Consider the following 115,343-nt stretch of genomic DNA (forward strand, 5'->3'; position numbering starts at 1 on the left):
CAGCATGGCGAAATCTCCAGCGCTCGGAATTGATGGGTCGCGTCGTAGATTTCTCTCTCGTCGATGACCGTGACATACGTCTGCACGACGGCGGGAAGTTGAAGGTTCATTGGCTGACTCCTGATTGATTAACTGGAGTCATCTTGCTGGGCTGCAGATAGTTTGTTCAACTGGGACAAAACTTAATGACCTATCCCGTAAATCAGGACAATCCATGGTTCAGGATCGCTTGGCCCTCAATGAACTGGACGCCGTCATAGCCGTGGCGCGAAGGGGGTCGTTTCGCCAGGCCGCCATTGATCTCGACGTCTCCACCACCGCGCTGAGCAACACCATTGCGCAACTGGAAGCGCGCCTCGAATCGCGCCTGTTCAACCGCACCACCCGCAGCGTCGCCATCACCGAAGCGGGGAGAGTGTTTCTCGAACAGGTGGGGCCAGCCTTGCAGGATTTGCGTGCGGCACTCGACGCAGTGCGCTCGCAGAACGCCGGGCCCTCGGGCACGTTGCGCATCAACGCCTTCGCCAGTGCTGCGCGTTCGGCGTTGCTGCCACTGGTGATCGAGTTTTTGCAGCAGCATCCGAAAGTCCATATTGACCTTGTAACCGAAGGCCGGCTGGTGGATATCGTGGCTGACGGCTTCGATTTCGGCGTGCGCTCGGCAGGCCTGGTGCCCAACGACGTGATTGTGGTCCCCGTAGGGCCGCCGCAGCGGTACGCAGTGGTCGGTTCGCCAGCGTACTTTGAACAACAGGGCAAACCGCGCACGCCGTCCGATCTGCCCGGGCATCGATGCATCCGCGTGCGACTGCCGAACGGGGCGATTTTCCCTTGGTATTTCGAGCGCGACGGCGAAGTCATTCGTCTGGATGTAAGCGGGCCGCTGACCCTGGATGAATCGAGCGTGGTCAAGGTGGCGGTGCAGGCGGATATGGGGCTGGGCTTTTTCATGGAGCAGGACGTTCGTGACGAAATCCGCAGCGGCGAGTTCGTGCAGGTACTCGAGGACTGGACCCCGCCCCGAGACAGGTTGTGCCTGTACTACCCGAACCGCCGCAATCCCTCTGCGGCCGCCAGGGCATTCATAGAGTTGGCGCGCGCCAGTCAGGCTTGACCCGGCACGGTATTCAGGCGATCAAGCCCAGTGTCAGCCCCTTCAGGGTGGCGGCTGCACGGGTCGAGCATTGCAATTTGCGAAAGATGCTTTCCATGTGCGTGCGTACCGTGCTCGGACTGATAGCCAACAGTTGCGCGACTTGTTTGTTGCTGGCGCCACGGCTGATTTCCAGAAGAATGCGGCACTCACGGGCTGTCAGCAGCGTAGGCTTGGGTTGCCGCAGGCGGCGCTCGCCACTGGCGGCAGCAATGACCGCTTCGCAGACATCGTTATCGAACAGGCCACGGCCGGCATCCTGTCTGAGTAGCGTGGCGGCTGCGGCTTCGTCGTGGGCTGTTCGCCATGGCCGGGCTTGCCTCAACGCTACCCAGGCGACCGAGGTGGCGAACAGCCGATGTCCGGCATTCAGTGCATCACCCGCCACGCCGCGAAAATAGCCGCTGCCATCGAGCCGTTCATACGCGTGGGTGGCTATCTCGGCGGGCGCGGCCAGTTCCATTACCGGCCTGAGCGCCTGTTGCGTCCAGTAAGGCACCAGGCGCACTCGCTCTGCCGCACCGTAGGGCAGCGGCCCTGGGCTATTCCATAGGTGATTGGAAACGGCTGCGCGGCCGAGACCGTAAATCAGCGCGGACTTGCCAATGTTTGCCAAAGTCGGTTCACCCAGCCCCCACAGGCGCGCAGCTTCCATGGCGACATGGGCGACCTGACGCGAATGCCCGGCCAGCCATGGCAGCTTCAAGTCAATGACGTCTCCGACCAAAGTCAGCGAGACACGACGCTGCTCAGGCACGGGTTCAACTTTAGTGGAAAGCGTTTCGAGTTCCGCCAGCCAGGCCTTGGCATTAGCCACCAGCAACGACACCAGCGACGCTGGATAGCGCCGATCCGACTGCTCGTTGATCCAGCGCAACGCCGCGTCCAGGCCGTGAGCGCGAGTGAGAATATCCAGGTCACCGGCCATGACCACCTGATAGGCGACCTCCGGGATGTGTTCATGGCTTACGCCCAACGGTCGGCCAGTGCCGTCGTAAGTTTCGAACACCCGACACAGGCCCGCTTCGACGGCGGTTCCGAGCTGGAGGGTTTTGGCGATTGCACCGGACACTTCACAGTGCACCACGGCCAGCGGGGTTGCCTGATGCACCGCGTTCATCTGTTCATTGCCGAGGGTCAGATCGAGCATTGCGCGGCGACCATCGACGTCGTCGCCCAGCAGGTCGGCAAAGCCTTCGGCGTTGGCCGTGCACCCAGACCAGCGCAGCAAGGCAATCTGCTCTGCAACCTGCAAATGCTCACCGGCGCCGTGGCATGCCTGCGCGAGCATCCGCGCCAAAGCGGCAACGCGCCGGGAATGACCGAGCGGTTGCCCCATGCTGAGGTCACCGACCTGGGCGATGGTTGCCAGTGCGCCGTCCAGCGAGATGTCCAGTTGCAAGCCACTATCCATGAAAAATGCCCCGGGGTCGGATAATTGACCGATGCCCACAACGCAGGCCAGTCAGCAGAATCTGAACTCCCGAACAGGAGCTCATCCAATGAAAACAATCAAATCGAAATTCGCCACCGTCGCCTTTGCCCTGGCCAGTACCTTCTTGGCCGGCGCCAGCCACGCGCAGGATACAACGCCTTCGGTGGTGATCGTACACGGCGCCTTCGCTGACGGTTCCGACTGGGCCAAAGTCGTGCCACTGCTGCAAGCCAAAGGCGTGGCCGTGACCGTTGTGCAAAACCCGCTCACCTCGCTGGCCGACGACGTTGCCGCCACGCGCCGCGCGCTGAACAACCAGCAGGGCAAGGTGGTGCTGGTCGGTCACTCCTGGGGTGGCACGGTGATCACCGAGGCTGGCAGCGACCAGAAAGTGAGCGCTCTGGTGTATGTCGCCGCCTTCGCGCCAGAGGCCGGGCAAACCAGTGGCGAACAGGGTAAAGGCGCGCCGACGCCGCCGGGCATCAGTCAGATCAAGGCTGACGGTAACGGCTTCCTCTATCTGACCCCCGAAGGCATGGCCAAGGACTTCGCTCAGGATCTGCCGGCCGCGCAAACTGCCGTCATGACTGCCACGCAAGGACCGATCAAGGCCTCGGCTTTCGAAGATAAAACCACCGTTTCGTCCTGGAAAACCAAGCCGTCCTGGTACCTGCTCGCTACCGAAGACCGGATGATTCATCCCGACGTCCAGCGTTCTGCCGCCAAGCGTATCGGTGCGAGCCTTGCAGAGGTGCACGCCAGCCATGTCCCGCAGCAGTCGCAGCCGGCCGAGGTCGCCGCAGTGATTCTCAAGGCCGTGCACAGCGTTGCTGAACAGTGATCGCGCCATCGAAGGGGAGCGGGCGTATGGACCCTCAAAGCGATCACGACTATGACTTCATTGTCTGTGGTGCCGGCACGTCGGGCTGCGTGGTCGCTGCGCGGCTTGCCGATGAGTCAGGCGCACGGGTTCTGCTGATTGAGGCCGGCGAAGACTATTCTGGCCCCGAGGTGACAGAACCAGCGCAATGGCCGCTGAACCTCGGCTCTGCGCGCGACTGGGCATTCGAGGGCCAAGCCGATCCACGCTTGAACGGTCGACGGCTCCCGTTGAGCATGGGCAAGGGGCTCGGCGGAGGTTCGAGCATCAACGTGATGGTCTGGTCGCGCGGCCATCGCGCCGATTGGGAGCATTTTGCTGCCGAGTCTGGCGACCCGGCCTGGGGTTACGCATCGGTGCTCGATTACTACCGCAGGATCGAAAACTGGCAAGGCAGCCCGGACGCCACCCGGCGTGGTTCAGGTGGGCCGGTACATGTCGAACAGCCGGCCACGCCTCAACCCCTTGCGTTGGCAACGCTGGAGGCGGGTGGCGATCTGGGCATCCCACGATTCGACAGTCCCAATGGCGAGATGATGGAAGGCGCAGGAGGGATCGCTGTCACCGACTTGCGCATCAAACAGGGCAAGCGCGAGTCAGTTTACGACGCCTACATCCGGCCACGCTTGCACTGTCCGAACCTGACGGTGCTGACCGGGGCGTTGGTGACCGGCGTGTTGCTGGTCGGCACCCGGGCCGTCGGTGTCGAAGTGTTGATCGCCGGCGAGCGGCGCCGCTTTCATGCCGCATCTGAAGTCGTTCTGTCCATGGGCGCGGTGCAATCACCGAAAGTGCTCATGCAGTCGGGCATCGGTCCGGCGGATGAACTGCGAAAACACGGCATCGCACCGGTCGTTCATTTGCCCGGTGTCGGCGAGAATTTGCAGGATCACCTGGCTTTCGGCTGTACGTGGGAGTACCGACAACCCCAGGCGGTCGCTGGCAGCGGATGCGAAACCACCTTGTACTGGAAAAGCGACAGTCGCCTGGAAGCCCCGGATCTGTTGCAGTGTCAGCTGGCATTTGCGGTACCGTCTCCGCCAGAGGTCGCCATACAACCGCCGGAGCATGGTTGGACGATGTTCGCCGGGCTGGCCAGACCGGCCAGTCGCGGATGCCTGCGACTGTCGGGTGCAGGGCCGCTGGATGCACCGATCATTGAGCCGAACTCCCTGAGCGAGCCCGAGGACATGGCCGCAGCCCATGCGTCGATCGAACTGTGCCGGGCGCTCGGCAACAGCCAGGCCTTCGATGGGCTGATCAAGCGCGAAGTCGTGCCCGGGCCGAGAGAACGCCGCGCTATGGAACAGTTCATCCGCAACTCGGCGATGACCTACTGGCACCTGTCGTGTACGGCAAAAATGGGCCGCGATGCGCTGTCGGTGGTTGACCACCAATTGCGCGTGTACGGGATCGACGGGCTGCGCGTTGCAGATGCCTCGATCATGCCGCGCATCACCGTTGGCAACACGATGGCGCCGTGTGTCGTTATTGGTGAGCGGGCGGCGGAGCTGGTGCTTGCGGGAGTATAAAGCGCCCACAACGCCCCGCTGCGCAAAATCTGCTTTCACTCGTTCGCAAGATTTTCCCTCGCCCACTGCTCAGCCGTCGTGACCTGAATCGCCCGCTGCTCATTGAACGTGCCCGCTTTCGGCCACGCCACACCTCGACCTTGGGCAAACACCGCGCGGTATTTTTTGATGTGGTGAGTGGGGTCTTTTTCCAGTTCCTGCATCAGGTGCGGCACTGTCCAGACGTTGCGCTTGAAGGGCCGTCCGAGCACGCGTTCGAGAAGGCCCGCGACCTGTTCATAGGTCAGCGTGTCGCCCGACAGATACACGATCTCGTTGCGAAAACGCGGTTCGAAGAAAACGATTTGTGCGGTCAGCTTGCCGATGTCGTCCGGGGTCGTCAGCGTCACGCTGGTGTCCAGGCTGCCCAGGGCGTTAACGGTGTCGTTGTCGAAATCAACGACTTCAAACACCGGCTCGAAGAGGAAACTGGTAAACATGCCGGTCGAGATGATCACCCATTCGGTTTTGTCCTGCGCGCGCAGCAGTTCGCGCACGTCGAGCTGAGCATCGAACAGATCCTGCGGACTGCCCCGGCCGATCACTTCGAAGTCCACGCCAAACTGCCAGGGAAAGTAGCGTTTGATGCCCGACTTGAGCGCAGCGGTCGCCAGCTTCATCGGCGTCTCGCGACCAGCGACCATGCCGGCGCAGCCGATGACGGTATCGAAAGGTGCGAAGACTTCGGCCAGTTGGTCGATCGAATCGTTGACCAGATCTGCCGCCACCATCTGCACGCCGAGACTGCGCAGTTCATCAATTTCGGCTTTCTTTGCCGGCACCTGACTGTCGATCGTCGAGTCCCTGAGCAGGACACTGATCGTGCTGCCGGGCGAGCGCTTTGCCACTCGCGCAAGGTTGCGCAAAACCGGCAGGCCGAGCTCGCCTGCACCCAGGACAAGAATGGATTGCGGAGAAGGGTGGCTCGATTCGGTCATGATGTCTCCTGAGATCTGCATGTAAGATCGGCAAATGCTGGCACGATCGGGCAGCACTCAGAAGAAGGCACACGCGTGATACCAAGTGAAGAAATGACTGATCAGCAAGCGCTCAGTGAGGCAGAAGCGATCTGCCAGACGCTCAGACGAGACGATGATGGCGTGCGCCGCGAAGTGCTCGCGCACGCCGGCAGTCGCTGGTCTTTGGGCATCCTGCATGCCTTGGGGGTGTACGGCACGATGCGCCATGCCGAGCTCAAACGGCAGATGACCGGCGTGACTCAGCGCATGTTGACCAAAACCCTGCGTGCGCTGGAACGCGACGGCCTGCTGACCCGGCGCGAGCTCGACCAGGTGCCGCCGCACGTCGAGTACGAGCTGACGCCATTGGGCATGGGCTTGCTGGTGCGGATGTCGCCGATCTGGACTTGGGTGGTGGAAAACGTCGAGGGTTTCCGCCAAGCGCGACGCACGTTCGATAGCCAGATCGGCAAGAAACCCTCATGGCAAATTCCTGTTCCAGCGCGGGATGATTCTGAAGCGTCAGACTGAGGTTTCGCGCTTCAGCTCAGCGGCACCGCGAACACGGCACTGGCGCGCGCAACCGTTCGCTCACCGACGTGCAGACTGACGCCAGCAAACGCCAGTTGGCGGCCCTTTCTGGAGTGTTCAAGACGCACTTCGAGCCACTCGTTGATTTGCACCGCACCGAGATAATCCAGGGTCATGCTCGCCGTGATCAACGGCTGCGGCGGATCGCTGGAGAAGGCCATGGCGTAGCCCATGCCGACATCGGCCAAAGTCGCCAATACACCACCATGCAAAGTGCCGCGACCATTGGCGTGGCGGGAGTCGGTCAGCAAGCCCAGCTCCAATTGCAGGCCGTGGCCTCTGGCGTAGATCGGGCCGAGCAGATCCAGCAACGGACTGCTGCGGGTGAATGGAGTGAAACCTTCGGGAATGGCCGTGGCGTTCATGATCCCGTCCTGATGCAGGTGGCTGACCTGTGTGATTGAGCGGGGAGTCGCAGGAGGGGGCAAGCACTATGCGGATGGGGAATTTGCTGCGATAAGTGCGCGGAGCAGGGCACTGAATGTCAGTGCGACGACACAAACGGCGAAGCAGTCGTCGGTGCCGGCAGCGCATAGGCCTGTTTCATCCACGCAACTTCCGCTAGCGGTGTGCGGCCGAAGAGGCGTTTAAAGTCGCGGCTGAATTGCGAGGCGCTTTCGTAGCCGACCAGAAATGCAGTTTTTGCCGCAGTCAGGTCGTTGCGCAGCATCAGCAATCGCGCCTGGTGCAGCCGCGTCGACTTCAGATACTGCATCGGCGAGGAATCGGTAACCTTGCGAAAGTGCAGGTGAAAATTCGGCACGCTCATCTGCGCTTCCCCGGCCAGGGTTTCTACGTCGAGATGTTGGTGATAGCAACTGTGGATCTTGTGGATGGCGCGGGTCACTTTGCCGAACTGGCCCTGTTGGGCGATGGCGGCACGCAGGGTGCCGCCTTGTTCGCCGGTGAGGATGCGGTAGTAGAGCTCGCGCAGCATCGCCGGCCCGAGGATTTGCGCGTCGGCATCGTTGCTCATCACTTCAAGAAAACGCAGGGTTGACCGGCGTAGCGGTTCGTCGAGTGGGGAGGCGTACATGCCCATCGGCTGCGCTGTGGGGAAATCCCACCGCTCATCGACCTGCTGAATCAGCTCGCCAGCCAAAGCGAAATCCAGACGCACGTACACCGCGAGCATTGGCTCGGCTTCGCTGGCGTCGGTTTCCATGGTGAAGGGTACCGGCACCGACACCACCAGATAGTGCTGAGCGTCGTAGACGTAGACTTCATCGCCGAGATAGCCGCGTTTACGCCCCTGACAAAGGATCACGATGCCCGGTTCGTACAACACCGGCGTGCGGGTCAGCGGTCGGTTGGAGCGCAGGAAACGCACATCCTCCAGCGGGCTCAGGTTGTAACCTTCCAGTGGTGCGAGCTGGCTCATTAGCTGGACCATGCGCGTTGTGATTGGGTCTTTCGGTTTCGGCATGGGCTGCGGGTTTCCTTTTGAAAAGGCGGGTTTGAACCTGTCTGGCTGATTGGCGGGGTGTCAGACAGAGCCCTCACCCTAGCCCTCTCCCAGAGGGAGAGGGGACTGACCGCGCTGCTTTCTGGTACTACGCCGACCTGTAATATCGTGCCGAACGCGGGGGTTGAATTCACCCGCGATCGGCTCCCTCTCCCTCCGGGAGAGGGCTGGGGTGAGGGTGCTTTTGATCTTTCAGCCATCCGTCGAGCGGCTAAGCGCTGCCCATTGCTCAATACTCTCCGCCGTGCGCTGCAATTTGTCACGCACCAGCGCCAGCGCATCACTGCCCAATAGCAGGTGAGCCGGCGGGTTTGGACTGTCGATGATCGTCAGCATGACCCGTGCAGCTTTCTGCGGATCGCCCAGCTGATGGCCACTTTTCTCCTCGCGGGCCTTGCGCACCGGATCGAAGCTTGCGTCGTAGTCACTGATGCTACGCGGCGTGCGTTGCATCGAGCGGCCTGCCCAATCGGTGCGAAATGACCCCGGCGCCACAGCGGTGACAAAAATATTGAAGGGCGCAAGCTCCTTGCTCAAGGTGTCGGAGATACCCTCAAGCGCAAACTTGCTGCCGCAGTAATACGCGATCCCGGGCATGGTGATATGGCCGCCCATCGAAGTGATATTGAGGATATGCCCCGCGCGGCGCTGGCGGAAATACGGGACAAACGCCTTGGTCACCGCCACTGCGCCAAACACGTTGACGTCGAACTGGCGACGCATTTCCTCCAGCGATGACTCTTCGAAAATCCCCTCATGGCCATAACCTGCGTTGTTGACCAGCACGTCCACCGGGCCGTGACGATCCTCCACAGCCGCAACCACCCTATCGATGGCATCGAATTCGGTAACGTCCAGCAGCACCCCATGCGCGCGCTTGGGCGACAGCGCTTCGCAGGCTGCCAGCGCGGATTCACTGCGCACTGTGCCGATAATCCTGTGACCTTGAGCGAGCGCTTCCTTGGCCAGCGCCTGGCCGAAGCCGCTGCTGACACCGGTGATGAAAAGAGTCTTCATGGATCTGTACTCCAGGAGGCAATTGGAGAGGCCATGCTAGGGTGGATAACGCTGGTGGACGATGCCGAATCGGATCGAAGTATTGCCTGTTCCTATCAATAGAGTGTTCGATCAGGTCTTGCCTCAAAAAACGGAAAAGTCCTGCAGGTCTCAAACCCGCAGGACTTTTCCTGTCTCAGCATCACGCGCTTATGCTGCGCGACGGCCCGGTGTACGGTCCGATCCATCAGCGGCGAGGGCCTCACCCAGTGGGGTGCGGTCTGAGCCGTCGGCAGCGATGGCCTGGCCTTGTGGGGTCTTGTCATAGCCGTCTTCAACCAGGCCTTGTTCCTCGAGGCGGTTGCGGCCGTTTTCAGCCAGAGCCTGACCCTGCGGCGTACGTTCCGAGCCATCGGCAGCAACAGTCTGCTGTGGTTCGCTGACCTGGGTGAAGAAACGATCTTCCTGATTGCTCGGTACGGCGAATGCGCTGGCGCTGAGAGCGAAGGTGGCGATAGCGATCAGTTGGCTTACAGTTTTCATGGCGGTGACTCCGGTCAAATTTCGATTGAGGTCCGGGTCGTTCAGATCAGTCTCTGGTTAACCCGTTGCAGTGGTGTGTTCTGCATGGGTTCAGATTAGGGGGCAGGGCGGTATCGGCGTTAGGCGGATACTGTTGGCGATTTGCCTGATTCTGCTCGCTGAAGATGATTTACAGGCTAGCGACCTTATGGCTTCACGGCGCCGCGAGCAATCAGGTTCCGCCAGAGAGATAGCTTTGCACTTGCCTGACTACATCGCGAGCGGTGCGGGTTACGCCGATCAATGTGGCAGAAGCGAGGCCCGTCCAGTCGCCGTAACCCACCAGCCACAAATCGGGTATCGCAACGCTTCGGCTTTCGTCCACAATCACTTTGCCATCCCGGCCTACAACGCCCAGGTTGTTCAGGTGGTCGAGCGCCGGAGCAAATCCCGTGCACCAGATGACAGCGTCCACTTTTGTCTCGATTCCCGATGACCACACAACCCCTGTCGAAGTGAAACGCGTGAACGGCCGTACCGCGCTCAATACACCGCGTTCGCGAGCTTCCTTGACCGGTGGCACCATGACGATGTCGCCCAGCCCTCCAACGGGCTGTTGAGGCTCCACGCCATCCTGCTGCGCCTTCAATCGAGCAGTAGCGCGTTCGAACAGGACGCGTCCATCCACCTCATCAGGTAGAAACGTTGGGGCCTGTTGCGTAACCCAGGTTGCCTGAGCCACTTTGGAGACCTCGGCGTAAATCTGGGCGCCCGAGTTGCCGCCACCGACGACAAGGACGGTTTTACCCGCAAACTCGTTCGGCCCGACGTAATGAGCGGAATGAAGCTGCCTGCCTGCAAACAATGCCTCGCCGGGATAGTCCGGTACGAATGGGCAGCTCCAGGTGCCAGTTGCACTGATAACCGCTTTGGCGTCCCAGTGGTTGTCCTTTGAGATAACACGCAAGCCGCCTTCGATCTTCTCGACACGGGTCACCCGCGTGGAGCGGATGATGGGGAAGTCATACCGGCGCTCGTACTGAGTCAGGTATTGGACAACGTCGTCCCGCCCGGGCGTCCCCTCGGACAGGGCCGGCATCGGCCAGCCTGCAATCGAACTCCATGCCGACGGCGAGAAGAGCCGCAGCGAATCCCAGCCATGCCGCCAGGCGCCTCCTGGTCCCGGCTCGGCATCCAGCAGCACGTAAGACAAGCCTGTGCGCTTCAAAAAATAAGCGACAGTCAGCGCGGATTGGCCACCACCAATGACCACGACATCAAGTTTCGAATTCTGACTCACCAGCATCCTCCAGGCTCAACGGCCTCAACTTGTGAAAGATCGTGGTGCGGCTCGTACCGGTTCCGCACACAGGCATCAAATCGAACGCTGGTTGACACGTCTGGACAGCTCTTCGGCGGATTCCTTACGCTCGGAATAACGGTCGACCAGGTAATCCTGACGATCTCGCAAGAGCAGCGTGAACTTCATCAGCTCTTCCATCACGTCCACCAGTCGGTCGTAGTACGAGGACGGTTTCATACGACCTGCCTCGTCGAACTCGGTAAATGCCTTGGCCACGGAAGACTGGTTCGGGATGGTGAACATCCGCATCCAGCGGCCAAGTACCCGCAACTGATTGACCACGTTGAAGGACTGCGAGCCGCCGCAGACCTGCATCACAGCAAGGGTTTTGCCTTGCGTAGGTCGTACAGCGCCCAGTGCCAGCGGAACCCAGTCGATCTGCGCTTTGAACACGGCACTCATGGAGCCGTGACGCTCGGGAGAGCACCACACCTGACCCTCTGACCATTGCATCAGCTCGCGCAGTTCCACGACTTTGGGATGGGTGTCGGGTGCGTCATCAGGCAGCGGCAGACCCGCAGGGTCAAAAATCCTGGTTTCGGCGCCAAACTCCTTCAGCAGGCGTGCCGCTTCTTGCGTGACCAGACGACTGAATGAGCGCTCTCGCGTTGATCCGTATAGCAGCAGAATGCGAGGTTTATGCTGCGAAGGATTGCGAGGAGACAGCTGCTCCAGCGTAGGAATGTCGATCAGGTCGGCGTGTACGTTCGGCAATGTATCTTGCATATGAACTCCTGCGGCGGCGCGTGGAGGGGCGCCGCCTCGGTTGATCTTTAAAGCGAACCGATGCGGTTCAGTTCAGCTTTCAACTGTTCAGCGCTGATGGTCTTCAGTGGCAGCGCAAGAAATGCGCTCACGCGCTCGTGGATTTTGGCCAGTGTGGTTTCAAATGCAGCGGTGATCTCGGCTTCCGACCCGCTAGCCTCAGATGGGTCGGCCAGCCCCCAATGCGCCTTCAGGGCTGGGCCGAAGAAGATCGGGCATGCTTCTCCAGCAGCGCGATCGCAGACGGTAATGACGATGTCGGGAGGCGAGCCCTCAAAAGCATCCGAAGCCTTGCTGCTCAAGCCTGCCGTGGAGATGCCCGCCGCCTCCAGCGTTTGCAATGCCCGTAGATTCACCCGGCCACTGGGAAAGCTTCCCGAGCTGACGGCTTCTACACCCTCGGGCGCCAAGTGGTTGAAAAGCGCCTCGGACAGAATGCTGCGGCAGCTGTTGTGGGTGCACATGAACAGGATTTTCATCAGACGATTCCTTGATTCAGAAACTTAGGCGCAGTGCCAGGGCGGACAATGTGGCGACGAGAATGGGCAAGGTCAGCACGATCCCGGTCTTGAAGTAGTAACCCCAGCTGATCGTGATGTCTTTCCGGGCGAGCACGTGCAGCCACAACAGCGTGGCCAGGCTCCCGATCGGGGTGATCTTCGGGCCCAGGTCGCAGCCGATGATGTTGGCGTAAACCATCGCTTGCTGGACTACACCGTCGACTTCGGCGGCATGAATGGATAAGGCGCCTACCAGAACGGTGGGCATGTTGTTCATGATCGAAGACAGCAATGCTGTCAGCAGCCCTGTACCAAGGGACGCGCCCCAAACGCCATAACCGGCGAACACGTTCAGGATTTGCGCGATGTGGTCGGTCAGGCCGGCGTTCTTCAGGCCATAAACAACCAGGTACATACCCAAAGAAAAAATCACCACCTGCCATGGCGCCTCTTTGAGCACCTTGCTTGTGTTGATGGCATGACCACGAGCCGCGATGACATAGAGAATGCATGCACAGACCGCTGCAATGGCGCTGATTGGCACCCCCAAAGGCTCAATGACAAAGAAGCCGATCAGCAGTAGTGCCAGCACCCACCAGCCGGCTACGAAAGTGGCACGGTCATGGATTGCGTCATCCGGATTGTCCAGTTGGTTGAGGTCATAGGTCTTTGGTAAATCTCTGCGGAAAAACCACAGCAGCATGGCTAATGTCGCCGCCACGCTGACGATGTTTACCGGCACCATGATCGAAGCATATTCGTTGAAGCCGATATTGAAGTAGTCGGCAGAAACAATGTTGACCAGGTTGGAAACCACAAATGGCAAGCTCGCCGTATCTGCGATAAATCCAGCGGCCATGACGAACGCCAACGTCGCGGCGGGAGAAAAACGCAGCGCCAGCAACATCGCGATTACGATGGGAGTGAGGATCAATGCCGCTCCGTCGTTGGCGAACAGTGCCGACACAGCCGCACCCAGCAGGACGATAAATGCGAACAGCTTGCGGGTGCTTCCGCCTCCCCACCGAGCCACGTGCAATGCAGCCCACTTGAAAAAGCCTGCCTCATCAAGCAACAGACTAATAATAATGACCGCGATGAATGTCCCAGTGGCATTCCAGACGATGCGCCAGACCTCGGGAATGTCTGCAAGAGTAACGACGCCTGCCAGCAGCGCCACGATGGCGCCGAACGTCGCACTCCAGCCAACCCCGAGTCCCTTGGGCTGCCAGATGACAAGGACGATGGTGGCGATAAAGATCAATACGGCAATCAGCATTTCATTAATCCGGTTGGGCGTGAATCAGTTGCACACGGCTTGGTTGATCGGACGGTCGCTCATGCCGCACAGGCGCTTGGCCTCGGTTTCCAGCCATTGCTGATTGGCGTCTACCACTTCCTTCAAAACTGCAGCCACCCACGCGGGCAAATCAGGATTGACCCGGTAGTACACCCATTGACCCTGGCGACGATCCAGCAGCAAACCGGCGGAGCGCAGCAGCGCCAGATGACGAGAAATCTTCGGCTGACTCAGGTCGAGCGCTGCCGTCAGCTCGCATACACAGAGTTCACCTTGGCTCACGACAAGCAGGGAAATTTTGGCTCGGGTGTCGTCGGCCAGGCACTTGAACAAGGTGGTGGGGGTCATGGGTTCTGTCATTCGTCCTCCAGATGCTTTTGTCTTGACCAAAACGAAGAGCCTGATGCGTTTGCGGATGTCGTGATGCGTAGGATGAAAGGCGGCGGGATGATTGCCGGGCAATGGATACGGATGACCGAATATACGCATATGCATATATCTGGTAAAGCGAATATAGCAGCGGTTGAACCGTCGAGACTGATAGCGGCGGACCGCACGGATATTGCCCGCGAATTTTCTGATTCCAGCTGATTGAAAATAGCCATTGACTTAGAGCGCGCTCAAACCTTTACGGTGATGACATGAATCCAGAACTGACAATTTCAAAATTGGCCAAGCGCCTTGATTTGAGCGCTCACACGATCCGCTATTACGAGCGCATCGGGCTGTTCGACCCGGTTGGGCGCGGTGGCAATGGCCACCGGGTATACGCCGAGAAGGATGTGCTGTGGGCCGAGTTTCTGCTCCGGCTGAAGGCGACCGGAATGCCGATCCAGCAAATGCTGCGGTATGCCGAATTGCGTCGATCAGGCGACTCGACCCTGGCAGAACGCCGCGAGCTTCTCGAGCAGCATCGCCGGGACGTGCAAGCGCAGATCAGCCAGTTGAGCCAGTCCCTGGAGGTTCTGGATAACAAGATTCAGATCTACCACCAACTCGAGCAAAAGGAGCATCACCATGATCCGTAAACTTCCCGGCTTCAACCGCTTGCTGTCCGCCACACTGATTGGCGCAAGCGTGACCGGTGTCGCAGCGCCGGTGGAGATGACTGATCGTCGAGAGCGCGGAGAAGCCGCTCTGACGCAGATCACTGGCGGACCTGGTCAGGCAGTGGTTGATTCATTGAAGGATACTGCTCCAGAGCTTGCGGACTGGATTCTGAGTTTTGCCTACGGCGATGTCTTCGCCCGCCCCGGGCTCGATCACTGCACTCGTGAGTTGGCAACCGTTGCGGCACTGACTGCACTGGGCAATGCCCAGCCACAACTGAAAGTGCATATCGGCGGCGCCCTGAACGTCGGGTGCACGCCGGAGGCGGTGGTCGATGTGATCTTGCAAATGACCGTATACGCAGGGTTTCCCAGCGCCTTGAACGGTATAACGGCTGCGCGTGAAGTCTTTGCTGCTCGCGGGATCAGTGTCAAATCCTAGGTGCGCACGCTGCAGAAACTGCGGGATAAAGCCAGATTCAACCTTCTACCCACCCCGCATACAACTGCACAAACCGCACCTGCAGCCATTCGATAAACACCTGCACCTGCGCCGGCAAATGCGTGCGGCTCGGGTACAGCAGCGATACCGGCCGAGGCGTCGGGCGCAGCGGTTGCAGAATCTCTACCAATGCTCCGTTAGCCAGATGCTCGGCGACCGCGATGCCCGGCGCCTGGATAATGCCGAAGCCCGACACGCCACACTGCACGTAGGCGTTCGACTCCGTGACGGTAATGCCTTTGCGGCTGACGTAGGTTTTCTGTTTGCCCTCATCTGAAAACTGCCAGGGCAGAGTGCGGTTGTTCTGGCCCGAGAGAAAGTTCACGCCTTGATGGTTCGCCAGATCTCCAAGCGTTTCCGGCGTGCCGTAGTCGCGCAGGTATTCGGGCGCGGCGCAGGTGACCATGGTCGCCAAGGCGATAGGGCGGGCGATCAGGGTTGAGTCGGGCAGCTCGCCGATGCGCAGCGCACAGTCGATGCCTTCGCCGACCAGATCAACCGCACGATCGGTGACGCCCAGCACCATGTCGATGCCGGGGTAGTTGTCGGTGAATTCGCGCAGGCTCTTGATGAATTCCAGTTGCGCGAACGCAGTGGGGATATCGATGCGCAGGCGGCCGGACAGCGTGGCTCCGGGGCGATCGAACATCGTGGTGGCGGCGGTGATCTCGGCGAGGATTTCCTGTACCCGCTGATAGAAAAGTTCACCCTCGGCGGTGAGTGCGACTTTCCTCGTAGTGCGCTGGAACAGGCGCACGCCCAGCGATGTTTCCAGTTCCTGAATATAGCGAGTGACCTGCGGCCGGCCGATGTCCAGCGACTCGGCGGCTTTGGTGAAACTGCCCAGCTCCGCCAGCCGGGCGAACAGGCGCATCGATTGCAGTAATTCCATGACTTTTCCGCTGAGCTTCAGTATCTGGATTTGTTGCCTGAGAATAGAACAATCCTGTCTGTTTCCAAGCATTTATTGCGCTGGTGTAAAAGCCAATCATGGCCCCAAGGCAAACCTGCTGAGGGTTTGCGGCCAATAACGCATTTGGAGACTCACCATGAAAGCGTGGTTACTGAAAGATTTCGGGCTCGACAATCTGCAACTCGGCGAGACGCCAACGCCGCAGCCCAAGGCTGGCGAGCTGTTGGTCAAGGTCGGCGCGGTCTCGCTGAATTTCCGCGACAAGGCCATCGTTGACGGTATCTACGAGCCGCACCTAGTGCCAAAACCGCTGATTCCGGTGAGCGATGCCGCCGGTACCGTAGTCGCAATCGGCGCCGGTGTTACTCGTTTCAACGTCGGCGACCGAGTCAATTCGCATCTGTACTCGCGCTGGCTTGACGGCGAGCCGGGGCCGAACGAACCGGATTATTGCTTTGGCTCGCCGCTGCCCGGTGGCCTCGCCGAGTACATGATCATTCACGAGGACAGCGCCGTCGGCGCGCCGGCCAACATGAGCGATGAAGAGGCGGCGACGCTGCCTATCGCCGCACTGACTGCGTGGTACGCGCTGGTGGATTTCGGCGCTATTCAACCGGGCCAGACCGTGTTGGTGCAGGGCACCGGCGGCGTATCGATTTTCGCCGTGCAGATCGCCACCGCGCTGGGCGCCAAAGTCATCGCAACCTCAAGCAGCGATGACAATCTGCACGCGGTAAAACGTCTGGGCGCGGTCGCCGGTATCAACTACCGCAGCACGCCGAACTGGGCGGACGAGGTGCTGAAACTCACCGAGGGCAAGGGTGTGGATCTGCTGCTCGATGTGGCGGGAGGCAATGGCATCAACCAGTCGGTAGCAGCGACCAAGGCCTCGGGGCGGATAGCGCAGATCGGCTTTCTGACAGGGCAGACCGTCGAGCTGAACCTGATGCCGCTGATCTTCCGCCAGACCACCATTCGCGGCATCGCGGTGGCACCGCGTTCATCGTTCGACCGGATGAACGTGTTCCTCGCCGAGCACGACATTCGGCCGGTGATCGACCATGTGTATCCGTTCGAACAGGCGCGCGAGGCCTATGAGCATCTGGCGAAGGGGGCGTTTGGCAAGGTTGTGATCAAGGTAAGCTGACAACGAAAAAGGCGCCGATCAAGGCGCCTTTTTTGCTGGTCTGGTTTTTTACGGTTCGCCGCGCTCAACCATCGCGCGCCATTGCTGCACACTCGGACGTTGCTGCATGCGCGCGTGCCATTCGCGCAGTGCCGTGCAATCTTCCGGGACTTCCAGCTCAACCAGCGCCGAGAAGATCATCCCGCCCAACAGGGCGATATCGGCCATGGAAAAACTGGCGCCGGCCACAAACGGCTGATCACGCAGCAATTTGTCGAAATAGCGCATGCCGCGCACAGCCTTGTCCCGCATGCGCATGCCCCATTCGGCGTTCTGGTACAGCTCCACTTCCGGGCCAAGTCCCGGGGTTGCATGGTGGAAATACACGCTGACGGCATCGAGAAATTCAATCTCGGCACGCTTGGTCAGCATGTGGATCCGTCCTTGCTCAACCGGTGTGCGGCCGGTGAGCAGGGGGTTGCCGTCGAGAACGTCCAGGTATTGCGTGATGGCCGTGCATTCGGCGAGCAGCGTGCCGTCTTCCAGTTCCAGCACTGGCAGCGTTCCGGAGTAGTTCAAGCGCAAGAATTCGGGGTTCTTGTGTTCGCCTTTCCACAGATTTACCGAGACGAATTCGGTGCGCTCCAACAGCGATTTTTCCGCCAGGGCGATGCGCACGCGGGCCGGGTAGGGGCCGTTGTACCAATCGTAGATTTTCAATGCGGAAATGGATTGAGCGTGGTTTTGAGTCGAGTTAGCGGTCATTTCAGGTTCCCTGCCTGTCAGTTGGTAGGCAAAGATTGCGGTCAGAATTTATTGCTGTCAATCCCCTACCTGCCAATTGGCAGGTAAATCTTTCGCGGGTACACTCCGCCCCATTGATCGATGGTCATCAAGGACACAGACATGAGCGTGAACGCACGCGAAGCGATTCTGGACGCCGCCAAAACAGCGGCGCAGACCCACGGCTACAACGGCATCAACTTCCGCAGCATCGGCGAAGTGGTGGGCATCAAGAACGCCAGCATCTACTATCACTTTCCCAGCAAGGCCGACCTCGGCGCGGCAGTTGCCGAGCGTTACTGGCAAGACGCGGCCAAGGCGCTGGACAACATTCGTGAGGCCAATCCCGAGCCGCAGCAATCCCTGAAGTTGTACCCGTCGATCTTCCGCACTTCGCTGGAAAACGGTAATCGGCTGTGCCTGGTCAGTTTCATGGCCGCCGAATTTCAGGATTTGCCGGATGCGGTCAAGGACCAGGTGAAAAAGTTTGCAGAGGTCAATATCGAGTGGCTGACCCAAGTGTTGATCGCTGCTGGATCTGCCGACGAAGACAGCTGCAAGGCGCGAGCGCGGGCGATTTACGCTGCGGTGGCCGGCGCGCAGTTGATTGCGCGCAGCCGAGGGGATACTGCGTTGTTTGATGAGTTGATCGGCAGCTACGAAAGCGCCGGGCTGATTTCGGCGGATTTCGCTGAGTAGCTTCCCACTCGCGCCGAAATCCACTTGCGGCTGTAAGCCAGCACATGGTCAGCAGTGGCGGCGGGGAAGTGGATGAAGCCATGCGGACATTCCGGCAGCACGTACATCTCCACCGGCGCCGCGTGTTGCCAGCGTTCAGCGATGAGCCGCGTGTCATCCAGCAGCGGATCGAGGTCGCCGGCAAACAGCAGCGCTGGCGGCAGCCCGCTGAAATCGCCATACAGCGGTGACAACGGTGGCTGGCGTCGTTGTTCGTCGCTGATGTCCGGCGTGAGCAGGCGCAACGCTTCGACCATGCCGGGGCCGTCGAGCACCAGAGTATCGGCGGGTGCGGTGCGCACGCTGGGTGTGCCGGTCAGGTCGTAGACGCCGTAATACAGCAGCGCGCCGCAGATCCGTTGCAGCAGTTCGGGCGAAGATTTGAGGGCGAGCAGGGTGGCCGCCGCCAGATGACCGCCGGCGGATTCACCAACGACCACTGCGGGCAGCCCGGCAAATTCGCCATCGTTCAAGATGCCGCGAGTGGCACGCAGGCAGTCTTCCAGCAAGCCCTCGATCGGCGTCGAAACGGCCAGCCGATAATCAACCGACACCACCGCCACGTCGCAGGTGTTGACGATGGCGATGTTGAAGTTGTCGTTCATCTGCGCATTGCCGATCACCCAGCCGCCACCATGGAAATCCAGCACCACGCCTTTGGCTTTGCCCTTGGGTCGGATGATGCGCACGGGCACCGTGTCGATGATCTTCCGTTCGGCGCTCAGCCCATGCTGGCGCAGCTTGCCGTCGCCGCCGAGCTGACCCGCCCGCAGCAACGCCTGAATCAGCCGTGGAGTGAGTCGATTACGGATCTTGAAGCGCGGCAGCCAGGCGAGTTTTTTGTTGAAGGCGCGAACCTGCGCCAGTTCGCGCTCGCCTTGTGGCCACGGAAAATCGCTCACAGACGATTCTTCATCAGGATCGAGCAGTTCAGCGCCGCCGCAACGCACAGCCACGCCAGGTACGGGAACAGAATCAGCCCGGTGACCACGTCCAGTTGCAGGGCGAGCACGACCATCACGGCGACCACCACCCACAGCACCGCCAGAATCACCAGCGCCGCCAGCACCTGATGCGCGCCGAAGAACACCGGCGTCCACAGCGTGTTCAGGGCGATTTGCGCAGCCCACAAGGCCAGCACCGTTTGGCTGCCGGGGATCAGGCTCAAGCGATAACCGGCCCAGGCCAGCAGCAGGTAGATGATCGTCCACGCTACGGGAAAGGCCCAGTTGGGCGGGGTGAAAGAGGGTTTGGTCAGCGATTCGTACCACGGGCCGGGTTTGAACATCACACCAGTGGTTGCGGCCGCCGCGCAGGCGAGAAGGAAGATGAAAAAAGTCATTGCCAGTCCTTAGCTGTGATCAGCTGTTATGGAGAGTTAAGAAGAGGACGCTTCGCTGCGCAAAAAGTTTGTTTGCAAACGCAAAATGGCAGTCAGGTTGAACTAAAAGCTGACCGTCGCGTCAGGATAAACACTGCCTTTTCCCACCGACGCGGACGACATCATGTACACCTATCACATCGAATACCGTTTCAACGGCGAGCCTCGTACTTATCTGCTCGAACTCAAGGAAGCGCAACTGGCCGAGCACGACGCGGCGATGCATCTGCTGGAACTGCATCTGGGCGATGCGGAAAACAGCCTGGTCATGCCCACGGCGGATTCGACGCCAGAACAGATTTTCGAGCAGGCCGAGCGGGTAGGGATTACACATATCCGGGTGGTCAGCCGGACCAATTGACCTTCGAATGCGGCGCAGGCGTTAGCAGAATGTGCTCTGGATTCAGGCCATGCGCCGCAATACCAGCACCATCCCCGCGCCCACGAGGCCCATGCAGGCGATCAGCACGGGAAAGGACATCCACCACGGAACGCCGGACGTCATCATGCTGAACTCCGACATGCCACCGATGCCGGCGATCAGGTTCAAGGGAAGGAATACGACGTTGATCAGCGTCAGCTTGCGCAGCGCCCGGTTCATGCTGTTGTTGGCAAGGTTGCCGTGGGATTCGATGAGGTTGGCGAACACCTTGGCGTGAATTCTGGCCTGCTGGAAGCTTTGTTCGTTTTCCACGATCAGATCGTTCAGCGCAGCCAGCTGACCGTCGCTGAAGCCCTGACGCTGACCGTGGTTGCGCAGCAGCGTCAGCACCGCTCCGTTACTTTGAATCGCATTGACGTAGTACACGAGGCTTTCGCTCAGGTTGTACATCTGCGCCAATTGCTGATTGTCCATCGCCCGGGTGAATTGCTGTTGGATCTCCCGAGCGATCTGTTTGACCACGCGCAAATGCCCGAGATAGTGGTGAACGCTTTCAGCGAGCAACGCCATCAGCACGTCCAGCGGCCCGGTCATTTGCGCATCGTGCTCCAACCCCGAAAGCAGCGAGTTGCTCGCGCAAATAACCACCAGGCGTTTTTCGCTCAGCACCACTCCGAAGGACGAAACGTTGAATGCGCGCCCGTCGAAGCTTTCCGGGCGCTTCCAGATCATAAACAGGTGATCAGGCTTGACCTCGATGCGGGCCACTTCGTCAGGGTCCAGCGACGACTCTATCGCTTGTGCGCCAATGCCCAGGCGTCTGTGCAAATTCAGTTGCTCGGCTGCGTCCGGGGCGACACACAGCCAGACAGTCGCCTGTTCTCCAGATGTCCTGTGCAGGGCGCCGCAATCAATGCCATAGCCTTCAATCATTGCTCACCACGCTTGGCCACGGTGTTTGAGCTCGAGCCTTTGCGTGAACGCTTGCAGCACGCGCCGATAAAGTTCGTCGCCCAGCACCGCGTCTTCGATTCCCGCATCGAGGTTGGGGTTGTCGTTCACTTCGATGACCAAAACCCGATCGCCCGCCTGTTTGAGGTCGACGCCGTAGAGGCCGTCGCCAATCAGCCGGGCAGTCTGTACGGCGAGCTGCACGACTGCGGGCGGGGCTTGCTCGATGGGCACCGCCTCGCACATCCCGTTGATCTCGCCGGGCAGCGCCTTGTGGTTGTAAATCTGCCAATGCCCCTTGGACATGAAGTATCGGCAGGCATACAGCGCTTCGCCATTGAGCACCCCGACGCGCCAATCGTATTCGGTGTAGCAATACTCCTGCGCCAGCAGCAGCACCGAGTGCTCGAATAACTCCTGCGCAGCAGTGGCCAGCGCTTGCGCATCGGCGACCTTGATCACACCGCGCGAAAAGCAGCCATCGGGGATTTTCAGCACCAGGGGGAAACCGAGGCGACGCCCTGCGTTTTCGAGCTCCTGCGGACGATCCTTGTAGAGGATTTCCGTTACCGGCATGCCCAGCCCGCGACGCTTGAGCAGGTCGGCCAGATAGACCTTGTTGGTGCAGCGCAGGATCGACGACGGATCGTCAATCACCACAAGGCCTTCGCTTTCGGCCTTCTTGGCGAATCGATAGGTGTGATCATCCACTCGCGTTGTTTCGCGAATGAACAGCGCGTCGAATTCAGCAAGACGCGCGTAGTCTTTTTTCTCGATCAACTCGACATCGATACCCAGCTGTTCGCCCGCGGCGATGAAACGCTGCAATGCCTCGGGGTTAGAAGGCGGCAGGGCTTCGTCAGGATCATGGAGGATGGCCAGGTCGTAGCGGGCCACGCGTTTGGAAGCGGGCTGACGCCACGTTCTGCGATTGAACGCATCCAGTGCGTCAGCGAAGACATGCTGCTGTTCGTCGCGAAGCTTGTGCAGTGCACCGGCCTTGATGCCTGCGATCTGCCAGCTCTCACCACGGCGGAATTCCACCAGCAGGATAGGGCAGGGGAACGCCTCGAACAGTTGACGGCCGATCTCTTGCAGCGGCTCGATCGAGGCCTTGCCAAAGTACAACGACAGCGTGAAGGCCTCGGTTTCGCCGTACGGGTGGTTGGCCAGCGCCCGCTCCAGCGTGCGTTGCAGATCATTCAGCCCGACCCCGTATAGCGCTTTGCGCGCCAGCTCGCTGACGGTGCGCACCGAGGGAAAAACCTTGTGCCCACGCGCCTCGGCGAGCAATGAGCAGTAATAGCCCTGACCGAGGTATTTGTAATTGCGGCAGAGGTTGATGACCTGGGTGCGATGAGGAAAATCATCGCTGTGTTCAAGGTAATCCTGAGCCAGCATCAGGCTCTCGCTAGGCAAGTAATCAGCCCAGTCATCCTTGCGTTCGACCAGTATGAGCAATCGACTTCCCGAGGGTTTGAGACTGGGAGGTTCCTCGCTGAGGGAGATTGTCGAATGCTCGGTTTTGTCTAATACTTCGTTCACGTTGGCTTGCACCGCTGACATGAGTAATGAATCCCTGTTGAAGAAGACGCCGCTTCAATAAATCACGGGCCTTTCGGTCTGTCCCGGTTCGTTACTCAAACTTTACGGTGCGGTCATGTCTTTTGATTTTCGCTTTGCATCCATGGACGATATCGACGATCTGGTCGAATTGGAGCGGGTGTGTTTTACCCTCGACCGGTTGAATCAGCGCAACTTCAGCTGGATGCTCAGTCGAGCGAATGCCGCGTTGATTGTTGTCACCTCGGGCGCAACTCTTTGCGGTTACGCGCTGGTGCTTTTTCACCGAGGCACCTCTCTTGGACGCCTGTATTCGATTGCCGTCAGCCCTGCGTGGCGCGGACATGAGCTTGGCCAGCGTCTGCTGGAACAGGCCCAGGCCTGCGCATTGGCGCGCAACTGCGCATGGCTGCGGTTGGAGGTGCGCGCTGACAACAGCGCTGCCATTCGCCTCTACGAAGCCAACGGCTATCAGCGCTTTGCCAGTGTCGAGGACTACTACGAGGACCACTGCGAGGCGTTGCGCTACGAGAAACGCATCCTGCGCGAAACACCAGCGCCCGCGCGCCAAGTGCCTTACTACCAGCAAACCACCGAGTTCACCTGCGGCGCCGCGTGCTTGCTGATGGCCATGTCTGCCATCGATTCGAGCCGCGCCATGACCCGAGCGGAGGAAATCCAGCTATGGCGCGAGGCGACCACCATTTTCATGACGGCGGGGCACGGTGGCTGTAGTCCTCAGGGTCTGGCATTGGCGGCCTGGCGGCGCGGTTTCGATGTGCGCCTTGAGGTCAGTCACGCGGGCTCGCTTTTTCTTCACGGCGTACGCAGCACGGAGAAGAAGTCGATCATGAAACTGGTCGAGGACGGCTTTGCCCAAGACCTGGCGGCCACGCAAGTCGAGCAGGTGCTGGGTGAGTATCTGCAGATCGGCGCTGCGTTGGCGGCCGGATACAAACCGCTGGTGCTGATCAGCAGCTACCGATTCACCCGCTTGAAAGCGCCGCATTGGGTCATCATCACGGGGTGTGACGAGGACTTCGTCTACTTGCACGATCCTGATGTCGACCACAGCAAACTCAAGCGCGGGCTGGACTGCCAGCACTTGCCAGTCAGTCACCAGGAATTTCTGCGCATGACGGTGTTTGGCGTCCAGCGGGTTCGCGCTGCCGTGATGCTGCGCTCCCGTTGAGGAACGGTGGCTAGGCGCCGAGCACTTCCTCGCCGATACAGTAGCGATCCCTGCCTTTCTGCTTCGCGGCATAAAGCAGTTTGTCAGCCGACTCGATAAGGGTGGCGGGGCTCACTTCTTGTTCGGCCGGTTTGCCAACCGCAATACCTGCGCTGGCGGTGACGTGACCCAGCGGATGGGCTTTGTGCTCCATCCGCAAGGATCGAATGGCCTCAAGAATTTCCTGCGCCACAAGCGCCGCCCCGCGAATATCGGTGTTGGGCAGCAGCACGGAAAACTCCTCGCCGCCATAGCGCACGGCCAGATCACCCGGCCGTTTTACTGCTTGCGCAATCGCCTGTCCGACAGCGCTCAGGCAATCGTCACCCGCCGCGTGCCCGTAGCTGTCGTTGTAGAGCTTGAAGTGATCGACATCGATCATGATCAGTGAGATCGACGAACCCTGGCGTCTGGCCAGGCGAATTTCGTCAACCAAGGCAGTGTCCAGTCGCCGACGGTTGGCCAACCCGGTCAGGCTGTCGGTCAACGCCATGTCCTTCATGGCCTGATGTGCCCGGCGCAGATCCTTTTCCATCACCATCCGTTGACGCAGTTGCCTCAAGACAATCAGTCCGAAGACCGTGAACGCGGTAATCACCGACATCAGCACGAAACCGGTTTTGATCAGGTCCCAGCGCCACGGCGCAATGATCGATTCGCGGGAAAGGCCGGTTTCGACCACCAGCGGATAGGTGCTCAAAGCTCTGTAACCGTAAAGACGCTGGGTGCCGTCGACGACCGCTCGGACCTCGGCGACCCCTTGACTGGAAAAGGGCAGGTAGTTTTTGAACACCTCACTGTCGGCGAGGCTCTGACCGATTACCGAAGCGATGAAGGGACGCCGCACGAGAATGGTGCCGTTGCGCAGCGCCAGCACCAGTGCACCCTTGTCGTCGATCTTGAAATCGCCGTAATAGTCGACGAAATAACTGACCTTGATCGTCCCCAGCAGCACGCCGGCGAAGGAGCCGTCCGGGTTATTCAAGCGGCGGGAAATCGGGATGATCAGGTCGTCGGTGGATTTGCTCTTGACGACATCACCGATACGCACGTTTCGATCGGTGTTGGCGCGGTGATACTGGAAGTAGTCGCGGTCAGCGTTGTTCGCCGGGTCCGGGATCATTTCCTTGTCGGTGACGATCCATTTGCCGTCCGGGCCGTAGATAAACAGTCCATGCAACTGCGGCATCAACTTGGCCTGCTGCACCAGCAAGTTGTGGATGCGCGGCACGTCGATGTTTTGCAGGCCATCACCTTCGACGCGCTCGCCCAGTGCGGCGGTCAACACATCGACCTGGCGGATGGCGTCTTCGGCATGTTGCGCGGTTGCCCGCGCGAGGTTGGTGACCGAATCACGCGCCGACGAGAAGGCTGCATGATAGTCACGCCAGGTTCGCCATCCCTCCACGCCGAGAAACGCCAGAATGACCGTCAGCATGAAGATGACTGTCAGGCGGAAAGCGGCGATCTCGCTGGCAGCTTTGATGGGAGCGGTTTGTGCGGCGTCATGCCCCCGGCTTTTGGGCATCTTACGACCGAGCATTTGAGGGTCCTTATGCTTGTCATCTCTCATCTCTTGAAAGATGACCATCCTTTTCCACCTGGAATTCAATTTACTGCCTTGGCCAGGCTGTCGCGATTGGATCGTTCCAAGCCGTGCCGGGTCAACATCTGTAATTGAAGCGCGCCTTGAGGTGAGACTTGTGAGCGAAATCATCACCGCCGGTGACTTGAACATCGACCTGCACAATGCCAACGAAACCGGCCTGTTCAAATGGCTGCTGGCGAGTTTTCTGATGGGCAAAAGGATTCAGGGCGCCATCGCCGCCAAGGCGTATCAAGTCATAGTAGAGCAGCATCACCAAGACACCCCGCAAAAGCTGGCGCAGTGTACGCACCGTCAACTGGTGTCGATGCTGGGGCAGGCGCGGTACGTGCGCTACGACGAAAGCACGGCGTCGCGATTACTCGCGCTGGCCAACAAGCTCAACAGCGAGTACGCCGGCAAGGTGAGCAACATCGTGGCGGCGAGCGCGGATCGTAAGGCGCTGGAGAAGCGCCTGTCCGAGTTCGAGGGGATAGGGCCGAAGACCGTTGAGATCTTCATGAGGGAAGCGGCTGCGGTGCTGTTTTGAATGGCCGATAGCGAACCAAGGCTCACATCGTAAAGAAGGTTGCCGCCAGTTCGTTCATCAGGATCAGCGTTCCGCCGGCGAATATCGCACAGCCCAGCAGAAACTGGAGTCCCGGGGCGACACCCAGGCTTGAGGGGAAACTCAGGTTTTTATCAATTCTCATGTCGCGCTCCTGTTACCGATGAAAACTTTCAGCCACATCGATTGAACGGTTGCGCTGCGCCAATACGCGCTTGGCGGCCACAGGCATCGTGGGCAAGGCGTCGTCGACGGCTGGATGTCCGTCCGCTGGCGGAACGGCAGTCTCCTCAGCGAAATTATTCGGCAGCAGGGTGCCCAGGCCAAAAACATTCACCGCCATGCTGACTTTCAATCCTCGACAGGCCTGTTTGCAGTCCAGCTCAAAACCGGCGTACGCGTGCTCCATCAAACGTTGAAAATGTTCAGAGGTCAGTGCCGAGACTTTGCTGTTTTTCATGTTGATCACCTTGAGCAAGTGGCGACCCCGATCCGGGGCCGCCGGACGGGGTTCAGACATCTTTGCCTTGCACGTAACCGGAGCCCAGATCAGCACCGGTCACCGGCTCGCTGAGTGGGTCAGACGCCGTGCGGATCTTCATGGCTTCCAGGACCTCTGCGTCGTCAGCAGGGAGGCTGACGGTCGCCAGACCGTCACCGCCGTCAACTGCCGGCTCTGGAGTTTCCACGTACTCCCACGCACCGCCCTCGTTCCACGGACCACGAACGTTGGGCTCGCCAGACATATTGAAGTACTTGTTGGTGAACTCCGGCATCCCCGGCAGTTTCCCCTGCGGGAAATTCGGCTGGATCGAATGCAGGGCTTTTTCGAAGGACTGTTGATGGGCGATTTCCCGCGTCATCAAAAAGCCCAGCGCCTCTTTGACGCCCGGATCATCGGTGATGTTGATCAAGCGTTCGTAGAGAATTTTCGCTCGCGCTTCGGCGGCGATATTGGAGCGGAAGTCGGCGGTAGGCTCGGTGATCGAGTCAACGTAGGCCGCCGTCCACGGTACGCCAGCGGAATTGACCAGAGGCGCGCCTGCGCCATAAAGCAGGCTGGTAATGTGCGAGTCATTGCCAGCGCCATTCAGCGCGCGGTACAGCTCGCCTTCCTCTTGAACGCCCTCGGCGAGTTGGCCCTTGGCGCCTTTGTTGAGCATGACGATGATCGAGCCGACCACCTCAAGGTGACTCAACTCTTCGGTGGCAATATCCAGCAGCAGGTCTTTGCGCCCCGGATCTTCCTCGGCCAGTGCCTGCGTAAAGTAACGGGCCGCTGCCGCCAACTCGCCATTGGCGCCGCCGAATTGTTCCAGCAGCAGACTGGCCAGACCCGGGTTGGGCTCGGCCACGCGAACGGTGTACTGAAGTCGCTTGTTATGTATGAACATTCAAATTTTCCTCAGACCAGGCTATCGCGCCTTGCCCTTGTGGGCGTTGGCGCATGCATAGTTTGTGAGGAGGGCGCGCAGCAGAAATTTCGTTTTTTGCCAAGTGGCAGGACGGGCGGCAGAGCGGGGAAAGTTCCGCAAACAGGACGGTTGGCTTAGCCACGTTCCTCGACCAATGTGGGAGCGAGCCTGCTCGCGAATGCGGTACGTCAGTCACCGATCTGGCGGCTGATCCAGCGCTTTCGCGAGCAGGCTCGCTCCCACCTTGGTTCGTTTGCAATCAAGCGATTTTAAGCGCCCTCAGCACAGGCAGTGTCTGCTCGGCAAACACCTGCGCCTGTGCGGTCAGTGCGGCGATATTGGCTTCGGCAGTGAGCAGCGGCTGGCCATTGTCGACCAGCACTTCACCTTGTTCGCTGATCACCCCCCACGCCAGTTGCGCCCACTCGGCCGGCTGCTGTTTGCCTTGCTTGATGGAAATCAGGAACAACTGCTGGAAGCGGCTGACCGTCACGCCACCACCGGTGACTGGGCTGGCCAGAGTCTGGATGTTGGCGCCGTACAGCGAGCGTTTGCACAGTTGCAGATTGAGCGCGGCGCAGCGACCGCTGACCTGCGACTCTGCGGCCTCGCTCTGGCACGGAGCGACCGCGCCCATACCGATCAGCACGGCCAGGGCTTGTTCGAGGTCGTCGTAAGCCATCGCAGTCTCGGAGAGCAATTGGCGCATGGATTTGGCCGCATAGTTCTGCGCCGCCAAGGCATCGAACACCGGGCCGTAGATTTCCGCTTGCAGGGTCGCTTCGCCGGCAGGACCGGTGACCGAACCCGCGACAGTTTCCCAGGGTTGCAGCAACGCGAAACGGCTGTGCAGCATCCTCGCCCGGCGTTCGGCAGCGGACAGGCGCGTCGCGCCACGCACGTACAGATCGCGGCGGAAGTGCTGGTTGACGAAGTAGTCCCGCGCTTGCTCGCGCATGATCGGGTGTTCGATGGTTTCCAGAAAGTCCATGCCTTCGGCGCTCAGGTTGAGCGGGTCGACCGAGTCCAGCGGCACTGCCGTGGTGGCGTAGTCGAGTTTGGCCGGGGCCAGCGCGTCGACCATGTCGGCGAAGTACATGCAGTTCCAGTCGCGGTTGAAATATTCGTGGGCGACGTAGTGACGATCCTGGCCCTTGATGCTTTGCAGCCGCGCGCCGAGACTCGGCGCCGCAGCGGCATACTTCGGATTGGCCGCGAGCAACGCTTCGGAAAACTCCAGTGCGGCGTCAATACGCTCATCGGAGCGCGCCGAGGCATTGGCGAAACGGTCATGCAGGCTGAACAGATTGCGCAGCGGCGCCGACGGCGACCAGCCGGGGAAGCAGTTGTAGCTGACGTAGAGCATGCCGCCCGGTTTCAGATGACGGCGGGCGAATTCGACGATCAGTTTCTGATTGTCGCGGCTGACCCAGGTCCAGATACCGTGCAGGCTGATGCTGTCGAACTGCGGCAGGTCATTGCGCGCCAGCAGCTGTTCGAAACTGTCGTCATACAGACGCGCGCCATTGTTGGCGGCAGTCGCGAGGTCGATGGCATGGGCCGCCATACCCGGGTGAAAGTCCGTACCGACAAACGAACCCGGGTTGGCGGTGGCGTGGATGTTGATCGACACGCCCTGACCGAAGCCCAGTTCGCAGTGCACGCCGTCGTTGCTTTCCAGCGTGGCGAACCCGCGCAACAACAGGCAGTAACGCAGGAACACCGGATTGATCTCCCGGCTATAGCTGTAGGTGTAGCCTTCGTCGGTGAAATAACCTTCGTTCCAGGCGTTGCTCATGGGTACAGCCTCTTGTTCTTGAAAGTGATGGCAGTCTTATAAGGGGTTGGCATTGCGCGCGACAAATTGAAAAAACGGATACTTCTCCAAACCCTGTGGGAACGAGCCTGCTCGCGAAAGCTTTTTTTCAGTTTGAATATAATCGGCTGACACGCCGCTTTCATGAGCAGGCTCGCTGCCACAGGGATCTTCAACACATTCAAGCAGGATTGATGGACCGATCACGCACCCCACGGCCCATTCGCGCAGGCATTTTGTTGTGCGCCAAAACTGTCATATTCCTTCCCACTCGCCTGCCCATAGTGACCAGCCCAACGCTGATTTCATGAGGCTGCACTGTGTTCCAACGTCTTCTGTGTTCGCTGTCCGTTCTGAGCCTGTCCATCGCCGCTGCCCACGCGGCCGAGCCTGTCACCCTTGATACGCCGCGCTTGTCCGGCATCGACAACTTTCGCGACATCGCCGGCATCACCACCGCGTACTCCACCGCCCACGACGGCGTGATGCGCAGCGGCGTGTTCTACCGCTCCAACGCATTGACGCCGTCGGCGACGGATCTGGCGACGCTCAATGGTCTAGGCATCAAAGCCATTTACGACTTGCGCACGCCCAGCGAAATTGCCGCCACGCCTGACACGATGATCACGGGCGCGGCCTACCGCAATATCGATATCATCGGCAGCACCACCTCGGGTGCGGACATCACCAATATCTCGTTCCACAGTGCCGCCGAAGCGGTGGCGATGATGGAGGAAACCAACCGCGCTTTCGTCAGCGATACCGGCATGCGCGGGCAGTTCGGCCAGTTGTTCAATGAGCTGGCCAGTGTCGACGCCGCGCAGCTGTTCCACTGTACCGCCGGCAAGGACCGCACCGGCTGGACCGCCGCCGTGTTGCAGAGCATCGCTGGCGTCGATGAGGCGACGATCATGGCCAATTATCTGGCGACCAACGACTACACCGCCGCCCGTGTCGCCGCGACCTTGAAAGCGCTGCCGCCGAGCATGGCCGCTGTCTACGAGCCGCTGCTCGGCGTGCAGGCCAGTTACTTGCAGGCCGGTCTCGACCAGGTCGCCGCCGAGTACGGCAGCATGGACAACTACCTCAAGCAGGGCCTCGGTCTGTCCCAGGAAACCATTTACGTACTGCGCGGCAAACTGGTCGAGTACAACAGCTTGCCGGGGCAGGCCGGGCTGGTCGGCAACGCCGCCGCTGGTGCCGAATTGCTGCGGCAGTTGCAGAACTCCGAGCTGTCCGGCACCTACAGCGCCTATAACTACTACCTGCAATCGGCGATCGACGCCGGCACTCTGGGCGGTGTCGAATCTCAAGTCGGCGGTCAGGTCCACGCCGATGCGGCCAGTTATCTATTGCGGCAGAACGCGATGATCGAACAAGCCGCTGCGCCGTTCGCCAGCGGCAGCGATTTGAAGGTCGGCCAATACCGCCTCTGGAGCACCGCGCTCGCCAGCTACGTCGGCACCGACGGCTCAGCCCACGCCGATAGCAGCAACGAGCACAGCCAGGGCTTGATGCTCGGCATCACCCAGCGCTTCAGCGAACAACTCAGCGCGCGCGGCAGCTTTGGCTACAGCAAGGGCAGCGTGGGCAACGCGGGTGGCGAGGCCGATACTGACTTCACCTTCCTCAACCTCGGTGCGCGTTACGGCCTAACCAGCCTTGAGCGCGGCATGTTTGTCGATGCCAACGCCAGCGCCGGATATGTCGACTACGACAGCAAACGCGAGCTTGGCGGTGGTCTCGGCACTGCCAAGGGCGACACTCACGGCAATCTCACTGGCGTGACCGTGGCGTTGGGTTATCGCCTGCCGCTGAGCAGCGTGATTGTCGAACCGAGCCTGGGCTTTCGCGTCAGTCATCTCGACTTGCAAGGTTTCAAAGAGAAGGGCAGTGAGTTGGCGCTCGACGTCGATGGCATCGAGCAGACCCGCCGCAGCGCGGTAGCCAATCTCGACGTGTCATTCGCCCCGGTGACGATGGGTGCGTGGCAGTTGGTCCCGGGCGTTCGCGTGGGCTATGAACGCGCGCTCGGCGATCAGCAAGTCGACAGCGAAGGCCACCTGCTGGGGCTGGATATCGAGCAGCGCGCGGCGTTCGACAATCGCGACCAGTTCAGCGGCGGCGTTAATCTGATGGCCAATCTCGGCGCCCTGAGTGTAGGCGCTGAGGTCGGCGCCAACGGTGGCGGTGACAGCCATGGTTTCAATGGCGGACTCAAGGCCAGTTACGCGTTTTGAACACAGCGAGCCCGGCAAATTGCCGGGCTCTTGCGCTCAAGCATGCTGCGCACGCGAAGGTTGCTGTGTGCGTGCCGGCTGCGCGCTGGGTTCGGGCAGCGAGGCGACATGCACGGTGCGCGCCGGGAAGGCGAACGTCGCGTCCAGGTCGGCCACCGCTTCCATGATTGCCAGATTGATGCGTTGCTGCACGTCCATGTAGACGTTGTAGCTGGCGTCCAGAACGATATATACCGTCTCGAATTCCAGCGCGCTTTCACCAAAACTGCGGAAATGGCAGCGGTCGAATCGGGCCTGTTTTTCGTTCTTGATGATGCTTTCAACGCGTTGAGTGATCTGGCGGATCTGTTCGCTGGTGCACTCGTAAGTCAGACGAAATTCGAACACCACTCGACGCTCCTGCAAGCGTTTGTAGTTCTGAATGGTGCTGCCGATCATGTCGGCGTTGGCCATGACAATCTGCTCACCGCCGAGACTGCGGATGCGCGTGGTCTTCAGGCCGACGTGCTCGACCGTACCTGCCAGCGTGCCGACGACGATGAAATCACCCACCTCAAACGGCTTGTCGACGGCAATCGACAGCGAGGCGAACACGTCGCCGAGAATGTTCTGCACCGCCAGCGCCACCGCGATACCGCCGACACCCAGGCTGGCGACGAATGCAGTGATGTTCACGCCCAGGTTCGACAGCATCGCCAGCAGAATCACCGCCCACAGCAACACCTTGACGCCCCACAGGCTCAGGGTCGCCAGGGCGCTCGCCTGAAAAGTGCCGGTCGCGTTATGCCGCGAGAAATACCGATGCAACCCCAGCGCCAGCGCGCGGTTGGTCCACAGGCCGACCTGCAACGCCGCTACCACGAACCATAAACTGCTGACCCGCCCGAGCCAGCGCTCCGGCAAATCCAGCAAACCGATGCCGACCAGAATCGATGCCAACAGCAGCAACGTGGTGCTGGTCGCCGCCAGCACTTCGCTGGCCATGTAGGTCAGATGCCCATTGCCGGCGCTGGCCCGGGCCTGCACCTTGCGGAACACGAAACGGATCGCCGTGGTGGTCAGCAGATAACTGAGCGTCGCGGCGAGAAATGCCAGCACCCAGTTCGCCAGTGAAATTCCTAAAATCGTGTGAGCCGTGAAAAAGCCGATGAAATCCTCGGTCATGGAAACCCCCTTTTCGCCAAGTGACCTGTCTGGGGTTAGTCGCCCTGAGATTCCTGCTGTTCAATCAAATGCAGGTTTCGCCGGACCGAATGGTCAACGCCTGGCCTTCAACTCCGCTGGGCTTACGCCGTAAGCGCTTTGAAAATACTGACAAAAGCGCCCGACATTACTGAAGCCAAAGCTCAACGCCACCTCCGTCACGGAGCCTGCATGCCCGCGCACCAACGCCTCATAGGCGCGCTGCAAACGCACCTGGCGCTGATACGCCACGATCGACATCCCGACAAAACGTCGAAAGCCCTCCTGCAAGGCGCGCTGGCTGACATGGCTCAACCGCGCCAGATCCACGCCACTGACCAACTGCTGCGGATGCGCCTGAATAAACTCCATCGCCACCTTCACATGTCGCGGCGCCACACACGGCGCCGGCCCCCGTAATGCCTCGGTGAAGTTGTGCGGCCACGCCTCCAGCACCGCATCGATCAACATCTCGCGCAACCGTGACGGCATCAGCGTGCCGCTGTTGATCAAGGCATCGAACTCAGTGCCCGTGGCCAGATCGATCAACGCCTTGAGGCCCTGAAATGCCGGGGTATTCAGATCCACGCTTGGCTCAAACACGATCTTCTGCACGACCGGTTTCTCCAGCAGCGCCGACAACCGCTCGGTGAGCTGCTGACGATTGATCGAAATGCCGTGATGCGCGTGATCATCAACAAAGCGCATCGAACGGATATCCGCCTTGTCGATCGCCAGACCGATGTGCGCCATGCCAATGGACTCGGTGGCGTGGTTGAAAACGATCTTGCCGGCTGTAGGGATGACGAAAGTGATTTCGTTCTGCGGATCGGGGAGGGTGACGCTGAAGTCGCCGTGATAATGCATACGCCGAAAACTCACCCCGTCGTGCCGCCCGTAGACACCCCCGATGATGATGTTGGAGGGCGGCGGCGGAGTATCGGCGTAGCGGTTGCCGAAGAGCCTGGAGAACAGGGCGCCGAAGTCGGAAGAGGTGAGGTTGTCGGAGCGCAGGATGATCTTTTGGCGGGGTGGGGAGGTGGCGGTGATGGGCGGCATTTTGGAATGCGGGCTCTTGGGGCGACGGTCGAGATCGGTCGAGCGTAGGAGGCGGGTGTGACGGTTCAGTGACAAGGCGGAACCATGGACTGCTTTCAGGCAAAAGCAGACAGCCAATACTCGCACTTGTATATTCCCGGCATACAGATCACCACGACCGAACAGACTCGGGAACGTACGCATTCATGGATAGGAAAAAAGGCCAACCAGACAGCACTGACTGGGTCATCCGCAGTGTTCAACCAGGAGGAATCGAGCGTATTGAAGCGTGGTTCGGCAGCCACGGCTACGATCCTCATCGACATGACACCTACTCCATCGGCCGCACGTTGGCGGGCGTCCAGAGCTTTCACTATGTAGGCTCGTTGCGCCACGGTATCCCCGGCAATACGCTCGTGCTTCATCCAGACGAACTTCACGATGGCATGGCCGGGACTGATGCAGGCTTTCGTTATCGGATGGCTTACATTGATCCGGCAATGATTCAAAACATCCTGGGTGGCGAGCCCTTGCCTTTTATCACGGGGGGGCTTTCAAACGACCCACGGCTGTTACATGCCAGTGAAACATTTGTGCAAGCAGTGGATCATCCGCTGGAAGCATTGGAGCAACAGGACGCGCTGTATGACTTGGCAATGGCGTTGCGTGCCGTCGCGGGCAAGCCGCGCGGGCGCAAGCGCCTGGATTACCGCGCAGCCGAGCGTGCCAGAGCGTTCATCCTGGAACACTTGGATTCATGCATCACGCTGGAGATGCTCGAGTGTGCCAGCGGGCGCGAACGCTGGAGCCTGTCACGCGACTTCAGAACGCTTTACGGTACGAGTCCTTACCGATTTGTCACCCTGCGCCGCCTGGACCGGTTCCGCTCATTGGTGGTTGAAGGTTTTACCCTGGTCGATGCAGCGCTCGTCGCGGGGTTTCACGATCAAAGTCATATGACGCGACATTTCACCCGCTGTTACGGCATCCCGCCCATGCGCTGGCTGGAACGATTGCGCGCCGCACGCTGAGTTGCAGGATCGTACAAGAGACCCTATTCCTTGCTCTATAGGCTGGCGACTTCAACCACAGAGGATTCGTCATGGCAGAGCTCCGTCATCAATATTCATCAGTTCCTGTAAACCTGGCACATAAGGCTTCGCTGATCGAACAACAATGGAGTCCCAGGGTTGTGGCAGAGATGAATGACTACCAGTTCAAGGTTGTGCGAATCGAAGGCGAATTCATCTGGCACTCGCATCCTGAGACCGATGAAGCATTTCTTGTTTTGGAAGGCACCTTGCGCATTGATCTGCTGGAAGGCTGCGTCTATGTGAATCCAGGTGAACTCTATGTGGTACCCCGCGGCGTGGAACATCGCACGGCTGCCCAAGGTGAAGCCAAGCTGATGATGATCGAGCCGCGAGGCATCTTGAACACGGGGCATGAAGATGGCGAAAGAACGGCTTTGAACGACGTCTGGATATAATCCAACGCACATCCTGTGCAATGTCTGCGCAGAGTTGCAATTGCTGACCTGACCAGCAGCTATGAGTTAAAAGCGGGTTCTGACTTCTCATGCAAAGATTGTTATGAGAAAGGACCATGGACTTGATTATCGATTTGATAGGTCATCGGATTGGCGTGTTCGTGTTGGACTTAATGAATGACGGCCGTTTCAAGGTAGAGAGTGGTTTAGCATGGGGTTGTCGTCGGCGGACTGATTCTGTTATCTCCATTCGCAGCATTCTGGGGTTAAATCTGCAAGTACGAATTAGCCCCGTTATGCAGCTCATCAAATCACAGCGCAGGCGATTGACTGTTCTGTTTCCAAGCCCTGGGAGTCACACCTTCGGTTTGCACAAATGTTCGACTGAAGTGAGACTGATCAAAGAAACCACATTCTAGTGCGATCTCTGCAACCAACAATCTTGACGTCTGAAGCAGCTGCTTGCCCCGTAGAATCCTTTGCTCTCGCATCCATTCTTTGGGTGAGACGAGAGTGCTTTTTTTGAACTGACGAGTGAAATGGCTGCGCGACAGCGCACACGCCTGTGCGATAGCTGCCACGGAGATATGTGCGTCCAGGTTATCGAGCATCAGCTGCTTGGCGCGCTGGATCTGCCAGGGTTTCAATTGTCCGGTTTGTTTAGCCGGATCCTTTTGTGAGGACGCGCATGTTTCCTTGTTCATCCTGATTCCTTTTTCCCATTAGCCGGTTGATCAGCTCAATCCAGCGGTCAGTCGATGGGAAAAATCTAACGGAAGGCGCGACGAGGTGGGGGCGCAATTTTGCGCTACTGGAGGCGCAAAAATGCACATTTCCAGTCGCGTTCCCGATGCTAGCCTTTGCCTCCCGACAACTCGAATCGACATCATTCGATTCGTCATCTGCAAGGAGAAAGCAATGGCTGCCTCACAACCGCACGGCAAAAACACCGCTTACTGGGGAGTCTCATGGGAGGAGGGCTACGGCTATCCCCAGGCCAGAAAAGTCGGAAACGAGATCTATATCTCGGGTCAGTTCAACCACGATGAGGAGGGTAATCTCGTTGCTCCCGCGCCCCTGAATAGCGAGGGTAAACCCAGCGATTTCTCGTCGATAGGAGAGCAAATGCGCGCCTCCTACGACAATATCGCCAAGCTGCTCGCGCTCTATGGAGTAACCCTTGATGATGTCGTCGAAGAAACGCTGTACGTATTGGATATGGACGCGGCATTCGCCGTCGTAGGTGATGTGCGCAAAGCCGCATATCGCACTGAGCGGCCACAGTGCGCGAGCAATATCATCGGTGTATCCAGGTTGGCTCAACGTTCACAGCTGATTGAAATTGTCTGCAAAGCTGTCATCGGATCTCGCGCCGACTAAGAGACGCTCCCGGTTTCGCCCTGCGCAACCGGGAGATCCAATTGCCCTTCGATCAAAGGCTTTTGATGCGCTACGGCTGCTGCACAAAAAGTCATGAATGCTTTGACTCTCCATGACTTTCGAATGTCCTGATGCGTAAGCAGCCAGAGCTCGTCCTGTAGTTCGCGCACAACTGGCCCTACGCGTGTTAACCCAGGCGTAATGTCTCCCAGCATGCACGGAAGAAAGCCGTAACCAAGTCCTGCCGCAATGGCGACGCTCGCGGCCGCGACGGAGTCCGTACGATAAGAAATACAGTCGGCGCCGATTCTGTCTTCGACGTAGCTTTTGGCCTTCAGTCCACATAATCCTGCGGAATACGACACCCATCGCTGGCCTTCTGCGAAGGGGGTAATAGTCGCGTGTTTTATGCTGCCATAAGGCGCCCATGCGATCGAAGCGAGCTTGCGCCCGACGAGACTTTCGGCAGGTTTTTTGGTCGCTCTTACCGCTACGTCAGATTCATCGCGGGCGAGACTTAACGTCTCGTTGCCGACCAGCACCTCGATGGCAATTCCTTCATTAAGCGCCTTGAAGTCGGCGATGATCGGCGTGAGGAAATACAAAAGCAGGGAGTCGCTGGTAGTGATCCGAAGCTTTCCCTGTGGCCCTTGACCTGCCCGAGAAACCCGACGTGTAACGCTGACGATATCAAGCTCGACGCGTTCGGCGAGCGCCTTTAACTCGATGCCTTCTGGCGTGAGCATGTACCCAGAGCGACGGTGGTCAAATAGGGCGACCCCAAGTGTCTTTTCCACTTGAGCCACGCGACGCGATACGGTGGATACATTGATCCCCAACCGTTTCGCTGTCGTGGCTCTATTACCGCATTCGCTTAGCGTTTTGATGATTCGCAAGTCGTCCCAAGAAAGCTGACTTACAGCATCGCTTAAATTCTGGGTGACGCCGGTTGGTACGGGCGGAGTGGTTGAAGCTTTTTTTGATGACGGTTTCACGCCAAGCATCCCAAACTTAGATTGCTCATCATACGAAATGGCTGGAGGTGAACCAAGAAATCGCGTGCACAAGCAGACTTTGCCCAAGCATTCTGATTGAACAAGGTGTCAGTCGGTGGGGTGGCGAAGGTTGGATTTTTGCTATTGGCCGATTTCGGCCCAAAGCGGTCATCCTTTGTGCAAGAGGTGTTTGGGATCTGGGCCAGGAAAAATCGATGTTATGAAAGCGGGCATAACGGACGCGCCTATGAAGATGGATGCCATTGGCCGAAGACGTACTCTCGCCAAAATTGGTTTCACTCATAAGCAAACTGATCAATCAACCCCAGACGAGGAACACGTGTGTGGGGCCGCAACAAAGCGCCAGGAGCAATCACAGCGTTTGCGCCAATCTTGCAGCCGTCACCCACCAGCGCTCCGAACTTGCTGACGCCTGTGTCGATCACCTGATCTTCATGGCGGATCCTGATATCAGCCCCGTCCAGTTCGTTACGGTAATTGGCGATGATCGCGCCGGCTTCAATATTTACCGCTTCGCCAATCAATGAGTCGCCGACGAAGTTGAAGTGGGCAAGTTTGCTGCCATCGAGCATGAAGGTACTTTTCAGCTCGCAGCTGGGGCCAACAATGCAGTTTTTGCCCAGGTAAACGCCTCCACGGAGGTAAGCGCCCGCTGCTACGAAACAGCCCGCGCCGATGATGATTGCGCCTTTGAGAACGGCGCCTTGCTCAACGATGGCGGTTTCATGAATCGCACAATAGTCGTGGCGCCGGTATCCCGGGCCGAGCGTTTCAAGCAATTCCAGAATCCGGCTCTCGCAATCCTGAACCACCGCCCAAGGGGCAGCGGAGTCCACGCCCAGTAATGGCCATTGAGCGATGTAATCTTCGATTTTTGGCGATTTCATAAGAGTCTTCCGAATAAGTGGGGCGTGGGTGGACTGTCGACGACTTGAACGACTCGCTACGCCTGCCAGTCGTACCTGTACAAGCATTTTCAAGGTACGGCGCAATGGATAAGACAATCACTGTGGATCAATTGGCAACCACTGATCTTGGATCAATCAACGAGATATGGCTCGGCGGGACCCATACCCAGTTATGCCTATGGCGTGCTGAACAGGTCTTCACCCACGAAATGCTTAGCGAGGGGACGCATGATCAGAATGTCCAGCGCCTGTGCTTGCAATTGGTGGATCCTGAGGATCGTGACGCAGTGGCCCGTGTTGAGGCGGTAGCGCGCGAACGACTCGAAGAAATGGGCAAGCAGGGCGAGTTTTACCCGGCCGAGGCGGCGGACACTCGTCAATAGTTACTGCGCATCTGAGGAAAGGCGCTGCTGCTAAAGCAGCGCCTCAAGCGGGCTCCTCAACCCTGCGCACATCCCCCAACGAATCACGCTGCATCGATTGCAAATTCTTTTCGATGGTTTCGCACAGCGCTTCCATTTGAATCTGGTGTTCGCTGTGGCGAAACGGGCTTTGCAGATCGGTGCCGATGCGTTCGATGGCCAGCAGCATGAAGCCGACCACGGTCGACGCCAGCGGCGTGAACCAGCCGAGGGATTCCACCAGACCTATCGGGACGATCAGGCAGAACAGCGAAATGAACAGCCGTGGGAAATACACATAAGGGTAGGGCAGCGGGGTGTTGGCGATCCGCTCCATCCCGCCCTGACTGTTGGACAGGTCCACCAGGGTCGACTCGAGCCGCGCCAGGCGAATACTGTCCAGATGCCCGGCCTTGTATTCGCGAGCGAGCAGAGTCGCCGAGCCGGTGAGGATATCGTTGGCAAAGTTATTGGTTGTGCCACTGCGGGCGAATTCTTCGGCGGGAATAAACGCCCGCACTTCGTCGGGACATGGCTGGCCCTGTAGGTGCGCGGCGAGGCAATTCACGTAAGCGACGTGGCGGCGCAACAGCGTCGATTTGACCGGATTCACCTCGCCACCAGCGTCGTCCAGCAGCGTCAGCACCTGCCGGGCGAAGCTGCGGGAATTGTTTATCATCGATCCCCACAGTGTCCGCGCTTCCCACCAGCGGTTGTAAGCGCTGCTGTTGCGAAAACTGATCAACACGATCAACGCTGAACCGAGCAAGGTCAGCGGCATCAACGGCAGGTTGAGTTTTGTGTTGAGAAACAGCATGAAGTCGACGGTGACGGCGATGTCCCAGAGCAGCAACCAGAACAAAGACCAGCCCACGTAACCGAGGGTCTTGATGATCAGACGGTATTTTTTGACGATGGCAGCTTTCAAACGGAAACCTCGTGGCGAGCAGTTTGCTTAAACGCTTAAGCTCGGACGATGCCTGGCACCGGCAGTTCCCTGGTGGGGCGGACACCCGTCAGTCAGTCTGTAAAGTCTGGCCCTGTGCATGGCGAATGCTTTCGAGAAAAATCCTCGTCTCTCGATTCGACCGCAGATGAACCACCCGGCAAGCCGATGGCACCGTTGACACGAATTGGCGCATTTTGGCTCGCGAGGTTTTTCTCGTCCGCCACATGAACTTTAGAAACTCCGGCAGGTTCGCCAGCTGTTCGGGGCAGTTTTCCGGCAAGTCAGGCCGAGACTGACCGTGGTTGAGCAGCGTTCTACGCAGGACGCGCAAGAATCGAAGCGGTGGCGAACGATCGATCCAGATCAGCAGATCTGCACGGGCGACGCGATTTTCCCAAGTGGTTGAATGGCCACCTTCGAATATCCAGCGATCACGCGCCTCGACCTCCAGGCAGAGTCGGGTCTTCTCATCCGGGCTTCGCTCGATCCAGCCTGGCTGCCAATGGATCGTGTCGATATGCACCACCGGCAACCCCGTGCGCTCACCCAGCCTGCGCGCCAACGTACTTTTGCCAGACCCAGGCTGACCAACAATCATCACCCGTTGCATCGAAGCTCCTTCTCGCTCTGCAAGCTGATTTTTTGGGCGGGCGATTCTACGGCAATGCCTGTCTCAGTCAATGACCGTTGAACGCTACGCTGGGTTTTGCCGCACTCGCGCCACCCTGGCTCGGCGGTCCGCCCGCTCGCCGAGCCGCCATCCCAGCAGACCCCACAGCAATGCACACAACGCGCCGACCAACGCCGCCATGCCTGCACCTTGGCTGAGGGCGTCCAGCGCGCTTTTCGCCCAGGCACTGATGGCGTCGCCGGCGCGGTAGACCACGGTGTCGATGAAGTTCTTCGCCTTGTACTTGCTTTCGGCATCGAGCGGGGCGAACAGCATCTCTCGGCCTGGGCGCACGAAGGCGTACTCACCGATGCGGCGCACGATCATCAGCGCGGCGATCAGGCCAAAGCCGGGGGCGAAGATCAGCCCGATAAACCCCGCGCACATGACCAGCGGCACCATGGCCAACAGCACGCCGACGCCGAGCCTTTGGGCGAGGCGTCCAGTGATGAACAGCTGACAGAGCAGGGCGCCCGCCTGCACGACAAAGTCGATGATGCCGAACACGCGCACCTGCGCCTCGCGGTCCGGGAAGTGTTCGGCGACGACGCGTGCCTGCTCGAAGTAAAGGAAGGTGGAGATTGTCGCCAGCAGCACCACAAAGCCGCAAATGCCGAGCAGATAGGGTGATTTCAGAACGGCCGTCATACCGCTGAACGGATTGCCCGGCAACGGCCTGCGAGGGCTTTCGCTCGGCGCGGCATCGGGGCGTCCTGCGCCACCCCGTTCACGCCAGCGCATCAGCTGGCGCTTGAACCACATCGCAGCGGCCAGCAGAACAGCGGCCAGCAGCATCAGGCCGGACTCACCCAGCGGACCGATCAGCAAGGCGCTCAGCGCAGGGCCACTCAGGCCGCCGACGCTGGCGCCCGCCGCGATGAACGCGAACAGACGTTTGGCCTGGGCACTGTCGAATACATCGGCCATCAGGCTCCAGGCGACCGATACGACAAACAGGTTATAGACCGATATCCACACGTAAAACACGCGCGCCAGCCAAGGGCTTTCCTCACCCAGAAACAAGATGGCGAACAACAGCAGGTTGGTGCAGAAGAATCCGTATACCCAGTCCACGAAATGCAGGCGCGGTACGTGTGCGCTGAGCCAGGCGAACAGTGGAACGGCCGCCAGCATGACCAGGAAGGTCGCGGTGAACAGCCACTGCAAGTTCTCGACGCCGGCAGTGATGCCCATCGATTCGCGGATCGGACGGAGCATGAAATAGCCGGCGAACAGGCAAACGAACAGCAGAAAGCCATTGAGCGCAGGGCGCAGCTCGTGAGCCTCGGCATTGATGATGGCGCCGGCGCGGTGGGCAAGAAGAGACGTATCCATGTTGCGCTCCTGTGGGAGTGGCGAGGCAACGGCACGGGGCCTGCCCGTGCCGGGCGGTCAGCGGTAGGTGACGCCGGTCAGTCGCTCGGAGAGTTGCCACAGTGTGGCCGAATTCGAGCGATCGGCAGCGGCCGGCGGCATCTTGGCGAAGCCCAGCGGCCCGCGCTTCTCGTTATCACCGGTGGGGCCGTAGTAGGCGCCACCGACCGCCTCCAGCGCCGTCGCCGCATACAGCGTGGGCAGCGCGCCCTGCGCTGCGGAATGATACAGGTCCCGCTCTACCGCCCATTGTTTGCCGAATTCACTGTCCAGGCCAGGCCCCCGGGCGATGAGCTCGGTCACGGCAACGCCGGGATGCGCGGCGATGCTGCGTATCCCCCAACCGGCGGCATCGCTGCGCTGCTGCAGCTCGATACTCCACTTCAGAACCGCCAGTTTCGATTGGCTGTAGCTGGCGAAAGGGTCGTAACTGCGCTCAGCCTGCAGGTCATCGAAGTTCAGGCTTGCGCGCCCGGCGGCAATGCTCGACAGGCTGACCACCCGAGCATCGTCGCTTTTGCGTAGCAGCGGCATCAGCAGGCCGGTCAAGGCGAAATGCCCCAGATAATTGGTCGCCAGCTGCATCTCGTAGCCATCGGCCGAAACGCCTCGAACAGGCGGCGACATGATCGCGGCATTGTTGATCAGCACGTCGAGCCTCGGCAGGCGCCCTTGCAGACGGTTGGCGAGGTCGCGCACCGATTGCAGATTGGCAAGGTCCAGCGTTTCGAATTGCACGCGCGCCTCGGGCACGGCTTGCTTGATCTTCGTGATCGCTTCGCGGCCGCGCTCGGCGTTGCGTGCGGCGATGATCACCTCGGCACCGGCGCGCGTCAGGGCCAGCGCGTCTTCATAGCCCATGCCGCTGGTCCCTCCGGTCACCAGCACAATGCGGCCTTTCTGGCTGGGCATGTCGTGGGTTGACCAGTCCGGCTTCGGCTCCGTTTGGGGCGCAGCCTGCGCAGCCAGTGTGCCGGCCATCGCGGAAATGGCGAACAGCATTCGGGCGGCCTTGAGGAGGCGTTGGGTCGCGGTATTGCTCGGCGTAGCGGGTGAATGGCTCATCGGAGAAATCTCATTCGCGTGACAGGTTCCCGGCTGGCGAGGGCGAGTGAGCAGTATCGGTGTACGAATGCGCGAGGATAAGTCGGGCATTGGTGGATGGCCCGTACGGCATGGCGTACAGTCAGGCGCCTGCGGAGGAAGCATTCATGCGTAAACCAAACCTTACCGATGTGTCGATATTTGCTGCGGTGGTCGAGGCGGGGGGATTTCGTGCTGCCGCGCAAAAGCGCGGGCTGTCCGCCTCGTCGTTGAGCGACTGCCTGCGTCGGCTGGAAAGCGATCTGGGAGTGCGCCTGCTCAATCGAACCACGCGCAGCGTCACGCCGACGGCCGCCGGCGAACGATTGCTCGAGCGCCTGCGCCCGGCCTTGCAGGAAATCGACGCCGCTTTCAACGATCTGGACGACGACGCTCAGCGCCCGGTCGGCACGCTGAAGCTCAATGTGCCAGTGCCGGTGGCACGCTTTCTGTTACCCGACCTGCTGGCGCGTTTTCTGCGCCTTTATCCAGGGGTCAGTGTCGAAGTCGTCATGGACAACGCCTTTGTCGACGTCAACGCTGGCGGGTATGACGCCGGCGTGCGCTATGAAGAGAGCCTGGCCAAAGACATGATCGCCGTGCCCATCGGCCCGCGTCGCCAACGCTTCGTTGCAGCCGCCGCCCCGGGCTATCTGGCTGAACGCGGTACGCCCATTCACCCCGAAGAACTGCCGGGCCATGACCTGCTTGGCCATCGCTTCGAGAGTGGCAAAGTCGGCGTATTCGAGTTCCATCGAGACGGCCGTATCGTGCGTATCCCGCCTCAGGGGCAACTGCTGACGTCGTCGCACGATCTGAAAATTCGCTCGGCCATCAACGGACTGGGCATCGTCTATACCTTCGAGGATTTTCTGCGCGAGCCACTCTCCGATGGTCGACTGGTGCCGATTCTCGAGGACTGGTGGCAGGCCTTCGACGGCCCGTTTCTGTATTACCACGGCCGCCGCCACATGCCTTCGCCGCTGAGGGCGTTTGTGGGTTTTTTGCGGGGGGAAGGGCGGATTGCGGAGAGCTCAGATGTCTAACGCTGTTTCGTGAGGCGAATGCATGGCTTGGCAGCAGAGCGCCCATGGCGACTGGCAGCAATCGGCCATAAGCAGACGGTGGACACAGTGACGACAAATGGGTAGCGTCATCGACACTGCTTTCGAATCTAGAAGGCCACAGGGCGTCTGGGCCACGTCTCATTCTCTGCGCCACCTCTAAGCACACCACGAGAGCACAGCTGAGATGACGATCGCAAAAGTTCAGCACTACGTGCCGCAATTTCTCATGCGGAACTTCGGTAACGGAAAGAAAGATCAGGTCTGGGTCTATGACAAGTCCTCGAATCGAAGCTTTCCTTCAAACACAAAGAATCTTGCCAGTGAAAATCGGTTCTACGACTTTGAGTATCAAGGCCAGCCGCTATCTATCGAGCCGTGGCTCTCTGAATTAGAAGGGCATGCCAAATTAGTGATCAGCACGATCCTCGATGCTGACTCGCTCTCGAGCCTTGTGGATGAGCAAAAGCACATCTTGGCCTCGTTCCTTGCGGTACAACTCACCAGAACCAAGACCTTTCGCGAGGAGTGGAACGCGTTCCCCAGAATGGTGAGGGAACACTTCGAGCAGAATGGCGATCAAATTGCGCCTGGGTCACAGGCCGAAGAGCTTCTTCGCGATATTTCGGAGAGCGATTCGAAGGAACAGACCGCAAGGATTGTCTTCAGCGCCCCCTCAATTTACGCAGAACACTTTCTAGGCAAGGACTGGGTTCTCGCTGCGACATCAAGACAACATCCATTCCTTCTAAGCGACAATCCGTTAACGCGTCAGAACATGATTGATCGGGCTCTCCGAGGGAACCTTGGACTGACGACTCCAGGTATTGAAATCTACCTTCCACTTTCGCCTACTCGTGCTCTGGCAATGTGGTGCCCTACTCTGACCGATCTTGTTCACCGTGGCGCACGGTCATTGGTCGCCACGCGAAGAGCGGAAGATGGAGCTGATCCCGAGGGAATCGTTGCCATGAGCGATTCCCTTTCGAGTGGCAGGCCAGTGCAGTACTCAGTTGCTAATGTTGAGAATTTCAACTCCCTGCAGGTTGCATGGAGCGAGCGCTATATCTTTTCCACGTCCAACGACTTCAACCTAGCGCAAACAATGCTCGCGGAATATCCGAATCTTAGACAAGGCCCACGTTCAACAGTGGCTTAACATGCTGACGCCTCACCTTTTTATCCAAAACGCACCCAATGCGCTAGGCATTATGGACGCCTGTTTTGTCAGACGTTATGAATGTCCTCTACGGGTGGGTTTCAGCCGATGGTGACAGGCAGAAATCGGCCAGAAGCGGCCACTCACAAAAAGCTGCTTAGGACACACTGAAATTCCTAGCCGTTAGCACCCACGTGCCGATGGCTACCGGTCAAAGCAGAGATGATGCAAACACAGCATCTTGATTGTTTTTAACGCTTCCTCAGCACAACTAAACCGAGCCCTGAATTGGACCGGAGAAACCTAATGGGCGATCTCAATCAGTGTTGTAGTCTGTGCAACACCCGTCTCTCTCCTATCTAGATTTATATTCCGACGTCCACGTGTAATAGGTCTCAATTTAAAAATGGTACTTGTCGAATCGCCGCTTGAATGCCTCCGCTGAGCCTTCCATGATATTCAATACCGCATTTGCGGTATCAGATTGGTCAAGCCCACCTACGGCTAGTAGCTCTCCACGGCCCTTTTTAACGTCCAATGCAAAGACCAAATCGGTGTCGGCGTTGACAGGCAGATTGGCGTTATGGGTAGCCAAAATCAGTTGCCGACGATTCTTGATCTTACGCAGCAAAGGCACTAGTTCATGGTAGATAAAATTGGAGTCAAGTTCATCTTCTGGTTGGTCGATGACGATAGGGCCATCACCTTGCGCCAGTAGCAGCTTCAGTACCGCGGTATTTCGTTGCCCCTCTGACAGCGCATGGCTTTGGATGCTTCCGACAAGGGTGCCATCGGCACGGTACAGTTCAAGATCAACTTGATCCTCAATACGAACTAACCGTGCGGCGCGCCATTTATCCTTCTGGTCGACTAGATGCTTACGAACATCGCCCGTGAGTCCCTCCAGCTGTTGGGGCACAGGAATTTGTTCCATTAAGACAGCTTTTATATGCAGCCAAGGCGAGTAACCGGGTGGCCGATTAGCGGTCATGTAGCTGTGAAAATCTTCAAACAGCACCTCGCCAATCTGTGTCCATGCCCTACCGATACGGGCGCGTCCGTCCGGAGCGAGACCTTCCCAAACACGATTAAAGTGAGCTTTATCACCCATGGCCTGCACGAGAATATTGATCGAGCGGTTGGCTTTCTCGGATATCTCCAAAGCGGTTTGACTACGAACGGACAATTGCATTGCCCACAATACGTGCAGTTCTTCTACTAGAGCAGAGAGCTTTTGCACCAAAGGCTCCAGGCCTTCGATCTGTTTGCGCAACTGCTCCAAATTCCCCTGCTTGATCTGCCGCGTCTTGTCGATTTCCTGAAGCCGTGCGACATCCTGAGGCTGCAATCCCCTGTCCTGGCAGGCCTGCATGAAGCCGTCTTTAATGGCCGTCAGTTCAGCCGATACTTCCTCCCAGCCCTGCATTTGCGGTTCTAGTTTAGAGGTTTCACGTCGCATGGAATCCGCAAGCGCGGCCAGTTGTTCTGAGTATCTCAGACGTAGCGCTGATGCACTCTCGGTGTAGGCATTGAACCAACCTGCCTTCGGCCAAATTTCGATCTTGCCATCGTTTAATACTCCCGGCTGAGCAAGGGTTTCGGCAAGCGCGGCAATTTCTTCAGCATCGCTTACAGACTGGGCCTTAGCCTTTTCAAAGTACTGACGTCCGGCCTCTGCCCGCTGAAACTGCAGCGCTTCTGCCTGGATCTCTTTACGCGCTTGCCACTGGCGATTGAGCTCGGTCAGCTGTTGCGCGACGTCTTTCTCGGCATTTTGCAGCTCGGCTAATTGATCAGAGGCGGCAAAGACCTGCACGATTTCGGCTCGTAGAGTATTTTCTCGGGCTTTGAGTGCTTGCAGCTCCGCACTACAGGCCTCATCGAGCATACTCAGTAAGCTGTTTTCTCCACCAACACTGGTGAGATCGCTCAGTTGTTGTTGGCTATAGAACTGGATGGGTATCTGCTTGAGATACGCTGCGATGTCTAAAACTTCGCCTTGAATGACTTCATGCGGGCCCTCTGGCCGTAACGAAATGACATCCACTTGACCTGGGACCGCTTCCCAACCGATCTGAATTTCGGCATCACCGGTAAAGGTCTGACGGAGGCGATCAAACTTCGCCTTGATAGACGCAGAAAAATGGTCGCCGCTATCCCTTGCAAACGCGAAGCGGAGTAACTCCATCAATGTTGATTTTCCGGTTCCCCGGCCACCAATGATCGTGTTCAGGTTGGGCGAGAAATACACATCTTGGTCGGCGAGGAACGTTAGTCCGTAGCACTTCAAAAAAACGATGCGTGGATGAGTCTGTTCATCCGAGGGACGGAGGTCCTGAATTCGGAGCCGAGAGGCGCCGTCTAGAAAGGCTTGACGAAGCGCCGCGATAGAGGGCTTTGAAGCTTTCACCCAGGTCGACCGATAACCCAGTGAATTAGGCGGTGGTAGTCCGTCGTCGCCTAACTGCAACGATTTAGCATCTGAGGATTGGACGTAAGCCGGCTGGCGTCCGCGTCTGGACCATTCCCGATTACTTCCATCCAAAATCGACCGAATCTTGGGGGGCATTGGATAGGTGGTGACCTCAACCGCAAGTAGTTGGGGTATCTGATAGTCCGCGATATTGTTAGGAGAGGACAATATGCCATCGGCCTGATCTGCATGGGCGGCAATCACAATTCCATCATGATGTTGAACAACGTCGATAAGTTCTTTCAGGCTGAGAGTCCGCCCATCACGGCGCAACTGCATAGGAGCCCCAGCCCGGAAGCGCTCATGCTCTGCCAATCCCAGCTTGCTGAGGATCATGTTGAGGCGTTGAATATCCCGCTGTTTCTTTGCCGGCTGGAATAGGCAAAGAACGTGATAGCCGATGTCTACTTCAAAACCTGGAAAAATCGCGAGAGGTTCGCGTTCCAGGTCCTTTGCCACTGATCTGTTCTGTTCCACGAGATGGGTGAGGAACCAATCCCGCGGCTCGGATCGCTCTGAAAAGTTATGGTCAGTGATGCCGACCATCTGAAGTTCAAGCTCATGACAGCGTCGCAGAAAGCGCTTGGCTTTTTCCTGAATACCTAGTTCACAGGCCTTACCTTCAACTAATGGACGTCGATCATGCAGGCGCATGTCGTCGTCAACCCAATGGCGGTTATCTTCCGGGGTTTGAACCTGAAAGTCCGTTTTGAACCAACGCATGCCCTTATAGTCGCCCATCGTCGCCCCAAGACCATTATGTTGTTGGACAACTCAGTATGGCAGCATATTGGCATCATACAATTTCTGCGAGTGCGACTGAAACGAGAGGCGAGAACGGAATGGACAGGTTACTTAAGGCAAACCTTCGTTTTTACAGCACCGAACAGATTGACAGCTACAGTGATGGCGATGATTGCGCCATTAGAGAGCTGCGATGTAACCATTGATTTAGGGCCTGCTTCCATATCGATGCCTCATCAACAATGGATATTGAATTGCAGGTGGTACATAGGCACGCAGCATGCCAGCGATATGTACTTACAGTGAACCATCGCCTATTCATGACCCTCGTGCATCCTCTCTTGGAGTTTGCCCGTGGGAAACGGCTGCTCTGGTGAGTCACTTTACCAAATCACCCCCTTTTTAGAGTTAACTGACAGTCTACTTGTGGCCGAAGCCGACATTCGACGACATGCCCACCTACGTAATATCTCGCAGCGTCTCGCGAGCAGATCCTCCAGTCGATCCTGGCGGGCTTATCTATTCAACATCGCCAGCTTCAAGCGAAATTCGCCTGATAACGTCGTCATAAGGCACCAGGTCCAGAAAGGCAGTGACCTCAACTGCCTGCATATTTCGCATGCGCATAATCCAGACGTAGCTGTTGCGATAAGGCGCGCCGTCGGCTGCGGTGGCGGTGCCGTCCCAGTGCACGACTACGTCATCGCCTTCAGCCCAGATATCCGCCACCGTCGGGCGAACGGGCGAGGCGAGCCGTTTTGCGAAGGGTTGGACTGCGCGTTTCAGGAAGTCATCTCGGCCCCGATAAGTGCCCGCCGAAGGGCTCGTCCCCTTGATTGTCCAGATCACATCGGGAGCCAGGACATCTGTGAAGAACGTCCGGCCGCCCTGAGCCCACTGGTTGAACGCTTGCGCAATGAATTGGCGGTTGCGTTCCGTAGTCGGTTCGCTGGCCACGGCGGGCGCCGGCCCTGCAATGAGTGTGGTGAAGACTAGTGCTAGCGCTGTAGAGAGGCGGTGAACAAACGTCATTTCCTGTGCTCCTTAATCTGTCCCGAGTTGGATGGGCCGTTGTTGTTATCTGTAAGCCGCTAGTTGCGTTCCCACACGCCGTTGTTCTATATGAGGCATTGGCAAAGAATCGGCGCGGGTGTGGACGGCAGTACCTCTGGGCTTCATCTGAAGTGTGACTTATGAGCGGAGGAGGGCTGTTGCAGGATCGTCCTGATTTCTTGCTTGATCATCCGATAGGCCAGATGTTTAACCGCCGCATCCCCACGTTATGGAGTTGTGTTTGAATTCCCTTTCAAAGCTTGTCGATATCGTTGGTTGTCACGTCCGGGATGACGGCATTCACAGCACCGCGATTCCGGGTGTCAGCCTGATTCGTTCGGCTTCGCCCACGATGCCTATGCCGGTGGTGTACGAGCCAACACTCTGCCTGGTCGCCCAAGGACGTAAACAAGCGATGCTGGGCACTACCGCCTATGTTTACGATCCGGCCAAGTACCTGATTGCGTCGGTAGACCTTCCGGTGATGGGCTCGGTCATCGAGGCGAGTGAGGCTGTTCCCTATCTGTGCCTGGCGCTGGATCTCGATATCACTGTGTTGAGTGAACTGGTGCTGCGCCATCCGCTAAGAGAAGAGAGCGTCAGTGCACCGCCGGCAGGCATTACGCTCAACGATACGACTCCAGAACTGCTGGATGCTGCGGTTCGGCTGGCCGGGCTGCTCGACAGGCCGCGGGATATCGAAGCGCTCGCTCCGCTGGTGATTCGCGAAATGCTTTATCGCCTTCTAACCGAGAATGGCAACAGCATCATCAGGCAGATGGCACAAGCAGACAGCCGCTTGAACCAGATTGCCAAGGCCATTGCCTGGCTGCGCAGCCACTACAACGAAGCGTGTCGAATAGATGAACTCGTCGAAATCGCTGGCATGAGCCGTTCTTCGTTTCACACGCACTTCAAGGCGATCACCTCGATGAGCCCGCTGGAGTTTCGCAACCAGTTGCGGCTACAGGAAGCACGTCGGCTGATGGTCACCGAAGCGATTGATGCCGCAGAGGCGGGATATGCAGTCGGTTACGAAAGTCCCTCGCAGTTCAGTCGGGACTACGCCCGCTTGTTCGGTATGCCGCCGGCGAAGGACGCCTGGCGGCTGCGCACGGACATTTGTGGAATTTGAATCCAGCACTTTTCTTCGCGCAGAAAAAAACGAGGCCGCATTTGCGGCCTCGTTTTCAATGTGTTCCGGACTACTGTTTGACGCTCAGGTAATCGCCGGTCGTGGCTGGATGACGACTCTTCGCCGTGAGCATGATGGACGTCCTCAGCGATCTGCCAGGCTGGCTGCCCCGAGGAGATTGACAACGAATAGGTATGCGCGGCCCAGGCCATGAACATGGCGAGAGCAAGCGCGATTACTACCGTCGTTGTCAGTGTTTTGCTGTACATGGTGTTAAAGGTTTCAACTCGTTGACAGGGCGCTCAAGCGATTTGCCTAATCCCCCCTGGGGGGATAGGATGCCAGCGATTCATCGAGCCCTGAGACTCAACTCATGAGTGAACACGACCACGACCACAGCCATCCCCACACCCACCAAAGTCATGAGGCGATCATCAAACGCCTCAAACGGGCGGACGGGCATTTGCGCGGCATCATCACCATGATCGAAGAAGGGCGTCAGTGCGTGGATATCGCCCAGCAGCTTCATGCGGTCGAGAAAGCGATCTGCCAGGCCAAACGCACGCTTATCCAGGATCACATCGACCACTGCCTCGAAGATACCGTTTCGGCGCTAGGCAATGGCGAGCGCGCACCGCTGGAAGCCTTCAAACAAATCACCAAGTACCTTTAGGTCTGACATGCCCGATTTCGCTGAACTGTTGCAGCAAGGCGGGGCTCACGCCTGGCTGTATTTCCCGAGCGCGATTCTGCTCGGTGCCTTGCATGGCCTGGAGCCAGGTCATTCGAAAACCATGATGGCGGCCTTCATCGTGGCCATCCGTGGCTCGGTCAAACAGGCTGTTTTGTTGGGGTTGGCCGCAACGCTTTCGCACACCGCCGTGGTGTGGCTGGTCGCCATCGGCGGCATGTACCTGGGCAAAGGTCTGGACGCTGAAACCACTGAGCCGTATTTCCAGCTTGCTTTCTCTGCACTGATCATCGCGATTGCCCTGTGGATGCTGTGGCGTACCTGGCGCGGTGAGCAGATGTTCAAGTTCGAGCAAAGCGATGATCACCATCACGGCGAACACGACCATGGTCATCATGATGAAACGCACCGAATAGATACCGGCCATGGCCGTGTTGAACTGTCGATCTTCGAGGAAGGCATGCCACCGCACTGGCGCCTGAAGACCTTGAGCGGACACGCCTGGGCAGCCTCGGATGTTCGCCTGACCACGACGCGTCTGGACGGCAGCAGCCAATCGTTCGCGTTCGTCGAGCGTGAAGGCTTTCTGCAGTCGACGGTGGATATTCCGGAACCGCACGAGTTCAGCGCTCGCTTGAGCCTTGGACATGCCGGGCATTCGCATGATTACGACCTGACGTTCCAGGAGCATGATCACGGGCATGCGCATTCCGAATTGGAAGGCCTGGAGCTGTCGATTGATGGCTATCAGGATGCGCACGAACGTGCTCATGCCAACGACATCCGTAAGCGCTTCACCAACCGCGAAGTGACCACGGGTCAGATCGTCATGTTCGGGCTGACTGGCGGCCTGATTCCCTGTCCGGCTGCCATCACTGTCCTGTTGCTGTGCCTGCAAGTCAAAGAGGTCGCGCTCGGCGGCATGCTCGTCCTTTGTTTCAGCATCGGCCTGGCGCTGACTTTGGTCACTGTCGGTGCCGCTGCGGCCATCGGTGCCAGACAGGCTTCCAATCGCTGGCCGTGGCTGGGAACCGTGGCGCGCCGCGCTCCTTACCTGTCCAGCGTGCTGATCATTGGCGTTGGCCTGTATGTCGGCTTTCATGGCTGGATCGGCCTGAGCGCATAAGACCCTTTGCGCACAGCGGTGGCACTGATTCAAAGGGTTGCCATCGCAACTATAAAACCAACGACTACCACTGCCACTGACGAGCAAAAAGCCCAGCGCAAGGCTGGGCTATCGAGGCGCGAGCGATGAGGGCGAGGCATTAGCGAACGCCAGCATCTGCAGGATTACTCGACCGGCACGACGTTATCCAACGCCTGATTAACCGCCAGCTCGCCGAGCATCACTACCTGCGCGATACCTTGCAGTGTCTTGCGCGCAGATCCTTCAACCATCCCGATCACATCACTCAGCATTACCGAGGCAGAGCCTAGCGATTCGCTGGCGTTGACCAGCAGTTCTTCGGTGGCGATTCTCGGGTTGGCGAGGAACATGCTGCTGGTTTGGTAGGGCGTGGTTTTGAGGGTGTCGGTGGGTTTGAGATAATGGTCGAGGGCGCGGTCGGCGGCTTCGTGGAGTTTTTTTGAGTCGAGGGATTCGTAGGGGGAGGTTGCGTCTGACGCTGGCGGGTTAGGCGTAACTTTGAACATGGTGAAGCTCCATATGTGACCAAGGGAGCCATCACTCTCGCTACCAAACGAAGGGTGGTGGCCATACGAAGGTTGGTAGACCGGCCCACATGGAAAAACCGGCGCGCTCGAAAACGCCCTGCGCATGGCCACCATAAAACCGATGCGAAAGCATCTGCATACGATGACGTTATGCGCCATGTGGAAAGCGGGCTACCAAACCCGATCACTGTTTTTCAGTGACCGGCCAACGATAGAACCACGGCCCGAGGCGCACAAGCCGGCGGATTCTGGCGTAGTCGTAGGCAATGGCGCAAGGCGTTGTAGCTTGCTGGAATAGTCTGGATGTCGGCTTTAAACGGGGTGTTTAGGGAATTGGTTTTGGCTGAGGTTTTGTGTTGATCGGGCTGGGGTCTTCGCGAGCAGGCTCGCTCCCACAGGTGTCGAGTTGGCGATGTTTATAGCGTCGTGCCGACAAGCCCCATCACAGATTTTGAACTTTGCTTTCGGCGCCATTTCCATTGTTTGAGGTGACAATCCTCCAGCTCCTCCAGCTCCTCCACACCTGAACCAAGGAATGACCGTGACGGCTCACACTCATAAACCTGCTCTGCGCCGGGCTATCACTTTCCCGATGCTGTTTCTGTTTATTCTCGGCGATGTACTCGGCGCGGGGGTTTACGCCCTCGCCGGAACCATCGCCGGGGAGGTGGGCGGCGCGATTTGGGTGCCGCTGCTGATCGCGTTGTTCTTCGCCATGTTGACGGCGGGTTCCTACGCAGAGCTGGTGACCAAATATCCCCACGCCGGCGCGGCTTCGGTGTTCGCGGAAAAGGCCTTCAAGTCGCCGCTCATTTCCTTCCTGGTCGGTTTCTGCATGCTGGCGGCTGCGGTCACCAGCGCTGCGGGTTTGTCGCTGGCGTTTGCCGGTGATTACCTCAACGCCTTTGTCGACGTATCGCCGCAGATTGCAGCCCTGGTGTTTCTTCTGGCTATCGGCCTGCTCAACGCGCGCGGGATCAAGGAGTCGCTTGGGGCGAATCTGGTGATGACCGTGATTGAACTGTCCGGGTTGATTCTGGTGATCGTGGCTGCGGTCTGGTATTTCCGCACAGGCGATGCGGATCTGGGGCGGACGCTCACGTTCAAGCCGGGCGTCAGTCCCATGCTGGCGGTGTTGGGGGCGGCGTTGTTGGCGTTCTATTCCTTCGTCGGTTTCGAAACTTCGGCCAATCTGGCCGAGGAAATCAAGGACGTGCGCAAGGTTTATCCGCGCGCCTTGTTCGCCGCTTTGCTTACGGCTGGCGTGGTTTACATGGCGGTGGGCGTGGCGGCTTCTTCGGTGTTGCCTACCGAGAAGTTGGTGGCAACGTCGGCGCCTTTGCTCGAAGTTGTCCGCGCATCGACCCTCGCAATCCCGCCGGCGCTGTTCTCCTTTATTGCGCTGATCGCTGTGGCCAACGGTGCGTTGTTAACCATGATCATGGCCAGCCGATTGACCTATGGCATGGCGAATCTGGGGCTGTTGCCTGGTGTTTTGGGTGCGGTGCTGCCTCAGCGCAAAACTCCGTGGGCTGCCATTGTCGCAACGACCTTGGTCGCCATTGCCCTGACACTTACAGGGACGCTGGCAACGCTGGCAGAGACGGTGGTTTTGCTGTTGCTGTTCGTTTTTCTAAGTACCAATGTGGCGGTGCTGGTTCTTCGTCGTGACAGGGTGGAGGAGGATCACTTTCGCGTACCGACCTTTGTCCCGGTGCTTGCGATCGTGTCGTGTCTGGTTCTGCTCAGTCAGCAGGGGGTGGAGACGTGGTTGCGGGCGGGGGCGCTGATCATTGTCGGGATGTTGCTGCATGGCTGTTCTCGTATCAATTTTTCTGCGATCAGTAAGGCGGGGTAGTGCAGCAGCTTGGGGAATTGGTGTTGTTTGGGCGGGCGTATTCGCGAGCAGGCTCGCTCCCACAGTGGATGGGTGGTGTTTTTCAGAATGAGTCACACGTTGTCAGTCGGTGGGCGGGTGAGTAAGCTGCCGACATGAATCAGTCCTCAGTTTCCCCATCCTTCCCCGGCCCGCGTGGTCCCGTCGATCACGACATTCGTGATCAGATTGTCGCGGCGGCCAACGAGCATTTCAGCCAGTACGGCTACGCCAAGACCACGGTGTCCGATCTGGCCAAGGCCATCGGTTTCTCCAAGGCGTACATCTACAAATTCTTCGATTCCAAGCAGGCGATTGGCGAAGCCATCTGCGCGAACTGTCTGGGGCAGATCGTTACAGCGGTCGAGCAAGCGATCAACGAAGAAGACCTGACGCCCACCGAGCGTTTCCGCCGGTTGGTGAAAACCGTGATCGCCACGGGTGTGAATCTGTTCTTCAACGATCGCAAACTCTATGACATTGCCGCGTTTGCAGCGGGTGAGAACTGGCCAAGTGCGCAGCGTTACGATGCGCAGATCAAGCGCTTTATCACCGACATTGTCCGTGAAGGGCGCGAGGCCGGTGAGTTCGAGCGCAGGACGCCGCTGGACGAGACGGTCGAATCGATCCACTTGGCGCTGCGGCCCTTCGTCAATCCACTGATGCTGCAACACAACCTCGATTTCATCGAAGTGGCGCCCACGCTGACTTCGAACCTCATCTTGCGCAGCTTGATGCCTTGACCCTCTTCTGATCCGAATACTCGGATCAGTCTCACTCTTATATCGCCTCGCCTGTACAGGGCAGACGATGAATTGCCCAAGTCGTGACTATTGACTGATATGGTCACTCGGATAACATGGCCGCCGCAGTTCAGGTATTCCAATTCCGAGTCACCCATAGGGTCCACACAATGAAAAAAACAATGCTCAAGCACCCGGTGGGGCTGGCTGTCGTTCTTGCGTCCTCAAATGTTCTGGCCGGCGGTTTCGCGCTCAATGAGCAAAGCGTCAGCGGCATGGGATCGGGTTTTGCCGGTCGCTCTTCTTCGGCGGAAGACGCCAGCACCGTTTTCGGCAACCCGGCAGGCATGGCGCGGCTCAAGCGCGAGCAGGCCAGCGTCGGGAAGGCGACGCTGTTTGCGAAGTCCGATATCAGCCAGACCCGCAGCACGTTCGGCGGCAAGGAAGACGGCGACATGGTGCCGACCACCACGGTACCGATGGGCTATTACGTCAAACCGATCGACGAGCATTGGGCGTTCGGCGTGGGGTTCTACGTACCGTTTGGTCTGATCACCGACTACGGCAGCGGTTTCGCCGGCCGTTACTACGCCAACAAAAGCGAAGTCACCACGCTGACGTTCCAGCCGACCATCAGCTATGCCTTCAACGACAAGGTGTCGATCGGCTTCGGCCCGACCATCAACCGCATCAGCGGCGAGCTGTCGGGGATGGTCGCCAACCCGCTGAGTCCCGGGCGCAATGACGGCAAAGTCAAAAGCACCGGCGACGATACCGCGCTGGGCTTCAACGCCGGGGTCATGGTCCAGGCGACCGAGCAGACCCGCCTGGGCCTGACCTATCACTCAAAAGTCAGTTACCACCTCGACGCGAAATCCAAACTCAGCGATGGCATCTTCAACGTGCTTGGGGTCAGCGGTCGCAGCTATGGCGCCTCGCTGGACGTCGACAGCCCGGAGTCGGTGGACTTCTCGGTCACCCATCAACTGAACAACGACTGGACGCTGTATGCCGGCAGCACCTGGACGCGCTGGAGTCGCTTCAAAGAGCTGACCATCGAAAACAGTGGATTGCCGCCATTGCTAGCCGGCCAGTTGGGCACGATCAGCGAGGAGCAGAACTGGCACGACACCTGGGCTCACGCCATCGGCGCGGCGTACCGGTTGAACAACCAATGGGTGCTGCGTACCGGGTTCTCGGTTGATCAGTCTCCGGCGAACAACACCAATCGCGGGCCGCGTATTCCCACGGGTGATCGCAAAGTGTTCAGCCTTGGTGCCGGTTGGACTCCAGCGGAGAATGTCACCATCGACGTCGCCTATTCGTATCTCAGGGAAGAGAGCGTCGAGATCAACGACACCTCGGCGGGCAAGGGTTCGTACAGCGCGAAATACAAGAACAGCGCCAGCGGGCTCGGTACTTCTGTCAGCTATCGGTTCTGATTCAGCGCTGAAAATCGGGCCGGCGACTCTGTGACTGTTGACGATATTGGTCACAAGATTGAGAATATGATGATCATCCTATTTTCAGTAAAGGAATTCCATGCGCCGGCTCCGACCTTTCCCCCTCGCGGTATGTTTGTTGCCCTTGGCCCTGACGGCGTGCGGAGATTCCTCCAGCGCAAAAGATCCACGCACCCTGGCGCCGACTGTCAGATCGGCAACGGTGCAACCGGCAGAAAATGGATTTCGATCATTTACCGGCGTCGTCGCTGCGCGCACCCAGGGCGATCTGGGCTTTCGCGTTTCGGGCAAGGTGCTCGAGCGTCTGGTTGATACCGGGCAGACGGTCAAGCGCGGCCAGCCACTGATGCGCCTCGACCCGATCGACCTCGGCCTGCAGGCGCGAGCCCAGCAAGAAGCGGTGAGCGCCGCTCGCGCCCGAGCCATACAGACTGCCGGTGACGAAGCACGCAATCGCAAACTCGTCGCCGCCGGCGCTATTTCGGCATCGGCCTACGATCAGTTCAAAGCTGCGGCCGACACCGCCAGGGCGCAACTCAATGCCGCTGTGGCGCAAGCGGACGTAGCGCGCAACGCCTCGGGCTACGCGGTTTTGCTGGCGGACGCTGATGGCGTGGTGGTGGAAACCCTCGCCGAACCCGGGCAAGTCGTCAGCCCGGGACAACCGGTGGTGCGACTGGCGCGGGCCGGTCAGCGGGAGGCCATCGTCCATCTGCCCGAGACCTTGCGCCCCGCGCCGGGCTCAACCGCTCAGGCAAAACTGTATGGCGATACGTCGGCTGGCGTCAGCGCAAAACTGCGTCTGCTTTCCGACTCGGCCGACAGCACAACTCGTACTTTTGAGGCGCGCTATGTGCTCGAAGGCAGGTTGGCCAATGCGCCAATCGGCTCGACGGTCACCCTTGATATCGGCCAGGGTTCTGTACCGCAACAGGCATTGAAAGTGCCCATCGCAGCCATCTACAACGCAGGCAAGGGCCCCGGTGTGTGGGTCATCGCCGGCACACCGGCAAAAGTGACCTGGCGCCCGGTCGAGGTCCTGGGCTTGAGCGACGACTCGGCCCGTGTCGCTGGCCAGCTCAACGTCGGTGAACCGATTGTCGCGCTGGGCGCGCATCTGCTGCGCGATGGCGAAGAAGTGCGCTTGCTTGCCCGCGACGATGGCCAGATTGCCGGGAGTCGTCCATGAGCGAGGGCCGGTTCAACCTTTCTGCTATCGCCGTGCGCCAACGTGCGATCACGGTGTTTCTGATTTTTCTCATCGCCGTCGCCGGCGTCCTGTCGTTCTTCAAATTGGGCCGGGCGGAAGATCCGCCGTTCACGGTCAAGCAGCTAACAGTGATTACCGCGTGGCCAGGGGCGACCGCGCAAGAAATGCAGGATCAGGTCGCCGAACCCCTAGAAAAACGCTTGCAGGAACTGAAGTGGTACGACCGCTCGGAAACCTACACGCGTCCGGGACTGGCATTCACCATGGTTTCGTTGCTCGACAGCACACCGCCGTCGCAAGTGCAGGAAGAGTTTTATCAGGCACGGAAAAAGCTCGACGACGAAGCAATCAAGCTGCCGGCGGGTGTCATCGGGCCGATGGTCAACGACGAGTTCTCCGACGTGACCTTCGCGCTGTTCGCCTTGAAAGCCAGGGGCGAGCCGCAGCGCTTGCTGGTACGCGATGCGGAGACGTTACGCCAGCGCCTGTTGCACGTGCCGGGGGTGAAAAAGGTCAACATCATCGGCGAGCAGGCCGAGCGGATATTCGTTTCGTTTTCCCATGATCGCTTGGCGACGCTGGGCTTGTCGCCGCAGGACCTCTTCGCCGCGCTGAACAATCAAAACGTATTGACGCCTGCCGGGTCGGTCGAAACCAAAGGGCCGGAGGTTTTTCTGCGCGTCGATGGCGCGTTCGACACGTTGCAGAAAATCCGTGACACGCCTGTTGTCGCTCAGGGCCGAACACTCAAGCTGTCTGACGTGGCCACGGTCGAGCGCGGCTACGAAGACCCGGCAACCTTCCTGGTGCGCAACAACGGCGAAGAAGCGTTATTGCTCGGCGTGATCATGCGCGAGGGCTGGAACGGTCTCGATCTGGGCAAGGCGCTGGATGCCGAGACGGCCAGGATCAACGGGGAAATGCCGTTGGGCATGACGCTGTCGAAAGTCACCGATCAGGCGGTGAATATCGACTCGGCGGTCGGCGAGTTCATGGTCAAGTTCTTTGTCGCGCTGCTGGTGGTCATGCTGGTTTGTTTTCTCAGCATGGGCTGGCGTGTCGGCGTGGTTGTGGCAGCGGCGGTGCCGTTGACCTTGGCGATCGTGTTTGTGGTAATGGCGGCGACCGGCAAGAACTTTGACCGGATCACCCTCGGCTCGCTGATTCTTGCGCTCGGGCTGCTGGTCGATGACGCGATCATCGCCATCGAAATGATGGTGGTGAAGATGGAGGAGGGCTACGACCGCATCAAGGCCTCCGCTTATGCCTGGAGCCACACGGCAGCGCCAATGCTGGCCGGTACGCTGGTCACGGCGATTGGCTTTCTGCCCAACGGATTCGCGCAATCAACGGCGGGCGAATACACCAGCAACATGTTCTGGATTGTCGGCATCGCGCTCATTGCTTCGTGGGTCGTCGCCGTAGCTTTCACGCCGTATCTGGGCGTGAAGTTGTTGCCGGACATCAAGAAAGTCGAAGGCGGGCACGCGGCAATCTACGACACGCCGCGCTATAACCGTTTCCGGCGCGTTCTGGCGTGGGTGATCACGCGCAAATGGCTGGTGGCCGGTGCGGTGGTCGCGCTGTTTGCCGTTGCGATTCCGGGCATGGGGCTGGTGAAGAAGCAGTTCTTTCCGACCTCTGACCGCCCCGAAGTGATGATTGAAGTGCAGATGCCCTACGGCACGTCCATCGAGCAGACCAGCGCTGCGGCGGCCAAAGTCGAAGCCTGGCTGCACAAGCAGGAAGAGGCCAAAATCGTCACCGCCTATATCGGTCAGGGTGCACCACGGTTTTTCCTGGCAATGGCGCCGGAATTGCCGGACCCATCGTTCGCCAAAATCGTCGTGCTGACCGACAGCCAGGACGCCCGTGAAACCCTCAAGTTGCGTTTGCGCGAAGCGGTCGCCGAAGGGCTTGCTCCAGAGGCGCGGGTTCGGGCGACGCAGATCGTATTCGGCCCGTATTCGCCATTTCCGGTGGCCTACCGGGTAATGGGGCCTGATCCGGCAAAATTGCGCGACATCGCCGAGCAGGTCAGGGCGGTGATGCAGAACAGCCCGATGATGAGAACCGTCAACACTGACTGGGGGCCGCTGACGCCGACGTTGCATTTCAATCTGAATCAGGATCGCTTGCAGGCAGTGGGGCTTACGTCCAGCGCGGTGGCCCAGCAGTTACAATTTCTGCTCAGCGGCGTGCCGATCACGGCGGTGCGCGAAGACATCCGTTCCGTGCAGGTCGTTGGCCGTGCGGCGGGCAATATCCGCCTTGATCCGGCGCAGATCGAAGGCTTCACCCTGGTCGGTGCGGCGGGGCAGCGCATCCCGCTGTCGCAGATTGGCCAGGTCGAAGTGCGCATGGAAGACCCGATCCTGCGCCGCCGCGATCGCACGCCGACCATCACCGTGCGTGGCGACATCGCCGAAGGTTTGCAGCCACCTGACGTTTCCGGCGCGATCATCCAGCAGTTGCAGCCGATCATCGAAAACCTGCCTTCCGGCTACCGGATTGAGCAGGCGGGCGCCATCGAAGAATCCGGCAAGGCCGGCAAAGCGATTCTGCCGTTGCTGCCGATCATGATCGCCATGACGCTGCTCATCATCATCGTCCAGGTACGCTCGATTTCGGCGATGATCATGGTCTTCCTCACCTCGCCGTTGGGCTTGATCGGCGTGGTGCCGACGCTGCTGATCTTCAACCAGCCGTTCGGCATCAATGCGCTGGTCGGGTTGATTGCGCTGTCGGGGATTCTGATGCGCAACACGCTGATTCTGATCGGGCAAATTCATCACAACGAGCAGGAAGGGCTGGCGCCGTTCCATGCCGTGGTCGAAGCGACAGTGCAACGGGCGCGGCCAGTGTTGTTGACCGCGCTCGCAGCGATTCTGGCGTTCATTCCGCTGACCCACTCGGTGTTCTGGGGCACGCTGGCCTACACGCTGATCGGCGGCACGTTTGTTGGCACCATCATCACGCTGGTGTTTCTGCCGGCGATGTATGCGATCTGGTTCAGGATTCGGCATGAGAACAGTGGGCAGGTTCAACCCTCGCGTTCGGTATAAGGTCAGGTTTGAAAGAGGCCCGTCAATGACGGGCCTTTTGCTATCCGCGACTAACTCTCTCTCTCTTGGCTATTGGAGATTTTCAAGTGTGCGGAGTTGACCCCCGTAATTAACCAGGTCCGCCGCTTATACAGGATGTGATTAATAAGCATCACAGTTGTTTGCGAATTTTGCGGATCAGATTTACCCGTCATTGAAAGAATGCGTTTTGCTGTGGCTAACGTGCTGAAATATAAGTACGAAAATTCATTTATATCTGTTTGAAATAATGCGCCTGATGTTTTGCGCGACTTTCTCTTAAGAAAAACAGTTTTCATTGGCAAACAAGCTGTTAGGCGGCCATTTATTTTTTAAATTGACGCGGCGTAGATGGCGGGGCTAGTTTTTCCTCCAACTTGCTGCGCTGCTTTCTACGTTATTGCGTTACGCACGATCGAATCTTGTTCGAATGCCATGGCGAATTTAATTTGCCTGGGTATTGGACTTTGTTCGCTCTAAACTTTTTAAAGGGAGAGTCAGTCGTCATGGATTGTTTAAAGGAAACACGTGTTGGCAATGTTCTATCGGGATGGAACCACTTGTCGGTAGTCGGGCCGATAAATGTGCAGAATACCGCCGGCGCGCGCGTTCAGCTGTCATCGGGCGAATGGCGCGATGATTATATTATGGGCTGGGGATCCTGCCTGTTGGGGCACGATAGTCCGGTCATCAAAAACTCCATTCTCAAGGCACTGGAGCGGGGCTTTCTTCAGCAGTATGAGACCGATGAACATCGTCTGTTGAGTGAGCGGTTCTGTGCGGTCGTCCCCTGCGCCGAAAAGTTGCGGCTGGTCAACTCCGGACTGGAAGCGACCATGTATGCGACGCGTATCGCCCGTGCCGTTACCGGTCGACGCATCATCATCAAGTTCGAAGGGCATTTTCATGGGCTTAATGACTCTTTGACCTGGAACGTGGATTCTTCACCGCGCTCTGGCGCGTTATTGGCGGGAAGAGAACTGGAACGTTTATCGGGCACTGTGGGAATTCCTGACGAATTCGGCAACTTGACGGTTTCGGTTTCATGGAATGATCTGGAAGCGCTGGAAAATGCTTTTGAAAAATACAAGGACGATGTGGCAGGGGTGATCCTGGAACCTGTTGCATTGAATATCGGATGCATCAGGCCGGATGAAGGTTTTCTGCAAAATGTGCGTGCGCTGACCAGCCGTAAGGGTGCGCTGCTGATCTTCGACGAAGTGCTCACCGGTTTCCGCGCAAACATTGGTGGTGCGCAAAAGGACTTCGGTGTCGTACCCGACATCGCCGCCTTCGGCAAGGCGTTCGGTTGCGGCATGCCGATCGCGGGTATTGCCGGTAAAGCCGAATACATGGACGTAATCGCACCACGCGGTCCTGTTCAGGTCAGCGGGACCAATACGGGGCGATACCTGTCCGTGTCCGCCGCACTTGCCGCCATCGAGCATTTGCAGGATGGAGCGGTGCACCGGCACATCGCCGCGCTGGAATCGCGCTTGAAGGCCGGGCTGAGGGACGTTTTCGATAAACACCACATACCCTGTCATATCGATGGATACGGCGGTCGAATCGGCGTCCACATCGGAACCTGCGAGCGTCCTCGAACCATGAGGGAGATAGAGCATTTCTACCCGATCGACTTTGCCCAGAAGTTGTTCGCCCTGCTATCCCGTGAGTACAACTTGTATGGCTTCTTGATGCCCCTCAGTTATTGCCCAGAGCCTGTCACCCTGAGTGCATCGCATACGACTGAAATGTTGGCGGACGCCTGTGAGCGGCTGGATTCGGCACTCAAGAGGGTTCAGTACCATGCCAAATGAACCTGTTACGAAGATTCGCCTGCGGCGATTTGCAAAGGCTGACATGGAAGCTGTTCTGGGGTTGGTCGCCCAGATTGCCTCAGGCGAGGATCTTACCGAGTCTGCGGGTCAGCAATTTGCCGATGAACTTGCCAATCCTCAATTTGAGGGGGGGCGATTTGTCGCCACCGTAGACGGACGGGTGATCGGGACGATGGGCTGCGCCGCAGGTCCGATCCCCTCGAAGTATGTCCTGTGGGCAGACTGGTTGATTGTTGATAGCCAATACCGTCGATACGGGGTGGCTTCGTTGTTATATGGCGAAATTGAAAAGTATGCTCTGGCAAATGAAAAGACATGGTTATGTCTGGATATAGGAAATATTGACAAAGAACGTGCAGCCTACCGTTTTCATTTACGCAATGGGTTTCAGATCGTCGGGCAGCTTCCCGATTACTGGGGAGAACTTGAACACCTGAACATCATGGCTAAATCTCTTATCTCAAAGGAATGAATAATCATGGGCGTTTTAAGTGACATCACTGCATTGCAGGATGAGGCGGTTTATTGCCGCGAAAAAGGTTTGACTATCGGTCTTTGTCACGGCTGTTTCGACATTGTGCATCCTGGGCACCTTTATCATTTGCAACGTGCCAGAACAATGGTGGATCGATTGTTCGTGTCAGTTACCGCCGACCCATATGTCAATAAAGGAGCGGACCGGCCGGTATTCCCCGATCAAAAACGCGCAGAGTTTCTTGCCTCTATTCGCTATTGCGATCATGTCATCGTAAATCACACACCCACTGCTGAATTGATGATCAAGACGCTACGTCCCAACCTCTATTTCAAGGGTGCGGATTACAGTGACGGGTCAGACGTGAGACTTCAGGCGGAGCGCGCACTGGTTGAAAGCGCAGGGGGGCGAATGATCTTGACGGACGACAAGATATTCGACTCGACGTCCAGAATCGCCCGGCTCGTCATGTCCACGCACAGATGACAGGTAAGCAATCATGTCGAAACTTTTGCTGATTGACCTCGACGGAACAATGATCGACACGCCGCATTTTCAAGCGTGGAGCAACGTCGCTCACAGACTTGCCGGCAAACAACTGACTCAGCGCGAATACATTGACCACATTGCCGGACGTCCTCGCATGGAAGGCGCTTCACGATTGCTGGCGCTGATCACCGATGACATCGGTGCTCAAAGGAGCGGCTCGCTCAGCGCAGACGAACTGGCGCAGCACAAACAAAAGGAATTTCTACAGCTCTCCCAAGGCACTGAGCTGTTCGAGGACGCAAAGCGATTGCTGGAACGTATTGCACAAGCCGCACAGCCAGTGATGTTTTATACGGCGTCTCTGAATGCGCCGCAGTTGTTCGAGGCGGCTATCGAGCGCTCCAGTCTGCGGCAAGAATCCAGGTTATCGATTACCCGACAGGCGCCCGGTCAGAGCCGCGAAGCGCTGATTCAACAATTGGTCGGAAGCCGCGATCCGCAGGATGTCGAGCTGATTGACGACAGTCCCTATGCAACGGATCTGGCCTGTGGCCTGGGGCTCCATGCCTGGCAGATCCGCCGGCATGATCTTGAACCCAAGGCTGCTCATCCACAGGCATCAATACTGTCATCGCTTGATGAATACCCCCTGGCAAACCCATCCCAAGGAAGGACCATGAATAATCAATCCGCTGTTCTCGTTACAGGCGGTGCGGGCTACATTGGCTCGCGTCTGGTACCAAAACTGCTGGCTGCCGGTTACCGGGTCCGGGTACTGGATGCGCTTTATTTCGGCAACGGCCTGGAGGGCGTGATGAACCATCCGGCACTGGAATTCATAAAGGGCGATATTCGCGATCCGCTGCTCGTCGAGCAGTCGCTTCGGGGGATGCACACCGTTGTCCATCTTGCCGCAGTGGCCAATGATCCCAGTTTCAATTCGGCACCCGAACTCGGCCAGTCCATCAATATCGATTGTCTGCCGCATCTCATGAGCAGTGCAAAGCGCCTTGGCTGCCGGCGCTTTATCTATGCATCCTCAGCCAGTGTCTACGGCGTCAATACAGAACCATTTGTCGATGAGCGCCAACCCTGCGTGCCCATCACCGACTACAACCGCTTCAAGGCTGACGGCGAAAAAATACTGTTCGGGCTCACTGATGCATCCTTTGAAACCGTCGCGGTTCGAGCCGCTACCGTGTGCGGCTGGTCGCCTCGCCAGCGCCTGGATCTGACCGTCAATATCCTTACCGCCAGTGCGCTGGCGCGCGGTGAAATTACCGTGTTCGGCGGCAGTCAATACCGCCCCAACGTGCATATCGGCGATCTGACCCGGCTGTATACGATGCTCGTGGAGCGCGAATCGCTGGACGAAGTCTGCGGAACCGCAATCAACGTCGGCTACGAAAACCACACGGTGACCGAGATAGCCGATCAGGTGAAACAGGTTGTCGATCGCTACTTCCTCGTCAACGTGCCGATCACCACTACCCGCAGCGATGATGTTCGGTCTTACCGTCTGGATTCGCGACGGGTGCAGGAGACACTGGGTTTCGAGTTCATCTATTCGATCAGGGATGCCATCGTGGAAATCTGCGAGCAATGGCAATCCGGGAACTTCAACGACAGTGACGATGTGTTATCCGACACCCGCTATCACAATGTGCGCAACATGATGCACAACGACTGGTCGTTCCAGCCGTCGGGGGACACGTCGTGCTGACCATCGCTTATGGAGAGGAGTGCGAGGATATCGTCGGTATCGAGCCGCGGACATCGTCCTTCGCAGCCTGCGTGGCAATGCTGGCCAATCCCTTGATCGGCGTGCGCCCGCATGTGCCCAGTGCCTCGCCGCGCACACGGCGCACGCAACTGCTCTGCGCGGGGGTCTATGCAGCCGGGGTCGGCGTTTCGCGGGAGATCATTTCTTTGCCAGCGCCGGCAGTCCTGCGCCTCTACGATGTGGACACGGGCGAACCTCTCGAGCCATCAGGCGATGGACCGGCGGTGGTGTTGGCAATGGATCAGGCGACAGTCAGCAGCCGCGAGCTGTTCCAACTGCGGGGCGTCCGTTATGAGCTGACGATTGATCAGTTCATTGATGCCCCTGATGACAGCGCCGTGTCGACCCGCATCAGTCTGACTCGACTGGGCGAGCCGACCGGTGCGCACCGATTGCGACTGGATTACGGCGTGGATGGCAGTGCCGAGAATGAATACCTGGGCACCAGTGACTGGCTGACCGCCCGACATTACCGTTTTGGGCAAAGTGTTGTCGATCGAACGGCCTTCACTGTGGATGTCGATGCCGCGGAGTATCGGCTGCGCTACGACGTACGTGTCGAACAGTCCGGTTCAGCGGCGAGTTCCGTTGTCTGCTGGCGACACGGCCTGCAGGGTTGTATTGCTTCCGTCACCATGGATTTCGACTCGGTGCTGCAGCATCGCATCGCCACGCATTGGCGGGTTGCAATCGATGGCGAGCACAGTATGCCCGACGCGCTTTCTGGCGACTTCGATGTGACCCATATCCAGAGCAGCCATCTTGACCGATGGAGCAGGATCTGGAGCGAGCATGACGTCACTGTTCAAACCGCGCAGAGACGTACCGATCTGGGCATCAAATACGCGATGTTTCAATTGCTGCAGCACGGCGTGGGAGTCGTGCCCCCCGAGCGGGGAACGCTCTCGCCGGCGCGCGGCCTGACCAGCACATATCACTCCGGAGCGACGTTCTTCGATACCGAACTGCACAAGTGCATGTTCTGGCTCTGGAACGAACCCGGCGTCGCCAGGGCGTTGATTGACTATCGCTACCACCGTCTGGAACAAGCGCGGGAGTTTGCTCGGGCCAGTGGCTATGAGGGAGCGCGTTTTCCGGAAGCAGCCAATGATCGAGGGCGGGAAAATGGTCCCCATTATGTGCTGGCGTATCCCGAACAGGACATTCGACGAGAGTGGAGTGTCCATGAGGTGCTCCACATTTCGGCAGACGTTTGCTATGCCGTGAACAAATACTGGAAGGTCACCGGTGACGATGCGTTCATGGTTTCTCGCGGCTTTGAAATGCTGCTCGAGTGCGCCCGTTTCGCCGCGTCCGTGTTCAAGTGGTCCGAGAGTCGGCAGGCGTATGTCGTTGAATCGGTCATGGGGCCGGACGAATACCACTATCATGTGGATAACAGCTTTTTTACCAATTACATGCTGCGCTGGTGTCTCCGGTCAGCGCTTTCCCTGTGCGACCGGCCGGGGTTTCCGGAATTGCCCGAGGCACAGTCCAGGCGCTGGCAGTCGATAGCCGATAACGTCTTTCTGCCCTGGATCATTGTGGGTGGGGTGGTCATTCCTGAAGAGTTTGAGGGTTATGCCGCCTTACCTGACACGCAGCTGCGGTCCGACAAAAAGCGTGGGCCGCAGTTTGCGGACGAGGCCGAACGGGAGAACGCAGAGAATCTGCAGAATTTTGCGTCGCAGGTGGTCAAACAGGCGGACATCGTGTTGTTGATGTCGATGTTTCCAGAAGATTTTTCAACGGACGTGAAACGCGCAGCGTTCCAATATTATGAACCGCGTACGGTGCATGAATCGTCATTGAGCTACGGGCCGCACGCGGTTGTCGCCGCGCACTTGGGCAAGACGTCGATCAGTGCCGATTTCATTGCTCGGGCCAGCCGCTACAACCTGGATTTCACCCCGCTCGACGACTACAGCAATGGCCTGCATCTTTCCGCCTATGCCGGAGCCTGGCAGGGCTTGGTGGAAGGGCTGGCAGGACTTGATCTCATTGCGGACCAACTGGCCTTCCGCCCGAGGTTGCCCGCCGATTGGGATGCCTACCACTTCACCCTTGAGTTTCGGGGCCGCCGTCTGCGCATTTGCGTAATCGGAGACGATGAGCTGGAAATCCGCGAGGGCGGCCGGCAGTTGCCAACCGAACGTGGCCAGGATGGATATATATGCCTCAAGGAGGGGCACCGATGATTTCTATCAAAGAACGCTTATCCCCCTATAACGATGCGCTGCGAGTCTTGCCTTTTCGCAAGTTGCTGATCGGCCAGGGCCTGTCGATGGCCGGCGACGCCATCTGTCTGGCGGCGCTGCCGATAGCGCTGATACGGGACGGTTTTGGTGGTGATGTGTTTGGCTTCATCATGGCCGCAGTCGGAATCGGAACCGTCGTCGGTGCTCTGGCCGGCGGCATGCTGGCGGATCGCAAGTCGCCTCGACAGGTGCTCATCTACACCGATACGGCCCGAGGCATGGCGCAGCTTGCGGCCGTCGCACTGCTTCTGACCGGTGCGCCTTGGGGCTGGCTGGTGCTGGCCTATCTGATCTTCGGCATCGGCATCGGCGTTTCTCGGCCCTGCGCTCAGGTGCTGCTGGTCAGCCTGTTACCCAAAAAGGCGCTGGTCGCGGGCAACGGCGCGATGAACTTTATCGATAACCTGGTCGCCATTCTGTTTCCGGCGACGTTGGGCGTGTTCATCATCTTGTGGGATCCGGTCTGGGGGATACTGATCGATGGCTTGACCTTCTTCGGCGCGGCGATTTACACCGCTCAGTTACCGAATGTCGGCCGTCATGAATCCGAAGAAGAGTTCTCCCTGCGCGAGGCGTTCAAGGGCATCACCGTGGTCAGCCGTAACGCCACGCTGCTGCTGGGGTTTGCGGCGACGCTGGTGGTGAACGTGCTGTGTTTTCCGATTTTTCTGGTCGTTGCACCCTACGCGATCAGTCTTCGTTTCAGCGAAGAAATGTGGGGATATTGCCTGGCAGCATCAGGGTTCGGCGCTTGTCTCGGATCGGTTGTCACCGTGCTTGCCTCGGGGCACGAACGCCTGGTCGGGCTTGCGGTGGTATGCGGGTTGTTCCTGGCCGGAGCGATGGCGTTACTCGGGCTGGGAACGGCGGCATGGATGGCTGTTCTGGGGGCGACGTTCGTCGGTATCGTCGAAGCGTCCTGGCTCACCGGCTGGGCAACCGCCATGCAAACACTGTCGCCCGAAAAGGATCTGGGCAAAGTCGTGGCGGTGGATACCTTTGTCACCAGCGGTGTGCACCCGTTCATTTATCTGGGCAGCGGCGTAGTCGGCGGGATGATCGGCTATTCCCAGACGCTTGCGTTGACCGCCGTCATCAGCGCGGTTGGCACTCTGCTGATCGTCCTGACGTCCATCATGTTCATGCCAGGGAGTGCGCGTAATGATCAAGTGCAATAACGTACAGGAACAGGCTCAGGATCTCTGTGGCGAGATCTTTGAACGCTGGCGGGAGCTGTTGCAATCGGGCGAGTTCATTCTCGGCGATCAGGTTCTGGCGTTCGAGTCATGGATGTCGGATCGTTGTGGCGGCGCGCACGCCGTTGCCCTCAATTCAGGCACGGATGCGCTGTTTCTGGCATTGCGCGCGCTCGATATCGGCCCCGGTGACGAGGTGATCACCTGCGCCAATACCTTTGTTGCCACAGTCGGAGCCATTGTTGCTGTTGGTGCCCGGCCGATCCTGGCGGATGTGGGTGACGATGAACTCCTGAGCGTCGAGACGATTGCGCCACTTGTGACTGATCGGACCAAAGCCGTGATTCCTGTCTATCTGCGCGGACGCCCTCTGGATATCGACCCAATCATCGACCTGTGCCGCTCGCGCGGGGTTGCCGTGATCGAGGATTGCGCTCAGGCGATCGGCACTACGATCGATGGCCGGCAAGTCGGCACTCGCGCTGATGCGTCAGCGTTTTCCATGCATCCGTTGAAGACGCTCGGTGGTCTGGGTGACGGTGGGATGCTGGTGACTCGCGATCCGGGAATTGCCGAATACGCGCGGATTGCACGCAATCACGGCCTGGAAAACCGTAACGAATCGATCCGGTTCGGCATCAACTCCAGACTCGACTCGTTGCAGGCAGCAGCACTCAACATCAAAGCGCAGTATCTGGATCAGTGGCTGAAGCGACGCGTGGAAATTGCCGCGTTCTATGATGACGTCCTCTCTACAACCCGCACGGGCGCTGACCTGGGGCGCGGCAAACCGGGAAATGCCTACTATCACTATGTCGTGCAATCCACGCATCGTGACGAGTTGCAGGCTTATCTGGCAGAGCACGATGTGCAAGCGGCCATTCATTATCCGGTGCCCATTCATTGGCAGAAGGCATGGTTGAGCAGTCAGCCGCGCATTGCGTTGCCCACAACCGAACGCCTGTCCCGGCAAATGATCACACTTCCTTGCCACCATCATTTGTCGGATGGCGACGTGGAAAAGGTCGTCACGCTGATCAAGCAATTTGAACGCGCGGTGAGGTGGTGAGCGTCGATATCGAATGTGTCGTGATTGGCGCCGGAGTGCTCGGGCTGGCTGTCGCCCGGGCCCTGGCCTTGAGCGGCCGCGAAGTGATTGTGGTGGAGGCGGGTGAACGCATTGGAACGGGCATCAGCTCGCGCAATTCAGAAGTCATTCACGCCGGCATCTACTACCCCACTGGCAGCCTCAAGGCGCAAATGTGCGTCGACGGCAGGCATCGCCTGCATGGCTTTTGCGAAGCACACGCAGTAGCGTGCCAACCTCTGGGCAAGCTTGTTGTCGCAACCGATGACGCGCAGTGCGGGGCATTGCAGCGGTTATGGCAGCAGGGACGGCGCAATGGCGTCAACGACCTGCAGCTGCTCAGCGCCCGACAGGCGTTGGAACTGGAGCCTGAGTTGTCATGTATCGCGGCACTCTGGTCGCCCTCTACTGCAATTGTCGACTCCCATGCCTTGATGCTTGCCCTGCAGGCAGACGCCGAGGCGGCGGGCACCTCGTTTGCCTTTAACACACCGTTCGAATCGGCCTGTCGTCGCCCGCAGGGTTTTGAGTTGCAGATCGGCGGCGCGCAACCCATGAACGTCAGCTGTGGCGAACTGATTAACTGTGCGGGCTTGTCTGCGCCCCAGCTTGCGGGTCACATTGTCGGTCTGTCTTCACGATACGTCCCGTTGGCCAGGTTGTGCAAAGGCAGCTACTTCAGCTTCAGCGGTCGGATACCTTTTCGCCATCTCATCTATCCCGCGCCCGAAGCCGCGGGTCTCGGCGTGCACATGACGCTTGACCTGGGGGGGCAGGCGCGTTTCGGACCGGATGTCGAGTGGGTCGATCAGGTTGATTACCGTGTGGATCCTCAGCGGGCCGAAGGCTTCTATCAAGCGATTCGCCGCTATTGGCCCGGCCTGCCCGATGGCAGCCTGGAACCGGCCTATAGCGGCATCCGCCCGAAAATCAACGCCGTACACGAACCGGCGGCGGACTTTGTCATCAGTGGCCCATCGGTGCATGGAGTGCCGGGGCTGGTTAATCTGTTCGGCATCGAATCTCCTGGGTTGACGAGCTGTCTCGCCATCGCGGAGCGTGTCGTACAGGCGCTCGGGCAAAATTGACCAGCCTTTGTCCAGAGGGGTCACACGTCCAATTCGATCAGCTCGCCATCGTCTTTTTCCAGCCGCTGCAAAAACACCTGTGCGTCCAGCAGCTGGTACGGAAAATAAAGCCCGGGCGGGGCAGGCGGCTGCCCATCCAGCCCAACCAGCCGCTCCAGCAACATGGCCACACTGAGCCCGGTCAACGCCGCTGCGCCTTCGCGGTGAACCACGGCGTGGCGGGTGCGCAACGCAGATCCCTTGTGATCCATGCCTTCAAGTTCGATGAGTATTTCCGTCGACATCGGCAGACCCTGACGCCGGGTCGAGCTGATGCCGCTGGCGAGGTTGAACTCGACGTTCGGGGCGTCGGTGGCGGCGGCCAGGCCTGTCACGTCGATGGAGGAGAAGCCGGCGCCCTGCAGGGTGGTGCCGTCGACGGCGCGGAAGCTGACCTTGGCGTCGTCGCCTTCACGCCAGATGAATTCGCCGTCACGGCGGGTCAGTGCGGCGGGCAGCATCTTGTTCAGGTGTTCAAAATCGACGGCAACGGTCGGGCCGCCGCCGTCCTGTTCGTCGACCAGTGCATGAATGCGGATGTCGTGCACGCGGGCGAATGCCTTGGCGATGTGCAGCGTTGCCACGGTGGTGGCGCCGACCATCCATTCGTAGCCGAGGACAATGGGCGACGCGTCGGGCGAGTGGATGAAACTGGCGATCTGCGGGGCGATTTCGAACACGCCGGAAGAGATGCTCAGGTGCGGCACCTTGCGCTTTTGCGCAAAGCGCAGACCGGCGAGGGCGTGGTCCATGTAGAACAGGACGATGGCGCTGACCCGGCGATCACCCAGCCGCAGATCTTCTGCGCGAGCATCGATGACCACACCTTGGGCATTGCCGATTTGCTCGGCGGTTTGCTGAGCCTTGGCGAGGTCGCGTCCACCGATCAGCAGGGGGACGTCGGGATGCGCCGCGCGCAATGCGCGAGCCGTCTGATGGCCGATGGCGCCGGAGCCGCCCATGAACAGAATGGGATGAAGTGGCATGAATCCTCCTCATTTTTCCTGGATTGAAACGTGCTTGGGCTAGACACCCTAGCACGCACTTTCCGGTTCGCCGGTGCGCTTGGTCTGCGCACCGACGAACGACCACTTGGGGAATCAGCCCAGATGATGCCGCTCTGCAAGGCGATAGACATCGGTGTCGAGGCCTTCGAAACGAGCCTTCAACTGCAACGCCAGATACAGCGAATAGTGCCGTGACTGATGCAGGTTGCCGCCGTGGAACCAGAGGTTCTGCTGCTGGGTCGGCTTCCACATGTTGCGCAGTTCACCTTCATACGGGCCGGGGTCGTTGGTGGTACCGGAACCCAGGCCCCAGCAGCGCCCGACCTTGTCGGCGACTTGCTGAGAAATCAGCTTCGCGGCCCAGCCGTTCATCGAGCCATAACCCGTCGCATAAACGATGAGATCGGCCGGCAAGCGGCTGCCATCGGTGAGCACCACCGCATCCGCTTCGATGCGTTCGACACCGAGGCCCGGCGCGCTCTTGAGCTTGATCGTGCCGTTGGCGATCAGTTCCGAGGCGCCGACGTCAATGTAGTAACCCGAGCCACGGCGTACGTATTTCATGAACAAACCCGATTCATCGTCGCCGAAATCGAGCATGAAACCCGCCCGGCTCAGGCGTTCATAGAAGTCCTTGTCGCGCTCCTTGATCGCGTCGAAGATCGGCCGATGAAACTGTGGCATGACCTTGTACGGAATCGAGGCGAACAGCAGGTCGGCCTTATCCGTGGTCAGACCCGACTCGAGCGCCTCTTCGGAATAAAGCCCGCCGAAAACCAGTTCCATCAGGCTGTCTGAACGCACGATGTGCGTTCTCGAACGTTGCACCATGGTCACCTCGGCGCCGTTTTCCACCAGATCGGCGCAGATGTCGTGGGCTGAATTGTTCGCGCCGATGACCACTGCGCGCTTGCCTTTCCACGCATCGCCGCCGGGGTGACGGCTGGAGTGATGTTGCTGGCCCTGGAAGTTTTCGGCGCCGGGATACACCGGCACATTCGGTACGCCAGACATGCCGGTGGCGAGGATCAGTTGCGTCGGTTGCAGGGTGACGGGCTCGCCGTTGCGCAGGACCTCCACGGTCCAGCGGCCAGTCTCTTCGTCAAACGTAGCGCCGAGGCATTCAGTCCGCGGCCAGTAGTTGAGTTCCATGACCTTGGTGTACATCTCCAGCCAGTCGCCGATCTGGTCTTTCGGGGTGAACACCGGCCAGTGGTCGGGGAAGGGCAGGTAGGGCATGTGGTCGTACCAGACCGGGTCGTGCAGGCACAGTGACTTGTAGCGGCCGCGCCATTGATCGCCGGGGCGTTCGGCTTTGTCGATGATCAACGTAGGTACGCCCATGCGTTTGAGCCTTGCGCCGAGGCCGAGCCCGCCCTGACCGCCGCCGACGATCAGGCAGTACGGTTGCGTGGTAATGCCCAGCGCCGCTTCTTCATCGCGGCGGCGCTCCAGCCAGTTGCGCTTGTCAGCGTGGGCATGGCCGTGGCTCGCGCCCATCGGCCGGCGGCGGCCGCTGGGTTCTTCGAAGCCTTTGAGTTCGCGCATGGTGGTCAGCAGCGTCCAGCACAGACCGTCTTTCAGGCGCACATAGCCTTTGCCGCGCGCCGAGTCGGTTTCCAGGCTCATCCAGCCTTCAAGCACGCCATCGGTGAGCGTGGCTTCACCTTCGAGTTGCCAGCGTTCGGGCCGGGTCTGCTCAAGGCGTGTTTCGAGCATGTCGCGAATCGCCGGTTTGCCTTCCAGGGTGACGAGGTTCCAGCTGAACAGCAGCAAGTCACGCCAGTGGCATTCTTCGGCAAACAGCTCCAGCGTGCCGTCCACATCTCGTTGCGCCAGACGTTCGCCGAGGCGTTCGACCCAGGCCGCAAGTTGCGCTGTTGGCGATTGCAAAGGGGTTTCAATAGCGATGTTCATGGGGCCACTCCCGATCTTGTTGTTTTGGTAAGCCATGGCATCAGAGCAAGGCTTGGGCCATCTCATTGAAAGGCGCGGGCCAGAGCGTTTGATGCAAAGGCCGACAAGGCTTGGCGCAGGCGACATGTCACAAATTCGAGAATCGCGGATGACACTGTGTCACTCGGCGCGAAATTCCCCCGCAACGAGCTTTTCATCTAAGCTGCGGACACACCCGTGTCTTCACCGAAGCGGAGAACAACAACAATGAAACCGGCCTCGATCAACGCCCACGCGCGCCAGGTACTGCAAGCCGTGCAGGGCTCTGTTGCCAGCCACAGCGCGGCGGCAGACCTGGCGATCACCCGTTCGTGGCGGCGCTGCCTGGATCAATACCAGCTCGATCCGGCCAGCCGCCGCGCGCCGGACGTGCTCGAACAGGCGCGTTTGCGCGAACACCGTGCGCCGTTGGAACACATCATCTCCGTTGCGCATTGGCAGATGAACAGCCTGCACCAGCAACTGGGACGTGACGGCCATGTCGTGCTGCTCACCGATGCGCGCGGCGTGGCGATCGACAGCGTGTTCAACGAAGCCGAACGCGGCGAGTTCCAGCGCTCCGGGCTGTGGCTCGGCTCGGTCTGGAGCGAGGAGCACGAGGGCACCAACGGTGTCGGCACCTGCCTGGTCGAGCGCCAGCACGTGACCATTCGCCGCGACGAGCATTTCCGTGGCCAGCACGTCGGCCTGACCTGTTCGGCCAGCCCGATATTCGACGCCAGCGGTGGGTTGCTCGCGGTGCTCAACCTTTCCTCCGTGCGCGAGGAAAGCAGCCTTGAGCAACGCTTCAAGGCCATGGCCCTGACCAATCTGTCGGCCAGGTTGATCGAGAGCTGTTTTTTCCTCGGCCACGATCCGCAGCGCTATTTGCTGCGGTTTCATCCCGACGCCGGGTTTGTCGGGCTGCTGGGTGAAGGCCTGCTCAGCTTCGACGAGAGTGCGCGGATCTGTTCGGTGAATGCGGCGGCGCTGGATCTGTTGGGCCTGAGCCGCGAGCAGATGGTCGGGCAGTCGTTGACCATGTTGCTGGAAACGCCGATGGAGCAGTTGCTCGATCAGGCCAGTGCTCAGGCGCACGTCTGCTGGCCGATGCGCCTGGCCGACGGGCGCTTGTTCTACGGCCAGTTGCGCGAACCGATCCGCTCCGCGCCGTTGACCCTTGCGCCTGTCCCGCCAATCAAGGATGAGCGCGTGTGCCTGGAAGACCCGCGCCTGCAACGCGGATTCGCTCGCGCGTTGCGTGTACTGGAGCGTGACGTGCCGGTGTTTCTGCAGGGTGAAACCGGCACCGGCAAGGAGGCCTTTGCGGCAGCGCTGCATCGCGCCAGCTCCCGCGCCGGCCAGCCGTTTGTCGCGATCAACTGCGCGGCGATCCCCGAGACGCTGATTGAAAGCGAGCTGTTCGGCTATCGCGGCGGCAGCTTCACCGGCGCGCGCAAGGACGGCATGGTCGGCAAGCTTGAGCAGGCCCATGGCGGCATTCTGTTTCTCGACGAAATCGGCGACATGCCCCTCGCGCTACAGACCCGTCTGCTGCGCGTGCTCGAAGAGCGCCAGGTTGTGCCGCTGGGCAGCGCAACGCCGCGACCGCTTGATGTACGCCTGATCAGCGCCAGTCACCAGAATCTGCCAGCCTGCGTGGCCGACGGACGTCTGCGCGAGGACCTGTTCTATCGCATTGGCGGTTTCGCCGTGGAACTGCCGCCGCTGCGCGAGCGTTCCGACAAGGGCCGTCTGCTCGACCTGCTGCTGCGCGAAGAAGCGGCGGGCGCCACTGTGCGGCTGCAAGCGGGAGTTCGAGAGCGCTTGCTGGCGCAGCCCTGGCCGGGCAACGTCCGGCAACTGCGCACCTGTCTGCGGACGTTGGTGGCGTTGGCAGTGGAAGGCCGGGTCACGCTGGAGGACGTGCACGAGTTACTGCCCGCAAGTGACGACCAACCTGTTGACGATCCACTGGGCGTATCCGAACGGCAAACTCTGCTCAGCATGATCGAAGCTGAACACTGGCATGTCGCGCGAGTTGCCCGTCGTCTGGGGATTAGCCGCAATACCCTGTACCGCAAGCTTCGTCAGCATGGGATCACTCGACCTGGTTGAAGACAATCGCGATCATTTGCGTTCATTCGCTGTTGATTGCGCGTATTGCCTGGAAATTGCTTGGATCCAATCATTAACTCACTATATCGCATGCCGACAAGCGGTAGGCTGAACCTATTGCTCAAAGTGATGGCGCAATGACATATTGCAGCACCTTTCCTCACTTCAAGATGTACCGAAAATGCGCCCCCTCAAGTCACTTGTTGCAGCGTCGTTGCTGCTCAGCGGGTGCAATGGAATGCCAGTCGCTTTTGTTCAGGATCCTGTTTTAGACCAAGCCTTTGTCGTTCACTCCGGCGCGCCTTTGCCTTACGTGCTGATGGGTTCGGCTGTGCAATGGAATGAAGACTTCGCCGTGACGGTGAAGCACATTCCTTACTTGTCGGGCACGGTTTTCCAGGGGCAGGCAGACGTGCAGTTCTTCCGCCACAAGGCCAATAGCGTGCCGGCGTGGCGCGGCTACAAGCCGGGCGAGGAGCTGACTTCGGTGGGCTTCAATTCGCTGTACATGTCGGTCAAGGGCACCGGCCAGGCGCTGCCGGCGATGGTTCGCCTCGACGTCAAAGAGGGCAACGTGCTCTACGGCACCCATAATGGCGCGCTGGCCAAAGGCATGTCCGGCGGGCCGGTGTTTTCCGCCGATGGCAAAGTGGTTGGCATCAACGTGGCGTTTCTCACCCGTGACGACGTCAGCCGCCTCAAGCGCAAAGACTTGCTGGATCAACCGCGCGTAAGCATCTTTTTGCCGTACGCGGAGATCAATCGCGAGTGGTCGCGCTATCAGGCCAGCATCACCCCGACAGCGCCACCAGCGACCAAACTGGCCAGCCGCTGATCAGCGTTCGCGCAACGCTTCGCGGGCGCGGTTGAGTGGTTTGATCAGGTAGTCGAGCACGGTTTTTTCGCCGGTACGGATGTCCACCGTGGCGATCATCCCGGGCACGATGGCGAAGCGTTTGCCGGCCTTGTTGCGCAGCTCATCCGAAGCGGTGCGGATGAACACGCGGTAGTAGAAGATCTCCGGCTTGGCTTCGTCCTGAATCGTGTCCGGCGAGATCGTCACCACTTCGCCGTCGAGGCTGCCGTAGATCGAATAGTCATAGGCGGTGATTTTCACTTTCGCCGCCTGGCCCGGGTGAATGAAGGCGATGTCGCGCGGCGAGATGCGCGTCTCGATCAGCAGTTGTTCATCGAGCGGCACGATCTGCATGACCTGGCCGTTAGGCGCAATGACGCCGCCAATCGTGCTGACCTCGATGTCCTTGACGATGCCGCGCACCGGCGAGCGCAGGGTCAGGCGCGATAGTGAATCGGTGCGACCACGGATCACCGCTTCGAGCATCTGCGCTTCGGCGTTGGCCTTGGCCAGGTCTTCGCGGGCGCGGACCATGTAATCGGATCGGGCTTCGGTGGCCTTCAATTCCAGCTCCGAGCGTTGACGGGTCAGGCGCAGCACTTCAACCCGGCTCGAGGCGCCGATCTTCGCCAGGTTTTCAGTGATCGCCAGTTCGCTGCGCACCAGTTTCAGCGAGCTCTGAATACCGTCGAGGGTTTCTACCAGACCTTTGCGCCGGGTCTGATAGAGCTCGGTTTCGGCGCGGATCAGGTCAGGAAACTCCTGCAGCGATGCGTCGAAGGTCAGGGGCTTTTCGCTGACTTCGGCCTGCAAGCGGTTGACGCTGGCCAGCGCCGCGCGGTACTTGGCCGCGCTTTCGCCGACGTTGGACTGGTTCTTCACCGGGTCCAATTGCGCGAGGATCTGGCCGCGCTCGACCAAAGCGCCTTCGCTGACATTGAGCTGCTCAAGAATGCCGCCCTCCATCGACTGAATCACCTGTTCGCGCGAGCTGGGCACCACTTTGCCTGTACCGGTCGAGACCTCGACGATCTCGAACCACGCCGCCCAGGCAATGAAGCAGGCAAGCATCAGCGCGCAACCCCAGATCACCTTTGCGCCACCGGCAAGTGCGCGCTCATCGCGGCCGTCGAGGTAGGACATCGGGTCCGGCACATCGGTCATCATCGGCTTCATACCGCCACTCCTTTGCCCGGTGCGCGCAGCCGCGCCAATGCCGCGTCGCGGTGGTCGTCAATGACGATACGCCCGTTGTCGAGGACGATGATCCGCTCGACCAGTTGCAACACACTGACCCGATGCGTGGCGACCACCAGCGTTCGGCCCTGGGTCCAGGTCGCGAGTTTTTCCAGCAGCAGCCGCTCGGTGACGTCATCGAGCGCGGCCGTCGGTTCGTCGAGCAACAGCACTTGCGGCTGACGGATCAACAAGCGCGACAGCAACAGGCTCTGACGCTGACCGCCGGACAGGCCCAAGCCACCTTCAAGCACTAAGTGATCCATGCCTTTGGGCAGCTGCCGAACAAAGTCCAGCGCACCGGTGACGGTCAGCGCGGCGATGATTTCCTGATCGCTGGCCTGACCGGCGCCGAGGGTGATGTTGTCGCGCAAGGTGCCGTGAAACAGTCGCGCCTGTTGCGACAGCAGGCCGACATCGCGGCGCAGGTCGGCCGGATCCAGATGCGCCAGGGCGATGCCGTCCAGAGTGGTTTCACCGCTGCTCAGATCCATCGCGCCGCCCAGCGCTTGCAGCAGCGTCGACTTGCCAGCGCCGTTGCGGCCGAGCAGGGCGATGCGCTCGCCGGGGCGAATGCTCAGATCAATGTTGTTGAGCGCCGGCGTCGATTCCTCGCTGTAGCGAAAACTGGCCTGACGCAGGCGGTAGTCGCCACGAATCGCCGGCAGGTGCACGCGCTGACTGCCTTCGGGATGATCCACCGGCATCTGCATGATCCGGTTCAAGCCTTCGAGCGCAACCTTGGCCTGCTGCCATCGGGTGAGCACGTGGGTCAGTTGCGCCATCGGCCCCATCATCCGCGACGACAGAATCGACGCCGCGACCAGACTGCCGGTGGTCAGGTCGCCGGCAATCACCATCGGCGCGCCGAACACGATGACCACCGCAAAGACCCCGCCCTGCACGTTCTGCGTCCACGCCACCAGGCTGTTGGTCAAGGTGCGCAGGCGCAGGCTGCTGTCCGCCGAGGCGGCGTTGTACTGGTTCCACTGTTGTTGAAAACGCTGCTCGGCCTGCAATGCCTTGATGTCGTCGAGGCCCTGAATGCTTTCTACCAGCATGGCGTTGCGCAGCGCCGCTTCACGCATCGAGGCATTGGCCAGTCGCGCCAGACGCGGTTGCGCGATGATCCCGGGCAGCAACATGAACACCAGCGCCACCAGTGGAATCAGCACCAGTGGCCCGCCGATCAAATAAAACACCAGCAGGAACAGCAGGAAAAACGGCATGTCCGCCAGTGCCGTGGCGGTGCTGGAGGTGATCAGGTCGCGGATCTGCTCCAGTTCGCGCAACTGCGATATGAACGAACCGGTGGATTTCGGCCGCGCGGAATTGCGCAGGCGCAAGGCGTGGCCAAAGACCAGATCGGAGACGCGCAAGTCGGCGCGCTTGCCCAGCACATCGGTGATGCGCAGACGCAGAATGCGCATGACGAAATCGAACAGCAGCGCCAGCATCACCCCGCCGAACAACACGTACAGTGTCGGCAGCGACTCGGCCGGAATCACCCGGTCGTACACCTGCATGGAAAACAGCACCCCGGCCATGCCCAACAGATTCGCGACCAGTGAGGCGATCATCACTTGGCTGTAAGGCCGCAGATCGGTGAGGACGATGCGCCGGAACCAGTGCTCATCGTAGGGCTTGATGTAATCGTTGGTGCGCACGTCCGCCACCGGTTGCGTCGGACGCAGAATCACGGTGCGCAATGCCTGCTCGGCGAGCGCGCCAGCCTCCATGCGACTCTGCAAACCTTGATCGCCACTGAAGCAGATGCCCAGCTCGCCGGTTTCGCCGATGCTTTCGAGCACGCCGACCTGGCCATCACGCAGTTGCATCACCAGCGGCGTGCGCCAGCGGCTCAGGCTCTTGTTGTCGAATACCGCGAATTTCACGCTCAAACCGGCCTGACGCGCCATGTGCCGAACCACTTCTTCGACGCGGCCTTCGCTGTGCACCGAGGCCAGACGCACGCTTTCCGGCGAGACGTCGAGTCGGTAGTGGCGGGCGACCTTGAGCACGGCTTCCAGCCATGGCGAATAATCTTCGCGAGCTTCGGCAGCAGCGGGTTCGGGAACAGTGATGCTGGCATCGGTCATGGCAGGATCTCGACACTCTGGATGGCGCTGTGGTCGATGCCGAAGACCCGGCGAATCGCACCGCTGTTGTAGAAGCAGTCGATCTGCAGGCGTTGCAGATCAGCCTGGGTGTTGACCAGATCGAACCGTGACTGATGGATTTCCTGCTCGGCGTTGAGCAGGTCGAGCAGCGGCCGCGTGCCCAGTTCCAGGTACTGGCGGCCATACAACATGCGTGCCTCGGTGATGCTGGTCTGGCGAAATTCCAGCGAGCGCAGCCGCCGGTTCAGGCCCGAAGTTTGCGCCTGGGCTTCGGCCAGACCCTGGCGCGCTTGCAGACGGGCGAAGTCTTCGGCCGAATCCGCTGCGGTCAGCGCATGCCCGGCGGCGCGGCTGCGCGCACTGATCGCACCGCCCTGATAGATCGGCACTTCGAGATTGAGAAAGATCCCGACCTGAGTGCGATCGGCGCGCGAGTTCTGATCGTCGTAATGATCGTCCAGGTATTGGTTGACCGACGGTTGCAGCGACAGGGTCGGGTAGGCCTCGGCTTTGGCCTGGGCCAGTTCGGCCTGGGCCTGAGTGCGTTGCGCGGCGGCCTGGAGGACGGCGGGCAGGGTGTCGGAGATCTGCGAGGCGTCGCAGGCCTGGGTTAGCGTAGGCGCGGCGGCGTCGCTGACCGCCGGCGGCGTGCGCCGTCCGAGCAGACTGGTCAGGGTCGCTTGCCAGCGTGCGTATTGCGCTTTGAATTCCTGCAATGTGGCCGTCGCGCCTTCGGCCCGGGACTGCGCCTGAACCATATCGGAGCGGGTGCTGGCGCCCATGTCGCTGCGTTGTTTGGCCAGGTCGACGATGCCGCCGATGCCCTGGATCTGCTCACGCGCAACCTCCAGCAGACGCTGATAACGCTGCACTTCGATGTAGGCCCTGGCGGTGTCGCGGGCGATGTCGTCGATCGCCAGCAGAATCCCCGCCTGACTGCGCGCCACCCGGGCGCGGGCGGCGTCGACCGAACTGGAAACCTTGCCGAAGTCATACAGCATCTGCTTGAGGGAAATGTTCACCGACTGGCTGCCGGCATCGCTGCCGTAACCGCTGGTGTAGCCACCCTTGATGCCACCGGTGACCTGCGGGTAATAACCGGACTCGGCGACGTTGACCCCTTCGCCTTGCTGGAACAGGGTGCCGATGGCTTCGCCGATGCGTGGGTGCCAGTCCACGGCCAGCCTGACCGCTTGTTCCAGCCCCAAAGTATCTGCGTTGGCGGCCGTTTTTGAAGCAGGGGCAGGGCGCTGACGGCTTTCATTGCCTGCCGGTTGTTGCAGTTGCGACGGGCTGATGCTGCGCAAGCTGCTGTCGAGATTGTCGTCGGCGCGAACGCCGACGGTGAAAGCGGGGTAGAGGCCGATGGTCAACAGGACCACCGGCCATTTCTGGCGAAAAACTGACTCCACAGACTTCCCTTACTGTTGAGAGACCAACGTTCGATGTCTTGTTTCAAACCACTTGAATGCCGTTCTGTACCCACAAGTGGTGGCTCGGATCCTCCTGTGCCGTGTATTGAACATAGTCGATGCCGTCGGCCTGTTGCGTACCATCGGCGACCCAGCCATCGATCATGTGCACGCTGTCCCTGTCGTCACCCTTGATCAGCAGGGTGTTGTTGTCCGAAGAGGTAATCGCCAGCAGATCGCTGAGATTCAGTGTCAGCGCAACCGCACTCGAGTGATTGAGGTCAAGGATTTCGACGTTGTGGATCTTGCTCTGCAGATCGCCGAGGTTGATCGACACATCACCACCGGCCCAGAGCAGGGTGTCGGTGCCGCTGCCGCCGTCCACCGAGGTGAATTGCTGATCGGCGATGATCAGCGTGTCGTCGCCACCGCCACCTTGCAGGGTCACGGCGCCACCGTGCGAGCCGTCGAGGGTGTCGTTGCCCTCGGTGCCCTGGATCAGGTCACTGCCAGTGGCATGGGCGAGACCGAGGTCATCGCTGGCAAGTGCCGAGAAAGCGGTGCTGGCGAATGCGCCGGCCTTGTTCAGGTCGATGGTCAGCGTCGCGGTATCCACGGTGCCGTTGGGGTGGGTGAGTTGATAGGTGAAGGTGTCTTCCTGGCCGATCACCGCATCGGTCAGCCCGGCCTTGAGCGTGTAGGTGTAGTTGCCGTTGGCCTGGACCACCAGGGTGCCGTAGTTACCGACCAGCGAGACGCCGTTGTAACCCGGCGCGACGTAACTCCCAGCGACCAGCACGCTGAGCAAGGTATAGACCGAGCCCAACACATCGGCGCCGCCGCCAGCGGTGTCGGTGAGCAGATTGCCCGATACCGGCGTGTAGCTGCCGACCACGAACTGATTGTTGTAGGTCGCGACGTTGATCAGGCTGGTGTTGACGCTGGTCAGCAGGCCGAGGCCGCCCACTGCCACCCGCACCTGATAACTGCCGGCGGTCTGGTCGTCGAACTTGATCCCGTAGTTGCCGCCGCCGAGATTGACCAGCGCGTTGCCGCCGTAACTCTTGACCAGCACGTACTGGTTGGTGGCGGTGTTGAGCTTGTACAGGCCCACCGTCATCGAACCGAGCAGCGCCAACAGGTTGCTCGAATTGACCACCACGGTCAGGTCACTGACGGTATCGGCCGCGACCACCGTGTTGTAGTTACCGCTGCCGCCGCCCAGCAGCACATTGAACGTGCCAAGGGCAGAGTTGGTGGTGACTTCGCGGTTGATCAGGGTGACGTCAGTCGAGGCGATGTCCGCTGTGGCATCCACCACCAGCGCCGGGCTGCCGAGGTTGGCGTCATTCCACACTTCGCTGGCTTGCGGGCTGTCGATGCGCACATACAGATTGGCGGTGTCGCTCAAGCCGTTCGGGTGCACCAGTTGGTAGTTGAACACGTCGACCTTGCCGACGCTGCCAACACTGCCGTTCGGTTTGTAGCTGTAGTTGCCATTGGCGTCGATGGTCAGCGTGCCGTACAGGCCTTGCACCGTGGTGCCGGCCCCGGCGCTGACCCAGGCGCCGTTCTTGAATATCTGCAACTGCGCGCCGTTGTCCGGGCCGGTCTGATCGGCCGTGCCATCGACACCGACGTTGGTGATCACGTTGCCGGTCACCGCTGGCCCGGCAATGCCGTTGAACTGGGTCAGGCTGCTGACATCCAGTTGCAGCTGGGTATTGACCGTGGTCAGCACGCCGATACCGGTGCTCGAAACCGTCAGTCGATAATCGCCTGACAGCAGGTTACCGATGTCGACCCGTACGCCTTGGCCGGCGAGCGCGATCAGGTCAAGCCGGCCGCCGCTGCCGTTGACATCCAGAGTCACCCAGTTACCGCTGGCATCCTTGACTTGCAGGGTATAGACCACGCCATCGATCAGCGAAATCAGGCTGCTGGTGGTCAGCGTCAGGGTCGGATCAAGACGCGTGCCGCCGGCGACGGTGAAGGTGAAGGTTTTCGAGAATCCGGCCAGTAGCGTGGTAAACGAGTCGTTGAAGGTCTGCGACGCGGTGACCGGAGCCAGGGTGACGGTGCCGACGGCGAGGTTATCACTGGCGACCACGGGCGCGTTGACGTCGACATCCGGCGCAATGACGTTGGCGGCCACCGAAACGTTGCCGCGTGCGTCGCTGAGGTTGACGGTGAGGTTTTCGCCGTTGATCTGCGCACTGCTCAGGGTGACGGTAAACACGCCGAGGTTGTTGACCGTGGCGGTGCCGAGAACGGCGCCGCTGGCCGACTTGATGGTCACGGTTGCGCCGGCTTCGCCGGTACCGGTGACAGTCAGGCCATCGGCACCGACCAGCAGCGCCGTGGCCGCCGCTGGAGGCGTCAGGTCTGGCGCCGTCGCGGTCGCCGCAGCCGATACGTTGCCACTCGGATCGGCCTGGGTGACGCTGAGCAATTGGCTATTGATCTGCGCCGAGGCCAGTGTCACCGAGAAGCTGCCGTTGGCGGCGACGGTCGCGGTGCCGAGCACCACACCACCGACGCCTCGCACGCTGATGGTCGAGCCGGGCACGCCGACGCCAGTGAGCACGGTGCCGCTGCCATTGACGCTGACGCCAGTCGGCGCGCCGGGTGCGGTAATGTCCGGCGCTGTCAGGCTGGCATTGGGCGACAGATTGCCGGCCGGGTCGACCAGACGCACGGTCAACAGCTGCCCGTCGAGTTGCGCGGTGTTCAGGTTGAAGCTGAACGTGCCGCCACTGCCCACGGTAGTAGTGCCAATCAGCGCGCCGCCCGGGCCGTAGACGTTGACCGTCGCACCGGCTTCACCCGTACCGCTCAACGTCAGACCGTTGGCAGCGAGCGTCAGACCGCTGGCCGCGATCGGCGCCTGCACGTCAGGGGCCGTCAGATTGAAGACCTGCGACAGATTGCCCGTCGGGTCGGCCTGTTGGACGTTGAGCTGTTGGCCGTTCAGTTGCGCGCTGGACAGTTGTACGGTGAAGGTGCCGCCAGCATTGACCACCGCGGTGCCGAGAACGGTACCGGCTGCGTTGGTCACGCTGACGGTCGCGCCGGCTTCACCCGTGCCGCTGACGGCCAGGCCGGTGCCGTTCAGGCTGACATTGCTCAGCGGCGCTGGCGCGGTGGTATCGGCGACGCTGAGGTTGGTAACCGGCGAAACGTTGCCCGCCGCATCGCTCTGCGTGACGCTCAGTTGCTGGCCGTTGAGTTGCGCCGATGACAAGGTCACCGAGAACGAGCCATTGCCCGCCACCGTCGCCGTGCCCAGCACCGTGCCACCCGTACCGCGCACGGTGACGATGGCGCCGGCTTCACCGAGCCCGCCGAGCACCAGACCGGCGCCGCTGAGGACCAGCGCCGTCGGAGCGGCCGGGGGAGTGATATCGGGCGCCGTTACGTTAAGCCCGGATGAGGTGTTATTGGACGCATCGGTCTGTGTCGCATTGAGCACCTGACCGTTGACCTGCGGCGTATTGAGCTGCGCGCTGAAGGTGCCATTGGCGCCAACCGTCGCATTGCCCAACACCACGCCGCCAGCGCCGGTGATAGTCACCGAGGCGCCGACTTCGCCGCGACCGGTGACCAGTGTGCCGCTGGCATTGACCGCCAGATCGCTGAGTGGCGCCGGCGCCGAAGTGTCGCCTGCGGTGATTTCAGTCGGCAGCGAGGCGCCACCCAACGCAGTGTTGGCGGTGACTTCGAGGCTTTGGCCGTTGATTTGCGCAGGCGTCAGCAACACGCTGAACGTGCCATCCGGGCCAGTGACGCCGGTGCCGATCAGGCTGTTGTCCGGCGCGTAGACATTGATGGTGGTGCCGATCGCCGCCGTGCCGGTCAGCGTCACGCCGTCGGCTGTCAGCACAAGATTGTCCGGCGCAGCCGGGGCTGGCACTGCCGGAACAGTCAGGTCGGCGTCTGCGGACACGTTAGTCGCAACGTCTGTTTGATTCACTGTCAGCACCTGGCCGGCAGTGATGCCCGGATCCAGATCGATCAGGAATGTGCCGTTGGCCGCGACCGTGCCGGTGCCGACAACATTTCCCAGCGCATCGGTCACCTCGACACTGGCACCGGCTTCGCCACGACCGGCGAGCTGGCTCAGATCGCCGCTGATGGTCAGACCGGTGACGGCATCCGGAGCCGTGGTATCTGCCGCCGGGTAGAGCAGCACTGGCGATGCGTTTTGCGCCTCGTCCGTCGCGATCACTGACAACAACTGACCATTGGCCTGAGCCGGATTCAGCGTGACGGTGTAGGTGCCGTCGCCCAATGCCACCGCTGTGCCGAGCACGGTGCCGGTGGCGGACAGCACAGTCACGGTGCTGCCGGCTTCGGCGGTCCCGGCGAGCAAGGTGCCGGCGCCGGTCAGCGATGTCACCGTTGGTGCGATAGGTGCAGTGCTGTCCGGCGCGTCGACCAGTACGGGCTCGGACTGGTTGTTTTGCGCGTCGGCTTGCACTACCGAGAGCGCGCGGCCATCCAGTTGCGCAGCCGACAACGTGACGCTGAAACTGCCGTCTGCCGCCACCGTCGCTGTGCCGAGCACCACCGCGCCGTCAAGCACGGTGACGGTTGTGCCGGGCTCGCCGGTACCGGTGACGGTCAAGCCGTCCTGGCTGACATTGAGGTCGGCCACTTCCAGTGGATCAGTGCTGTCGCCTGCTTGCAGAGGTGCTGTGGGTGAAATGTTTGAAGCCGGATCAGTCTGATTGACGCTCAACAACTCGCCATTCACCTGCGGCGGATTGAGGGTCACGCTGAACGAGCCATTGCCGGTCACGGTTGCCGAGCCCAGTACCGTGCCAGTCGCGCTGAGCACGCGCACCGTGGCACCGGCTTCACCAGTACCGGTCAATGTCACGCCGTCGGACGTAAGAGCGAGGCCTGTGGGCGCAGCGGGCAGGGTGATGTCCGGCGCAGTGACGGGCACGATTGGCGAAGGATTACCTGCGGCATCGCGCTGGATCACCGACAAGGCTTCACCGTTGAGCAGCGGCTGATCCAGTGTCACGCTGAAACTGCCATCGGCCGCGACGGTGCCGGTACCGACGATGGTGCCCACCGCGTTGGTGACGACTACCTGCGAGCCCGCCGCACCGGAACCGGTGATCAGGCTGCCGCTGGCGTCGATCTCGACATCGGTCAGTGCTGCAGGAGGCGTGCTGTCAGGCGCCGTCAGGGTGCCGGCAGGCGAGGCATTGCCGGCTGCATCCGCCAACACCACGAACAGCGCTTGGCCATTGGTTTGCACCGGGGTCACGGTGATCTGGAAACGGCCATCGCTGCCCACGGTGCCGGTGCCCAGCTCGGTGCCATCGGCCGACGTCACACGGACAGTGGCGCCGACTTCGCCGGTACCGGTGAGAAGACCGCCATCGGCATTCAGTTGCAGATCGGCCGGCGTCGCTGGCGGGGTCAGATCCGGGGCGGTGACCGTCACCGGGGCGCTGACGTTGCCGGGTGGATCGGCCTGCTGCACGCTGAGGATCTGTTCATTGATCTGCGGCGGATTGAGGGTGACGCTGAAGGTGCCGTCGCCGAGTACCACGCTGGTGCCGAGCAAAGTGCCGTTGGCATCGCGCACGGTGACGGTCGCGCCGGGTTCGCCAGTACCGATGACCAGCGCGCCGGACGAGTTGATATCGACGTTGTCCAGTGGATCAGGCGGGGTGAAGTCCGGTGTGGTCAGGTTCACTGCCGGCGAGTCGTTGCCCGCTGCGTCGGCCTGGACCACGGTGATCACTTCGGCGTTGGTCAACGCCGGGTTCAGTGGCAGGGTGAAGGTACCGGTCGCGCTGACCACGGCGGTGCCAAGCACGTTGCCGTCGCTGTCGATGACGCGCACCTGCGCGCCCGGTTCGCCGCGCCCGGTCAGGCTTGCGCCGTCGCCGCCGATGCTCAGTTGCGAAACGGCCGCTGGCGGTGTGCTGTCGACCGAAGTGAACGGCGTGGCTGCCGAGGTGTTGCCCGCCGCATCCGTCAGCGACACGGTCAGCGCCTGGCCATTGGCTTGCGGCGTGGTCAGGGTGATCGCAAACGTGCCGTCGATGCTCACGGTGCCGGTCCCGACCAGCGCTCCGGCGGCGTTGTACACGTTGACCGTGGTGCCAGCCTCACCGGTACCCGACAGCAAGGTGCCGTCAGTGCTTGCCACCAGCGCCGCCGGCGCATTGGGCGCGATCAGATCCGGGGCGATCAGATTGACGCTGTTGGATTCGTTGCCGGCGGCGTCGGCCTGGCTCAGGCTCAAGGTCTGACCCGAAGTCTGCGCCGGGCTGAGGTTGACGCTGAACGTGCCGTTGGCCGCCACCACGGCGCTGCCGAGAACCGCTCCGCCGGTGCCGAGCACGGTCACCGTGGCGCCGGCTTCACCGCGCCCGGTCAGGGCCGTGCCGTTCGGTGCCAGGCTCAGTTCGCTGAGCAGCGTTGGCGCGGCGATATCGGCAGCAGTGTAGTCGGTCGGTGACGAATTGATACCGGTGCTCGAGGTTGCCACGGCAGACAGCTGTTCGCCGTTGAGTTGCGCGGCGTTGAGGGTGACGCTGAAAGTGCCATTGGCCGCCACCAGCGCGCTGCCGAGTAACACGCCCGAGGCATTGCGAATGCTCACGGTGCTGCCGGCGGTGGCCGAGCCGGTCAGGGTCAGACCGTCGGCGCTGAGGGCCAGATTGGTCGGTGCACTTTCCGCCAGATTGCCCGGCGCAGTCACCGGCGCCGTCGGTCCGGTGTTGCCGGCAGCATCGATCTGCACCACGGAAAGATTCGATCCAGCCACCGCCGCCGGGGACAACGTGACGCTGAAATTGCCATTGCTGGCAACGGTCGCAGTACCCAGCAAAACACCGCCGGCATCGCGAACTTCCACGCTGGCGCCGACCTCGCCGATGCCGGTCAGGGTGGCACCATTGGCGCTCACCGCCAGATCGCTCGCTACCAACGGCGCCGTGCTATCGACCGCATTGACGATTGCCGGGGCCGACGGATTGCCTGCCGCATCGGTGGCCGTCACGTTCAGCGACTGGCCATTGGTTTGCGGGCTGTTGAGGGTAATCTGGAAAGTGCCGTTTGCGGCCGCCGTGGTGGTCCCGAGAAGATTGCCCTGGCTGTCGCGCACGGTCACGGTACTGCCGGCCTCGGCGCTACCGGCCAGTTGCACGCCGGCAGCATTGAGGGTCAACGCGCTTGGAATCGCCGGCGCGGTCAAATCCGCGGCGATGACTTCAACCGCCGTCGAAACGTTGCCCGGCGGATCTTCCTGAGTGACGGTCAGCACTTCGGCATTCAGTTGTGCTGCGTTCAGCGTGACAGTGAACGCGCCGCCACTGCCGACCTGCGCGGTGCCGAGCAAGGTGCCGTCGGCGCTGCGCACGGAAACGGTGGCGCCCGGTTCGCCATGACCAGTGACGGTGACGCCGTCGGCATTCACCGCGACTTGGGTCAGTGCCGCCGGTGGGCTGATGTCGGGTGCGGTGACGCTGGTCGATGGCGAGACGTTGCCGGCGGGGTCGGTCTGGCTGATCGCCAGCGCCTCACCATTGGTCGGCGCTGGCGCCAGGGTCACGCTGAACGAGCCGTCCGCGCCAACCACGGCGCTACCCAGCAGGGTGCCGCTGGCGGTGGTGACATTGACCGTCGCGCCAGCTTCACCCGTGCCGCTGAGGGTGCTGCCATCGGCGCTGATCAGTGGATTCTGCACGGCGGCCGGCGGGGTGCCGTCGATGGTGATCACGCCAGTGGAAGTCGAGGCGTTGCCATTGGCGTCGGTCAGGGTGACCTGCAGGGTTTCGCCGGTGTTCTGCGCATTGGGCAAGGTGACCTGGAAGTTGCCGCTCTGATCGACCACGCCGGTGGCCAGAACATTGCCGGCGGCATCGCGCACGGTCACGGTGCTGCCGGCTTCGCCCTGGCCTTTGACCACGGTGCCGACGTCATTGATCGAAACGCCAGTCGCTGCGGCGGGCGGTTGCAAATCGGTGGCGATGATGCCAGCGGGTTGCGAAAGGTTGCCGGCGGCGTCGCTCTGGATCGCGGTAAGCGCCTGGCCATTAAGTTGTGCCGGCGTCAGCGTCAGGCTGAACGTGCCGTTGCTGGCGGCCAGTGCAGTACCGAGCACGGTGCCCGTAGTGTCGGTAACAGTGACCGTCGCCCCGGCCTCTCCGCGTCCAGTGAGTGTCGTGCCGTTGGTATTCAGCGCCAGATTGGTCACAGCGTCCGGCGCCGTGCCATCGACCGCCGTCACCGTGCCCGGAATCGACACGTCACCGTCGGGACTGGTGGCCGTCACTTGGAGAACTTGCGCATTGATCTGTTTGCTACTGAGCAACAGGGTGAAGCGGCCGAAGCTGTTGATCAGACCTGAGCCGAGCACCGTGCCGCTGCTGCTGGTCACCGTCACGGTGCAACCGGACGTTCCGGCGCCCGTCAGGGTGAAACCATCGGCACTCAAGGCCAGATCGGTCGGGGTCGCGACCTGGCTACCGTCCAGTCCTGCCAGCGGCACGACGGGCGAATCATTACCGCCGCCATCCGTGCTGATGACTTCCAGATTGCCGCCAGGCTCGGCCGGTGGGCTGAGGGTCACGACAAAGCGGCCATCCGCATCGGCCGTCGCGGTGCCCAGCACAGCGCCACCGCCGGCAATACTGACGGTGACCGTGGTGCCCGGTTCGGCAAGGCCAGAGACCTGCGTGCCGGCCGGGTTGAGCGCGAGATCGCTGACCGCTGCCGGCGGGGTGCTGTCCGGCGCGGCAACTGTGCCTGGCAGCGAACTGTTGGCGCCGTCCGACACCACGACTTGCAAGGCTTCGCCATTGGTCTGAGCCGTGTCGAGGTTGACCGTGAAGGCGCCCGTGCCGTCAGCGGTCGCGGTGCCGATGACGTTGCCGTCGGCATCCAGCACCTGCACCGTGTTATTGGGTTGCGTGGTACCGGTGACGGTGGCACCCGCCGGATCGATGAGCAGACCGCTCGGTGCAGGTGGGGCGGTGATGTCCGGTGCGGTGACCGGCGTGGCCGGCGAGGGCAGGGCGCTCGCATCGGTCTGGATCACACTCAACACCTGACCGTCGAGCTGAGCCGGGCTCAGGTTGACGCTGAAACTGCCGTCGCTGGCGACCACCGTAGAGCCGAGCACCGTGCCGTCGGGCGCGCTGACGGTTACGGTGCTGCCCGCTTGCCCGGTGCCGGTCAAGGTCACGCCGTTACTGGCGAGCACGACATTGTCCGGCGCCAGCGGCGCGGTGGTGTCCGTCGCTGTCAATGGTGTGCTGGGGGAAACGTTCACGCCATCCGATTGGCTGACTTGCAGTTGCTGGCCTTCGATCTGTGGGCTGTTCAGCGGCACTGTAAAGGCGCCGGTGCCGCCGACGATCACGGTGCCCAGCGTATTGCCGGCCGAATCCTTGACCGTCACCGTGGCACCGGGTTCGCCGGTGCCACTCAGTTCAGTGCCGCCAGCATTCAGCGTCAGGTCCGAAGGAGCCGTTGGGGCCTGGATATCCGGCGCTTCAACTGGAACTGCCGGCGAGCCCGACGGCGAGCCATCGGTCTGCACGACGCTGAGGTTCTGGCCATTGGTTTGTGGCGAGGACAAGGTGACTTCGAACCGGCCGTTGCTGCCGACGACAGCTGTTCCCAGCACGGTCCCATTGGTGTCAGTGACAGTAACGGTCGCACCGATCTGACCCGCGCCGGAGACCACGGCGCCATTGGCGGAAATGCTTACATCGGTCACGGCAACCGGCGTGGTCAGATCGGGTGCGATCACGTTGATCGGCGCCGAAGGATTGCCGTCCGCGTCGGTCTGGATCACTTGCAGCTGTTGCGCATCGGTCTGTGGTGTGGAAAGTGGAACGGTAAAATTGCCGTCGGCACCCACCGTGCCGGTGCCGATGATGTTGCCGGCCGGATCGCGCACAGTGACTGACGCACCCAACTCACCCTTACCGGTGAGCGTCTGCCCCTGAGCGTCGAGCGCGAGATCGGAGACGGCCGTCGGCCCTTGGGTGTCAGGTGTGACGTAGCTCAGCGGCGCGGAGGTGTTGCCAGCGGCGTCGCTGGCACTGATCTGCAGTGTTTCGCCATTGTTCTGTGGACTGCTCAGTTGCACCGTGAACGTGCCGTCCGCAGCGACCACTGCCGAGCCGAGTATAGTGCCGTTGGCGTCGCGTACCGTGATCGTTGATCCGACCTGGCCGCGACCGTTCATCTGCAGGCCATCCACGCTCAGGGCAACGTCGCTCGGCTGGGTCATTCCGTCGAGATCAATGGCGATAACGGTCGCTGCTGGCGAAGGGTTGCCGGCGGCGTCGGTGACCAGCACGCTCAGCGCCTCACCATCGATTTGCGCGGCATTGAGTTGCACAGTGAACGAGCCATCGGCTGCGACTAAAGCCGTGCCGAGCAGTGTGCCTTGGGCATTGGTGACGCTGACTGTGCTGCCGGGTTCGCCACGGCCGGTGACCGAGAGGCCATCGCTGCTCACCGTCAGATCCGTAGCAGCGGCGGGGCCGGTGATGTCCGGCGCATTGAAGGTGATGGCCGGCGATTGCGCACCGGCGCTGTTGACTGCCACGACACTGAAGGTTTCACCGTTGGCCTGCGCACGAATCAGCGTCAGCAGGAAAGTACCGTCAGCGGCCACCGCCGCGCGCCCGAGCAATTCGCCGTTGGCGGCACGGACTTCGATCGTGGTGCCGGCCCGGGCGGTGCCGGTCAGTTGGCTGCCGTCGCTGCTCAAACCAAGATTGCCTGGCGTCGTCGGTTCGACAATCTCCGGCGCGCTGACCGTTGCGCCGGTCGAGGTGTTGCCTGCGGCATCGGTGGCATTCACTGTCAGCGGCTGACCGCCGGTTTGCGCGGGGCTGAGGACGACGCTGAAGGTGCCATCCGCCGCAACCAAGGCGCTGCCGAGCAGCGTGCCATCGGCGGCGCGCACCTGGATGGTCGAGCCGACTTCACCGGTGCCGCCGAGTTGCGTGCCATCTGCGCTCACAGCGAGGTTGCCAGGCGCGGTGGGCGCGGTGGTATCCGGCGCAGTGACCGTACCGGGTGTCGAAACGTTGCCCGCAGGGTCGGTGAGCGTGACGTCGAGCGGCTGGCCATTGTTCTGTGGCGTACCCAGGTCGACCTGGAAACTGCCGTCGGCGCCAACGGTTCCGGAACCCAAAAGGTTGCCGGCCGCATCGCGTACCTGAACGACACTGCCAGCTTCGCCAAAACCACTCAGCACCCTGCCATCGGCCGACAAGGTTAATCCGGTCGCGGGCGCAGGAGGCGTCGCGTCTCCGCCCCCACCACCACCACCGCCGCCGCCACCGCCACTTCCGCCGGCAGCGGCTGCCGCACCACCCGCGCCCAACAGGCCAAGCCCGGCAATCGCCCATGCCGGCGTCGCGCCATCCACCACACCGACGCCAGCGATCAGCTCGTCCAGCGAATTGATTTCGTCAAAGGTAAAGCCATTGAACGGCTCGGCGCTGTAGCGCGCCTGCCACAGCGTCGCGTCGTCACCCTGAAAGACAATGTCATTGGGCACGCCGTCAGGGCTGGTGACAAAGAAATTGGAGATTTTGATTTGCTCGCCAGACTTCAGATTGACGATCAAATCCTGACCGCTGCGACTGGTCGACGCCAATTGATCGGGCCGAACCGGCATTTGTACAACTGACGGCTGACTGAGCTGAACATTGCCCCAGTTCTGGGCAGTGAGCTGAGAATTGGCTTTGTCGGCAATGACGATGTTGTCCATTACTACTCCCTGTAAATGGGTGGGGCGGACGTCCACGGATGGTTTTAAAACCATAGATAGGGAGTGTCAGATGGGGCTGCCTGATTTTTGACGAGCGCATGGATGGGCCATTTGCCCACGTTTATCTCTCTGAAAACATGTTCTATTCAGGTCGTTACCGTTTGTCGGGACGTTGGATCCAAGCGGTTTTTCGGTGCAACAAAATGTGTCGTTTTCGACATTATCCAAAGGGACGCTGGAAAAGGTCCGGGCGGAATCGCCGAGGATGATGGCTAAGCGATATTGAATTTCTCAAAGCGCAGGCCACCCTCCGCAGTTGCCTGTCTGCGAAGGTATTAATCAATAAGCGTGGGAGGGGGGGAAAGGCTTTGTATAAGAAATCCTGTTGTACCGTTTCAGCTGTTCTTTCTATCCCTCAGCAGTTAATGCGCTAGCTATCGATCGCCGAAGTGATCGGACGATATCCAGCGCAGCCTGATCGCTAACACTGCCGGGGCACTGATCAAACATATGTGGCGCCCCAGGGTAGACATGCAGTTCGACGGCAACCCCGGCGCGGGACAGACGCAGGGCAAATGCAACGTCCTCTTCCAGAAACAGATCCAGCGCCCCGACGGCCAGAAACGTCGGTGGCAAGTCACGCAGATCATCCTGCAGGGCCGGCGAAAACCAGCCGATTGGCAGATCATCCAGCGCTTGGTCAGCGCGCAGGCAATCCCAACAGAACTGGTTGGCTTGCGCCGGCCAGCCAATCACGCCGGTCGTGCTGTTCTGGTGAGGCGAGGCTGCGCTGCCCGAACGGTAATCGAGCATCGGATAAATCAGCACCTGGCTGGCGATGGAATACTCGCCGCGATCCCGCGCCACAATGGCCAGCGCTGCTGCCAGCCCGGCGCCGGCACTGTGGCCCATGACGATTACTTTGTCGGCGTCAATATTGAGCGTTTGCGGGTGGGCGAAAACCCAGCCGAGGGCGGTGTAGCAATCCTCCAGAGGAATAGGGAAGCGGTATTCGGGCGCGAGACGGTAATCGACAGCAACGATGATCGCCTGAAGTGCTTCGGCGAGATTGGCCAGATAGTCATCGGCCATTTCGGGGCAACCAAGGACGAAGCCTCCGCCGTGGATGTACAGGATCATCGCAAAATTACCGTCCGCTGCTGCGGCGGCGGGCCGGTAAAGACACAGGCGCAAATCCTCACCGTCGTGGGACTTTATCCATAGGCTTTCACCGCGCGCTGGTTCTCGGGATCTGAATGTCGCATGGACACGCTCCCTGATCGCGGGCAGCGTTTCCAACGTCCAGGCTTCTGCGCCGGGGGTTAAAAAGCTTTTGAAGTCGGGATCCAGCAGTTCATGTGCTTTCACGTTCTGCCTCCTGTTTGCGAATGAACGAGCGCCTCGGATGGAGGCGCCGCTCACGGTGGAGTTACAGCCAGGCTTTGATCTGCGCGCAAACGGCCGGCGTCGAAATGCCGTAGCGATCATGCAGCGTCGGCAGGGCGCCGGCGTCAAGGAACGCGTCGGGCAACGCGATCTGTCTGAAGGTGGGCGTCACGCCATTGCGCAACAACAACCCGGCAACCGCCTCACCCAAACCGCCGATGATCGAGCTGTTCTCGGCTGTGACCACCAGACGCCCGGATTTGCGCGCTTCGGCGAGAATGGTTTGCTCATCCAGCGGCTTGATGGTCGGCACGTGCAGCACGGCCACATCGATACCGTCGGCCTGCAATTGCTTGGCCGCTTCCAGTGAGCGCATGGTCATCAGCCCGGTGGAGATGATCAGCACGTCGTTGCCCGTGCGCAGGGTCTTGGCCTTGCCGATCTCGAATTTATAACCGTAGTCGTCCAGCACCAACGGCACATTGCCGCGCAGCAAACGCATATAGACCGGGCCTTGGTGAGCGGCGATGGCCGGCACGGCCTGTTCGATTTCCAGCGCATCGCACGGGTCGACAATCATCAGATTGGGCATGGCGCGGAAAATAGCCAGATCATCCGTGGCCTGGTGGCTCGGCCCGTAGCCGGTAGTGAGGCCGGGCAGGCCGCAGACGATTTTGACGTTGAGGTTTTCCTCGGCGATGGCCATGCAGATGAAGTCGTAAGCACGCCGCGATGCGAACACCGCGTAGGTGGTGGCGAAGGGCACGAAACCCTCACGCGCCATGCCGGCGGCAGCGCTCATCAGCAACTGTTCGGCCATGCCCATCTGATAGAAACGCTCCGGGTGCGCCTTGGCGAAAATGTGCAGGTCGGTGTACTTGGACAGGTCCGCTGACAGGCCGACGATGTCCGCGCGTTGGTCTGCCAGCGCTGCGAGCGCATGGCCGAACGGTGCCGAGCGGGTCGCCTGGCCCTCGGAGGCAATCGAGGCAATCATCGCCGAGGTGGTCAGGCGCTTTTTCACCGGCGCGCCAGTAGCAGTCGAAGGCGCAGTGTTGGCGGCGTTGCTCATTGGTCTTTTCCTTCTTCAAGGTTGTTCAGTGCCAGGTCCCATTCGTGCTCTTCGACGCGAATGAAGTGGGTCTTCTCCCGGTTCTCCAGAAACGGCACGCCTTTGCCCATTTTCGTGTCGCAGATGATCACGCGCGGTTGCCCGCCGGGGTGATTGCGCGCGGCATCGAATGCAGCGACCAGGGCGTCGAGGTCATTGCCGTCGACGCGCTGGGTGAACCAGCCGAAGGCTTGCCAGCGATCGACGATGGGTTCGAACGAAAGAATCTCGCTGGAGTAACCGTCGGCCTGCTGATTGTTGACGTCGACGATGGCGATCAGGTTGTCGAGCTGCCAGTGCGAAGCCGACATCACCGCTTCCCAGGTCGAGCCTTCATTGAGTTCGCCATCGGACAGCAGGTTGTAGACGAACGAGGCCGAGCCTTTGCGCTTGAGGCCCAGGCAGGCACCGACCGCGATGCCCAGGCCCTGACCCAGCGAGCCGCCGGTGATTTCCATCCCCGGCGTGTAGGCAGCCATGCCCGACATCGGCAGGCGGCTGTCATCCGAGCCGTAGGTTTCCAGCTCATCGAGGGGAATGATCTCCGCTTCGATCAGCGCTGCGTACAGCGCGATGGCGTAGTGGCCGATGGAAAGATAGAAGCGATCACGCTGCTCCCACTCGGGATCCTGGGGGCGATGATTCATCGCATGAAAGTAAGACACCGCCAGCAGGTCAGCCGCGCCGAGGGCCTGGCCCACATAGCCCTGGCCCTGAACCTGGCCCATGCGCAGTGCATGGCGGCGAATGTTGTGCGCGCGCTGGGTCAGGCTCAGCGATGCAGCGTGTGCAAGATTAGTCGTCATGATGAAACTCCGTTGACTCAACGATTGACCAAAGCGGCAGGAATACGCAGAACCAGGCTCGCGCCGAGGAGCAGCACGCCGGTGATCAGGTACATGCCGATGGCACTGGAACCGGTCAGGGTGGTGATCCAGCCGATCAGATAAGGCGAGCAGAACCCGGCGAGGTTGGCGAAGCTGTTGACCGCGGCGATGCCGGCGGCCGCAGACACCCCGCCAAGCAGCGTGGTGGGCAGCATCCAGAACAACGAGGTGGCGGAAAGAATGCCGGAGGCAGCGAGGCACAGACTGAGGATCGACAAGGTCGAATTGCCGCCCATCAGCGCTGCCAGACTCAAGCCGATCGCACCGGCGATCATCGGCACGATCAGGTGCCAGCGGCGCTCGCGATGTTTGTCGCCACTGCGGCCGACCAGCAGCATCGCGGCGATGGCGCACAGATAAGGCAGGCTGGTCAGGAAACCGATGTGCAGCGGGTCGGAAACCCCTGCATTACGTACCAGTGTCGGCAGCCAGAAGGTGATCGCATATTGGCCCATGACCACACAGAAGTAGATCGCCGCCAGCAGCCACAAGCGCCGGTCGCGGATGAACTCGCCGATCGAGGCGTGGGTGACCTTTTGCTGGTCGTCTTCGGCCAGTTCGCGAGTGATCAAGGCTTTTTCGTCGTCATTGAGCCAGGTCGCCTGATGCACGCCGTCCTTCAGATAACTCAGCACCAGCAGGCCGACGACCACGGTGGGCACCGCCTCGAGAACGAACATCCACTGCCAGCCGGCCCAGCCGTGCACGCCGGCAAAGTGGTTCATGATCCAACCGGACAGCGGGCCACCGACCATGCCTGACAGCGGAATGGCGATAAACCACAACACGGTCATGCGCGCCCGCCGATAGGACGGAAACCAGTAGGTGAGATAGAGCAGCAGGCCCGGCGCCAAACCGGCTTCGGCAATCCCCAGCAGAAAGCGCAGCGCGTAGAACTGCCAGGCGGTTTCGACGAAGGCGAACAGCGCCGAGACGATGCCCCAGGTGATCATGATCCGCGCAATCCACAGTCGCGCGCCGACCTTGTGCAGGATGATGTTGCTGGGCACTTCGCAGAGGAAATAGCCGATGAAAAACACCCCGGCGCCCAGTCCGTAGACTGTTTCGCTGAGGGCCAGATCGTTCATCATTTGCAGCTTGGCGAAACCGACGTTGACCCGGTCCAGATAGGCGCACAGGTAGCACAGCATCAGGAACGGCATCAGGCGCCAGGCCGTTTTGCGATAGGCAGAAGAACGCACGGTCGAAACCGCTTCGAGCGACAGGGTAGTCATGATGGTCTGATCTCTTGTTTTTATTGACCGCCAGGCCATCAGGCCCGGCTGCGTCATCGATCCAGAACCGCACGGGCCACGCAGGCCCGCCCAGAGTTACTCAGTGAATCAGCATGCCGCCGTTCACATCGAGGGTGATGCCGGTCAGATAAGCGGACAGGTCGCTGGCCAGAAACAGCGCGGCGTTGGCAACGTCCTGCGCTTGACCCAGGCGCCCCAGCGGAATGCCTTCGATGATGGCGTGGCGGCGTTCATCCTGCATCAGGCCGCCGGTGATGTCGGTGTGAATCAGGCCGGGAGCGATGGAATTGACGCGGATATTGTCCGGCCCCAATTCCCGCGCCATGGCCTTGCCCAGCCCCAGCACACCGGCCTTGGCCGCGCTGTAATGCGGGCCGCCGAAGATGCCGCCGCCGCGCTGGGCCGACACCGACGACATGCAGACGATGCTGCCGGAAGACTGTTGGCGCATCAGCGGAATCACCGCCTGGGACATGAGCAAAGTGCCGCGCAGGCTGACGTCCAGCACCTTGTCATAGTCCGAAGGGCGAATATCCAGAGTCTTCAGTGGCTGGGTGATGCCGGCGTTGTTGACGAGAATATCGATGCGCCCGAAGTGCTCGATGATGGCGGCGACGGCTTGCTGAACCTGCGCTTCGTCGGCCACGTTGGCCGCCAGGCCCAGGTGACCTTCGCCCAGTGCTGCGGCGGCGTCACGTGCTGCGCAGGCATCCAGATCGAGGATGACCACGCGAGCGCCGTGTTGCGCAAATGTGCTGGCGGTAGCGCGGCCAATGCCACGGGCAGATGCGGCACCGGTAATGATTGCGACTTTGCCTTGAAGAAGCATGGAGGATTCCCTCGAATTGTTTTTATTGGGTCGGTGTGTAAGTAACCGATGACTCAGCTTGTCCTCCGGGGCGAGCGTGAGCAATAACGCGGAAGTCACTCAATGCTGAAAAAAATTCAGTACTCGTCAGGCCGTTTCGCAAATGCTTGAATGAAACCGGTCCGTACATCACAAGAAATCACCACGGAGTCCCCATGCGCTCTGACACTGAGGCATCGATCATCCTGCCACCGCTGAAAGCAATTCAGGCCTTCGAACAAACCGCGCGCTTCGGCAACGTCGCCAGAGCGGCGGAAGTGCTGGACCTGACCCCCTCGGCAGTCAGCCATCAACTGGCGAAACTGGAAGGGATGATCGGCCGGCAATTATTCGTTCGCGCTGCTCGGGGCGTCTCGCTGACGCCGGTCGGCGAGCAGTACCTCAAGGAAGTCTCCGGGATTTTGCACAGCCTCGCCGTTGCCACCGAGCGTGCGGCCAGCGATGTCAGTCTCGATTGCCTGCGCTTGCACTCGTCGCCAAGCTTCGGCCTGCTCTGGCTGATGCCGCGCCTGGAAGCGTTTCGCGCCAGTCATCCGGACATTCAGATCAACCTGTCATGCTCCTATGAATCGCTGCACTTCAGTCGCGACAAGATCGACGTCGATATCCGCCACGGTCTGCCGAACTGGCCAAGCTATGAGGTGCGCACGGTCAGGAATGAGACGTTCGCGGTGCTGACCTCACCGAAACTGCTCGCGCAACGTTCGGTACGCGGCGCGGCGGATCTACTGGAGTGCGATCTGATTCTGTCGGAAGCCACTCTGCTCAAATGGCCGCAATGGTTTGCCCAGCATGGTCTGGCGCGTCCGGAGCGGCCGTACGCGCTGAGCTTCGATCGTTCATACATGTCGCTGGAAGCGGCGAGTCATGGCTTGGGTTTCGCACTGGAAAGCACATTGCTGGCGCAGAAGTATCTGGCGGCGGGCACGCTGGTTGAAGTAGCGCCTGAATCTCTGAGTGCTGCGGTGGCGGCGCACCATTTGGTATTCCCCAAAGCGCATTCGAGCTTTCCACGGGTCAGGCGTTTTCTGGCGTGGATGGAGAGCGAGTTGGGGCACGAATTCGCGTATTGAGTCGGGATCAATTCTTTCAAACTCTCTGAACCGCTCAAGGTCAATCCTTTAACGGTCACGTCATTCACATCAGAGGTGAAGGAATGGATAACTACCACATCAGTAAAAACCAGCAGCGCTGGGAACTGGTCAAAGAGGGCGCGCAGCGTGCGTCGAAAACGGCTGCAACCAAAGCCGAGATCACCCAAATCGCCAGCGACTACCTCCAAGATAAAACCGCCTCGCTGAAAATCCATAAAGAGGACGGGACGATCCAGGAAGAACGCACCTTTCCACGCGCTGCCGACCCGCGAAAAACCAAAGGCTGAGCAGGCTGTTCTTTTCTGTGTTCATCGTTTCTTCAGAAGGGTCTGATATATGGTCATCGCATGTCTGGGATGGGGCTCACTGATCTGGAAGCCGGACGGCTTGCCGCTGGCCAGCGAATGGTTTGCCGACGGGCCGCAGGTACCGATCGACTTCGTTCGCGTCAGTGACACTGGCGAGTTGACTACAGCCATAAGCGCGAACGCGCCGCCGTGCAAAGTGCTGTGGTCGGTCCTGGACGTGACCGATCTCGATCAGGCCCGTGAACTCCTGCGTATTCGAGAAGGCGTGCCGGAGGGCAGGGAGGATGGCATCGGCAGTTTCACCGTCGGTACCTCGCCGATGGGCGTGCTTGCTGAATGGGCAATTCCTCGGCAACTTGATGCGGTGATCTGGACGGCGCTGCCCGGCAGATTCAAGAACATTGAAGGCCTGGTGCCGAATGTCGACGACGCAGTTTCTTATCTGGCCGGGTTGAGCGGCGCGGCGCACGAACAAGCGCGCGACTATATCGAACAGGTGCCGGCGCAGATCGACACGCCGTACCGGCGTGAAATCATTGCCAGGCTTGGGTGGAAATGATGAGCACCCGCAGCCAGGCGCAGATTGTCGCGATCTTCGATCAGCTGTTGGCACTGCGAGAAAGTGTCGACATTCTCCAGCACGTGGAGAGCGCTAGCGTCGAGTCGCTGCGTGGCCATCAGACCGTGGACGCCCCCGAGTCGCTGGATCTGGTGTTTCAAAAGCTGCATGAAGACATCGCCAGCATGGAGGAAACCTTGGCGACGATTGCCGAGGCGACCGGGGACGTGCCGAAGTTGTGAGGGTGTCGCGGGGCCTGCATGCAGAGAAGATGTGCCGGGTCTGGCGCCTTCGCGAGCAGGCTCGCTCCCACAGGGATTTGCGTCACATCCCGGAAATCAATCGATTTACAAATCCCATGTGGGAGCGAGCCTGCTCGCGAAAGCGCTGGATCTGGCACTTACTCTGTTGGATGTGCCGACGCTATCGCGAGCAGGCCCGCTACTACAACGGGGCTGGATCCACGCGCAACGCATCCACCACCAGTGAAAACGCCGGCGACGGTTGGCGGCGGCTGGGGTAGTAGAGGTGGAAGCCACCGAACGGTTCGCACCAGTCTTCCAGCACTCTGACCAAACGCCCTTCGGCCAGATGCGCACCGAACTCGTCTTCAGGCAGGTAGGCAATTCCCAATCCGTTCACAGCGGCGTCGGCGATGTGCACGGTGGAGTTGAACACCAGTTGGCCGTCGACCCGCACTTTCAGCTTTTTGCCCTGCCGCTCAAATTCCCAGGCATCGACACCGTCGTAGGTCGGAAATCGAATGTCGATGCAGCGGTGCGCCGCCAGCTCGCGCGGATGCTGCGGGGCGGGGTGCCGGGCAAAGTAGTCGGGCGAGGCAACGACGGCCATGCGCAGCGGCGGGCCGATCGGTACGGCGATCATGTCCTGGGCGACGGTATCGCTGAAACGCACGCCGGCATCGAAGCGGTCGGCCACGATGTCACGGAAACCGTAGTTGATATCGAACTCGAGCTTGATGTCCGGGTATTGCAGCAATAGTGGCGTCAGCTTGGGCAGCAGAGTGGTCTTGATGATGTTGTCGCCGCAGGTGATGCGCACCGTACCGGCAGGCTTGTCGCGCAACTCGGTCAGCGCGTCCAGCTCGGCTTCGATCTCATCGAAACGATGGCCCACGGTGTGCAGCAAGCGTTCACCGGCCGCCGTCAGTGACACGCTGCGTGTGGTGCGGGTCAGCAGGCGAATTTTCAGGCGCGCTTCCAGCGCCGAGACTACCTGGCTCACCGCCGATTGCGTCACGCCCAGTTGCACCGCCGCGCGGGTGAAGCTGCCGCTGCGGGCCACGGTGACGAAGGCGAGCAGGTCGTTGAAATTGGGTTTGGCCATGGCGCAATGCTCAGGTTTATTGATTAGCTGCGTTTATAACCGCATTAAGCACTCATTAGCTAATCAAAGCCTCGAGCCTGCGCAACAATACCTCCATCCCGGCCTCGCCTGGTTTCTCGTTCAAGGACGCCCCCATGAAACGACTGTTCATACTGCTCGGGTTTCTCCTGAGTTCATTTACTGCATTCGGAGCTGACATGTCCCACGGTGCCGACAATTTCTTCAAAAGCGACAAGGTGACCGTGCAGAAGGTCAGCTTCAAAAATCAATATCAACTCACCGTGGTCGGCAACCTGTTTGTCCCTAAAGGACTCGACCCGGCAGCGCGCAGCGCGGCGATTATCGTTGGTCATCCGATGGGCGCGGTAAAGGAGCAGAGCGCCAATCTGTATGCGCAGAAACTGGCGGAGCAGGGCTTTGTCACCCTGTCGCTGGATCTGTCGTTCTGGGGCGAAAGCGAGGGCGCGCCGCGCAACGCGGTATTGCCGGACATGTATGCCGAAGACTTCAGCGCGGCCGTCGATTACCTCGGCACACGGCCATTCATCGACCGCGCGCGCATCGGCGTGTTGGGCATCTGTGGTAGCGGCAGCTTCGTGATCAGCGCGGCGAAAATCGATCCACGCATGAAAGCCATCGCCACCGTCAGCATGTACGACATGGGCGCGGCCAACCGTGATGGCCTCAAGCACTCGCAAAGCCTTGCGCAGCGCAAGCAGATCATTGCGCAAGCGGCCGAGCAGCGTTACGCCGAGTTTACTGGCGGCAAGGTCGCATACACCGGCGGCACCGTGCTGGAACTGAAGGCCGACATCCATCCGATCCAGCGTGAGTTCTTCGATTTCTACCGCACCCCGCGCGGCGAATTCACCCCGGCCAGCTCGACGCCACAACAGACCACGCGGCCGACGCTGAGCAGCAACACCAAGTTCATGAACTTCTATCCGTTCGTCGATATCGAGAGCATCTCGCCGCGCCCGATGTTGTTTATTGCCGGTGCCGACGCGCACTCCCGTGAGTTCAGCGAAGAGGCTTTCCGGTTGGCGGGTCAGCCGAAAGAACTGGTGATTGTGCCGAATGCCGGCCATGTCGATCTGTACGACCGGGTCGAGCTGATTCCTTTTGCCAAGCTGACGCAGTTCTTCAAGAGCAACCTGAAGTAACTTTCAACGCGACGGAGCAAAGCGATGCGGTTTTTTGCCAACGGCTGGAAGGGATTCGTACTGATGGCATGGCTGCCCGTTGCTCTGTCTGCACCGACCGCTATGGAGGCCAGCACGATGTGGATGACCGTCGGAGAACAGCGTTTTGCCATTGCTCTGGAGGACAACCCGAGTACGCGGCAATTGCTCACGCGATTGCCGCTGAGCCTGGAAATGACCGACCTGCACGGCAATGAAAAATACGCCACCGTGCAGCCGCCATTGCCCACCCAGCCCTACCGGCCGGGCACGATCCACAACGGCGATTTCCTTTTGTATGGCGACGATACGTTGGTGGTCTTCTACAAAACCTTCGATTCGTCCTACCGCTATTCGCGTCTTGGTCGCATCGACCGGCCGCAGGACTTGGCCGAAGTCTTGGGGCGTGGCGATGTGCGGGTGACGTTCACTCTGCATGAGTGAGGAGAGTCATTGATGAACCAGAAATCGTTAAATCAAGGGCGTCTTTTGCGCATCGTCGCCCTCGGCTGCGCGGTCCTCGCCAGTGCAGCCTGCGTGAATCCCCTCTGCGCCAATCCTTCCCGATCACCGGAGAAAACGATCATGCAAGAACAGCCTCTGACGCTTAGACAACTGGCGATCGCCCCGATTGCCGCCAACGCTGCCATCGGCGACATGCCGCGTTTGCACGACGCACTCAATCGTGGTCTTGATGCTGGGCTGAGCATCAGCGAGACCAAGGAAATTCTGGTGCAGCTGTACGCCTACGCCGGCTTCCCGCGCAGCCTCAACGCCTTGTCCTTGCTGATGAAGGTTTTGCAGGAACGCGCTGCTCGGGGCATCGAAGACGTGCCGGGACGCGAGCCGGGTCCGGTTCCGTCGGGCTATGCGCTCACCGAACTCGGCACCGACAATCAGACCCGCCTGGTCGGCGCGCCAGTGTCCGGCCCACTGTTCGAATTCGCCCCGGCGATCGATCAGTTTCTGAAAGTGCACTTGTTCGGCGACATCTTCGCCCGCGACAACCTGGCATGGACGGATCGGGAACTGGCGACGGTTGGCGCGCTGGCGGCAATGGCTGGGGTGGAATCACAGCTGGAGTCGCATTTGAAGATCAGTCTGAATGTGGGATTGACGGTTGAGCAGTTGCGGCGAGTGGCGCAGGAGTTGGAGGCGCGTGGGGATTTTCAGGCTGCTGAGCGGGTGGGCGCGGGGCTGGGGAAATTGGGGGGCTGAAGTCGACGGGGATACCAGTACCATTATTTCTCACCAATGACTGAACCTGGTTGCTGCATCTCCAAGATCGCCGCCTTATTTTCACGAAGCGGCGGCTTGGGGCATGTTGAGCGCAAACCGTCTATGTGCTCCATCAAGCTATCGGGAATGCTCTGCCACATCGGATCGAGAATGAAGTCCACACCTTCTCGCCTTGCCATTTTTGCGGCTGGAACAAAGTCTGCGTCGCCTGCTATCAACACTATCTGATCGACCTGCTGTTTAAAGGACAGCGACGCGACATCAATGCCGATCCGCATATCGACACCTTTTTGACGGGTCTCAATACTGACGTCATTTTCCATAAGGTCAGTCATCTGGATTTTGCCTTTCAACAGCTCAGCGATTTTTGCGGGTTTGATGGTCCATCTGACATCCTTCGACAGATGTCCAAGTCGTAACGCCAGCTTACGTTTACTTCGCAGTCTGGAGTGCAGCTCTTTGCGAAATGCCGCCTCCCTGGACCTGGAAAAATCCACAGCTTTTTTGCTTATTGGGTTGTGCTGTTTGGTGTCCAGTGGGGGGCAATCATAAAAGAAGATACGGTAAAGCTCTTTCCTGGCTCGTTGTCGTAGCTCTCGAATGGGGCCCGTTGGACGGGTCAAGGTTTTATTGAGGAGGTGGGCGGTTGCCCATCGATGGACCAGATCGGCCGCGCGTTCAGCGTTGAAGGCGTTTTGAGGTTCGATTCGTCGAAAACGTTTGATGAAAAAGGCGCCATCGACTAACACCGCAGTGGGCATGTTTTTTACCTAAAAAAACGCCCAAGGGTTTGGCACGTTCTGGATGATTAGAACGGCGTACTGCCTTGGGCGGGATGGGAGCAGATTAGGTAGGAGTGACGGATACGTCAACAACACCTTTTTCGTCTGACCTGTTTGCACAAAGTCGAATGTGCCCAGCGCTTTCAACTCTCAGGTGGCGACGGGGAAACGATAAATTGCGGAGGGTAAGCGGGCAAGACAGCGACTTCCGTAAGATTTGTAGGCAAAAGCGCTGTGTCTCGTAGGCTCGGTTATCCGTGAGCGGGCGAGCGCGGTGTTGGGCAGAATCCGGGGGGGGGGGCACATAATGAGAGCGGCTCTGTTACGGCGATTCTCGTCTTCAGCGCTGGCGCCGACTCGCTCCCGGCGAGCTTCCCGTTATCCGCTTGAACGCACGACTGAACGCCGCTTGGGAGGTGTAGCCCAAGCGCTGCGCCACTTCTTCGATTGGCAGTCTTTCCAGGGTAAGCCACTGACTGGCCAGGCGCATGCGCAGTTCGGTGGCGTAGCGTAGCGGCGGGGTGCCGAGGGTGGTCTGGAAGCGTTCGGCGAAGACCGAGCGTGAGGTGTTGCACAGCGTTGCGAGTTCGGCGACGCTCCAGTCGCGCCCCGGTTGTTGGTGCAGGGCCAGCAAGGCCTGCGCCAGGCGTGGGTCGCGCAGCGCTGCGACGAGACCGGAGGCATTGCCGCAAGCGCATTCGACCCAGCCACGAACAATCATTGCCGCCACTACGTCGGCAAGGCGCGCGAGAATGCCGGCGAAGCCGATGCGCGCGGCGCTGACTTCGCGTTCCATGGTCGCGAGGATCGGCATCAGGCCCGGATAGCGCTGGCCGCCGGCGTCGATCAGCATAAGACCCGGCATCAGCCGACCGAGGCCTTGCAGGCTGCCGAGCTCGAACTCCATACAGCCACTGAAGAGCAGGGCGCTATCGGACGAATCGGCGCTGTGACCGACCTGCACCGCGCAGACCGTATCGCCGAGTGGCGCGGCGACGGCGCTGTCAATGTCCTGCACTTCAGCTCCGGCGTGTGACAGCAACTGGTGCGCGGCACCATGAGCAATGAATACCGCATTGCCTGCTGACAACTCGTACAGGCTGCCGTCCTCCAGTCGCAATACCGTCGATCCAGCGGCGACGAAGTGGAAATACGCATGGCCGGGCTTGTCGCTGAAACCCAGACCATACGGCGCACCGGCGTGGATCCGCCGATATTGCACGCCACGCAGACGCATGCTGCGCAGCAACTCGGTGATAAGGTCTGAGGACACAGAGAAGGAATCAATGCTGCTCATGTTCGGGGTTTCGATCAAAAGTTCAAGAGTGAGCATCATAGATCATCCGGTTTGCCGTCAATAGACTGCCCTCTCGAAATGTCTGAGGGAGTCTTGAAATGAATGAACGTGTAGGTGATGGGCGAACTGCAGGGGAGCCGCTGGTGCCTGCTTGGATGGCGGTGTTTTCGCTGGCGATGGGTGTGTTTGGTCTGCTCACGGCGGAATATCTGCCGGCCAGCCTGCTGACGCCGATGGCGCTCGATCTCGGCGTCAGCGAAGCGCTGGCAGGGCAAGCGGTGACGGTGACCGCGGTGGTCGCGCTGTTTGCCGGATTGCTGGTGCCCGGGTTGACGCGCAGCCTTGATCGGCGGCTGGTATTACTCGGCTTTTCGGCACTGATGATTGCTTCGAATCTGCTGGTGGCGCTGTCGTCCAGCCTCGCAGTGTTGCTGATCATGCGCATCCTTTTGGGCATAGCCCTCGGCGGATTCTGGAGCATGGCGGCGGCCGTGGCGATGCGCCTGGTGCCGGCGGCGCTGCTGCCCCGCGCGTTGTCGATTATCTTCAGCGGGATCGCCGTGGGGACCGTGGTGGCGGTGCCGTTGGGCAGCTATCTCGGCGGCCAGTTTGGCTGGCGCAGTGCGTTTTTCGCAGCTGCAGCGGTTGGCGTGGTGACGCTGGTCTTTCAGATGTTCACGCTACCCAGTCTGGCGCCGCATCGTCCGTCACGCCTGCGTACGGTGCTCGAGGTGTTGCTGCGACCGGGCATTGCCGTCGGCATGTTCGGCTGTGTATTGGTGCATACCGGCCATTTCGCGTTGTTCACCTACATCAGGCCATTTCTGGAAAGCACCATCGGCGTCGGCCCGCAGACCTTGGCACTGATGCTCCTTGGTTTCGGCGTGGCGAACTTTGTCGGTACGCTGTTCGCCGGTTGGCTGTTGCAGCGCAATCCAAGGGCAACACTGGTGCTGATGCCAGTGTTGGTGGGCGTTGCTGCTCTGGCGTTGGTCGGGTTACCGGCGTCGGTCACCGGGCAGGCGTTGCTCTTGGCGCTGTGGGGGATGGCCTTTGGTGGCGTGCCGGTCGCATGGTCGAACTGGGTGGCGCGCTCGATACCCGATCAGGCCGAAAGCGCAGGCGGCATGGTGGTCGCATCGGTGCAGTCGGCGATTGCCGCAGGCGCCGCCGCTGGCGGTTCGGTGTTCAGTTTCAGCGGTATCAATGGCGTGTTTGTAGCGGCTGGAATTCTGATGTTGCTGGCCGCGCTGCTGATTGCACTGAAGGTCAATGTCGATGTGCCAGAGCCGGGCTCAGCGGCTTTGCCAGTGCATTTGTGAGTTGATCAGGGCGGGGCGGTGGCGAAGCACTGAAGCCCCGCCGATTCCGTCTCTTCAACCGCGCTTCGGCAGTTTCCAGTTCGGTCGGATGAAGTGGCAGGTGTAGCCGTTCGGAATCCGCTCCAGGTAATCCTGATGCTCGGGTTCCGCTTCCCAGAACGGCCCCGCCGGTTCGATTTCCGTTACTACTCGACCCGGCCACAGCTTCGATGCATCGACGTCGGCGGCGGTGTCTTCAGCGACGGCACGCTGCTCTTCGTTGAGGTAGTAGATCGCCGAGCGGTAGCTCGGGCCAAGATCGTTGCCTTGACGGTTGGGCGTGCTCGGGTCGTGGATCTGGAAGAAGAACTCGAGGATCTGTCGGTAGCTGATCACGGCCGGATCAAACTCGATTTCGATGGCTTCGGCGTGGTTGCCGTGGTTGCGATAGGTCGCATTCGGCACATCGCCGCCGGTATAGCCGACGCGGGTGTTCAGCACACCCGGGTAGCGGCGCAGTAAATCCTGCATGCCCCAGAAGCAGCCGCCGGCGAGAATGGCAGTTTCGGTTTGAGTGGTCATGGTGTGTGCTTCCTCTCGAAGACGATGTGGGGATACCCACTGTTATGAGGGCGGGTTGAGAGAATCCAAGGTTACGCTCATCAGAATCGACCACTGGCCACCTGATCAAGCGACGTGCAGTCGACTGCGATGTTCGTCAGTACGTATTCAACCAAAGCCAAAGAACGAACGCAGCTTGCCCGGTGACTTGCGTTCGTAGAACGGTTTGGTCTCCCTGAGGAAGTAATCACTCAGCCCGGCTTGTCCCGTCAGCACGCGGCAAAAATCAACCGGCCCGCCATCAGGGGCTGTGTCCGCAGCGACATTGCCGGCTTCGCGCATGACCTGTTCGATATCGCCATCCGCTTCGATGCCGACGATCAGGTGCGGTTTTTCATCAACCGAGGCGTCGTGCATCAGCGCCAGGAACGCGCGTTTCACATTGGAGTGTTTGGCCAGCAGTTGCGAGAGCGAATGGACCATCGTCGATGGGTAGTCCGAAGGCTGTCCAAGCAAGACGTTGGTTTCTTTTTCAACGGTGCGCTGCGTGGCGGGCCGGCCGATTTCGCCTGAGAGCAGGCGTTGCACTTCCTCCGGAAGGAATTCCTTGCCGTACGGCGACTTCGGATTCAGAAAGAGCAGCGCGCCCAGCGTGATTTCGAACAATGATCGGGCCGGTATCTCCACATAGCTCTGCTCGCTGTCGATGGATTGTTGCAGCGTTTGCAGCGAGGAGAAGAACGGAATGACCGGCGTGCCATCGGGCTTCTGCCAATGAGCGATGCTGATATTGCTGCCGGCCTCGAGATTGACATGACCTTGCGCCGCACCGGCGGTGCCGAGGATGTAGACGGTCGAGTCCAGCAGGGTTCGATAGAACTCAGGGCGATGCGCGGGTTCGTCCGCGGCCAGCCGGAGTGATGTTTCCAATGGGTTTTCTTGGGAAGTATCCATGAGACTAATCCGTTATTTTCTATGGAAAACGATGATTACCTGGCCGGTTCGAAGATGCCTTCATTCACCAGCATTTCATCCAGCCTCTCGGGCCATATCTGATCATCGGTGCCACGTAGTGATTCAGCGGACCACCAACGATGATCGACCATGACCTCGGTTTCTTGCAGAGTCCAGCCGGTTCTGGAAAGCCGTTCGCTGGGTGCGTGCACGACGAAATATTGTTCGACTGCGAGTACAGTCTCGCCGCTGGGTAATAGCATGGGAAAATCCCGGTGTGCTACAGGCCCCTCAACGGCACTGGCCTTTATGCCGGTTTCCTCAAGCAGCTCACGTATCGCAGCGTCATGGAACGTTTCGCCGCTTTCAAGGCCGCCTCCTGGGGTTGCCCAGTAATTTCTGCCGGCCAAGGCGCCGTTTTCATGGATGAATCTGAAAAGCAGAACTTCTTGCGAAGGACTTATGACCAGTAATCGTGCTGCGTTGCGTTCGCGCATCTACATCTTCCTTGAAGGGCTTGCCACTGCTTGTTGCGTTTCGGATTCGTATTGCAAGAGGACGTTGGACTGGCAAGAGCTCCTTATTGCAAAGCCATTAAAGACCACCCAACCCGCTAAACCATGGAAAAACAACGCCAGATTCATGGCCTTTATACGCTGACCTCGCCCGCAATTGTCTGCGACAACGAAGCCAGCTGATGATCGCTGGAATCGCCAACAGCGTGATAAACCACTGGAAAGCATTGCTGGATTGCAGCGCCATGGCCACAAGCACATTGATCAACAGCGCACCAAGAATCACAGTGTTGTACCTGATGTGCCGACGTTTGATCGCAGCAAATTCTTCCCAGTCGTAAATCAACCAATCGTGGGAAAACTCTCCGCACTCAGGGCATTTATGCGTGGGCGGAAGGTTATCGGTGGTGAACCCACAATCAGGGCAGCAGACTGTCATTGAGCGAACCTTCCGCAAGCTGTCTCATATCGCTAGCCAGCGTAGTGCAGATTGGCTGGAGTTGTCCGTCTACAGCCAACAGGCCTCACAACAAACTCCACGAAACCCCAACATAAACCCCCATCCCTTCACCCGGGGTCGACCGCGCAGCATCCAGACCTTTGTCGTCATACCCCGGCGTGACTGTTGCCGCATAACGCTTGCCGGTCAGGTTGCGCATGTCGACCCAGCCTTGCCAGTCGCCCTTCGGCGCGTTGTAGCCCAGGGTGGCGCCGAACAGGGCGTAAGGGTCGGCGTAGTAGCTGTTGGCGTAGTCCACGGCAACTTTGGACACCAATTGTGTGTTCACGGCGGCGAAGAAGCCCTGCGGCCAGTCGTAACGCAGTTCGCCCTGGTAATAATGCATTGGCAGGCCCGGCAGGCGTTTGTCGCCGAAGCGTTCGTCGTCGCGGTAGTGGAAGTCGCTGAAGGTGTAGGCCTGGCGCACGCTCAGCTGGCGGCCGTCGGCGGCGGTCCAGAGTTTGCTGTTCAGGCTGGCCTCGATGCCCTGGTGCACGGTCGGGCTGGCGTTGAGTTCGTAGGGCGTGACGGCGTTGGCGTCCGGCAGTACCGAGAGCAGTTCGTGACGAACTTGCGCGTAGTACCAGGCCAGGCTCCAATCGCCCAGTTTGCTGTCGCCACGGCCGCCGAGTTCCAGAGTGGTTGCAGTCTGGTTTTGCAGTTCGACCGGATCGCGCTGGGTGCCGGTGGCGGCGCCGTTGCCGGCAGGGAAGCGCACATTGGAGCTGTAGATCAGCGACCACGGGTGCGGTGCTTCGACGGAGCGGCTGAGGTTGCCGAACACTTGCACGTCCGGGGTGATCTGGTAGCGCAGGCCGATGCGGGGAGCATAGTCCCAATCGCTGAGACTGGTCTTGCCGCCACCCTGCGGATAGGTCACGGCGCTTTCGCGGCGGGTGTAGATGGCGGCAAGGCCGGTGGTCAGCCAGAGGTCGTCAGCGATTTCCAGTTCGTTACCAAAATGCAGCACGGTATCCGAACCCTGGTAAGTGAAATTGCGCATCCGCGTGCCCGGGGCATAGCTGGCGGTGTTGCCACTCGGAATGCGCACGAACTCGCTGGCGCCGTCGTTGGGCAGGTGCTTGGTCACGCGCAGGCCGACGTTGCTGCGGCTTTCCATACCGTACAGCGTGTCGCGGCGCTTGTAATCGAAGGTGCCACTGACGTCGGTATAAGCCACCTTCAGGCGGTTCGGGCCTTCGCGCAAATCCATCGGATAGTCGTGGTAGGCGAGGCCGGTCTGGATGCTCGAATCGTCATCGAGATAGAACGTGGTCTTGTTGCCGATGAAGGTACTGCCGGGCTGCTTGCGGCTGTCATCGCGGGCCACATACGCCGGGTTGGCTGCCCGTGGGCTGTGTTCGATGGAATGCTTGGTCACGCGGCCGGCCAGGTCGTTGTCGGTTTCCCGGTAGCGAAAATAGAAGCGGGTTTCCAGGTTCGGGTTGAAGCGATAGCCGAAGTTGGCGATCAGGCCTTTGCTCTCGCTGGCGGTGTGGTCCTGATAGCCGTCGGCATTGGCATCGGTCAGGGACACGTAGTAATCGAAATCCCCCAGCACTTGCCCGGAGCTGACCTGGCGCTGCTGATAGCCATGGCTGCCGGTGGCGTAGCGCACTTGCAGCTTCGGCGCGGTGTAACCGGTGTGGCTGACGTAATCGATAGCGCCGCCCAGCGCCAGCGCGCCGCGATCGAAGCCGTTGGCGCCGCGCAGGACTTCGACATGGTCGACCCACAACGGCTCAAGCAATTCATACGGCGTGCCGCCGGGGCCGGTGAGGGGCAAGCCATCCAGCATCGTGTACAGCCCCGACGCATGGGCGCCGGGTGCACGGTTGATGCCTGAACCGCGGATGGAAATCTTCACGCCTTCGTTGCCCGCCGACTGCGCATACACCCCCGGCTGATAGGCGAGCACATCCTGATTGCTGGCAACACGGCCCTGCAACGGCTGGCGCATGTCGACCACGTTGGCGCCGCCGGGAACCTGCTCAAGGCGTTCCCGCGCTTCTTCGACCGCTGCATCGCTGCCACTGCGCTCATCTGCCGAAATCAGCACTTGCCCCAGCTCCAGACCTTGGGTCTCGGCCATCACCGGGCAGGCCAGGGCCAGACCGAGCAGGGCAGTGGGCAATGATTTGGGCGACGGCATCGAAAAACTCCAGCAAACAGGGGATCGGGCAATGAACAGTGCGACGTCGGAACAAACCCAGGAAACACATGGCGACAGGGCTTTTTTGCCCGGCGATGGCAAACAACCGGGCGTCAACTAACCTCACGGATCAGGGCCATCGGGTCAATAAACAAATTCAGCGGGCTGTTGAAGCGCGAGGACAGGTTCATGGCGAAAGACAAGAAGAAACCTGCGAAGGCAATCGAACGTCCACGCTTGAAAAACAAGGACTATCTGGAACAGCTGCGCAAGCTGCATATTGAACTGGTCAAGCTGCAGGAGTGGGTCATCGCCAAAGGTGTCAAGGTGTGCATTGTTTTCGAAGGCCGCGACGGTGCGGGCAAGGGCGGGGTGATCAAGGCGATCACGGAACGCGTCAGCCCACGGGTGTTCCGGGTGATGGCACTGCCGGCGCCAACCGATCGCGAAAAGAGCCAGATGCATGTGCAGCGCTACCTGCCGCATCTGCCGGCGGGCGGTGAGGTGGTGATTTTCGACCGCAGTTGGTACAACCGCGCCGGCGTCGAACGGGTCATGGGCTTTTGCACGGAAGAACAGGCTGACAAGTTTCTCAAGTCGATCCCTTGGGTGGAGAACGCCATCGTCGATTCGGGGGTGATCCTGCTCAAGTACTGGCTTGAGGTCAGTCCGGAGGAACAGACCCGCCGGCTCGAAGCGCGAATCAATGACGGGCGCAAGACCTGGAAACTGACACCCATGGATCTGAAATCCTACAGTCGCTGGTATGACTACTCACGGGCGCGGGACGAGATGTTCAAGCATACCGATACCGATTGGGCGCCGTGGAGGGTTGCCGATTCCAACGACAAACGTCGTGCACGGCTGAACATCATCACTGATCTGCTCAGTCGCATCCCCTATGAGGAGGTTGAGCGCGACAAGGTCGAGTTGCCGAAACGGCAGAAGCCGGGCAAGTATCGGGAGCCGGATTATGCGTACAAGCGGGTGGCGGAGCGGTTTTGACTTTGCGGGGTTTTTTGGGGCTTGGCGGCCTTTGGGCCGACCAAGCTTTGGTTGGTTTGGGTGAATATCCGTTTTTTGCGGTGTTGCGGCTGGCGGTTTCGCCCTTACGGCGAGTCACCTTTTTCAGACGCCAAAAAGGTAACCGAAAAGGCTTGCTCCTACGTTCGGCCCTCGCAGGCTCGGGTACCTTCGCTACGGGACTGATCCGGGCGCAGCGGCTACGGTTTGCTTCGCTGCACCTCCTTCCGCTGTGTTCGACTTCGTCGAACGGTCGCTGCGCTCCCACGCCCGGATCAATCCCTCCACTCAGCCTTCCGACGTCGCCGGTGGATCAAAAGCAAGATCAAACGCACTCGAGCTTGCGCTCATTGTTGAGTGGGGCGGCTGCGCCGCGGGCAGCTGCGCTGCTTTGCTTTTGCTTTTGCTTTTGTGGGAGCGAGCCTGCTCGCGATGACGGAGGAACATTCAAATTTAATTTGACCGATATACCGCTATCGCGAGCAGGCTCACTCCTACAAGGTTTTGCGTATCAACCGTCCATCCGTCGTCTGCCCTGAACCTCTGTCGCGTTGTTTTTTCTACCGGGTAAGTCCCTCAGGAGATACCCGTATGTTCGATCAGCAAAAGAAGGCATCACTGGCGGCATGGCGCAGGATGGCGGAGCAGGCCGAGGGCGATCTGGATCCGGAACAGCAATATGACGAGTTGCTCAAGGCTGCGGATCAGATGG

101 protein-coding genes (2 of these 101 only partly in view) are annotated in these 115,343 nt (G+C 60.0%); 47 read left to right on the forward strand and 54 right to left on the reverse strand.

Translation table 11 applies throughout. The features are described from left to right. Positions 1–6 carry the start of an SDR family oxidoreductase gene (locus tag HU724_RS12095; RefSeq protein WP_186568972.1) on the reverse strand. 771 nt of this gene lie to the left of the window's left edge, so 6 of the gene's 777 nt are visible here — the first part of the coding sequence; the start codon lies at positions 4–6; its stop codon lies beyond the left edge, outside the window. A gap of 208 nt (positions 7–214) precedes the next feature. Here HU724_RS12095 and HU724_RS12100 point away from each other — a divergent pair, with 208 nt between their 5' ends. After that, on the forward strand, positions 215–1,114 hold the full coding sequence (locus tag HU724_RS12100; protein ID WP_186568973.1) for a LysR family transcriptional regulator: 900 nt from the start codon (positions 215–217) through the stop codon (positions 1,112–1,114). A 13-nt stretch (positions 1,115–1,127) separates the two neighbouring features. On the opposite strand, the gene HU724_RS12105 is transcribed toward HU724_RS12100, so the two are convergent. After that, on the reverse strand, positions 1,128–2,567 hold the full coding sequence (locus HU724_RS12105; protein WP_186568974.1) for an HD domain-containing phosphohydrolase: 1,440 nt from the start codon (positions 2,565–2,567) through the stop codon (positions 1,128–1,130). An 88-nt stretch (positions 2,568–2,655) separates the two neighbouring features. Here HU724_RS12105 and HU724_RS12110 point away from each other — a divergent pair, with 88 nt between their 5' ends. Together HU724_RS12110 and HU724_RS12115 are read left to right on the forward strand one after the other, a co-directional pair. Then, positions 2,656–3,429, forward strand: a complete 774-nt coding sequence (locus HU724_RS12110) for an alpha/beta fold hydrolase (RefSeq protein ID WP_186568975.1) — start codon at positions 2,656–2,658, stop codon at positions 3,427–3,429. 26 nt (positions 3,430–3,455) lie between these two features. Next, the gene (locus HU724_RS12115) at positions 3,456–5,000 is read left to right on the forward strand and encodes a GMC family oxidoreductase (protein WP_186568976.1); all 1,545 of its coding nucleotides are present in this window, start codon (positions 3,456–3,458) and stop codon (positions 4,998–5,000) included. 35 nt (positions 5,001–5,035) lie between these two features. Here the strand turns inward: HU724_RS12115 and HU724_RS12120 are convergent, their stop codons facing one another. Further along, positions 5,036–5,977 (reverse strand): aromatic alcohol reductase, encoded by a 942-nt coding sequence (locus HU724_RS12120; protein ID WP_186568977.1) that lies wholly within the window; start codon positions 5,975–5,977, stop codon positions 5,036–5,038. A gap of 93 nt (positions 5,978–6,070) precedes the next feature. Between HU724_RS12120 and HU724_RS12125 the strand changes: the two genes are divergently transcribed. Next, positions 6,071–6,529: a winged helix-turn-helix transcriptional regulator gene (locus HU724_RS12125; RefSeq protein ID WP_186568978.1), complete on the forward strand. Its 459-nt coding sequence runs from the start codon at positions 6,071–6,073 to the stop codon at positions 6,527–6,529. A gap of 11 nt (positions 6,530–6,540) precedes the next feature. Here the strand turns inward: HU724_RS12125 and HU724_RS12130 are convergent, their stop codons facing one another. The 9 genes from HU724_RS12130 to HU724_RS12170 form a co-directional block, all read right to left on the reverse strand. Further along, on the reverse strand, positions 6,541–6,954 hold the full coding sequence (locus HU724_RS12130) for a PaaI family thioesterase (RefSeq protein WP_186568979.1): 414 nt from the start codon (positions 6,952–6,954) through the stop codon (positions 6,541–6,543). A 119-nt stretch (positions 6,955–7,073) separates the two neighbouring features. Continuing rightward, positions 7,074–8,015 (reverse strand): AraC family transcriptional regulator, encoded by a 942-nt coding sequence (locus HU724_RS12135; RefSeq protein WP_186568980.1) that lies wholly within the window; start codon positions 8,013–8,015, stop codon positions 7,074–7,076. Between the two features lie 231 nt (positions 8,016–8,246). Beyond that, on the reverse strand, positions 8,247–9,071 hold the full coding sequence (locus HU724_RS12140; protein ID WP_186568981.1) for an oxidoreductase: 825 nt from the start codon (positions 9,069–9,071) through the stop codon (positions 8,247–8,249). A gap of 189 nt (positions 9,072–9,260) precedes the next feature. Continuing rightward, complete coding sequence (locus HU724_RS12145; protein WP_110645751.1) at positions 9,261–9,593, reverse strand: hypothetical protein; 333 nt, start codon at positions 9,591–9,593, stop codon at positions 9,261–9,263. A gap of 211 nt (positions 9,594–9,804) precedes the next feature. Beyond that, positions 9,805–10,878 carry an ArsO family NAD(P)H-dependent flavin-containing monooxygenase gene (locus HU724_RS12150; protein WP_186568982.1) on the reverse strand — a complete coding sequence of 358 codons (1,074 nt, stop codon included), beginning with the start codon at positions 10,876–10,878 and terminating at the stop codon, positions 9,805–9,807. 69 nt (positions 10,879–10,947) lie between these two features. Then, entirely contained in the window at positions 10,948–11,661 is a 714-nt protein-coding gene (gene arsH / locus HU724_RS12155; protein ID WP_186568983.1) for an arsenical resistance protein ArsH, read from the reverse strand. A 47-nt stretch (positions 11,662–11,708) separates the two neighbouring features. Beyond that, on the reverse strand, positions 11,709–12,179 hold the full coding sequence (locus tag HU724_RS12160; protein WP_186568984.1) for an arsenate reductase ArsC: 471 nt from the start codon (positions 12,177–12,179) through the stop codon (positions 11,709–11,711). Between the two features lie 16 nt (positions 12,180–12,195). Continuing rightward, entirely contained in the window at positions 12,196–13,479 is a 1,284-nt protein-coding gene (locus tag HU724_RS12165) for an arsenic transporter (protein ID WP_186568985.1), read from the reverse strand. Positions 13,480–13,503: 24 nt separating this feature from the next. After that, positions 13,504–13,860 carry a metalloregulator ArsR/SmtB family transcription factor gene (locus tag HU724_RS12170; RefSeq protein WP_122610110.1) on the reverse strand — a complete coding sequence of 119 codons (357 nt, stop codon included), beginning with the start codon at positions 13,858–13,860 and terminating at the stop codon, positions 13,504–13,506. A gap of 281 nt (positions 13,861–14,141) precedes the next feature. Between HU724_RS12170 and HU724_RS12175 the strand changes: the two genes are divergently transcribed. Together HU724_RS12175 and HU724_RS12180 are read left to right on the forward strand one after the other, a co-directional pair. Beyond that, positions 14,142–14,528 carry a MerR family transcriptional regulator gene (locus tag HU724_RS12175; protein WP_016774345.1) on the forward strand — a complete coding sequence of 129 codons (387 nt, stop codon included), beginning with the start codon at positions 14,142–14,144 and terminating at the stop codon, positions 14,526–14,528. A 70-nt stretch (positions 14,529–14,598) separates the two neighbouring features. Further along, on the forward strand, positions 14,599–14,991 hold the full coding sequence (locus HU724_RS12180) for a carboxymuconolactone decarboxylase family protein (protein ID WP_371857522.1): 393 nt from the start codon (positions 14,599–14,601) through the stop codon (positions 14,989–14,991). A 37-nt stretch (positions 14,992–15,028) separates the two neighbouring features. On the opposite strand, the gene HU724_RS12185 is transcribed toward HU724_RS12180, so the two are convergent. Continuing rightward, a complete protein-coding gene (locus tag HU724_RS12185; RefSeq protein ID WP_186568986.1) occupies positions 15,029–15,943 on the reverse strand; it encodes a LysR family transcriptional regulator in 915 nt (304 codons plus the stop codon). Between the two features lie 157 nt (positions 15,944–16,100). On the opposite strand from HU724_RS12185, the gene HU724_RS12190 reads away from it, so the two are divergent. Continuing rightward, entirely contained in the window at positions 16,101–17,111 is a 1,011-nt protein-coding gene (locus HU724_RS12190; protein ID WP_186568987.1) for a zinc-dependent alcohol dehydrogenase family protein, read from the forward strand. A 48-nt stretch (positions 17,112–17,159) separates the two neighbouring features. Here the strand turns inward: HU724_RS12190 and HU724_RS12195 are convergent, their stop codons facing one another. Further along, entirely contained in the window at positions 17,160–17,855 is a 696-nt protein-coding gene (locus HU724_RS12195) for a glutathione S-transferase (RefSeq protein ID WP_186568988.1), read from the reverse strand. 141 nt (positions 17,856–17,996) lie between these two features. Here HU724_RS12195 and HU724_RS12200 point away from each other — a divergent pair, with 141 nt between their 5' ends. Continuing rightward, a complete protein-coding gene (locus HU724_RS12200) occupies positions 17,997–18,572 on the forward strand; it encodes a TetR/AcrR family transcriptional regulator (RefSeq protein ID WP_186568989.1) in 576 nt (191 codons plus the stop codon). Here the strand turns inward: HU724_RS12200 and HU724_RS12205 are convergent. After that, positions 18,530–19,513 (reverse strand): alpha/beta hydrolase fold domain-containing protein, encoded by a 984-nt coding sequence (locus tag HU724_RS12205; RefSeq protein ID WP_186568990.1) that lies wholly within the window; start codon positions 19,511–19,513, stop codon positions 18,530–18,532. The two genes, HU724_RS12200 and HU724_RS12205, sit on opposite strands and share 43 nt — an antisense overlap. After that, positions 19,510–19,953, reverse strand: a complete 444-nt coding sequence (gene tspO / locus HU724_RS12210) for a tryptophan-rich sensory protein TspO (protein ID WP_041480509.1) — start codon at positions 19,951–19,953, stop codon at positions 19,510–19,512. The genes HU724_RS12205 and tspO overlap by 4 nt, the downstream gene beginning before the upstream one ends. Before the next feature lie 163 nt (positions 19,954–20,116). On the opposite strand from tspO, the gene HU724_RS12215 reads away from it, so the two are divergent. Beyond that, a complete protein-coding gene (locus HU724_RS12215; RefSeq protein WP_186568991.1) occupies positions 20,117–20,353 on the forward strand; it encodes a hypothetical protein in 237 nt (78 codons plus the stop codon). A 42-nt stretch (positions 20,354–20,395) separates the two neighbouring features. Here the strand turns inward: HU724_RS12215 and HU724_RS12220 are convergent, their stop codons facing one another. Together HU724_RS12220 and HU724_RS12225 are read right to left on the reverse strand one after the other, a co-directional pair. Continuing rightward, positions 20,396–21,307, reverse strand: coding sequence for a magnesium transporter CorA family protein (locus HU724_RS12220; RefSeq protein WP_186568992.1), 912 nt, complete (start codon positions 21,305–21,307; stop codon positions 20,396–20,398). A gap of 3 nt (positions 21,308–21,310) precedes the next feature. Then, entirely contained in the window at positions 21,311–22,891 is a 1,581-nt protein-coding gene (locus HU724_RS12225; RefSeq protein WP_186568993.1) for a RimK family ATP-grasp domain-containing protein, read from the reverse strand. A 94-nt stretch (positions 22,892–22,985) separates the two neighbouring features. On the opposite strand from HU724_RS12225, the gene HU724_RS12230 reads away from it, so the two are divergent. Beyond that, positions 22,986–24,080: a GNAT family N-acetyltransferase/peptidase C39 family protein gene (locus HU724_RS12230; protein WP_186568994.1), complete on the forward strand. Its 1,095-nt coding sequence runs from the start codon at positions 22,986–22,988 to the stop codon at positions 24,078–24,080. 10 nt (positions 24,081–24,090) lie between these two features. On the opposite strand, the gene HU724_RS12235 is transcribed toward HU724_RS12230, so the two are convergent. Further along, entirely contained in the window at positions 24,091–25,662 is a 1,572-nt protein-coding gene (locus HU724_RS12235; protein WP_186568995.1) for a sensor domain-containing diguanylate cyclase, read from the reverse strand. Positions 25,663–25,822: 160 nt separating this feature from the next. Between HU724_RS12235 and HU724_RS12240 the strand changes: the two genes are divergently transcribed. Then, positions 25,823–26,254, forward strand: coding sequence for an HhH-GDP family DNA glycosylase (locus HU724_RS12240; RefSeq protein WP_130903022.1), 432 nt, complete (start codon positions 25,823–25,825; stop codon positions 26,252–26,254). 22 nt (positions 26,255–26,276) lie between these two features. On the opposite strand, the gene HU724_RS12245 is transcribed toward HU724_RS12240, so the two are convergent. From HU724_RS12245 to HU724_RS12260, 4 genes are all read right to left on the reverse strand, one after another. Then, the gene (locus HU724_RS12245; protein ID WP_177434158.1) at positions 26,277–26,417 is read right to left on the reverse strand and encodes a hypothetical protein; all 141 of its coding nucleotides are present in this window, start codon (positions 26,415–26,417) and stop codon (positions 26,277–26,279) included. 12 nt (positions 26,418–26,429) lie between these two features. After that, positions 26,430–26,732 (reverse strand): hypothetical protein, encoded by a 303-nt coding sequence (locus HU724_RS12250; protein ID WP_186568996.1) that lies wholly within the window; start codon positions 26,730–26,732, stop codon positions 26,430–26,432. Between the two features lie 52 nt (positions 26,733–26,784). After that, entirely contained in the window at positions 26,785–27,666 is an 882-nt protein-coding gene (locus HU724_RS12255; protein WP_186568997.1) for a manganese catalase family protein, read from the reverse strand. Between the two features lie 280 nt (positions 27,667–27,946). Then, positions 27,947–29,485, reverse strand: a complete 1,539-nt coding sequence (locus HU724_RS12260; protein ID WP_186568998.1) for a methyltransferase regulatory domain-containing protein — start codon at positions 29,483–29,485, stop codon at positions 27,947–27,949. Positions 29,486–29,823: 338 nt separating this feature from the next. On the opposite strand from HU724_RS12260, the gene HU724_RS12265 reads away from it, so the two are divergent. Beyond that, positions 29,824–31,743 (forward strand): tyrosine-protein phosphatase, encoded by a 1,920-nt coding sequence (locus HU724_RS12265; RefSeq protein ID WP_186568999.1) that lies wholly within the window; start codon positions 29,824–29,826, stop codon positions 31,741–31,743. A gap of 36 nt (positions 31,744–31,779) precedes the next feature. On the opposite strand, the gene HU724_RS12270 is transcribed toward HU724_RS12265, so the two are convergent. Together HU724_RS12270 and HU724_RS12275 are read right to left on the reverse strand one after the other, a co-directional pair. Then, positions 31,780–32,907 carry a mechanosensitive ion channel family protein gene (locus HU724_RS12270; protein WP_123442720.1) on the reverse strand — a complete coding sequence of 376 codons (1,128 nt, stop codon included), beginning with the start codon at positions 32,905–32,907 and terminating at the stop codon, positions 31,780–31,782. Positions 32,908–33,000: 93 nt separating this feature from the next. Next, entirely contained in the window at positions 33,001–33,984 is a 984-nt protein-coding gene (locus HU724_RS12275; protein ID WP_186569051.1) for a helix-turn-helix transcriptional regulator, read from the reverse strand. 185 nt (positions 33,985–34,169) lie between these two features. Between HU724_RS12275 and HU724_RS12280 the strand changes: the two genes are divergently transcribed. Further along, entirely contained in the window at positions 34,170–34,994 is an 825-nt protein-coding gene (locus tag HU724_RS12280; protein WP_129998497.1) for an AraC family transcriptional regulator, read from the forward strand. 71 nt (positions 34,995–35,065) lie between these two features. After that, on the forward strand, positions 35,066–35,452 hold the full coding sequence (locus tag HU724_RS12285) for a cupin domain-containing protein (RefSeq protein WP_125926132.1): 387 nt from the start codon (positions 35,066–35,068) through the stop codon (positions 35,450–35,452). Positions 35,453–35,763: 311 nt separating this feature from the next. Here the strand turns inward: HU724_RS12285 and HU724_RS12290 are convergent, their stop codons facing one another. Then, a complete protein-coding gene (locus tag HU724_RS12290) occupies positions 35,764–36,156 on the reverse strand; it encodes a helix-turn-helix domain-containing protein (RefSeq protein WP_039758866.1) in 393 nt (130 codons plus the stop codon). Positions 36,157–36,370: 214 nt separating this feature from the next. Between HU724_RS12290 and HU724_RS12295 the strand changes: the two genes are divergently transcribed. Continuing rightward, the gene (locus tag HU724_RS12295; protein WP_186569000.1) at positions 36,371–36,832 is read left to right on the forward strand and encodes a Rid family hydrolase; all 462 of its coding nucleotides are present in this window, start codon (positions 36,371–36,373) and stop codon (positions 36,830–36,832) included. Here the strand turns inward: HU724_RS12295 and HU724_RS12300 are convergent. Next, positions 36,829–37,836 carry a LysR family transcriptional regulator gene (locus HU724_RS12300; RefSeq protein WP_186569052.1) on the reverse strand — a complete coding sequence of 336 codons (1,008 nt, stop codon included), beginning with the start codon at positions 37,834–37,836 and terminating at the stop codon, positions 36,829–36,831. The two genes, HU724_RS12295 and HU724_RS12300, sit on opposite strands and share 4 nt — an antisense overlap. Positions 37,837–38,123: 287 nt before the next feature. Next, on the reverse strand, positions 38,124–38,735 hold the full coding sequence (locus tag HU724_RS12305; protein ID WP_186569001.1) for an LbetaH domain-containing protein: 612 nt from the start codon (positions 38,733–38,735) through the stop codon (positions 38,124–38,126). A gap of 104 nt (positions 38,736–38,839) precedes the next feature. Here HU724_RS12305 and HU724_RS12310 point away from each other — a divergent pair, with 104 nt between their 5' ends. Next, complete coding sequence (locus HU724_RS12310) at positions 38,840–39,139, forward strand: hypothetical protein (RefSeq protein WP_186569002.1); 300 nt, start codon at positions 38,840–38,842, stop codon at positions 39,137–39,139. 43 nt (positions 39,140–39,182) lie between these two features. On the opposite strand, the gene HU724_RS12315 is transcribed toward HU724_RS12310, so the two are convergent. The 4 genes from HU724_RS12315 to HU724_RS12330 form a co-directional block, all read right to left on the reverse strand. Continuing rightward, positions 39,183–40,085, reverse strand: coding sequence for a bestrophin family protein (locus tag HU724_RS12315; RefSeq protein ID WP_130888024.1), 903 nt, complete (start codon positions 40,083–40,085; stop codon positions 39,183–39,185). Between the two features lie 88 nt (positions 40,086–40,173). After that, positions 40,174–40,716, reverse strand: coding sequence for a P-loop NTPase family protein (locus HU724_RS12320; RefSeq protein WP_186569003.1), 543 nt, complete (start codon positions 40,714–40,716; stop codon positions 40,174–40,176). 84 nt (positions 40,717–40,800) lie between these two features. Continuing rightward, the gene (locus HU724_RS12325; RefSeq protein WP_186569004.1) at positions 40,801–42,111 is read right to left on the reverse strand and encodes an NTP/NDP exchange transporter; all 1,311 of its coding nucleotides are present in this window, start codon (positions 42,109–42,111) and stop codon (positions 40,801–40,803) included. Between the two features lie 57 nt (positions 42,112–42,168). Beyond that, complete coding sequence (locus HU724_RS12330; protein WP_186569005.1) at positions 42,169–43,215, reverse strand: SDR family oxidoreductase; 1,047 nt, start codon at positions 43,213–43,215, stop codon at positions 42,169–42,171. A gap of 146 nt (positions 43,216–43,361) precedes the next feature. Here HU724_RS12330 and HU724_RS12335 point away from each other — a divergent pair, with 146 nt between their 5' ends. Both HU724_RS12335 and HU724_RS12340 read left to right on the forward strand, forming a co-directional pair. Then, entirely contained in the window at positions 43,362–44,279 is a 918-nt protein-coding gene (locus HU724_RS12335; RefSeq protein ID WP_186569006.1) for a LysR family transcriptional regulator, read from the forward strand. A 205-nt stretch (positions 44,280–44,484) separates the two neighbouring features. Beyond that, the gene (locus HU724_RS12340) at positions 44,485–45,456 is read left to right on the forward strand and encodes a DUF4238 domain-containing protein (protein WP_186569007.1); all 972 of its coding nucleotides are present in this window, start codon (positions 44,485–44,487) and stop codon (positions 45,454–45,456) included. Positions 45,457–45,856: 400 nt separating this feature from the next. On the opposite strand, the gene HU724_RS12345 is transcribed toward HU724_RS12340, so the two are convergent. Next, positions 45,857–48,670 carry a TrlF family AAA-like ATPase gene (locus HU724_RS12345; RefSeq protein WP_186569008.1) on the reverse strand — a complete coding sequence of 938 codons (2,814 nt, stop codon included), beginning with the start codon at positions 48,668–48,670 and terminating at the stop codon, positions 45,857–45,859. 522 nt (positions 48,671–49,192) lie between these two features. Then, positions 49,193–49,705 (reverse strand): nuclear transport factor 2 family protein, encoded by a 513-nt coding sequence (locus tag HU724_RS12350; protein WP_186569009.1) that lies wholly within the window; start codon positions 49,703–49,705, stop codon positions 49,193–49,195. A 262-nt stretch (positions 49,706–49,967) separates the two neighbouring features. On the opposite strand from HU724_RS12350, the gene HU724_RS12355 reads away from it, so the two are divergent. From HU724_RS12355 to HU724_RS12370, 4 genes are all read left to right on the forward strand, one after another. After that, positions 49,968–50,861, forward strand: a complete 894-nt coding sequence (locus HU724_RS12355) for an AraC family transcriptional regulator (RefSeq protein ID WP_202883391.1) — start codon at positions 49,968–49,970, stop codon at positions 50,859–50,861. Between the two features lie 373 nt (positions 50,862–51,234). After that, positions 51,235–51,534 (forward strand): metal-sensing transcriptional repressor, encoded by a 300-nt coding sequence (locus tag HU724_RS12360; RefSeq protein ID WP_186569011.1) that lies wholly within the window; start codon positions 51,235–51,237, stop codon positions 51,532–51,534. Between the two features lie 7 nt (positions 51,535–51,541). Further along, the gene (locus tag HU724_RS12365) at positions 51,542–52,678 is read left to right on the forward strand and encodes a nickel/cobalt efflux protein RcnA (RefSeq protein ID WP_186569012.1); all 1,137 of its coding nucleotides are present in this window, start codon (positions 51,542–51,544) and stop codon (positions 52,676–52,678) included. Then, positions 52,675–52,758 carry a YHYH domain-containing protein gene (locus HU724_RS12370; protein ID WP_264082177.1) on the forward strand — a complete coding sequence of 28 codons (84 nt, stop codon included), beginning with the start codon at positions 52,675–52,677 and terminating at the stop codon, positions 52,756–52,758. Before HU724_RS12365 ends, HU724_RS12370 begins: the two co-directional genes overlap by 4 nt. A gap of 84 nt (positions 52,759–52,842) precedes the next feature. On the opposite strand, the gene HU724_RS12375 is transcribed toward HU724_RS12370, so the two are convergent. Further along, positions 52,843–53,205 carry a DUF6124 family protein gene (locus HU724_RS12375; protein WP_186569013.1) on the reverse strand — a complete coding sequence of 121 codons (363 nt, stop codon included), beginning with the start codon at positions 53,203–53,205 and terminating at the stop codon, positions 52,843–52,845. A 556-nt stretch (positions 53,206–53,761) separates the two neighbouring features. Here HU724_RS12375 and HU724_RS12380 point away from each other — a divergent pair. The 13 genes from HU724_RS12380 (at position 53,762) to HU724_RS12440 (ending at position 71,818) form a co-directional block, all read left to right on the forward strand. After that, positions 53,762–55,084: an APC family permease gene (locus HU724_RS12380; protein WP_225927681.1), complete on the forward strand. Its 1,323-nt coding sequence runs from the start codon at positions 53,762–53,764 to the stop codon at positions 55,082–55,084. 134 nt (positions 55,085–55,218) lie between these two features. Beyond that, positions 55,219–55,845 (forward strand): TetR/AcrR family transcriptional regulator, encoded by a 627-nt coding sequence (locus HU724_RS12385; RefSeq protein ID WP_133340294.1) that lies wholly within the window; start codon positions 55,219–55,221, stop codon positions 55,843–55,845. Between the two features lie 170 nt (positions 55,846–56,015). After that, the gene (locus HU724_RS12390; RefSeq protein WP_186569015.1) at positions 56,016–57,287 is read left to right on the forward strand and encodes an OmpP1/FadL family transporter; all 1,272 of its coding nucleotides are present in this window, start codon (positions 56,016–56,018) and stop codon (positions 57,285–57,287) included. Positions 57,288–57,387: 100 nt separating this feature from the next. Further along, positions 57,388–58,497: an efflux RND transporter periplasmic adaptor subunit gene (locus HU724_RS12395; RefSeq protein WP_186569016.1), complete on the forward strand. Its 1,110-nt coding sequence runs from the start codon at positions 57,388–57,390 to the stop codon at positions 58,495–58,497. After that, positions 58,494–61,583: an efflux RND transporter permease subunit gene (locus tag HU724_RS12400; RefSeq protein ID WP_186569017.1), complete on the forward strand. Its 3,090-nt coding sequence runs from the start codon at positions 58,494–58,496 to the stop codon at positions 61,581–61,583. The genes HU724_RS12395 and HU724_RS12400 overlap by 4 nt, the downstream gene beginning before the upstream one ends. A 524-nt stretch (positions 61,584–62,107) precedes the next feature. Next, positions 62,108–63,421: an aspartate aminotransferase family protein gene (locus tag HU724_RS12405; protein WP_186569018.1), complete on the forward strand. Its 1,314-nt coding sequence runs from the start codon at positions 62,108–62,110 to the stop codon at positions 63,419–63,421. Next, positions 63,411–63,914: a GNAT family N-acetyltransferase gene (locus HU724_RS12410; RefSeq protein WP_186569019.1), complete on the forward strand. Its 504-nt coding sequence runs from the start codon at positions 63,411–63,413 to the stop codon at positions 63,912–63,914. Before HU724_RS12405 ends, HU724_RS12410 begins: the two co-directional genes overlap by 11 nt. Positions 63,915–63,920: 6 nt before the next feature. Next, a complete protein-coding gene (locus HU724_RS12415) occupies positions 63,921–64,403 on the forward strand; it encodes an adenylyltransferase/cytidyltransferase family protein (protein ID WP_039758830.1) in 483 nt (160 codons plus the stop codon). Between the two features lie 13 nt (positions 64,404–64,416). After that, a complete protein-coding gene (locus tag HU724_RS12420; RefSeq protein WP_186569020.1) occupies positions 64,417–66,129 on the forward strand; it encodes an NAD-dependent epimerase/dehydratase family protein in 1,713 nt (570 codons plus the stop codon). Beyond that, positions 66,123–68,387: a glycosyl hydrolase family 65 domain-containing protein gene (locus HU724_RS12425; protein ID WP_202883392.1), complete on the forward strand. Its 2,265-nt coding sequence runs from the start codon at positions 66,123–66,125 to the stop codon at positions 68,385–68,387. The genes HU724_RS12420 and HU724_RS12425 overlap by 7 nt, the downstream gene beginning before the upstream one ends. After that, positions 68,384–69,625: an MFS transporter gene (locus HU724_RS12430; protein WP_110599251.1), complete on the forward strand. Its 1,242-nt coding sequence runs from the start codon at positions 68,384–68,386 to the stop codon at positions 69,623–69,625. The genes HU724_RS12425 and HU724_RS12430 overlap by 4 nt, the downstream gene beginning before the upstream one ends. Then, positions 69,609–70,712, forward strand: coding sequence for a DegT/DnrJ/EryC1/StrS family aminotransferase (locus HU724_RS12435; protein WP_186569021.1), 1,104 nt, complete (start codon positions 69,609–69,611; stop codon positions 70,710–70,712). Before HU724_RS12430 ends, HU724_RS12435 begins: the two co-directional genes overlap by 17 nt. Continuing rightward, a complete protein-coding gene (locus HU724_RS12440; RefSeq protein WP_186569022.1) occupies positions 70,709–71,818 on the forward strand; it encodes an NAD(P)/FAD-dependent oxidoreductase in 1,110 nt (369 codons plus the stop codon). The genes HU724_RS12435 and HU724_RS12440 overlap by 4 nt, the downstream gene beginning before the upstream one ends. A 20-nt stretch (positions 71,819–71,838) precedes the next feature. Here HU724_RS12440 and HU724_RS12445 read toward each other — a convergent pair whose 3' ends face one another. Both HU724_RS12445 and HU724_RS12450 read right to left on the reverse strand, forming a co-directional pair. Then, entirely contained in the window at positions 71,839–72,843 is a 1,005-nt protein-coding gene (locus HU724_RS12445; RefSeq protein ID WP_186569023.1) for a Rossmann-fold NAD(P)-binding domain-containing protein, read from the reverse strand. A gap of 114 nt (positions 72,844–72,957) precedes the next feature. Next, positions 72,958–74,781 (reverse strand): NAD(P)/FAD-dependent oxidoreductase, encoded by a 1,824-nt coding sequence (locus HU724_RS12450; protein ID WP_186569024.1) that lies wholly within the window; start codon positions 74,779–74,781, stop codon positions 72,958–72,960. A 246-nt stretch (positions 74,782–75,027) separates the two neighbouring features. Here HU724_RS12450 and HU724_RS12455 point away from each other — a divergent pair, with 246 nt between their 5' ends. Continuing rightward, positions 75,028–76,917: a sigma-54-dependent Fis family transcriptional regulator gene (locus HU724_RS12455; RefSeq protein ID WP_186569025.1), complete on the forward strand. Its 1,890-nt coding sequence runs from the start codon at positions 75,028–75,030 to the stop codon at positions 76,915–76,917. A 238-nt stretch (positions 76,918–77,155) separates the two neighbouring features. Continuing rightward, positions 77,156–77,752 (forward strand): trypsin-like peptidase domain-containing protein, encoded by a 597-nt coding sequence (locus tag HU724_RS12460; protein WP_122750270.1) that lies wholly within the window; start codon positions 77,156–77,158, stop codon positions 77,750–77,752. On the opposite strand, the gene HU724_RS12465 is transcribed toward HU724_RS12460, so the two are convergent. The 9 genes from HU724_RS12465 to HU724_RS12505 form a co-directional block, all read right to left on the reverse strand. Next, a complete protein-coding gene (locus HU724_RS12465; protein WP_437180357.1) occupies positions 77,753–78,940 on the reverse strand; it encodes an HlyD family type I secretion periplasmic adaptor subunit in 1,188 nt (395 codons plus the stop codon). Positions 78,941–78,945: 5 nt separating this feature from the next. Then, a complete protein-coding gene (locus HU724_RS12470; protein WP_186569026.1) occupies positions 78,946–81,108 on the reverse strand; it encodes a type I secretion system permease/ATPase in 2,163 nt (720 codons plus the stop codon). Beyond that, positions 81,105–82,541 carry a TolC family outer membrane protein gene (locus tag HU724_RS12475; RefSeq protein WP_186569027.1) on the reverse strand — a complete coding sequence of 479 codons (1,437 nt, stop codon included), beginning with the start codon at positions 82,539–82,541 and terminating at the stop codon, positions 81,105–81,107. The genes HU724_RS12470 and HU724_RS12475 overlap by 4 nt, the downstream gene beginning before the upstream one ends. A 43-nt stretch (positions 82,542–82,584) precedes the next feature. Then, positions 82,585–94,311: a BapA/Bap/LapF family large adhesin gene (locus HU724_RS12480; protein WP_186569028.1), complete on the reverse strand. Its 11,727-nt coding sequence runs from the start codon at positions 94,309–94,311 to the stop codon at positions 82,585–82,587. 408 nt (positions 94,312–94,719) lie between these two features. Then, positions 94,720–95,679, reverse strand: a complete 960-nt coding sequence (locus HU724_RS12485) for an alpha/beta hydrolase (RefSeq protein ID WP_186569056.1) — start codon at positions 95,677–95,679, stop codon at positions 94,720–94,722. 61 nt (positions 95,680–95,740) lie between these two features. Next, positions 95,741–96,769 carry a transketolase family protein gene (locus tag HU724_RS12490; protein WP_186569029.1) on the reverse strand — a complete coding sequence of 343 codons (1,029 nt, stop codon included), beginning with the start codon at positions 96,767–96,769 and terminating at the stop codon, positions 95,741–95,743. Then, positions 96,766–97,614 carry a transketolase gene (locus HU724_RS12495; RefSeq protein ID WP_186569030.1) on the reverse strand — a complete coding sequence of 283 codons (849 nt, stop codon included), beginning with the start codon at positions 97,612–97,614 and terminating at the stop codon, positions 96,766–96,768. The genes HU724_RS12490 and HU724_RS12495 overlap by 4 nt, the downstream gene beginning before the upstream one ends. A gap of 17 nt (positions 97,615–97,631) precedes the next feature. Next, a complete protein-coding gene (locus HU724_RS12500; protein ID WP_186569031.1) occupies positions 97,632–98,930 on the reverse strand; it encodes an MFS transporter in 1,299 nt (432 codons plus the stop codon). A 100-nt stretch (positions 98,931–99,030) separates the two neighbouring features. After that, on the reverse strand, positions 99,031–99,780 hold the full coding sequence (locus tag HU724_RS12505) for an SDR family NAD(P)-dependent oxidoreductase (RefSeq protein WP_186569032.1): 750 nt from the start codon (positions 99,778–99,780) through the stop codon (positions 99,031–99,033). A gap of 194 nt (positions 99,781–99,974) precedes the next feature. Between HU724_RS12505 and HU724_RS12510 the strand changes: the two genes are divergently transcribed. From HU724_RS12510 to HU724_RS12525, 4 genes are all read left to right on the forward strand, one after another. Beyond that, positions 99,975–100,892, forward strand: a complete 918-nt coding sequence (locus HU724_RS12510) for a LysR substrate-binding domain-containing protein (protein WP_186569033.1) — start codon at positions 99,975–99,977, stop codon at positions 100,890–100,892. Between the two features lie 83 nt (positions 100,893–100,975). Continuing rightward, a complete protein-coding gene (locus tag HU724_RS12515; protein WP_039758787.1) occupies positions 100,976–101,200 on the forward strand; it encodes a DUF2188 domain-containing protein in 225 nt (74 codons plus the stop codon). Between the two features lie 49 nt (positions 101,201–101,249). Beyond that, entirely contained in the window at positions 101,250–101,780 is a 531-nt protein-coding gene (locus HU724_RS12520; RefSeq protein WP_122708059.1) for a hypothetical protein, read from the forward strand. Continuing rightward, positions 101,780–102,022, forward strand: coding sequence for a hypothetical protein (locus HU724_RS12525; protein ID WP_122708339.1), 243 nt, complete (start codon positions 101,780–101,782; stop codon positions 102,020–102,022). The genes HU724_RS12520 and HU724_RS12525 overlap by 1 nt, the downstream gene beginning before the upstream one ends. A 202-nt stretch (positions 102,023–102,224) precedes the next feature. Here the strand turns inward: HU724_RS12525 and HU724_RS12530 are convergent, their stop codons facing one another. Continuing rightward, complete coding sequence (locus HU724_RS12530) at positions 102,225–103,127, reverse strand: LysR family transcriptional regulator (protein WP_122708057.1); 903 nt, start codon at positions 103,125–103,127, stop codon at positions 102,225–102,227. 134 nt (positions 103,128–103,261) lie between these two features. Here HU724_RS12530 and HU724_RS12535 point away from each other — a divergent pair, with 134 nt between their 5' ends. Genes HU724_RS12535 through HU724_RS12545 form a run of 3 tightly spaced genes read left to right on the forward strand, consistent with a single transcriptional unit; the run spans position 103,262 to position 105,526 of the window. Beyond that, positions 103,262–104,290 (forward strand): alpha/beta hydrolase, encoded by a 1,029-nt coding sequence (locus tag HU724_RS12535; protein ID WP_186569034.1) that lies wholly within the window; start codon positions 103,262–103,264, stop codon positions 104,288–104,290. Between the two features lie 24 nt (positions 104,291–104,314). Beyond that, positions 104,315–104,752 carry a cyclophilin-like fold protein gene (locus HU724_RS12540; RefSeq protein ID WP_225927682.1) on the forward strand — a complete coding sequence of 146 codons (438 nt, stop codon included), beginning with the start codon at positions 104,315–104,317 and terminating at the stop codon, positions 104,750–104,752. Between the two features lie 12 nt (positions 104,753–104,764). Next, a complete protein-coding gene (locus tag HU724_RS12545; RefSeq protein ID WP_186569035.1) occupies positions 104,765–105,526 on the forward strand; it encodes a carboxymuconolactone decarboxylase family protein in 762 nt (253 codons plus the stop codon). A gap of 23 nt (positions 105,527–105,549) precedes the next feature. On the opposite strand, the gene HU724_RS12550 is transcribed toward HU724_RS12545, so the two are convergent. Then, a complete protein-coding gene (locus tag HU724_RS12550; protein WP_186569036.1) occupies positions 105,550–106,308 on the reverse strand; it encodes an NYN domain-containing protein in 759 nt (252 codons plus the stop codon). 361 nt (positions 106,309–106,669) lie between these two features. Beyond that, on the reverse strand, positions 106,670–107,665 hold the full coding sequence (locus tag HU724_RS12555) for a cupin domain-containing protein (protein ID WP_437180351.1): 996 nt from the start codon (positions 107,663–107,665) through the stop codon (positions 106,670–106,672). Positions 107,666–107,724: 59 nt separating this feature from the next. On the opposite strand from HU724_RS12555, the gene HU724_RS12560 reads away from it, so the two are divergent. Continuing rightward, positions 107,725–108,948: an MFS transporter gene (locus tag HU724_RS12560; protein WP_186569038.1), complete on the forward strand. Its 1,224-nt coding sequence runs from the start codon at positions 107,725–107,727 to the stop codon at positions 108,946–108,948. Positions 108,949–109,002: 54 nt separating this feature from the next. On the opposite strand, the gene msrA is transcribed toward HU724_RS12560, so the two are convergent. The 5 genes from msrA to HU724_RS12585 form a co-directional block, all read right to left on the reverse strand. Continuing rightward, positions 109,003–109,509 carry a peptide-methionine (S)-S-oxide reductase MsrA gene (gene msrA / locus HU724_RS12565; RefSeq protein WP_186569039.1) on the reverse strand — a complete coding sequence of 169 codons (507 nt, stop codon included), beginning with the start codon at positions 109,507–109,509 and terminating at the stop codon, positions 109,003–109,005. Between the two features lie 147 nt (positions 109,510–109,656). Continuing rightward, positions 109,657–110,442: an enhanced serine sensitivity protein SseB gene (gene sseB / locus HU724_RS12570; protein WP_186569040.1), complete on the reverse strand. Its 786-nt coding sequence runs from the start codon at positions 110,440–110,442 to the stop codon at positions 109,657–109,659. A gap of 35 nt (positions 110,443–110,477) precedes the next feature. Further along, a complete protein-coding gene (locus HU724_RS12575) occupies positions 110,478–110,939 on the reverse strand; it encodes an NUDIX hydrolase (RefSeq protein WP_186569041.1) in 462 nt (153 codons plus the stop codon). A 97-nt stretch (positions 110,940–111,036) separates the two neighbouring features. Then, entirely contained in the window at positions 111,037–111,396 is a 360-nt protein-coding gene (locus tag HU724_RS12580; protein ID WP_186569042.1) for a hypothetical protein, read from the reverse strand. Between the two features lie 85 nt (positions 111,397–111,481). Further along, entirely contained in the window at positions 111,482–113,608 is a 2,127-nt protein-coding gene (locus tag HU724_RS12585; RefSeq protein WP_186569043.1) for a TonB-dependent receptor family protein, read from the reverse strand. Between the two features lie 189 nt (positions 113,609–113,797). Here HU724_RS12585 and ppk2 point away from each other — a divergent pair, with 189 nt between their 5' ends. Both ppk2 and HU724_RS12595 read left to right on the forward strand, forming a co-directional pair. Next, a complete protein-coding gene (gene ppk2 / locus HU724_RS12590; RefSeq protein ID WP_186569044.1) occupies positions 113,798–114,613 on the forward strand; it encodes a polyphosphate kinase 2 in 816 nt (271 codons plus the stop codon). A 609-nt stretch (positions 114,614–115,222) separates the two neighbouring features. Further along, a protein-coding gene (locus HU724_RS12595) for a hypothetical protein (RefSeq protein ID WP_016774424.1) crosses the window boundary here: on the forward strand, positions 115,223–115,343 show its 5' portion. 95 nt of this gene lie beyond the right edge of the window; 121 of the gene's 216 nt are visible here — the first part of the coding sequence; it begins with the start codon at positions 115,223–115,225; the stop codon falls past the right edge of the window.

Origin of the sequence: Pseudomonas iranensis (assembly GCF_014268585.2) — a bacterium.
Taxonomy (GTDB): Bacteria; Pseudomonadota; Gammaproteobacteria; order Pseudomonadales; family Pseudomonadaceae; genus Aquipseudomonas; species Aquipseudomonas iranensis.

Bases quoted from the DNA above. Each gene is read 5' to 3' on its own strand.
- HU724_RS12100 (WP_186568973.1), top strand. From the start codon at position 215: ATGGTTCAGGATCGCTTGGCCCTCAATGAACTGGACGCCGTCATAGCC.
- HU724_RS12105 (WP_186568974.1), bottom strand. From the start codon at position 2,567: ATGGATAGTGGCTTGCAACTGGACATCTCGCTGGACGGCGCACTGGCA.
- HU724_RS12110 (WP_186568975.1), top strand. From the start codon at position 2,656: ATGAAAACAATCAAATCGAAATTCGCCACCGTCGCCTTTGCCCTGGCC.
- HU724_RS12115 (WP_186568976.1), top strand. From the start codon at position 3,456: ATGGACCCTCAAAGCGATCACGACTATGACTTCATTGTCTGTGGTGCC.
- HU724_RS12120 (WP_186568977.1), bottom strand. From the start codon at position 5,977: ATGACCGAATCGAGCCACCCTTCTCCGCAATCCATTCTTGTCCTGGGT.
- HU724_RS12125 (WP_186568978.1), top strand. From the start codon at position 6,071: ATGACTGATCAGCAAGCGCTCAGTGAGGCAGAAGCGATCTGCCAGACG.
- HU724_RS12130 (WP_186568979.1), bottom strand. From the start codon at position 6,954: ATGAACGCCACGGCCATTCCCGAAGGTTTCACTCCATTCACCCGCAGC.
- HU724_RS12135 (WP_186568980.1), bottom strand. From the start codon at position 8,015: ATGCCGAAACCGAAAGACCCAATCACAACGCGCATGGTCCAGCTAATG.
- HU724_RS12140 (WP_186568981.1), bottom strand. From the start codon at position 9,071: ATGAAGACTCTTTTCATCACCGGTGTCAGCAGCGGCTTCGGCCAGGCG.
- HU724_RS12145 (WP_110645751.1), bottom strand. From the start codon at position 9,593: ATGAAAACTGTAAGCCAACTGATCGCTATCGCCACCTTCGCTCTCAGC.
- HU724_RS12150 (WP_186568982.1), bottom strand. From the start codon at position 10,878: ATGCTGGTGAGTCAGAATTCGAAACTTGATGTCGTGGTCATTGGTGGT.
- arsH (WP_186568983.1), bottom strand. From the start codon at position 11,661: ATGCAAGATACATTGCCGAACGTACACGCCGACCTGATCGACATTCCT.
- HU724_RS12160 (WP_186568984.1), bottom strand. From the start codon at position 12,179: ATGAAAATCCTGTTCATGTGCACCCACAACAGCTGCCGCAGCATTCTG.
- HU724_RS12165 (WP_186568985.1), bottom strand. From the start codon at position 13,479: ATGCTGATTGCCGTATTGATCTTTATCGCCACCATCGTCCTTGTCATC.
- HU724_RS12170 (WP_122610110.1), bottom strand. From the start codon at position 13,860: ATGACAGAACCCATGACCCCCACCACCTTGTTCAAGTGCCTGGCCGAC.
- HU724_RS12175 (WP_016774345.1), top strand. From the start codon at position 14,142: ATGAATCCAGAACTGACAATTTCAAAATTGGCCAAGCGCCTTGATTTG.
- HU724_RS12185 (WP_186568986.1), bottom strand. From the start codon at position 15,943: ATGGAATTACTGCAATCGATGCGCCTGTTCGCCCGGCTGGCGGAGCTG.
- HU724_RS12190 (WP_186568987.1), top strand. From the start codon at position 16,101: ATGAAAGCGTGGTTACTGAAAGATTTCGGGCTCGACAATCTGCAACTC.
- HU724_RS12195 (WP_186568988.1), bottom strand. From the start codon at position 17,855: ATGACCGCTAACTCGACTCAAAACCACGCTCAATCCATTTCCGCATTG.
- HU724_RS12200 (WP_186568989.1), top strand. From the start codon at position 17,997: ATGAGCGTGAACGCACGCGAAGCGATTCTGGACGCCGCCAAAACAGCG.
- tspO (WP_041480509.1), bottom strand. From the start codon at position 19,953: ATGACTTTTTTCATCTTCCTTCTCGCCTGCGCGGCGGCCGCAACCACT.
- HU724_RS12215 (WP_186568991.1), top strand. From the start codon at position 20,117: ATGTACACCTATCACATCGAATACCGTTTCAACGGCGAGCCTCGTACT.
- HU724_RS12220 (WP_186568992.1), bottom strand. From the start codon at position 21,307: ATGATTGAAGGCTATGGCATTGATTGCGGCGCCCTGCACAGGACATCT.
- HU724_RS12225 (WP_186568993.1), bottom strand. From the start codon at position 22,891: ATGTCAGCGGTGCAAGCCAACGTGAACGAAGTATTAGACAAAACCGAG.
- HU724_RS12230 (WP_186568994.1), top strand. From the start codon at position 22,986: ATGTCTTTTGATTTTCGCTTTGCATCCATGGACGATATCGACGATCTG.
- HU724_RS12235 (WP_186568995.1), bottom strand. From the start codon at position 25,662: ATGCTCGGTCGTAAGATGCCCAAAAGCCGGGGGCATGACGCCGCACAA.
- HU724_RS12245 (WP_177434158.1), bottom strand. From the start codon at position 26,417: ATGAGAATTGATAAAAACCTGAGTTTCCCCTCAAGCCTGGGTGTCGCC.
- HU724_RS12250 (WP_186568996.1), bottom strand. From the start codon at position 26,732: ATGAAAAACAGCAAAGTCTCGGCACTGACCTCTGAACATTTTCAACGT.
- HU724_RS12255 (WP_186568997.1), bottom strand. From the start codon at position 27,666: ATGTTCATACATAACAAGCGACTTCAGTACACCGTTCGCGTGGCCGAG.
- HU724_RS12260 (WP_186568998.1), bottom strand. From the start codon at position 29,485: ATGAGCAACGCCTGGAACGAAGGTTATTTCACCGACGAAGGCTACACC.
- HU724_RS12270 (WP_123442720.1), bottom strand. From the start codon at position 32,907: ATGACCGAGGATTTCATCGGCTTTTTCACGGCTCACACGATTTTAGGA.
- HU724_RS12275 (WP_186569051.1), bottom strand. From the start codon at position 33,984: ATGCCGCCCATCACCGCCACCTCCCCACCCCGCCAAAAGATCATCCTG.
- HU724_RS12280 (WP_129998497.1), top strand. From the start codon at position 34,170: ATGGATAGGAAAAAAGGCCAACCAGACAGCACTGACTGGGTCATCCGC.
- HU724_RS12285 (WP_125926132.1), top strand. From the start codon at position 35,066: ATGGCAGAGCTCCGTCATCAATATTCATCAGTTCCTGTAAACCTGGCA.
- HU724_RS12290 (WP_039758866.1), bottom strand. From the start codon at position 36,156: ATGAACAAGGAAACATGCGCGTCCTCACAAAAGGATCCGGCTAAACAA.
- HU724_RS12295 (WP_186569000.1), top strand. From the start codon at position 36,371: ATGGCTGCCTCACAACCGCACGGCAAAAACACCGCTTACTGGGGAGTC.
- HU724_RS12300 (WP_186569052.1), bottom strand. From the start codon at position 37,836: ATGCTTGGCGTGAAACCGTCATCAAAAAAAGCTTCAACCACTCCGCCC.
- HU724_RS12305 (WP_186569001.1), bottom strand. From the start codon at position 38,735: ATGAAATCGCCAAAAATCGAAGATTACATCGCTCAATGGCCATTACTG.
- HU724_RS12310 (WP_186569002.1), top strand. From the start codon at position 38,840: ATGGATAAGACAATCACTGTGGATCAATTGGCAACCACTGATCTTGGA.
- HU724_RS12320 (WP_186569003.1), bottom strand. From the start codon at position 40,716: ATGCAACGGGTGATGATTGTTGGTCAGCCTGGGTCTGGCAAAAGTACG.
- HU724_RS12325 (WP_186569004.1), bottom strand. From the start codon at position 42,111: ATGGATACGTCTCTTCTTGCCCACCGCGCCGGCGCCATCATCAATGCC.
- HU724_RS12330 (WP_186569005.1), bottom strand. From the start codon at position 43,215: ATGAGCCATTCACCCGCTACGCCGAGCAATACCGCGACCCAACGCCTC.
- HU724_RS12335 (WP_186569006.1), top strand. From the start codon at position 43,362: ATGCGTAAACCAAACCTTACCGATGTGTCGATATTTGCTGCGGTGGTC.
- HU724_RS12340 (WP_186569007.1), top strand. From the start codon at position 44,485: ATGACGATCGCAAAAGTTCAGCACTACGTGCCGCAATTTCTCATGCGG.
- HU724_RS12345 (WP_186569008.1), bottom strand. From the start codon at position 48,670: ATGGGCGACTATAAGGGCATGCGTTGGTTCAAAACGGACTTTCAGGTT.
- HU724_RS12350 (WP_186569009.1), bottom strand. From the start codon at position 49,705: ATGACGTTTGTTCACCGCCTCTCTACAGCGCTAGCACTAGTCTTCACC.
- HU724_RS12360 (WP_186569011.1), top strand. From the start codon at position 51,235: ATGAGTGAACACGACCACGACCACAGCCATCCCCACACCCACCAAAGT.
- HU724_RS12365 (WP_186569012.1), top strand. From the start codon at position 51,542: ATGCCCGATTTCGCTGAACTGTTGCAGCAAGGCGGGGCTCACGCCTGG.
- HU724_RS12375 (WP_186569013.1), bottom strand. From the start codon at position 53,205: ATGTTCAAAGTTACGCCTAACCCGCCAGCGTCAGACGCAACCTCCCCC.
- HU724_RS12380 (WP_225927681.1), top strand. From the start codon at position 53,762: ATGACCGTGACGGCTCACACTCATAAACCTGCTCTGCGCCGGGCTATC.
- HU724_RS12385 (WP_133340294.1), top strand. From the start codon at position 55,219: ATGAATCAGTCCTCAGTTTCCCCATCCTTCCCCGGCCCGCGTGGTCCC.
- HU724_RS12390 (WP_186569015.1), top strand. From the start codon at position 56,016: ATGAAAAAAACAATGCTCAAGCACCCGGTGGGGCTGGCTGTCGTTCTT.
- HU724_RS12395 (WP_186569016.1), top strand. From the start codon at position 57,388: ATGCGCCGGCTCCGACCTTTCCCCCTCGCGGTATGTTTGTTGCCCTTG.
- HU724_RS12400 (WP_186569017.1), top strand. From the start codon at position 58,494: ATGAGCGAGGGCCGGTTCAACCTTTCTGCTATCGCCGTGCGCCAACGT.
- HU724_RS12405 (WP_186569018.1), top strand. From the start codon at position 62,108: ATGGATTGTTTAAAGGAAACACGTGTTGGCAATGTTCTATCGGGATGG.
- HU724_RS12410 (WP_186569019.1), top strand. From the start codon at position 63,411: ATGCCAAATGAACCTGTTACGAAGATTCGCCTGCGGCGATTTGCAAAG.
- HU724_RS12415 (WP_039758830.1), top strand. From the start codon at position 63,921: ATGGGCGTTTTAAGTGACATCACTGCATTGCAGGATGAGGCGGTTTAT.
- HU724_RS12420 (WP_186569020.1), top strand. From the start codon at position 64,417: ATGTCGAAACTTTTGCTGATTGACCTCGACGGAACAATGATCGACACG.
- HU724_RS12430 (WP_110599251.1), top strand. From the start codon at position 68,384: ATGATTTCTATCAAAGAACGCTTATCCCCCTATAACGATGCGCTGCGA.
- HU724_RS12435 (WP_186569021.1), top strand. From the start codon at position 69,609: ATGATCAAGTGCAATAACGTACAGGAACAGGCTCAGGATCTCTGTGGC.
- HU724_RS12445 (WP_186569023.1), bottom strand. From the start codon at position 72,843: ATGCCACTTCATCCCATTCTGTTCATGGGCGGCTCCGGCGCCATCGGC.
- HU724_RS12450 (WP_186569024.1), bottom strand. From the start codon at position 74,781: ATGAACATCGCTATTGAAACCCCTTTGCAATCGCCAACAGCGCAACTT.
- HU724_RS12455 (WP_186569025.1), top strand. From the start codon at position 75,028: ATGAAACCGGCCTCGATCAACGCCCACGCGCGCCAGGTACTGCAAGCC.
- HU724_RS12460 (WP_122750270.1), top strand. From the start codon at position 77,156: ATGCCAGTCGCTTTTGTTCAGGATCCTGTTTTAGACCAAGCCTTTGTC.
- HU724_RS12465 (WP_437180357.1), bottom strand. From the start codon at position 78,940: ATGATGACCGATGTGCCGGACCCGATGTCCTACCTCGACGGCCGCGAT.
- HU724_RS12470 (WP_186569026.1), bottom strand. From the start codon at position 81,108: ATGACCGATGCCAGCATCACTGTTCCCGAACCCGCTGCTGCCGAAGCT.
- HU724_RS12480 (WP_186569028.1), bottom strand. From the start codon at position 94,311: ATGGACAACATCGTCATTGCCGACAAAGCCAATTCTCAGCTCACTGCC.
- HU724_RS12490 (WP_186569029.1), bottom strand. From the start codon at position 96,769: ATGAGCAACGCCGCCAACACTGCGCCTTCGACTGCTACTGGCGCGCCG.
- HU724_RS12495 (WP_186569030.1), bottom strand. From the start codon at position 97,614: ATGACGACTAATCTTGCACACGCTGCATCGCTGAGCCTGACCCAGCGC.
- HU724_RS12500 (WP_186569031.1), bottom strand. From the start codon at position 98,930: ATGACTACCCTGTCGCTCGAAGCGGTTTCGACCGTGCGTTCTTCTGCC.
- HU724_RS12505 (WP_186569032.1), bottom strand. From the start codon at position 99,780: ATGCTTCTTCAAGGCAAAGTCGCAATCATTACCGGTGCCGCATCTGCC.
- HU724_RS12510 (WP_186569033.1), top strand. From the start codon at position 99,975: ATGCGCTCTGACACTGAGGCATCGATCATCCTGCCACCGCTGAAAGCA.
- HU724_RS12515 (WP_039758787.1), top strand. From the start codon at position 100,976: ATGGATAACTACCACATCAGTAAAAACCAGCAGCGCTGGGAACTGGTC.
- HU724_RS12520 (WP_122708059.1), top strand. From the start codon at position 101,250: ATGGTCATCGCATGTCTGGGATGGGGCTCACTGATCTGGAAGCCGGAC.
- HU724_RS12525 (WP_122708339.1), top strand. From the start codon at position 101,780: ATGAGCACCCGCAGCCAGGCGCAGATTGTCGCGATCTTCGATCAGCTG.
- HU724_RS12530 (WP_122708057.1), bottom strand. From the start codon at position 103,127: ATGGCCAAACCCAATTTCAACGACCTGCTCGCCTTCGTCACCGTGGCC.
- HU724_RS12535 (WP_186569034.1), top strand. From the start codon at position 103,262: ATGAAACGACTGTTCATACTGCTCGGGTTTCTCCTGAGTTCATTTACT.
- HU724_RS12540 (WP_225927682.1), top strand. From the start codon at position 104,315: ATGCGGTTTTTTGCCAACGGCTGGAAGGGATTCGTACTGATGGCATGG.
- HU724_RS12545 (WP_186569035.1), top strand. From the start codon at position 104,765: ATGAACCAGAAATCGTTAAATCAAGGGCGTCTTTTGCGCATCGTCGCC.
- HU724_RS12550 (WP_186569036.1), bottom strand. From the start codon at position 106,308: ATGCCCACTGCGGTGTTAGTCGATGGCGCCTTTTTCATCAAACGTTTT.
- HU724_RS12555 (WP_437180351.1), bottom strand. From the start codon at position 107,665: ATGATGCTCACTCTTGAACTTTTGATCGAAACCCCGAACATGAGCAGC.
- HU724_RS12560 (WP_186569038.1), top strand. From the start codon at position 107,725: ATGAATGAACGTGTAGGTGATGGGCGAACTGCAGGGGAGCCGCTGGTG.
- msrA (WP_186569039.1), bottom strand. From the start codon at position 109,509: ATGACCACTCAAACCGAAACTGCCATTCTCGCCGGCGGCTGCTTCTGG.
- sseB (WP_186569040.1), bottom strand. From the start codon at position 110,442: ATGGATACTTCCCAAGAAAACCCATTGGAAACATCACTCCGGCTGGCC.
- HU724_RS12575 (WP_186569041.1), bottom strand. From the start codon at position 110,939: ATGCGCGAACGCAACGCAGCACGATTACTGGTCATAAGTCCTTCGCAA.
- HU724_RS12580 (WP_186569042.1), bottom strand. From the start codon at position 111,396: ATGACAGTCTGCTGCCCTGATTGTGGGTTCACCACCGATAACCTTCCG.
- HU724_RS12585 (WP_186569043.1), bottom strand. From the start codon at position 113,608: ATGCCGTCGCCCAAATCATTGCCCACTGCCCTGCTCGGTCTGGCCCTG.
- ppk2 (WP_186569044.1), top strand. From the start codon at position 113,798: ATGGCGAAAGACAAGAAGAAACCTGCGAAGGCAATCGAACGTCCACGC.